Genomic DNA, 101,949 nt, shown 5'->3' with positions numbered 1-101,949 from the left:
CATCAGCATGGTGTGTCACTCCTTGCAGATCGCAGCTTTTTTGTTGTCAACCCAGCCGATCTATGGTGGCTGGTATATATTTCTTATAGCACTGCGCAGGGGTCGGGGCAAGCCTGATTTTCGACGGATTTTGGAGGTGCCCGATGGGACAGACCGACGATCGGGGGAGGGGCGTGTATGCGATTTCCGTTGCCGCCGAGCTGGTGGGAACGGGGCAACAGAACCTGCGCCTCTATGAACGCAAAGGCTTGTTGGAACCGGGCAGGACCCTGGGCGGGACCCGTCAGTACAGCGAGAACGATCTCGTGACATTGCGGCGGATTGGTGAGCTGCTGGAGCTGGGGCTGAACCTTGCTGGCGTCCGGATGGTCCTGGTCCTCGAAGCCGACAACCGGCGCCTCGAGGCGGAACTCAGGTCCGCGAACGCTACCCGGGACACCGCCCGGCCCCGGTCTGGGTGAAGACGAGTGCGAAAGAGCCCCCATGATCGAGGGAATTCGATGAAATGGCCTGAGCCGCCGCGACCGGCCCGAGGCAAAGATGGCGGGTGGCGCGGCCGGGGTCACTTGCCGGGGGTGATTGCAAGCCCGGCGGTCAGGGCGGCCAGCCCGAGCTCGAACTGCTTCTTGCCGGCGACCTCTGGGAGCTCATCGAGGATGCCGGCGAGAAATGGAACCTCGGCTGGAGGCAGTTTGGCAACTTCCCGCCGCCAACTCGCCGCGTACGTCGCTTGTTGCTGCCGGTGTGTGCGCGGTATTTCCCAGGCCACAAAACCTGTGGCATAGGTGAGGACGGCGTAAACCGCGTGGACGCCTTGCACCGGGGGCATCCCGGCCCTGGCCAGCGGTCCGAGGAGGGCCTCGAGCCCGTGGAGGAAGCCGGGCCCGATCACCGCCCGGGAGAGGAAGATCATCGGTAGGCTCGGGTGCTCGATCAGGTTCAGGCGTAGTGCCCGTCCCCAGGCATGCAGGATCGCCCCGACGTCATCGGGGAGCGGGTGGGGGAGGTGGAGGTCTCGCAGACCCCGTTGGGCGATGGCATCGAGCAGATCTTCCTTGCCGTTCACATAGCCGTAGGTGGTCATCACTCCGCAGTTGAGGCGGCGGGCCAGCATCGGCATGGTGAGCGCCTCGAGACCTTCCTCGTCGGCCAGTGTCAGCGCGGCTTCGACCACCTGCTCCCGGGTGAGGGAGCCGCGCGGTCGCCGTTTTCGCGGGGTCTTGACAGGGTCCTGCATGGAGGTATCGTACTACTTACGGTAAGTAATACGCTCCTGGAGGTGAGAGCGGATGCCCCCGGACCAGTTTGTCGGCCTCGCGGTGAATGTCGTGGTTTACCTGGCTCTCATCGCTTTTGTCCTCTATCGGCAGATGATGGCGCAACCGCTCAGGGTTCGCCCGCTCGTGTTGCTGCCGGCGGTCCTTGGCCTCTTCGGACTCCAACAGCTGGCCCGCCAGTCGCTCGCTGCAGACCGGGGCCGGGTAGTCCTCCTTGTTGTCGGCCTCGTCATTGGATTGGGCGCCGGTCTGTGGCGGGGGACGACGTTCCGGGTTTGGCCCGATGCCGGCCGGGTGATGGTCAAGGGCACGGCAATGACCCTGGTGACCTGGGCGGTGCTCATTGTGATCCGGTTGCCATTCGCGTTCCTCGGTTACGCGGCCAACCACTCTCAGGGTTTCGTGGTGGGCGAACTGCTCCTGGCCCTGGCAGTGACGTTCGCCGCCCAGAACGCGGTGATCTGGGCCCGGGCAAAGGGGCTCAATGTTGACGAAACCATAGTCCGCCCTTCCAACCGGAAGTGGTAGGCCATGACCGTCGCAGCCCGGTGGCCGGAAATGGAAGAGGCAAGGAGGGGACATGGAGTCATCGCCCTCAGCGGCACGCGCGCTTGACTCGACGGGTGGGCCGCTGATGCCGGGCCAGAAGGCGATCTTCGCAGTCGCGTGCGTCGTGGCCGGTTTCCTGCCGGTCTCGGTCGGATACGTCCCGGATGAGGCCACCCGGCTCGTCTGCGGTCTGGCCGTCACCGGCGCTTTGCTTGCCATCGCCCTGCTGGCGAGGCGAAATGCCGCTGTGCACAGGTACTGGGAGATACCCCTGGCATTCTTCGGCATGTCCCTGTTCATCCTGGCTGACCGCTACGTTCCGGGCTTCCTTGCAAGCCAGGTTCTCCACAGCCCCCCGGTCGCCGGGAACCCGCTGGCATCGACGGTTCCCGCTACGGTGATCATCGAGCTCGACGAACTGATGCTCACCGTCGTCGCTGTCCTACTTGTGGTCTGGATCTCAAGGAGCTCGCTGGCCTCGGTCTACGTCCGCTGGGGGCGGTTCGGAAGGGCTTACGTGATCGGAATCGCCGCTCTCATCGCCTTCTACGTACTCACGTTCGGAGTGCTGTCGCACTCGCGTTTCATGCCTGTGCACGGCGCCGTCGATTTTGGCCGTTACCTCAGCCTGACGCCTGCACTCTTTGTCGCGGCGGCCGCCAACGGGTTCCTGGAAGAGCTGACGTTCCGCGGACTACTGATGTCCAGGCTGAACATCGCCTTCGGTCCCTACCTGGCGACGACTATCCAGGCGGCAGTCTTCGCGTCCTGGCACGTAGGCGTCACCTACACGGCCTCCGGCCTCGTCTTCATCGTGTTGTTCGCCTTCCCACTCGGCCTGATCGGCGGCTATCTCACCCGCAGCTCGGGCAGCATCATTCCCTCTACCCTTTTCCACGCGGGCGCGGACATACCGATCTACCTCGGTTTCCTGTCCTACGTCCCATAGCGCTCCCCGCGGGTCTCCGCTGATCCGGATCGATTCCCTGGCGTCCCATTGCGGTCCTTGGCCGCTATACCAGGGCGGCACCGGTGTCTATTGATCGAACCGGGGGTGAAGCCGGCTTCCAACGGCGCCAGGCGGCGGTCATCTCGGCTTAGCCCGGCCAACTGCCAGATGCACGCTTTCAGTTTGGTGGCTCAGGGAGCGAGAACCTGCGCGTTATGGATGCACGGGACTCACGAACTAGGGTTGCCCGCTGCGAGTGCGGGGGCTTGCAAACGTTTCGCCGTTGACAGGAACACCGACGCGGCCTGATGTCCGGCCGGGCTGAGCCTGCGGTTCGCGAGGTGGGCGAGGAGGATCCGCCGGGTCGGTGAACCGTTGAGCGGAACGGCGATGATGTCGGGGCGGAGTGCACTCAGGGCGAGCCGCGGGGCCAGGGCGATGCCGATACCGGCGGCGACCATGCCTTGGGTTTCCTGGTAGTCGTTGGCTGCGAAGGCGATGGCCGGTTCGAAGCCGGCGTCGCGGCAGACCCGCCGGAGGACGTCGGCCACGGGGTGTTCGTCGCGGACGATCCATTGCTGGTCGCTGAGCGCGTCGATCCGAACCGAGCGGAGTGCGGCGACGGGGTGGTCCCTTGGAACGAGCAGCATGGTGGGGTCCTTCATGAGCGGGACGAGGTTCAGGTCCTCGTCCTCGATGCGCTCCCACGGGTAGTCCCAGAGCAGCGTTAGTTCGATGTCCCTGCGCCGCAGCCGTTCGAGGAGGCCGTCGCGACGGGCACTAACCACCGTGACCGCAACGTCAGGGTGGCGGGCCCGGAAGGCGAGCACGACGTCGGGCATGAGGGAGGCGCCGACGGTGGGGAACGTCCCCATGTGCAGCTGGCCTCGCCTCAGCCCCGCGAACTCGCCCATCTCGGCCCGGGCGGCTTCGATTGTCCGGTCGATTTCTTCCGCGTAGCGGAGGAGCGCCTGACCGGCATCGGTGAGCACGACGCCCCGTGGATGGCGGTCGATCAGCGCGACGCCCACTTCGTGTTCAAGCTTGGCGATCTGCTGGGAGACGGCTGAGGTCGTAAAGGACAGGGCCGTCGCGGCGGACGTCAGGGAGCCGGAACGGCTCACCTCGCGGAGCAGGTGGAGTCGGTGCAGGTCAAGGTCGGCCATGCATTGAGTTTAGCAAAAGTGAATGGTGGTCGAGAATCCTGTGATTGTGCTCAACTCTCGTGGCGTGGATCGTAGAAGGAGCAGGCGCCGTGAGGTGCAACACGAACGACATGTAAAGGAAGAGGACCATGCAACTCCGCGGTCACTGGTACCGGGGCGGCACGAGCAAGTGCTGGCTTTTCGACGCCGAAGATGTAGCCCTCCACGCCGGGAGCCGCGAACAGATCCGCAGCCTCCTGGCAGATGCTTTCGGTGCAGCGGATCCCCGCCAGCTCGACGGCGTCGGCGGCGGCACCTCGACAACGTCGAAAGCGGCCGTCGTTCGGGCGACTCCCGACGGGCCGGCGGACCTGGACTACCTCTTTGCCCAAGTCGGGATCGGGAACCCGACGGTGGAACTTGGTTCCAATTGCGGCAACTGCGCCACCGCGATCGCTCTGTACGCCGTCCAGTCGGGCATCGTTACTCCCCAGTCGGGATCAACCCGGGTCAGGATGCGCAACCTCAACACCGGAGCCGTGCTGAGCGGCACCGTCGCGACCCCCGGCGGCCGCATCCCGGCGTCGGGCCTGGCCAGTGTTCCTGGCAGCAGGGCACTGGGTGTTCCCGTGAGCCTCTCGTTCCACGCCCCGTGGGGGCGGACCACGGGAGCCGTCCTTCCAACGGGGAGCGCTGCAGACCAGATCGTGGCCGCTGGGTCCACTCTTACGGCGACTCTCATTGACGCCGGGGCACCTGCGGTGCTGATTCCGGCGGACGAGGCAGGCATCGATCTGTCCGTGATGACCGGCAACCTGTCCGAGCACCTGCCCAGGCTTGTGGCAGCCCGGGCGTCGGCAGGCCTGATGATGGGGTTGAGGAAGCCTGAAGATCCTCCGCAGAATGCCGTGCCGAAAGTCGGTGTCGTCGCAGCGCCCGGTGACTACATTGCGGCCGACGGAACGAGGATCGCGGCCGATACCCATGATCTGCGGGTGCGCATGCTCTCGATGCTCGCACCCCACCCCGCCATCGGCCTGACATCCGCCGTTGCAGTCTCCCTCGCAGCCGCCCTGCCGGGATCGGTGGTGGCGAAGGTGCTGCCCCCGGCGTTCGAAACTCACCAAGGGCGCAGGCTTCTGCGCCTCGGAACACCTGCCGGTGTCATCACCACCGAGGTTGTCACGGACGACGACGGGGACGTCAGCGAAGTAGCCCTCCACAGGGCGGCCCGCCATCTCGCCGTCGCCGATATCGACGTCGCGCAGCCTGTGGCCCTGACGGCCTAGCCCCTTTATTCCGCCCCTGCCATCATTAGGTGGGGCACTCACCCAGGAAGTTGTTCAATGAAGATCAAATCCATCCTCGGACATTTGTATGTCCAGGTACTCATCGGCGTCGGGCTCGGCATCCTCGTGGGCGCGCTGTGGCCGGACCTCGGGTCCTCCCTCAAGCCGCTCGGCGACGGCTTCGTGAAGCTCGTGAAGTTCATGATCGCGCCGATCGTGTTCTGCACCATCGTCAGCGGCATCACCTCGCTGACGGACACCAAGAAGGTCGGCCCAACCCTGCTGCGGTCGCTGGGCTTGTTCTACGCGCTCACGGCGGTGGCCCTGGCCATCGGCCTGGGCGCGGTCATGCTCTTCCAGCCGGGAGCGGGCATGCACATCAACCCAGCCCACCTCGATACCTCTGTTGCCTCGAAGTACACAAGCCAGCTGCCCAGCGGCAACCCCGTGGACTTCGTCATGAGCATCATCCCCAGCAGCTTCGTCGGGGCCTTCGCCGACGGTGAGGTCCTGCCCGTGCTCGTGATCGCACTGCTTTGCGGCTTCGCCTTCAGCAGGCTCGGCGCACCCGGCCAGCTGGCCCTCAACGTTGTCAACAGCTTCAACAAGCTGCTGTTCGTCGTGTTCGGCTTCCTCATGAAGGTCGCTCCCATCGGGGCGTTCGGGGCCATGGCGTTCACGGTCGGCAAGTACGGAGCCCATTCCATCGGCAACCTCGGGATGCTGATCCTCGCCTTCTACGCCGCGTGCATCGTCTTCGTGGTCGTCGTCCTCGGAATCCTGGCGAAGCTCACCGGTTTCAGTCTCTGGCGGATTCTGCGCTACTTCCGCGACGAGTTCCTGATCGTCCTCGCCACGTCCTCGAGCGAACCCGTCCTTCCGCGCCTGCTCTCCAAGCTCGAGCGCCTCGGCTGCGACCGCGGTGTGGTCGGGCTCGTCGTCCCGACAGGCTACTCCTTCAACCTCACCGGCACGGCGGTCTATCTCACGCTCTCCTCGATGTTCATCGCCCAGGCCTGCGACATCCACCTGGGCTGGGACCAGATCCTCCTCATGCTCGGAATGATGCTCCTGACCTCCAAGGGTGCCGCGGGCGTGACAGGCAGCGGCTTCGTCGCCCTCGTCGCCACTCTGACGGTCATGCCCACGCTGCCCGTTGCCGGCGTGGCACTCATCGTCGGCATCGACCGCTTCATGAGCGAAGCCCGCGCCCTCACCAGCACGGTCGCCAACATCGTCTCCTGCGTCGCCATCGCCAAGTGGCAGCACGCACTCGACACCGACAAACTCCGTGCCGAGCTCCAGGCAGGCTTCGTGCAGACCGAGGCGGAAAAGCTCCAGCTCAGCGAACCCGTGCTGGCACACTGAGGGTACGCCCAGCCAGGCGGGATCCAAACCTGATCACACCCGCGAGGCCCACCAGCCTTTAGCTGGCATGGATTCGTCGACGAGCCGCCAATGCTATGCACACATCAAGGACCCGTCGGAGCTCCAAAAACCAAGAATCGCGGGTCCTCCACCAAGCCGCACCGGGCACCGGCCCTGTAATCCATCGCAACAGGTAACCCGACAGTCGGGCGCAGGACCGGTTCCGGTGCCAACGTGGCGGGGAGAAGAACCACTGCTCCCCGCCACGTCCCCTCCCGCGACACGACCGGCGTTTCCGCGAGAAGAACAGCAGGGCGGAGAAGGCAATTAGCGGCCGACATGCACCAGGATTGGTCTCGGCGTGGCCGTGCCCAGGCGGGACCAGCTTTCTGAGTAATCGCTTGTGACCTTCCGGAAGCATCGATTTCTCAAGGAAACGGGGGTTCCGCATCCGCTGCTAATCCAGTGGTTTTGAGACCTACAATTTAAGAACCGGCCCCGAAGCAATCATTGAATCCATAGAAACCAAAACGGAAATAATTTGAGTATCTAAACAACAAAGTTTCCGTCGGCGTACAGTTCCGCGGCTTTGACGCGCAAGAGGCGGATCGGAGCTGCGCACGACATTTTGGAAAGACCAGGGTGAGAAGTGAGTGATCGAAGTCGGGCTATCGGGTTCTTGATCCATGACAGCGTGACAATGATCGATGTTGCCGGGCCTGCTGATGTGTTTCATCATGCGAATGCTTTTGGGGCCCGCTACGACACTGTCTTGGTTTCCAGCGATGGCCGTGCCAAGCGTGCTTCCAACGGACACTATTTGACCGCTGAGGCCGCAGCCGGAGAGACGGGCGTCTTGGACACCGTGATCGTTCCGGGTGCCTACGGGATGGTGTCCAAGCCTTTCGAGGAGGGACTCGTCGAGGCGGTTTCCCATCTAACGAATGACGCCGGGCGGATCGCTTCCGTCTGTACCGGTGCGTTTCTCCTGGCACACGGGGGCTTGCTGAACTACCGGAACGCGACCACTCATTGGACCCAGGTCGAACGGTTCAGGAGGTCATATCCGCTGGTGCATGTCGTGCCTGATGCGTTGTTCGTGCAGGACGGTTCGATCATCACCTCGGCGGGCATCAGTTCCGGGGTGGATCTGGCGTTGTTCATGGTCGAGGAGGACTACGGACCTGACGTTGCCCGGGCCGTGGTCCGTCAAATGGTCATTTTCAATCAACGGCCGGGAGGGCAATCCCAGCACTCTGTCGCCGTCCGGGTGGGCGTTCCGCGGGACCACGTCCTCAGAAAGCTGTTGGACCGCATTACGGCCGATCCCGGCGCGGATTACTCGATTGACGCCATGGCTGCCATGACGAATCTCAGCGCCAGTAGCCTTGCGCGGCTCTTTCAAGAGGGAACCAACACCAGCCCTGGTCGATACGTCGAAACGGTTCGGATCGAAGCGGCCCAGGCAATGCTCCAGAGGGGAACCACCGTCGCCGCTGCGGCAGCCGCAAGCGGATTTGGAAGTGCTGAGACGATGAGGCGGGTCTTCACGCAGAAGATCGGAATGAGTCCCTCGCTCTATCTGGAACGCCTCCTGTGCCGGCCCTGACGGTTCCCTGGACCTCGCTGCCTGCCTCCGACACACCCTGACGGTATCTGTGGGGTGATTGACGGCATTCGCGGGTCCGCCGACGCCGCCCGTGGTCAAAGCTTGGTATATCCGGGCAATCCGGAGCACCTACAAAGAGGAGAACGCAATGCCGTTCGTAAATGTCAAGCTCGTCGACGGCGTCTTCACGGAAGATGAAAAGCACCGGATGGCCGCAGCGCTCACGGACGTCATGGTGAAGTTCGAAGGATCTGAAGCTTTCCGCGAGGTGGTCTGGGTCCTCATTGAGGAACTGCACACAGACGGTTGGCACATCGGTGGTCTGCCTTTCAGGGGACCGGCCAGCCTGATGGACGGCCTTGCCCGCTCCAAGAGCCTTTACGAGTCCATCGACGGTCACCCGGTTACTCGACCGGAACTGGCACAGAAAGCACCTGTGCAGGAAAAGTGAGTGAGTCGTTGGAGCACAGCATGAAGACGGTACTTATCGTCGGCCACCCGGACCTCCGCAGTTCTCGCATCAACGCCGCATTACTCGAGGAGTCAAAGTCCATTCAGGATGTTCACATCCGCGTCCTTTCCGAGCTGTATGGGACGGGCTCCATTGATATCCAAGCCGAACAGGACGCGATCGCGGGGGCTGCCCACATCGTGCTGCAATACCCCACCTATTGGTACGCCATGCCGTCGATTCTCAAACGCTGGCTGGACGAGGTCCTGACCCGCGGTTGGGCCTACGGGACCGGCACTCCAGGAGCCCTGGCCGGTAAGACGCTCCGCGTTGTCACCACGACCGGCGGCGCCTTCGACGGGTACGGTCCCAACGGCCTCCACGGCTGGGAGTACGAAGCAATGCTTGTCCCGCTAAAAGCCACAGCACGGCGACTCGGGATGGACTGGCAGGAACCGCTGGTCATCCACGGAGTCCGGGACTTGGACGACGCCGGCATTCAGCGCCTTCGAAGTAGCTTTCATCAGCTGCTCATGGAAGCGGGCGAGGAGCACCAGTCTTTGGAAACTACACTGCTTCGAACCGGCTAATTCCTAGGATGCGGGTGGGACGGGCAAATTGCTGTTGGCAATGTTCGTCCGAGGGTTCATGATTGTGACGCTTCGGATTGTGAAGGAGTACAAGGCCCCTTGGGCCCGCTGCAATGTGGTTCCGCAACCGTGGAAGCGCGCCGCGCGCGGCGGTCTCCAGTTGAACCTAATGTAGCTGTGCGGCAGGCTGGCGCGGGCCTCGACTCCCGCCAAACGGCGGGCTATTCCTCTTCAGACCCGGGAGTCCTACACTGTGCGAGAGGACCATCCGGGAGACCCGATGAAAAAGAGGAAGATACTGACAGTGGTGTTGGCCTCGCTCCTGGCCGTGGCCGGCGCCCTCGATGCCCCCGCGGCGCATTCGGCGGAACCGTCGGTGAAAGTCCTGGACACCACCGCCACCATCACCGACCCGGGCTGGTTCGTCAGTGCCTACAACGCGGGCTTCCGGCTGTACGTGATGCATTCAACCGCGTGGGGGACCTGCACTCCATGGGACCGGACACAAACGCAGCTCAAGATGGCGCTGGACGCCGGACTCAGGATTGCCGTCTACACCCGCAACCCGGAATGCTGGGAGGGCGGCATAGAGGCCACCGGTCCGTACCGCGAGCAGCTGGAGTTCTTTGCACTGGACGTCGAGCTAGGCGAACCGCCCATTACCAGGAACATGGTTGACGGTGTCCGGGACATGGGCGTGCGGCCCATTGTCTACGGCATTCACACGCACTGGCCCTTGATAATGGGCGACAGCAGCGAGTTCTCGGATCTTCCGCTGTGGGACGGGGATTTCCATGACTTCGACTACGCGCATTGGACTCCGGACCTTCTTTCGCCCGCGCCCGTTTCATACGGCGGCTGGAACGTGCCGGGGAACATGCGTGTCGGTGTCCAGCAAAAACTCGGCCAGGACATCGGCGGAATCCAGGTCGACCTCAACTCCTTCAACCCGGACTTCTTGCGCTAGCAGTCTTCGGGCGCGCCGCCCGGCAGAGGATCGGCGGGCCTATTGGATCAATAAGGGGAAGAGCTGGAGTCGCTTGAGTAGCTATCGGAGCGGGAAGCGGTCCGTGACTGGGCTAGCCGTTTAACCCTGTGAGTTTCACCCGCCGCACCCGGGTAATGACGGTTGGGCAGGGCAGGGACCTGAGTACGGTGTGGGCAGTCGATCCCATGAGGAGGCGTTTGAAGCTGCCCCTTCCACGGCTTCCCAGCACCAGCAGTGTGGCATTGGCGGCGGCGTCCAGGAGTGCTTCCGCCGGTTCGTTGTTGGACACCAGAGCCTGATGGACAACCATGTCGGGATAGTTTTCGGCCAGACCCGCGACGGTCTCGGCGAGGACAATTCGTTCTTCTTCCAAGACAGTCTCGGCAACGTCGCTCGCCGGCATCACGCGTTGAATGAGCGGCGGCGCGAGGACGGCGTGGACCACTGTCAGCTCCTGGCTGTCCTTGTCCGCTTCTTCGGCCGCGAAGGAAACCGCTTGGGTAGACTCTTCGGAACCGTCAGCGCCGACCACGATGCCGCGGCGCCCCGTCATGTCCTGCTCCCCGACTACTGCCACAGGGCACACGGCGACGGCGGCGATCTGCAGCGCCCTGTCAGCGACGGGTCCTCCAGGCCAGTTGTGCCCGGTTCCGATGACAACCATCGAGGCCCCTTTCGAGTGCTTCCTGAGCGCCTGCCCGGGGCTACCGGAGAAAAGCACGGTCTTTATCTGGACCGATGGCTCCAATTCGCCTGCATATGCCGCGGTTTTGCTCAGCAGCTCGTTTGCTGCGGTTCTGACCACCTCGTTCGTACTAACTGATTCGTCGAGCCATCGACTGTCGACCGAGTGAACGAGCAGCACCGGCAGTTTCCGTCGAGCCGCCCGGTCCATTGCCCAAGCCAGCGCGGCCCGGCTCGCCTGGGTGTCAACGACGCCGACAACGATTGGTTTTTTCATGACTTAGTCCGCCTCCATGAAATGTGGCTCCCACTGTCCGGGTGCTGTGCGCACCATTTTCTGCTCGTTTGGCCCGGCCCGGCAGTGCCGGAAGTCCCGCAAGAGAAGCTTCTTGCGGGCACCGTGCCAGCGATCGAACGCACCCGCGGATCCTGGCCTGTGTCCGTTGCCCGATGCGGGGCTTTGTGCCCTGTTCTGACGGGCCTGCCGGTTCTAGCATGCCGGTGTCGAATAAGTCTGCATGGAAGGGTTTGAATGATGTCCAGCTATCAGCCCCAGAATTTTCCTCCGGGTGGAGTCCCGCTTGGACTGCCCTACTATGGAGCCCCGCCGATCGAGGCCGTTAAACGATTCTGGAAAAAGTACGCAATCTTCCACGGCCGCGCGAGCCGCAGTGAGTATTGGTGGTGGTTCCTCGCTTCAGCCGTCGTCTCAGGGGTCATCAATGCGGCCGGGGCCACAGGGAACGGCAACACGAGCACCTCGACGGCACTTGGCGGACTGTGGTTCCTGGCGACGATTGTGCCTTCGCTCGCCTTGGCCGCGCGGCGCCTGCACGACGCGAATCTCAGTGCGCTCTTCTTGTTGCTCGCACTGGTCCCAGTGCTCGGTTGGATCGCACTGCTCGTGTTTGTGCTCCTGCCGGCCAATCCCAGTGGTCAGCGCTTCGACCGAATGGTGCAGGCCTCTCCGCCGCCGTATCCGCCGAACCCGCCGCAGCCGTACCCGCCCCAGGCTTGAGACTCAGGCAATGTCCGGGGAGCCTAGGCCCTGACCCGCGTGTGTTCCCACTCATCGAGGAGCCCGGGCAGCCGGGTCATGAGGAAACGGTAGAAGGCGCCCATCTCGTCCACCCGGGCCTTCGCCGCTGACCCCTCCGGGAGGCTTGAAGCAGTGGAGTCGGCGAGGTCAGCAAGGCGCTTGTACACGGGGTTCTGCCGAAGGGAAGCGACGTACCACGCGTTGTCGGGGAGGGCGTAGCGGTCACGGCGGCTGCCGGGTTGAGAGACCCGATGCACGAATCCGACGGTCTGCAGGTACCGCACGGAGCCGGAGACGGCGGCGGCGCTCGCGCCCAGTATCTCGGAGAGTTCGGCCGCAGTCAGCGAGCCGTCGTCAGAGACCACAAGGGCCATGAGGGCGCGGGCCGGCATCTTGGGGAAGCCCGCGGCCGTGAGTACGGCCGCGGACGTCTCGGCGGAGTCGGGCATACGCTTGCTGCCGGGATCTGTCACGCCGTGCCTACCTCCCGGCGGCGCACGGCCACGAGCGAGAATGCCGTGAGGACCGCGGCAATGCCGAGCATCCAGAACCCGCCGCTCCAGTCGGTCCCGCTGCTGGTGGTGACGGGGCTGTGGGTAAACGGTGAGAGGTCGCGGACCTTCTGGTCAAGGCCGAGCATGCCGCCGTAGATCCCGAGGACGACGCCGACGCCCAGAAGCGCCCACCCGGCAGGGACCGTGGCACGGGGCCAGACAACAAACACTGCGGCGGGCAGCGCAAGGTAGATGAGTGCTGCGGGAAGCTGGTCGACGGCGGTTTGCCAGACCTCGCCGACTGCACTCGAGGTGTCCCCGGAGGCTACCAGGGAGACCCAGGCCCCGAGGGCGGTGAACCCCATGACAAGCACGACCGAGACGGCGCCGAGTCCGACGAAGCTGCCCAGCCAGCGCATCCGGCCCACGGCCTCGGACACCACGGGCTCGGCGGTTCCGGCCACCTCCTCCTGTCGGAGGCGAAGAACGGCCTGCAGACCGCACACCGCGGCAAGTATTCCGGCTACCTCGAACAGCGCCGCGACGAGGAGCTGGGTCATTGACGTGCCCTGTGCTTCGATCATGCCGCGGAGGACGGCCGTGATTTGGGGGTTGGAGGTGATGGAGGACTGGATTGCGGAACCAAGCGAGCCCGTGACCAGGCCCATCGCTAGGCCGCCTATGCACCAGCCGATGATTGCTCCCTGCTGCAGGCGTAGGGCGAGCGAGAAACTTCCGCGCAGCCAGGGCCGGGCGTCGGCTCGTCCGGATCGCCCTGCGAGCACGCTCGCGCCGACGTCACGGCGCGCCATGACGGCAACGACGACGGCGGTGCACGCCGCCCAGAGTGCGAGGGGAAGGAGCAATGGCCACCATCGGTTGCCTGTGTAGGCGAAGGTTTGTTGGCCCCAGCCAATGGGGGAGATCCAGCTCGGCCATGCGGCCGTCATGGTCGTCCCGTCGGGGCTGACCTGTCCGGTGGCGTCGCCGAACCCGCGCAGCAGGTACGCGAGCATCACGATGGCCGACGAGATGCCGTTGGCCCCCCGCGATGTGCTGAAGAACTCGGAGGCCAGCAGGCCCACGCCGAGGAAGGCGAAGCCCACGGCGCCCGTCGCGAAACCGGCCAAAAGCGAGCCGGCCGGGTCAAGCCCTCCGGCCGTGAAGCCGAGTGCCGTAGCGACGGCCATGAGCACGTTGGCCACCGCGCCGTGAAGGACAGTGGCTCCGAGCGGGGCCCACCGTCCGGCGGCCGTCGCGGACACGAGCTCGGCCCGCCCTGATTCCTCTTCTGCCCGGGTGTGCCGGACGGCCATGAATGTATTCATGAGTCCGGCAAGGACGCCCAGGAACGCGAAGATTTCGAAGAACGTGAACGAATCGAGCGCCGGACCGCGGGGGAGGCCGCGCAGCACAAGGATCGCGGGAGCCGCGGTCGCGAGCTGAAGCACCTGCGCGCGCGTCGCGTCGTCGCCGAAGGTCTTCGCTATGGCCGCGACGGCGAATAGTGCGAGCATTCCGATCGAGAGGACCCAGACAATCACCTGCCAGCGGTCCCTGCGCAAGCGGTGCCGGTAAAGGATCCACAATGCGCCCATCTCAGGCTCCCGCCGCGGCGCGGTGGCGCCTATGGTGGCTGCCGCCGTCGTCCGCTGCCTGCAGGGCAGGCGGGGCGACCGTGTCGCCGTAGTGGCGCAGGAAGAGTTCTTCGAGCGACGGCGGAGCGATGAGCAGGCCTTTGACCCCGAGGCTGCCCAGAAGCGGCAGGACCTCGTGGACGCGATCGGAATCGGCGCCGAACTTGACGCGCCCGTCGGCCACGGTGAGATCGTGGACCTGCGACAGCGTGTCCAGTGCGTGGGTGTCAACACTGTCCTGCGCGAACGAGATTTCCGTGCGCGTGAGGTGGCGCAGTGCGTCGAGTGTGCCCCCGTCGACGATCCGGCCGGCGCGGATGATGCTTACGCGGTTGGCGAGCTGCTCGACTTCGGAGAGGATGTGGCTTGAGAGCAGGACTGTGGCGCCGTTCTCGTGCACGATCCGCCGGATCTCGCGCGTGAAGACTGCCTCCATGAGCGGGTCAAGACCGCTCGTCGGCTCGTCGAGGAGATACAACTCGGCGTCCATGACGAGGGCCGAGATGAGCGCGACCTTCTGGCGGTTTCCCTTCGAGTAGGCGCGGCCCTTCTTGCCCGGGTCGAAGTCGAAGAGTTCGCAGAGGTGATGCTTGCGCTCTTTGAAGGCAGCATGGTCCACGCCGCCCCCGCGGAGGCGGGAGAGGAGGTCGATGGCCTCGCCGCCAGAGAGGTTGGGCCAGAGGCTCACGTCTCCCGGGATGCTCGCGACGCGCCGGTGAAGTTCGACGGCGTCTGCCCAGGGATGCATGCCCAGGACGCTCGCGCTGCCCGACGACGGCCGGGCCAGACCGAGAAGGATACGTAGCGTGGTGGTCTTCCCCGCGCCGTTCGGCCCGAGGAAGCCGTGGATCTCGCCCTTGTGGACCTCGAGGTCGAGGCCGTCGAGCGCTTTGACGCGCCCGAAGTTCTTGTGCAAATCGACAGTCTGGATCACGGTGTCCATGACACAAAGGTACGCAGTTTTCACAAAGTTTTGAATAGCCTAAAGGCCCTTGTATTCCGGTGCAGTTCGCGCGTTGGCCTAGCGGTGCTTGTAGTAGTCCCGCCAGATCAGGCGGTGCACGGGGATGCGGCGAGGCAATGACCTGAGCCCGGGGATGAAGGGCACCAGGGTGAGGAGGAGTGTCAAGATCACCATGGAAAACACGACGAGGACATCTGCGTCTGGCGATGATTTCAAGGGTTCCACTTGGTAGAGGGCCGAGAAGAGCCACAGCCACGACTGGCCGGGGTAGTTGCCGGTTTCATTCATCATTCCCCACTGGTCGCCTGTCAGATGCTGGGCGTCGGCGAGGCCAGGGAAGTAGGTGCCGTCGCCGAGGAACAAGATGCTGGCTTTGTAATCGGTGTTGTAGAACGAACCCTTTGCGCCCAGGACCGGATCAAGGGTCCCTTGCTGCGCCATGGCCAGAAGGGCTCCGGTGAGGGCGGGTACCGGGCCGTAGTCGCCGGGCGGAACCTTCGCCGGGTCGTTGTCCGGGGCTTTGCTGAGTGCATCCCCGTACGCGGTGGTCCAGGCAGCGTGTTGGGCGTCGCTTGCCTTGGTCCATTCGTCGATGGCCGCCGGAGGGTTCGGTAGGGTTTGGAGCGGGCCGATGATGAAGTCGTTGGCGGTGTCGATCGGAAGCCGTACGCCGGAAAGGCTCTGCAGGTCGATCGGTCCGAGTTTTTGGGTGGCATCGGGCGTCGAGTTGTAGGGCGGCCCATATCCCGCGGTGCCGCTGGTGCCCCCGAGTTCCGTGGTGGCTGTCGCCACGAAGTCCGCAGGGTCGGCCATGGCCCAGGACTTCAGGGTAACCGTTGGTTCGTCCGGCGAGCTGAAAACCGCTGAGAGTCCCAGGACAAGCAAGCCAACAACCACCAGCCCAACAACAAGTTCCTTGAACAGGTCATATTCGCGCGTCGTGCCGGGCCATGGCCTGCTGGCGATGTCGTTTCGCGTGCGCCACGAGGTTGACGCTGGGGATTTGGTCACTTTTTGTCCTCGCTGTCAGTTGCCGGGTTTGGCGCTGGTGAGCGTAGCTGGGCGTCAGATTCGGCAGCCTCCAACGGGGGCACCACGCCGTGCATCCGCACGAGAACAACATGGAGGGCGACAACGACGGCCACGGCCAGTGGGAGGAGCGTGATGTGCCACATGAGTATCTGGCCCAGATCGGCGACGTTGAACCATGCGCCCACACCGACGGCGTTAAGGGCGTCTTTGGCTTGGAAGGCGATCCACTGCGAGTCGAAATTGCTTTGAAGCAGGTAACCGGTAAAGGCGGTCACGATCGAGACGACGAACGCGACCATCCCGGTGATCCAGGTCAGCACGCGCCCGCCCCGCCAGGCGGCCATCCAGAATTTGCCCCAGAGGTGGATCACCATGAACATGAAGAACAGTTCAACGCTCCACAGATGGGTGCTGTTAATGAAACGCCCTAAGGCCGAGGCATGGAACCACGTGGGCCCATTCAGGGCCAGCACAGCGCCCGAAGCGAGGATGTAGACGAACGCGGCAACGGCGCCCATGCCGAAGACGTAAATCCAGGACGACACGAAACTCGGCTGGCCTTCAGGAAGCAGCTTGTCCGGCGGTAGCCGGCGCAACGCCCAGCCCCGGGCCTTTCCTGTCCAAGTGGAGAATCGTGGTTCGCCGTCGTCGGTAGTCGAAACCGGGCCGTGGTCGGCAGTCATTTCCGTTTCCTACCGTGTGGAAACGGAATCACCAAGGCGAGAATGAATAGCACGACCATCGTGGCAATGACCACCAGATTGCCGAATTGGATCAGGAAGTCACCCCACTGGAAATAGATTCCGGTATCCGGCATTCCGGCATCCGCCTGGTGTATTCCGAGCATCCTTATTCCGAGCATCACGGCCTCTTTCGATGAAAGACGAACCTTCTATGGGAAGCCTTCCTATGCATGACGCTACAAGCTTGCCGGCCAACAGACACGGGTCCAAGGGCCCTATTGGATAGCGCCGGCCGCATGCATGCTGGAAGGGCTTGGATTGCCGACCATCGAAAGGACCCGCCATGTCACCGGATACCGCAAACCCCGTGGAAGTCCTGAACGAGGAAGAATGCTGGAATATCCTTTTGGGTGCGACGTTGGGGCGGTTGGCATTGAGCATCGCCAACGAACCTGAGATCTATCCGATCAATTTCGTTGCCCACGACGGGAAGATCCTCCTCCGGACAAATCCAGGGGAGAAGCTATTCGCGCTCACGATCAATGACAAAGTTGCGTTGGAAACTGACGGGGTCGGTAGCCAATCCGTCTGGAGCGTCGTAGTTAAAGGCAAGGCGCGGCAACTTGAATCCGGTGCCGAGATTGAAGCCGCCGAAAGGATTCCCCGCCAACAATTGACCTCCACAAAGAAGCGGGTGTTCGTTGAAATCGTCCCGACGTCCATCACCGGGAGACGGATTCACCGGGGCCCGGAAAACGACGAGCTGGCCCCTGGCGACTTGTACTGAACAACATCTGCTTCACCGGGATGAATCTGATTCACCGGGGCCTTGGCTTGGCCGGCGCGCCAACAGGACCGGACATGCGGCGTGATGAAGGACAGCATGGGCAGTTGAACCGATAGTGCCCCGAACCAGTCCGCGTCCTTTCGTCCCGACGACGATGATGGACGCATCTTGAGCCTCCGCCAAAATGGACCCAGGGATGGACGTTCCAACCGGCGATCTTTTTTGGACGTCGAGGTCCGGAATTGTTTGGTGGGCGCTCTGCGCCGCAGAGTCAAGAAGCGCCTGGATTCGTGGTTCCACATGGTCTTGGGCCGACGTCGCCGCGTCAGGGATAGGGCGTGGAATCCGGTGCTTCTTCCGGACGTGCACCAATCGAAGGGGAGTCCCGGACAAGGCCGCCAGGTCGCAGGCATGCCGAAGCGGCAGCTCCCAATCGTCGAAGTCGACGCCGACCACAACCGGACCGCCCAGGTGTTCTCCGCCGCGGATGACAGCGACGGGGCAATCGGCTGTTGCCGCGAGTTCCAAGCTGACGGAGCCGATCAGCAGTCCCATGAAGCCCCCCGCGCCCCTGGTTCCAATGACGAGCAAGGCGGCGCCGGAAGAGAGTGTCCTGAGGTGTTCGGCTGGCCACCCATAGAACAGCGTCGTCTTGACGGCCAATCCGGGAACCGCATCGAGGACCTGTGCCACGCCCTCGGCCAGAATGTCCTCGGCCGCGCGTCGCAACCCGCTGCCTTCGATGCCAGGCACGGGACCCAGATCATGGGTGATTGCCGGCCACAGGGTGCTGTGGACCACGTGCAGTCCGCAGTTCCGCTGGGCCGCCTGGCGGGCAGCCCAGCGGACAGCCGGGACAGCCCCGGCGGACCCGTCGTAGCCAACGATGATTTCTTCCGCGGCGTCCATGGTCTCCTTACCCGCGAGGGTGATTGAATGGGGAGCGGCTCCAGTCTTACTCCAGAAGCTCACTCCAGATGCACGTGGCGTCCGGTGACACTCTCGGCGTGGATCCGGATAAAGAGATTCCGTTCTCCACCGGCCCAAGGCTCCGCCATGACCTTTCCCCACAGCCTGGTCAGCAGGTCCTGATCCTCAACGCGGGAGGAAGCCCCACTGACGAGCACAGACCAACCTTCGCTGCGATCGGCACGTGAATCGTCGATCTGAAAGGACGACTCGAGCGACGGGACTGCCTCGGCGATGGATCCATCCCCGGCAGTGCGGAAGTAGATGGACTGGCCGTCCACCAAGTAGTTCACGGGGAGGATCATCACCCGGCCTTGCTGGAGAAAACCGAAGCGGCCAGTGGTATTTGAACGCAAAAGATCCCAGCACCGTTCCTGGCTAAGTTCTTCCGCGACGTGCAGTCCGCCGTCAACGCGGCCTGCGTCCATGCTGGGGAGTGACATGCCTGCTCCTATGTGTCTAGCTCGTCTTTCGGGCACCTGATCGCGGGTGTGAACACCTACAACTCCCAGCAGCCTATTGGGGGCCATTCTCCTGCTGTAGGGCCGAAAGGCCCGGCGGTGTGACTAAATGCCCTGTGGAACGGACCGGAAACGGGCGACACTGGACCCAGGTACGCAATCCAGTTCAAAAGGGAAATTGGCCATGATGTGGGGATGGGGTGGAAGCATCGGCATCGGCGGCTGGATCGCCATGGGGCTGATGATGTTGCTGTTCTGGGGTGGCATTGCCACCTTGGTTGTCCTCCTGCTGCGGGGGAACCACACGGGCGGACGGGGTTTCCAGGGGCCAGCCGTTGATGATTCCGAACGTATCCTCAATGAGCGCTTCGCCCGGGGCGAGATTGACGAAACGGAGCTCACGGCGCGCCGGGCTGCTCTACGGCGCCGGCAATGAGCAGGGCTTCCGCGGCGCGGGCTAGTTCCGCGCGTTTCGCCGGCTCTGGAACAGGTGAAGGGCTTCGATAGCCAGGATTCCGCCGAGCGCGCTTCCAAGTGCCGTCATTAAAAGATCGTTCCGTGGCCATTCCAAGCCGAAGAAGTCTTGGAGGAGGGGCGTTCCCACCACGAAGACCAAGCCCAGGTACATCGTTCCGACGATGGTTGCGCGTCGCAGGTTGAGCGGGCGCGAAATGGCTGCCAGTATCCATAGACCCGTGAGTGATAGCGCGAGAACGGAAGCTGTGCGGGTGGCACTGACCGTGTGCGCACCGACAACCGTTGCGTAGACGTTGACGGCAAGGACGGCGGCAGCGACGACGAACCCGGAAGGCACGGCGAAGGAGAGGGAGCGTTTGAGGAATCCCGGGGTGTAGCGGCGGTTGTTGGGCATGAGCGCAAGGAAGAACGCCGGAATTCCGATGGTGAGGCCGTCTGTGGCGGAGAGTTGGCGCGGCAGGAACGGGAAGTCCCACAGAAGTGCTCCGAAGGTGGCGGAGAGGACGATGGCGTAGGCGGTCTTGCTAAGGAACAGGACCGAAACCCGTTCAATATTCGCGATGACCCGTCTGCCTTCCGCAACCACGCCGGGAAGCCTGTCGAAGCGTCCGTCCAGGAGGACAAGGCGGGACACGGCCTTGGTGGCGGCCGCGGCGGAGTCCATGGCGATACCTATGTCCGCTTCCTTGAGTGCCAGCGCGTCGTTGACCCCGTCCCCGGTCATCGCGACAGTATGGCCTCCCCGCTGCAGTGCAAGGACCATGTCCTTCTTTTGTTCCGGGGAGACACGCCCGAATACCACGTTGTTTTCCAGAGCTTCCAGCAGCAGGTCCGGATCGACCGGCAATTCCCGTGCGTCGTACCCGTATTCCGCGTCCAGCCCGACCTCGCGGGCGACGGCGGCAACGGTGCGGGGATCGTCGCCGGAGAAAATCCTCACCTTCACGTCCTGCTCGCGGAAGTAGTCAAGGATCTTTGCAGCATCCGGGCGCACGCTCTCCCGGAAGGTCAGCAGGCATACCGGGGCACAATCGGCCGGGGGTTGATCCTCCGCTGCGGCCCGTGCCGGCAACGGGCCGGGCAAGTAGGTCAGGGCCATGGTGCGCAGGCCGGTTGAGGCCAAGCGGCCTGCTGCCCCAACAATGCGAGCTGTGCCTGGGGTGTCTTCGCGAAGGACAATCTCCGGAGCGCCCAGCACCCAGGTGCCGCCGACGAATTGGTCTGAGCCGAAGCTGACGGCGCTCCATTTCCGTGCAGAAGAAAACGGCACCGTCGAGCTCGGGCGAAGGCTGGTGCCCGAGGGGAAGGCATCGGCAAGGCACCGGGCGGTGGCATTGGCCTGCGGGTCGGTCCCGAACCAGCCCAGAACCTCCCTCCACCCGGGTTGCGGCGACGGACCGGCCTCGTGGACGCCGTCGAACACGAGCTTGCCTTCGGTGAGGGTGCCGGTCTTGTCCAGGCAAAACACGTCCACACGAGCGAGGCCTTCAACGGCCGCCAACTCCTGGATCAGGACTTCCTGACGGGCCAGCCGCAGCCCGCCGACAGCGAAAGCGACGCTGGAGAGGAGCACCAGGCCCGGCGGGATCATGGCTATGACGCTGGCGACCGCCCCCACGGAAGCGGTCCTCCAGCTTCCGGTTGTGATGGCTTGCTCCCAACCACCGCTCGCCTGCATTTGCCCGTTGATGACAAGAATCATGACGGGCGGCAACAGCCAGGTGATCCAACGGAGGATCCTGTTGAGGCTATTGCGGATCTCGGAGTTGACCATAGAGAAGCGTTTGGCCTCGGCGGTCAGTTTGCTGGCGAAGGAGTCGGCGCCGACCCGGACAACCCGGGCCCTGCCGTTCCCGGCGACGACGCTGGAGCCGGAGAGCACTTCGGATCCCGGTCCCTTGCTCACGGGATGTGATTCGCCGGTGAGGAGCGATTCGTCAAGTTCCAGGCCTTCGCCGTCGATGATGGAAGCATCCGCGGGCACCTGGTCGCCGACTCGCAGCACGAGCACGTCGTCGCGGACGACGTCTTGCAGGTCAACATCCTGCGCCGTGCCGTCGCGAACCACCCGGGCGGGGGAGGCGTCGAGAATCGCGAGTCGATCCAGTGACTTTTTGGCCCGGTATTCCTGAACGACACCAATGAGGATATTGCCCGCGGCTGCCAGCCCAAAGAGCGCATCCTTCCGCTGGCCCAGAAGAAGCAGCAGGCCGAAGCTGCAGCCCACGATCACGTTGAACAGCGTCAGGAGGTTTGCCCGGAAGATCTACCCGAGCGTTCTGCTTGGAGCCTCCGAAACGGTGTTGACGAGTCCTGCTTCCGTCCGGGCCAGGACCTCGGCGCTGGACAACCCGGATCCAGCGGGGGAGCGGCCCACCTCGGCACCGGGATGGTTCAGGGCTGGTTGTTGGGTCACAGTTTTCCGCACTTCTCCTCGACGGCACCTTCCTTTTCCTCCCGCTAGGGAAGGTGCGGCGTCCAGGACCAGTTCCGTATTTCCGGGAGGTCTTCGAAGTGTTCCCGGATGTATCGCGCATGTGCATCCAGCTGCCTGCGGCAGAAGTCGACCAGTTCGTCCGCGCCTCCGACCTGCCGGTGAATGCGACGCAACGCTTCCAGGACCAGGTGGTAGCGGCTCATCTTGTTCAGGACCACCATGTCGAAGGGGGTGGTTGTGGTTCCTTGTTCGTTGTAGCCGCGGACATGGAACCGTTCCGGGCGGGGTCTTCCATGCAGGAGTTGGTGCAGGGCCCGGGCGTAGCCGTGCCAGGCCATGATGACTTCTCGGTCTGCCGTGAACAGCTCTTCGAACTTCTCACTGGAGAGTCCATGGGGGTGGGCGTCGCGGGGCGGGAGGACCATGGCATCCATGACGTTAACAACGCGGACCACGAGTCCGGGCAGATGTTCTTGCAGCAACCAGGCTGCGGCCAGCGTCTCCTGGGTGGGGATGTCCCCTGCACAGGCCAGGACGACGTCGGGCACAGCCCGGGCGCCGTCGGGCACAGCCCGGGCGGCGTCGGGCTCGCCGCCGAAGGACTGCTCGTTCCCGGCCCAAGACCAGATGGACGCTCCTGCCTCGGCGTGGCGCCTCGCCTCCTCCAGGGTGAGGTACTGCGGGTGCGGTTGTTTGTCTACGACCACCAGATTGACGTAGTCCTTGCTGCGAAGGATGTGGTCGGCAGTGACGAGGAGGGTATTTGCGTCCGGTGGCAGGTAGACGCGGGTGACGGTGCCCGACAGGGACAGCACCGTATCGATCAGTCCGGGCCCTTGGTGGCTGAATCCGTTGTGGTCGTTGCGCCAGCAGGTGGAGGTCAGGAGAATGTTCAGGCTCGGCACGGGGGCTCGCCATTCAAGTTCCCTCGCATGCTGGAGCCATTTGGCGTGTTGGACGGTCATCGACGCGCTGACCATCGCGAAGGCCTCATAGCTGGCGAACAGTCCATGGCGGCCCGTGAGGAGGTATCCCTCCAGCCAACCCTGGCACAGGTGTTCGGACAGGACTTCCATGACCCTGCCTCCCGGCGAGACGTGGTCTTCCGTCGCGGCATGATCGCCGGCCCTGGCCGGTTGCAGAAGGCAACGGTCAGTGGCCTCGAAGACAGCCCCGAGCCGGTTGCTGTTGGTTTCGTCCGGGCAGAAGAGCCGGAACCGCGGATCCGGGGCCGTAGCGATGTAGACATCCCGGAGCAGTTCCCCGAGCGGCCGGGTGGTTTCGTGGACGACCGACCCCCGCGGGGCCGCCGGTACCGCGTACTGTTCCAGCCCGGGGATCTCAAGGACAGTCCCTGTCCCGCCCCGGCCCGCGCGGGCTGCGCCCATGCGAAGACTGCCCTCCGGAGCAAGCGCGGCCAGTTCGGAGACGAGCCGGCCCGCGTCGTCGAAGAGAGTTTCCGGCTGGTAGGAGCGCATCCAGGCCTCAAGCTGCGACAGGTGTTCGGGATTCTCGCGAACGTTTGCCAAGGGCACTTGGTGGGAGCGAAAGGTTCCTTCGACGGGAAGCCCGTCCACCATGGCTGGCCCGGTCCACCCTTTTGGCGTCCGCAGGATGATGGCAGGCCATCGCGCGGGGCCGTGCACGCCCTGGCTACGCGCTGTGGATTGCAGTTCGCGGATGCGCCCATAAGACTCGTCCACCGCGGAGGCCAATGCGCGGTGGACAAGCACCGGGCCCTCGCCGGAGACGGTCACCGGATCCCAGCCATGGGCACTGAGCAGCGCTTCGACGTCCTCGTCGGATTTGCGGCCCAGGACGGTCGGTCCGGAGATCTTGTATCCGTTCAGATGGAGTATCGGTAGCACGGCGCCGTCGCGGGCGGGATTGAGGAAGGATGGCGCCTTCCATGAAGCCTCCAACGGGCCGGTCTCGGCTTCGCCATCGCCGATGACGCAAGCGACAATCAGTCCGGGGTTGTCCATGGCCGCGCCCGTGGCGTGCATCAAGGAGTAGCCAAGCTCGCCCCCTTCGTGGATGGATCCGGGAGTGGCCGGACCGACATGGCTCGCGATCCCGCCCGGCGTCGAAAATTGCCGGACAAGGCGCCGGAGTCCCTGGAGGTCCATCCCCACTTTGGGATAGATCTCCGAGTAGGTGCCCTCAAGATAGACGTTGGCGACGACGGCGGGACCGCCGTGGCCTGGACCAGCGACGAACAAGACTTCCGCTGAGGTTCGCCTGATCAGGCGGTTCAAATGGGCATAGATCAACGACAGCCCGGGGCTGGTTCCCCAGTGGCCAAGGAGCCGGGGCTTGATGTGGCGCGGGAGCAAGGGCTCTCTCAGTAGAGGGTTTTCCTGAAGGTAGATCTGGGCCACCGTGAGGTAATTGGCCGCGGACCAGTACCGGTTCAACAGCTCGAAGTCTTCGGCCGACGCGCCGGTGACGGGGGTTCCGGTTTCCATGGGCTTGCCTCTTCCGGGTTCGACGGCGTGGAATGCACGCGTTTCTGGCGTCTGGACTGTTCTGGTCTTCACGGTGTCAGATGCACCACCGGGGCGGTTAGGGCCATAGGGCCCTAGGCCGCGCCGCTGCGAGGCTGCTATCACACCTCGACGTAGCCATTTCCAACCGCTCGACACAGCCCAACCCACGGCACTCGTCCTCCCTCCCCAAGCCGTACCCTTATCCCAAGGGCGACTCCCTCAGGCAACGCATTCGAACGGATACGGCATGTCAGATCTCAACGTCAAGGAGCGGCACCGCATGCAGCTGCCGATCAACGAGGCCGCATGCCTTCCTCCGGACCAGGTGCTCGAACGTCTGGGCTCCAGCCCAGCCGGCCTGACAAACAAAGAAGCCGGGGAACGCCTCGCAGAACTCGGCCCGAACGCCGTCCGGACGCACCGGGCCAACGGTTGGGCGGTATTGGGCCGGCAGTTCGCCAGCCCCATCCTCATCCTGCTGATCATTACGGCAGGGCTTTCCCTCTTCCTGGGCGATGCCACGAATTCGATCGTGATCGGCGTGATCCTCCTGGTCAGCGTGGGTTTGGGCTTCACCAATGAATTCCGCGCCGAACGGGCCTCCGAAGCCTTGCATTCCCGGGTAACCCACCGCGCCGTCGTGCTGCGCGACGGAACCACACAGGAAGTGGACGTCACCGCTCTGGTGCCGGGCGACGTCGTACACCTGAGCCTGGGCGCCATCATCCCCGCCGACATCCGCCTCCTGAGCACCAAGAACCTCCTCTGCGACGAAAGCATCCTGACGGGGGAGTCCCTGCCAGCCGGCAAAGATCACGCCCCCGTGGCACCCGGATCGTCCCTGGGCGACCTCGCATCCTGCGTTTTCATGGGAACCGTCATCCAGTCCGGCGGCTGCACGGGTGTCGTCGTAGCCACGGGCGGCCGCGCCGAATTCGGCCGTATCGCGCTGGGCCTGGGAGAACGGCAACCCCAGACCGAGTTCCAGCTCGGGCTGAAGCGGTTCTCGTTCCTGCTTTTGCAGGTGGCTATCGGGCTCACCACGCTCATCTTCATCGCGAACCTGCTCCTGCAGCGCCCGCTGATCGAGTCTCTGCTGTTCTCCCTGGCAATCGCCGTCGGCATCACTCCGCAGCTGCTGCCCGCCGTCGTGAGCACCAGCCTCGCTACCGGCACCCGCCAGCTGGCCCGGCGGAAGGTCCTGGTCAAACGGCTGGTTTGCATCGAGGACCTGGGCGACATGGACATCCTGGTTACCGACAAGACGGGCACCCTCACCGAGGGGCGCATCAGCTTCATCGGCGCGCTGCCCGCCTCCCCGGACGTCTCCGACGCCGAACTCCTCACCTTGGGTCTGCTGGCCACCGAAACCGACTACTCCGAGGCCAAGCAATCCACGGCCGGGCAGAATCCGCTGGATGCCGCATTATGGGAAAGCTCAGGTGCGGCACCGTTTGATCCCACCCGCTTTGAGCGCCTCGACCTGATCGACTTCGACCACCAGCGCCGCCGGACCAGCGTTCTGGTGCGGGAAGCCGGCGGCCCCGCACGCCTGGTCACCAAGGGTGCCCCCGAGGACGTGCTCGCCCTCTGCGGGCCGACGTCGCCCAACGTGCAGGCCATGCTGGACGAACAGTTCGACGCCGGATCGCGCGTCGTCGCGGTGGCTACCCGTCCAGCCACGGGGATGAGTAACATCACGCCTGCTGACGAAAGGGACCTCGTCCTGGCAGGCTTCCTCGTCTTCCTCGACCGGCCCAAGGCAAACGCGGGAGCGTCCCTGGAACAATTGGCCACGCTGGGTATCTCCGTCAAGATCGCCACCGGGGACAACGCCAAAGTCGCCGAAAAAGTATGCTCCGAACTCGGCGTGATTTCGGGCGGAACCCTGACCGGCGCCGACGTGGACGTATTGTCAGACACCGAGCTGGCCGCGGCCGCCCGGGAAGCCACCATCTTTGCCCGCGTCTCGCCCGACCAGAAGGCGCGGATCATCACCCTGCTGCGCCAAAGCGGCGGAGCGGTGGGCTTCATGGGCGACGGTGTGAATGACGCCCTGGCCCTTCACAAAGCCGACATCGGGATCTCCGTGGACAGCGCCACCGACGTCGCCAAGGACGCCGCCGACATAGTGCTTTTGGAAAAGGACCTGGGAGTCCTGGCCGAGGGCGTGATGGAGGGCCGGAGGATCTTCGCGAACACCATCAAATACGTGCTGATGGGTACGTCCAGCAACTTCGGAAACATGTTCAGCGCCGCCACGGCGTCGGTGGTACTGAGCTTCCTCCCCATGCTGCCGGGGCAGATCCTGCTCAACAACCTGCTCTACGACAGCGGCCAATTGGCCATCCCGGGCGACCGCGTGGACAAGGAACAGCTGTTGGCACCATCGCATTGGAACATCGCGTTCATACGGCGCTTCATGTTCCTCTTCGGGCCGATCAGTTCACTCTTCGACTTTGCGACCTTCGCGCTCATGCTGTTCGTCTTTAACGCGGTCCCGGGGGAGTTCCGGGCAGGCTGGTTCATCGAATCCATCGCCACGCAGACCCTCATCATTTTCGCCATCCGGACCCGGCGGGTCCCGTTCCTGCGAAGCCGCCCTTCGGCTGGCCTGTTGACTGCATCCTTGGGAGTGGTGGCCGCGGGGATCTTCCTGCCGTTGTCACCACTGGCGGGCCTGCTGGGCTTCGATCCATTGCCGGTGCCGTTCTTCCTGTCGCTACTGGGAATGATCGTCGTCTACATGGTCCTGGTGGAAGTCGCCAAGCAATGGTTCTTCGCCCGGGCCGCGCAGCAGCTGCCGGAGCTTCCGACGCCGGTGCGCCGTCGGCCGGATACCCACCACATCTCGCGCCGCGCCGCCCGCTTCAGCGCTCCCGTTGCCGGGATTGCGCCAGGGCGTCCATCAGTCACTCTTCGTTGAGGCATCGAATCGCCGATTCGTCCGAAAGCACGACGGCGGCCGTCGCCTCGGCGATGGCGCGTTCCTCGTCGCTCGGGACCACCAGGACCGGAAAAGCCGATGCGTCCGTGCTGATGACGCGGACGCCGGTCTCGGCGGAGCGGTTCCTGGCTTCGTCGACAAAGAGGCCGAGGGGCCCTAGCCGCGACACAACCTGGGACCTGAACCGGCTGGAATGTTCGCCAATGCCCCCGGTAAGGATCAGGGCAGCAGCCCCGCCGACCACCATGTTGTAAGCGGCGATGTACTTGGCCAGCCGGTAGGCGGCCATGTCCGAAGCGAGGATCGCACGGGTGTCACCCTGCCGTGCGGCGTCCTGGATTGCGCGCATGTCAGCCGATCCGGCCAGGCCCAGAAGGCCCGCCCGATGGTTGAGGAGCTCGTCGATTTCATCCGGTCCGAGGCCGCGGCGCTGCAGTAAGGTGACAATGGACGGATCCAGATCGCCGGAACGGGTGCCCATGACCAACCCCTCCAGGGGGGTCATGCCCATGGACGTGTCGACGCTGCGGCCCTCCCGTACGGCGGTAACCGAGGCGCCATTGCCAAGGTGCGCCACCACCGCATTCAAGGCGCCCGGCGGGACACCGAGGTACGTCCCCGTATGGCGGCAAGCCATCTCGACGGAGATCCCGTGGAAACCGTAACGCTTGATCCCGTATTTCGTATGCAGCTCGTCCGGAACGGCGTAGCGGGAGGCATGGTCGGGAATCGTGCGGTGGAAGGCCGTGTCGAATACGGCCACCTGGGGCGTGCGCGGCCAACGGGCGGCCGCGGCACGCATGCACGTCGCGCTGGCCGCGTTGTGGAGCGGCGCAAACTCGACAAGTTCCTGGATGTCATCCATGACGGTCTGGGTAACACGGACCGGAGAACTGAAGCGATCCCCGCCGTGGACCACCCTGTGTCCGATGGCGTCAGGGCGTTCCCCGCCCGTAATGTCCCGAATGGCGGCATCGACCACGTCGAACACGTTTCCAAGGAAGACTGGATCCAGCGTGCCCTCTTGCGGGCTGTTGATGGCCCGTTCCAGCAGGATACCGGGACTCGGGTCAGATGGTCCGAGGCGCCGTAGCTGGTACTTCAAGGATGAGGAACCTGGATTCAATACGAGGATCAGCACTCTGACGTCCTTTCAGGAAGACCACGCGGCACCCGACCATGGAACGCGATACCCCTCGAGGAACATAACCCGGAAATTGCGCTCGCGGGGAGGGTCTTACGCCCTTGCAGGTCAACGACGCAGCCGACGAAACTGGGGGGAGATTGCTGCTGGTTCCGGGAAGGCACGTGGGCTCGTGAAGACAAAGATCCTCGTTGGTGTCGATGGGTCCGTGGTCGGTAGTGCTGCCGCGGACTGGGCTGCCGAACGGGCCCGTGATCTTGGTCTTCAGCTCAACCTGGTCCATGCCGTTCCTGAGCCATGGGCGTTCCCGGAGAAGGCCCTCCACGATGGGGCGACTGCAGAAGCAAAGGACCTGCTGAAAGGCGAGTCAGCGCGGGTCGCCGCACGGTTTCCCTCCCTGGAGGTAGTGACGACACTGAGTTCCGGAGAGCCCGCCGAAACCATGCGCAAGCTTTCTGTGGATGCGGAAATGGTCGTCGTGGGAACCGATAGACGCCCCGGCAACCACGGCGAAGGATTCGGTTCGGTCAGCTTTCAGATCGCGGTCATCAGCCATTGCGCCGTCGCGATTGTGCCAGCCCCCTCAACGCGCGAGTCATCCGGCGTAGTAGTTGGTGTCGATGGTTCCCGGGACTCCGAACTCGCCGTCGAGTGTGCAGCTGACGAGGCGCAGCGAATGGGGCAGGAACTCGTGATCGTCCATGCCGGTAGCGGCCGCGCTCCTGCACCGTCCGGGAGATCAGTGCGCGGGACCGGGCCTGCAGAACCTGGACTCGATGGGCACGCGCTGTTGTCCAAATCGGTCCACGGCCTGGAGGGGCGGCACCCGGGTTTGGCCATACTCAAGATCCTGGACTTTGAGCGTGCGCCGGCCGAAGCGCTCCTGGATGCCAGTACCCGTGCACGGCTGCTGGTCATGGGCTGCAAAGGAAGAGGCGGTGCCCGCGTGCTCGTCGGCTCTGTGGCTCAGCATGTGCTGCTCAACGTCCAGTGCCCGACGCTGATAACCCGCCCGGTTGTGCAAACATAGCCGCCGGGCGGAAGCAACCGGCCTTGGTTGCTCCACCCTGTCGGGCGGGCGGCCGGCAGGCTAGGGCCGAAAGTCGCGGTCCAATTTTCGGAGCCGGTCAAGGGGGACACGCCCTGGCGAATCGACCCCCGGTTTTCGGCTGTGCCCCAAGGCCCGGAGGGCATTCAAGATGGTCGCGAGATCTACCAACTCCTGCAGGAGAGCCCCGGCAACCGCCGGGACGAAGCCGTATGCTGCCGCGGCCATCAACCCCACGCTAAGGAGAATGCCTGTCCAGATGCTGGTGCGGGCGATGTGGATGGTGTGCCGGCCGATGTCAACGGCAGCGGCCACCTTGGATAGGTCATCGAGCATGATGACGACGTCGGCCGATTCGCTGGCCGCGGTTGCTCCCCGGGCACCCATTGCTACACCGACGTCGGACGCGGCGAGGACAGGTGCGTCGTTGACTCCATCACCGACCATCAGGACCGGTCGGTCGTTCAATTCGGCGACGGCGGCCACCTTGTCGGCAGGCAGGCAATCGGCCAGGACCCGGGTTATCCCGGCTTCGGCCGCAATATGTGAGGCGGTGGAACGGGTGTCGCCAGTCAGGACCATGGTTTCCCGCACCCCGAGGCGTCGCAGCTGGGCCAGGGTGGCCACCGCGTTTTCCCGCAAAGGGTCGCTCATGATCAGCGTTCCAGCGAAGTGCCCGTCCACGCCGACGGCGATCCCAAGTTGTCCGCTGGCCACGTCTGCCTTCTCGAAGCCGCTTGTGGCTGGGCCGACGAAGGCAGCTTTGCCCACCTTTACAGTCTGGCTTCCGCAGACTGCCGTGACCCCCTGGGTCGCGTGCTCGTTGGCGCTGGTGACGGGCAACAGATGGAGGCCGCGGGTCCGTGCTGCATCAATCACGGAGGCTGCCAGCACATGCGAGGACGACTGTTCAGCGGACGCTGCGAGTTGCAGTATCCGATCGGCTGACATGCCTGGCGTGGCGGTCGCGGAAACCCGTATGGCGTGCAGCGTGGGGCGGCCGTGCGTCAGTGTCCCGGTCTTGTCGAAGACCGCCGTCCTGACGCGGGCGAGTTGTTCGAGTGTGCCGGCATTCTTGATGATGATTCCCGAGTGGGCTGCCCGGCTGGTGCCGGCAAGGAACGCCACAGGTGCTGCGATCAACAAGGGACACGGTGTCGCAACGACGAGCACCTGGGCAAACCGTTCCGGATCGTGACTGAAGTACCATGCGATTCCTGCCAGCAGGAAGGCGAATATCGTGAAGGGAACGGCGTATCGGTCCGCAAGCCTGACGGTGGGGGCGCGGCTCGCCGCGGCTTCTTGGACCAGGGCCACGATCCGGCTGTACTGGGAGTCTGCAGCGGTGGCACTTGCAACAACGCGAACGGCTTCGTCGCCGTTAACTGATCCACTCATGACGGGGTCGCCCTTGCCGTGCTCGACCGGCAGGCTTTCGCCAGTCAAGGAGGATTCATCGAAAGTCCCGGCAGGGGAGAGCAAGAGACCGTCTACTGGGACGATTTCGGAGGGTTTGACCAACAGTGTGTCTCCGGAGCGGATGCTCCCCACGGGAACCTCTTCCACCGGGTTGCCCGGGGTCTCGCGGTGCGCGGTCCGCGGAGCCCGCTCAAGGAGGGCTTTCAGTTCGTGCGTAGCCCTTCCGTGGGCAAATTCCTCCAGGGCGTCTCCTCCCGTGAGCATGAGGACGATGATGAGGGAGGCAAGGTATTCTCCGACCACGAGGGTGCTGGCGATGGCCGTCACCGCCAACAGGTCGATGCCCCACCGTCCCCGGAAGAGATCCCTGATCATGGACACGGCACGGTACACGGCCACGGTTAGCGCATAGATAGTCGCTGTTGCCTGTGCCGCTGGCATTTGACCGAGGCCCCACAGTACCCCGACGCACACTCCGGCGAGGAGCGTGGACGCTACAAGGGGAAAACGGAGAATCAAGGCCATGGGAGCCGCCCTGCTTGGGTGTGCCTCCTCAGGGAAGGGCCTCAGGGAGGTTGAAATAGAGGTGTTGGGGGTTGCCTAGTGGTGGGATTCCCGGCTGAGGATGACCTTCAGGGCGTGTGTTTCAGCCGCCCTTGAGAAAGTGTCGTAAGCATCGATGATCTGTCCCAGGGTGAAGTGGTGCGTCGCGAATTTCTCGGCGGGGATCTTGTGCTGGGCCACCAGGCGGAGGAGCATCGGCGTCGTGTTGGTGTTGACGAGGCCCATGCTGATGTTGATGTTGCGGATCCAGAGGTCCTGGAGGCGCAGTTCAACGGACTTTCCGTGCACGCCGATGTTGGCCACATTCCCGCCGGGGCGCACGAGCCGCAAGGCCATATCGAAGGTGTCCGGGATCCCGACTGCTTCGATGGCGACATCCACTCCTGCGCCGTCGGTGAAGGACATGACGTCGCTGATCCAAGCAGGACCGGAGGGGTTCACGACCCCCGTTGCGCCGAACTCCCGGGCCCGGAGAAGGCGCCCTTCGTCCGGGTCTATGGCGATGATGGTGGCGGCGCCGTGGAGGCCTGATGTGGCTATCGCGGCGAGGCCGATGGGGCCCGCTCCGACGACGGCGACGACGTCGCCTGGCTTGATGCGACCGGCTTGGACTCCGATCTCGAACGCCGTGGGCAGGATGTCGGAGAGCATGACGGCTTGGTCATCGGTGACCCCGTGGGGCAGTTTGTAGAGCGAGTTGTCCGCGTAGGGGACACGCACGTACTCGGCTTGGGTGCCGTCAATGAGATGGCCAAAGATCCAACCGGTTCCTGCTTGGCCCTCCTCCCCGGAGCAGTGCGAGTAGAGGCCCTTCTTGCAGTTGCCGCAATGTCCGCAGGACTTGATGCAGGAAATGAGGACGCGGTCTCCGGTCCTGAGCCCGGTGACGGACGAACCCACTTCGGTGACCGTTCCGACGCCCTCATGCCCGAGGACCCGGCCCTCCTGGACCGCCGGAACGTCGCCTTTGAGGATATGGAGGTCCGTCCCGCAGATTGTGGTGGTATCGATGCGGACGACGGCGTCGGTGGGGTTGACGATGTGGGGATCAGGGACGTCCGTCCAGGACTTTTGTCCGGGTCCGCCATAGACGAGTGCTTTCATGATGCTCCATCAAGCTAGGGCAAGAGGTACCGTCGGCGACGCCGGCAGCAAAAGTCAGTGGAACAGCTCGGAGCGCGCATCCCACAAGGGAGTGTTCCAGATATCGGGCCGGGTGGCTGTGAACCGTCGACCAGTGAGGGCATCCAAGGTCAAACGCAGATAGTGGCTCTTGCTGCCCGGCTGCCAGGGATCCAGGTGGAGGGCATCGGCTGCCGCCTTTTCACGCAGGTCGACGATGAAGTGCGCCTGCCCTCTGGCGACGACGCTCCAGGCCTTCTCGGTGCCCGCATCGAAACCATCGATTTCGAGCGCGCAGGGATGGCGCATCGTGTTCCAGAATTTCGTGCCGGTGCCTGCGCGGAAGACGATTGATCCGTGGTCCACGACGTAGTTCACGGGGAAAATGTCCGGATGGTCCTCGACAATGACGGCTAGCCTGCCAACGGCTGCTTGGCCAAGTAATTCAAAGCATTCGTCTGGACTCAGACTTTCGATTTCATCCGTCGATGGAGGGTTCATGACCATGACGCTACCGGCGGCTGTCCGCCGTCGTTAGGGGCTTTAGGCCCGCCGGGCGACGCCGTCATTCGAGTCCGGCGCGCGTTGCGTCATCCAGGGGACTCCACCACGTCAGGGGAGGGGTGACGGTGAAGCGGCGTCCGGTAATCGACGTCGGAACGATGCGGACGAAGTGGTCTTTGCGGCCCGCTTGCCAAGGGAAAAGGAGCAGCCCGACCGTATCGAGCACCTCCTGGGTCAGCTTGATGGCAACAGCGTGACCTTTCACGACCACGCTCCACGCCACCCCGGTGTCCGGGTTGACGCCGTCGGCCTCCAGCGCAACCGGTGTTTCGCCCAGGGCCGAGTGGAGCTTGGTCCCTTCTGCGGTCCGGAAAACGAGGGTGCCATGGTCAACCTTGTAGTTGATCGGGAAGATGTCTGGATGGTCTAGTACCCACACTGCGAGGCGTCCCACCGAGACGCCGCGCATGAGCTCCCAGCATTGCTGAGGTTGCAGGACCTCCGGTTCCGGGGTTGATGGTTTGTTCGTCATGACGGAGAGGCTACGCCCGGGAGTGAGCTGGAAACAGGGCACAAAGACCCGCGCCTCAAGGGCGTCTGGGCGAACGCGAGACTCGGGGAGTAGTCTGGCATCGGATACGCCAGCTGCCACGACACGGGTACCTGCCCCGTGTGGGCTGCACCGCTCGAAAGGCAGTAAATGAACGGCTCTCTTCCAGATCCTGTGCGGCCTGATCGCCTTCATGTCACGGGAACCCGGATCGAAGACCTGCTGAGGGACTTTTTGGCCAGGGCCGGAGAACTCCTGGATGCCCAGGAGCAGATGCGGGGGCTTCTGGAAGCGGTGGTGGCCGTCGCCGAAGACTTGAGCCTGGAAGCCGTTCTGGACCGGGTGGTCAAGTCCGCGTGCCGGCTACTGCATGCCCGCTACGGCGCGTTGGGAGTCATCGGCGAAAACAAGTCTTTGAGCCACTTCGTCACAGTCGGGATCGACGAGGACCTTGCACGCCGCATCGGCCCGCTGCCCACCGGGCACGGGGTCCTCGGCCTGCTGAGCAGCGAACCCGCGCCCCTCCGTCTTCATGATTTGCACCAGCATCCGAAGTCATACGGATTCCCTGCAAACCATCCACCCATGAAGTCTTTCCTTGGTGTCCCGGTGCGGGTCCGGGACGTCGTCTTCGGCAATCTGTACCTGACGGAAAAAGAGGGGGGTGGCGATTTCACTCCCGAAGACGAGGATCTTGCCGTCGCATTGGCTGCTGCTGCCGGCGTGGCCATCGAGAACGCCCGCCTCTATGAGGACGCCCGCCGCCGCGCGTCCTGGCTCGAAGCATGCATGGATGTGACCGGCCGGATGCTCGGCGACGACCGGACCTCGGAGCCGGAAAATGTCGGGCTTGACCAGATAGCCGACAGGGCGCTCCGGGAATCCGGTTCCCAGCTGGCCCTGATTCTCGTTCCAGATGGAGGGGTGGATTCGTACTGCGTCGCGGGTGCCGCGGGAACGGAGAGCGCACATTTCGCCGGAAATATCCTGCCCATGGATTCCGCCGTCATCAGGTCGGTCGCCGCCACCGGGATGCCCGCCTGCATGGACGAGGCCGGAGACATCCTTGGACTGGCTGACGGCTTGTCCAAGGGAAAACTCCTGGCGATAGATCTCAGTGCACAGGGCGCCCATCATGGACTTCTGTTTCTGGTTCGGGCCCCTGGAACGGGGCCGTTCGCTAAGACGGATGTGGAGATGGGGGCCGTGTTCGGCTCACACGTGGCCTTGGGCCTGGAGCTTGACCGGATTCACCGGCTCCGTGAACAGCTGGTGGTCTTCTCGGATCGGGACCGCATTGCCCGGGACCTGCACGACCTCGTCATCCAGCGCCTTTTCGCCGCGGGACTCAGCATCCAAAGCCTGCGGCGGTTCACTACAGGCGAACCTGCCTTGACCCGGATCAATGCGGTCACGGCTGAACTGGATGAGACCATCAGGGACCTCCGCAACACCATCTACTCGTTGCGCTCTTCCGGCGAGCAGGAGTTGCTGAGCAGCCGGATACTGCAGACTGTCCGCACTGCCACCAGGTCCCTGCCCTTCGCCCCCCACCTCACGCTCACGGGGGCGGTCGATTCAGTGCTCGACGACGGAACAGTCACCAACGCGCTGGCGGTCATCTCCGAAGGCCTCAGCAATGCGGTCCGTCACTCCGAGGCCGAGGCAATCAGCGTTTCAGTGTCCGTGGAAGACGGCATGCTGACCTTGATCATCGAAGACGACGGCAGGGGCTTCAGGGATGCCGTCCCCGGAAATGGCCTGGTGAACATGGAACAGCGGGCCTCGGAGTTGCGTGGTTCGTTTGAGGTGACCAGCGCCCCAACGAAGGGGACTACCTTGGTGTGGTCGGTTCCGGCCCACTGAGTTTCCCGTCTGCTGGTCCGTCAACGGACGGTTCCGGTGTCCGTTTCCGGTCCGTGGGCAATATAGACGGCTGCCTGGGTGCGACGTTCGAATCCCAGCTTTGCCAGCATCGAGGACACGTAGTTCTTCACCGTTTTCTCGGCGAGCTGCATGAGTTCCCCGATCTGCCGGTTTGTCAGGCCCTGTCCGACCAGATCGAGGACCCGCCTCTCCTGGGGTGTCAATGAGGCGACCCTGGGATCCACACGCCGGGGCTCTGTGAGTCCCTGGATGATCTTCGCCTTCACTGACGCATCAAACAACGACTCACCGCGCGCGGCCTGGCGGAGCGCACCTATCAGGTCGGTACCGCCGATTTCCTTGAGGACGTACCCGGCCGCACCGGCAAGGACGGCTCCCCGCAGGGCTTGTTCGTCGTCGTAGCTGGTCAGTATCAAGCAATTCAGGGTGGGGTCCACGGAGCGCACCTCCCGGCACACTTCGATGCCCGTGCCGTCGGGCAAGCGGGCGTCTAGCACTGACACGTCGGGGCGCAAAGCGGGAATCCGCCGTGCGGCTTCCTCCGCGGAACCGGACATGCCCACCACCACAAAGCCTTCGCTTTCGAGCAGCTCCTGCAGTCCCCGGCGGACAAGCTCATGATCGTCCAGGACATAGACACGGATAGGCGGCGCGCCAAGGACCCGGGCGTCGCTTTGGGGTGATACTGGGCGTTCCATGATCCTCCTGTCGGGCAGCCCGTGGCCGCGGTCCCGCCGGTCCGGCATGTTTCCCGGCTATGTCATTGTTCACTGCCCGCCAACGGCAAACAAGGGCCGAAGGACCCAAGCCGGGGCCATGACTTTCGGCCCTGTTTGGCAGCTGATTTTCTGCCCATTCTTAGAGAAGCCGCGGGAACGGAAAGGAACACCATGGCCAGGCAAACCGGGCAGGACAAGATCATGCTGCTTGGTTCTGTCAGCGCGGCCTGTGTCGTCCATGCCCATTGTCCAGTTCTCGTCGTGCACGAACCCGAAGCGGCCAAGCACCCCGAACCCCGTCCCGGCGCGGCCGGGGCSGCCGGGGCGGCCGGGGCSGCCGGGGCGGCCGGGGCGGCCGGGGCGGCCGGGGCGGCCATCAGAAATCCCAAACCGATCAAAGGAGCACGATCTAGATGAAGAAGTGGACCCGTTGGCAGGACTGGACGGCCATTGCCGCCGGCGCCTATGCCGCACTCTCGGTGCTGTGGACAAGTCAAGGCGGATCGTCCACGGCCCTCATGGTGATCCTCGGAGTCCTGCTGGTCGCCGCCGGGGTCACCAACCTGGCCATGCCGGGAATGCCGGCTGCCGAGTGGGCGCAAGCCGTGTTCGCCGTCGTCCTCCTCCTTGCGCCATGGCTTGGAGGCTTCACCTCCATGACAGGGGCCGCCTGGAGTGCATGGATTCCGGGCGCGGTCGCCCTGGTTGTCACGGCCTTTGCAATCAAGCCCAGCACCGAGGAATACCGTCACCACCACGTGATGCCGGCCCCGTAGCCGTGCAATTCCGGAACGGGCATCCGGCCACCGCCGGATGCCCGGCACTGCAAATTTCGAGGAGACCAGCATGAAGAGCAATCACCCGGCCCGCCTGCGGTTTTTTGGCGCGACCGACACTGTCACTGGTTCCCGCTATCTCCTCGAATCCCGGGACACGCGGATCCTGGTCGATTGCGGTCTTTTCCAAGGCTACAAACGTATCCGCGACCGAAACAGGATCCCGTTTCCCGTCGCCCCTGGTTCCATCGACGCGGTGCTGCTCACCCACGCGCACCTGGACCACACCGGATACGTTCCGGCACTGGTGCGCGATGGCTTTACCGGGCCGGTCTACGCCACCCACGGGACCAGTGAACTATGCAAACTGCTGCTGCCGGACAGCGGCCACCTCCAAGAAGAGGAAGCCCGCTACGCTGATCATCGGGGTTCCTCGGTGCATGTTCCCGCGCTTCCGGTCTACACCGCGGCCGATGCGGTCAGGTCCTTGAACTCATTCGAGCCGCGGGATTTTGATGCTCCGCTTGAAGTGGGAGATGGCATCGAGGCCACCTTCCTCCCAGCCGGACACATCCTCGGCGCCGCCCAGATCCACATAAATGTCGACGGGCATTCCATACACTTCACGGGAGACTTGGGCCGTGCCGACGATCCCCTCATGTTCCCTCCCCGGGAATTGGAGGCCGCGGACATTCTTGTCACTGAATCGACGTACGGCAACCGACGCCACCCGGATCAGGACGCGGCCGCTGAGCTTGGCGCGGTCGTGTCCCGCGTCGCCAAACGCGGGGGAGTTGTCATGATCGCCGCGTTCGCCGTCGGCCGCGCGGAAACCCTCATGCTCCATCTCTCCCGGCTCCGCCGCAAGCACCTCATTCCGGACATTCCGATCTATCTGAACAGCCCCATGGCCATCGACGCGTCCTATATGTACCGGCAACACCCGGACGAACACCGCCTCCTCGTGGACGAGTTCGAAGACATGTACAAGCTGGCCACCATGTCACGTACCGCCGATGATTCCAAGCTTCTCAACCTGAGGGGAGGGCCAATGGTCATCGTCTCCGCCAGTGGCATGCTCACCGGGGGAAGGATCCTCCACCACCTTGAGGCTTATGGCCCGGATCCGAAAAACGCCATCATCCTCAGCGGCTACCAGGCCGGAGGAACACGCGGCGCCGACTTGGCGGCCGGAGCAAAGGAACTCAGGATTTACGGCCAGGACGTCCCCATTCAGGCCGAGGTCGTACAAATTGAAGGATTCTCCGCGCATGCCGACGCCGACGAAATCATCCGTTGGATGCACACCGCGGATGAAGCCCCGCACATGACTTACATCACTCACGGCGAACCCGAGGCCTCCGATGCCCTGCGCCGGCGCATCAAGCGGGAGCTGGGCTGGAACGCCAGGGTCCCTGAATACCTCGAATCAGTCCCGCTCGACAAACCGCTCTTGCAGCAATGGTTTCCACCCACGCCGGCATAGGAGGCCGATGATGGCTCTCTCCGAGCACGAAAAGAAGACACTGGAACAGATCGCCCAGGAACTGGAACGCGATGACCCGAAATTCGCGGCAAAGATGAGATCGACGCCCGGGCATCCCAAGTCCCGACACACAGCCTTCGGCATCTTCGCCGCCGTCGTCGGATGCCTTGTGCTCCTGACCGGGGTCGCGGCCCGCACCCCGGCCCTCGGAATCATTGGATTCACCATCATGGGCGCAGAGGCGTACCTTGCAACGAGGCGCTTCGGCTCCCCGCAGATACGGTGGCGTCCGAGCTCTTCCCAGTCCATGGGACCCGCAGAGCTGGGGTAGTTGAGGTGGAAGCCCAACGGTCGAAGACATCATCGAGGAAGAGCGGACATGCCATGAAAGAGCCAATAGTCGTCGGCATCAACGACACCGGGGCCAACGAGGCCGCGGTGACTTGGGCAATGCACCGGGCCGCGGCTTTGAAGCTGCCCGTGCAACTCGTGCATGCGGTGGATGACCGCTGGATGGCCGAATCCTTTGCCTACAACGAGATGGCCAACAAGGCCGCGACAGAGCTTCTGATCAAGGCCAAAGCCCATGCAGCCGGGGTGGAACCGAAAGTTGAAGTTCGAACGGTATTGATTTCGGGCACCCCAGGGTACGCCCTTCGCAAAAGGTCCAAGAAGGCTTCCCTGGTGGTCATCGGTTCCGGGACCCATGTCAGGCCCGGAGGCCGGCTGACCGACCGCGCCCTGCAGATCGCCTCCGTGGCCGTTTGCCCCGTGGCCGTCGTCGGAGAAGAGACGGTGCACAACCGCCACGGAGTCATCGTCGGAGTGGACGGTTCGGAGGAATCAACACAGGCGGTAGCATTCGCCGCCGCGGAGGCAGACCGTGAAGGACAGGAACTGACCGTCATGCACGCCTACCCGATACCCGGCGCCTGGTTGCAAAGGGGGTTGCCTGAGGGCAGCTTCGTCGAGCAATTCATGGAAGAAGAACGGCTGGTCCTCGCCGAGACAGTCGCCGGCCTGGCGGAAAAGTACCCCGACCTCGTCGTCCACAGGGTCCTGGCCACCGATCCACCGGCCCAGGCCCTCGCTGAAGCCGCATCGACGGCGAAGCTGCTGGTCCTTGGCAGCCGCGGCGGAGGCGGAATCAAGCGTCTCCTGCTGGGCTCAACCGCCCACGCAGTCCTTGCCCAGCTGGCGTGCCCCACCATCATTACCCGCATACGCCGGGTCAAGAAGAGCAAATAGCGGGCGGGGTTCCTTCCCGGGGAAAAGGCGGGCGAGGCCATCACGGGAATCGACAGCACAGCCGTCGAACCCGACTCGGGCAGGCCCGGCACTCTGGAGAGCACCGTTGACGCCTGGCGCCAGGACCCGGATTCAGGCTAGGTGTACGTGGCGGCCAGTCACCACCGCGGCGTGGATCCGGATGAAGTCATTCCTTGCTCCGCCTGCCCAGGGCTCTACCATGGCCTGTCCCCAAAGATAGGTCAACAGCTCCGGTTCCTGCACATGCGAGGAAGGTCCGCTGACCAGGACCGACCACCCTTCGCTTCGCTCGGGCTGCGCCTCATCAATCTCGAACGATGAACTCAAGCGAGGAACGGCGTCCCCGATGGTCCCGGCAGCGGACGTACGGAAGTAGATCGCCCGGTCATGGACGAGGTAGCTGACGGGCAGGATCATCACCCTGTTCTTGTAGTTGAAGCCGAAGCGGCCTGTGTCCTGTGAGCACAACAGCTCCCAGCAACGCTCCTCGCTAAGCTCCTCCGTGACGTGCCGGACATCGTCAAAGGGGCTGGGATCCATGTTGGGAATGGACATTTGTTTCTCCTGGGGGCCGATTTTGCTTCTGCATGTCACGGCATTTGAGCGGCTGGATCGGCGAGAAGGCGACTCAGAGACCACAAGGGCGCCATCAGGCGTCTCCTCTCTCCGCCGTCGGTGTCGTTCACTTCTTTTCCGGAGCATGGACAACAAGGACCGGGCAGTGGGCGTGGGCAACGCAGGCTGAACTGACCGATCCGAGCAGCAGCCCGCCAAATCCTCCGTGGCCACGCCTGCCGAGAACGATCATGTCAGCTTCCCGGCTAGCTTCAATGAGGGATTCCCGTGCCTGACCGCGGACAACGCGCGAGACGACGTTGTCCGGCAGTCCCGGACCGAACGCTTTCTCCAAGGATTCCTTGAGGACCTGTCCGGCGCCTTCCTCGAAGTCATCGATGCCCATGGCCACATAGCCGCCATAGACCTGAGGGAACTCCCAGTAGGCAACGGCCTCGATTTGCGCTCCCAATGGCACCGCAAGGCTCTGGGCCTGCCTCAGTGCCTCTATGGAGGCTTCCGATCCATCAACACCAACAACTATCCTTGCAGCGGATGCTTCCCGGCCCATGACTTTCCTCCCGCGATAGGGGTGATTTCGTTCCCGCTAGCGTGACCCGTTGCGATTCCGGATAATAGGGCCGAAAGTCACGGCCCGCCCGTGGCAGGCCATCATCTGGACCGTGTGTACTACTCCCGTGTAATCGGGATCTTGTGAGCGGAGGAGGGTTGGACCCTTTCCGGAATCGGGGCTCTCACTTCGAGAACACCGTCCTTGTATGAAGCGGAGACGTCGTCCTTTTGGATTGTGTCCGGAACTGGCAGCCTGCGGACGAAGGAGCCGTAGCGGAATTCCGTTCTGTAGCTGCCCTTGTCCTTTTGCTCCTCCTTCTCCTGCCTTTCAGCCCTTATTTCAAGGAACCCGTCGCCAAGCGTGATTTCAACGTCCTTCTCGGGATCGATCCCCGGCAGTTCGGCGCGAACCACCAGGGTGGTGCCTTCAACCAATTGTTCGACCCGGATCCCGGATGCTGCCACATCACCTTCGAATAGCCGTTCGATCATCTCAATGGGTGAGCGACGGTTATCGAACCACCTGATTAAGTCCGACATTCCTGACCTCCTTGTCCTGGAATCTGGTCAAGCCCGAACCGGCTTGACCCTTCCAGAATGCGAAGCACGGGGAATTGATCCCAGAGTCTTTGGTCCTCCATCTTCCGGATTTTCAGTTGGTCGAGTGACATGAACGAAGCGGCATCTTCCCTTCGGCACCGGACTTCCCTTCGGCACCGGACACGCAGCCCAAGGCACAAGGCAATGCGGGGAAGCCATGGTCGGCGAGGACCGAGGCAGCCGGCCTGACCAGCGGTCACGAATCGCGTGGGGGCCACCACTGGGATGGCGGGCTGATCACGAACCTGCGACCGCTCATTTCCGCCGGCGTAATCCGGACCAGATGATTTTTGGCGCCGGCTTCCCAGGGCGAGAGTTCCATAACGGAAGATTCCTGCAGTTCTTCAGCTTCCGTGACTATTTCGGCACGTCCCTTGACGATGACGCTCCACGCAATTGTGCCGTAGGTGTTGAAACCATCGGCTTCCAATGCAATCACTTGCCCGGCCATGACGGCATCCAGTTTGGTGCCCGGTCCTGTCCGGAAGATCACTGTCCCCTCGTCAGGCAGGTAGTTGACTGGGAAGATCTCCGGGCTGTCGCCTCTGACGAGCGCAATTCTGCCGACGGAGGAGGAACGAAGGTACTTCCAGCACTCATGAACGCTGAGTACTTCGGTGTCAGGTCTCAACTCTGAATTCTCCATAATGGTGAGCCTACCGAGATGGTCCACGCGGAAGTAGAGGAAAAGGTCTCAGGTCTCTCCCGCGACCCGTGAGCCCCGGTTCAGGCATTCGACACGGACCGGTAATCCGGTCGGACGCCACTCCCGCAGGGCCAGACCAAAAGCCGGCGCAAGTGGAGCCACTCGTACCCCGCCCCAACGGGGCCAAAGAAGCTTGACATGTTCCGGTCATCATCCAGCGAATGCAGGAAATGGCCTTCTGCTTAAGGACCCGTCAGTTTTTCAAACCACTGCCTCATTCCGGCCAAGGCCACGGCCAGTTCGGGGAGTTCGGGATGCCATGGGCGCTCCCATTCCAATGAAAGCCACTCGGTTCGGTCTTCGAGGAGAATGAGGATTTCGTGCAACGGAATGTCGCCCTGACCGAGGAGCCGTAGCTGTCCGTCGAAGTTGGCATCTTTGAGTTGCGCATAGCCAAACCACGGGCCGATGGCTTCGAACGTCGTGGCGGGGCGCTCACCGGCAACGGCCGGATGGAGTACGTCCCAGATGACTTGGACGCCGTGACCGGGGCATATCTCGTCCAATAGCGTCATAACCCGCCGGATGTCCGTTCCTCGGGGATGCGAGTCGTGCGTTTCCAGCCATATCCGGATGTCAGGGGCGGAGAGGGCGGCCGCCGCGAGCCGCCTTGCGATGCGTGCATCCGAATCGGTGCCAGCCCCACCCGGAAAAACGCGGACGCCTGCCGCTCCCAGGTCACGAGCGAGAAGCATCTGGGCCTCAAGCTCGCCGAGTACGTGGTCGTCGCTTAGCCCGGGATCGCCCACACGTACGTACGTGGCTACACAGACGACGTGCAACCCTGCCTCGTTGATCCGCCTACGGATCCAGCCGCGCTCTTCACTCGATAAGCCAGCATGCACTATTTGTCCTGCCATGGAACGGAGTTCGAGCCCTTGAACCCCATAGGTGGCCGCAATGTCCAGAATCTCTTGGAGGGACGCTTCCGGGCAGCCGAGCGTAGAAAACGCAACCTTCGCTTTCACGAAGTTCTCACCAACCAGGCGGCCGCCGCCGAGCCTTTCGCCCACTTCACTATCAATTCTTCTCCTCCGATGAATGTCCGCTGATTCAAGGAGAAGTCCCTGAGGAACCTGAGGTCAAGCTTTGGTAGCTGATTTGAACAACAATGCACATCTCCTGCGCGGCCAATTATCACGGGCCCAACTGGCCATGACTTTCGGAGCCAGCGTCCGCTCTAGTTCATAATGAACAAATCAAACACAAGCGAACTTGATCGGAGGCTCTCATGCTCCCCGAGGACCGGCACCTGCAGATTCTGAAGGAGTTGGCTTTTCACGGCTCCCTCAGCGTTGAGGATTTCGCGGCAAGAATGGGAACGTCCGGGATGACGGTCCGTCGTGACTTGGCAGCTCTCGCGGAGCGGGGGCTCCTGCAACGCGTCCGAGGTGGTGCCGTCCCTGTCGCCGGGTCCGCCATTGAAAGCGGCCGGCGTCGCGGGACCGGCATGAACCCCAGGGGACCATCGGGTCCCGGCAGCGTTCCTCTGTTGTCAGGGCGGCCGGGCGGGAGCCGCCCGCTGGCGACGATCGGCATGATCGTCCCGTCCGCGTCGTACTATTTTCCCGGGGTTATCCGGGGCGCGGAGGCGGCCGCCCAGGAAGCGGGAGTTCGGTTGGTGCTGGGGGTTTCCAACTACTCCGGGGCCGAGGAACGGCGCCAGCTTCGCCGTCTGTTCGAACACGGCGTTGACGGCATCCTGGTTACGCCCAGTGAGGTTTCCTTGGCCGGAACTGAAACCCTGGCCTTGCTGGCTGAGACGGCGGTGCCGGTTGTCGTCGTCGAACGCTCCATCGACGACATTTCTGAAGAGTGCCGCCTGGAATCCGTACGCAGCGACCATGTGCGCGGGGCGGAGATCGCGGTCAACCATCTCCTGTCCCTCGGCCACAAAAGGATTGCCTTGTGCGTCCGGGAGAAGACTCCCACTGCCTCCCAGGTCATCGAGGGCTACCACCTCGCCATGCGGCGGGCCGGGACCCCGCAGGACTCCACCATGGTGCGCCCCGTCTCGCGTGCGCTGAACGATCCACAGGCGCACCGCCTGGTGGTGGAAGGGATTCTCGACTGGTGCGCCGAGTCGCACGTGACTGCTGCGATCGTGCACAGTGATGAGGACGCGCTGCAGTTCGCCAGCGCCTGCCAGGATCGCCGCGTCCGCATCCCCGGGGACTTGGCTATCATCGCGTACGACGACGAAATCGCGGCGCTGGGTACCGTTCCCCTCACCGCCGTGGCACCGCCAAAATACGACGTCGGCCACGAAGCGCTGCTGATGTGCCTGAACCGGATCGGAGCCCAGCGACGGGGCGTGTCGGCGCTGCAGCGACTGAGCCTCTCTCCCAGCCTCAATATCCGGGATTCCACCCAGAGCCAGGCGCTTCACGTCGGGGCCGCCGAATGACGGAAGCCAAGACAACTTCACTCCGATTCTAGTGTTCAATTCTGTTCATTCCGTTGATATGTTTACTCGCTGACCGTTTCACTGGCTGTTAAGTGCTTCAAGGCACACCACGACTTCGCATCGTGAACTTCAAAGGAGAACAGAATGAAGCGTCGCCAGCTTCTGCTCGGAGCGGCCAGCCTCGTGGCCAGTGCCGCCCTCATCACGGCCTGCGGGACAACCCCCTCCGCAACCCCGACCCCGGCTCAAGAACCCACCGGCACCATCACGTTCTGGTCCTCGCTCGCCGGGATGGACAAGGTCGCCGCAGCGTTCAACGCAAGCCAGAACAAGATCAAGGTCAACTTCGAAACCGTCCCCAACGGCGCCAGCGGGGGTTACGCCAAGCTGTCCACTGCCATCACGGCGGGCAACGGTCCCGACGTGGCCACCATCGAATACCGGCAGCTGGCCCAGTTCGTCAGCAACGGTCAGCTCCAGCCGCTGGACGGACTGATCGACAAGTCCGCAACGCTGGACAAGCTCTCGGACCAAGCCCGCGGACTGGTGCAACTCGGCGGGAAGACCTACGCCCTTCCCTACGACACCACCCCGATGGTCATGTGGTACCGCAAGGACCTGCTGGAAAAGGCAGGCGTTGAGGTTCCAAAGACCTGGGATGATTTCGAGAAGGCCGGCCAGAGGGTCAAGGCAGTGGCGCCGAACGCCTACCTCGCCAGCTTCTACCCGAACGATCCGGTCGTCACCGCGGGCCTGGCCTGGCAGGCCGGTGCCAAGTGGTTCTCAACCGAGGGCGACACCTGGAAGATCGGCGTCAAGGATGAGGCCACGCAGAAGGTGGCCAACTACTGGCAGAAGTTGATCGACGAGAAGATCGTCAAGGTCGAACAGTCCTTCAGCGACGAATGGTCCGCCGATCTGGCCAGCAGCACCGTTGTCGGTGTCCTCGGCGCGAGCTGGAGTGCCCCTGGCCTGCAGTCGCGTACGAAAGCAAACAACCAGGCCGGCCAGTGGATTGCGGCCGAGGTGGCGAACTGGGGCACTCCCTCGAACGGTTTCCTGGGCGGTTCCAGCTTCAACATCCCCAAGGGCAGCAAGAACCCCGCCGCTGCAGCTAAGTTCATCGAGTTCCTCACCACCAACCCCGACGCCGTCAAGGCCCGCGGCAGTGCCGGCTCGGCCTACCTGGCGTTTCCAGGACTGACTCCAGTGGCGAAGGGCGCGTTCGACGCGAGCTACTTCGGCAACGACATCTACGCCGTCTTCGACAAGGCCTTCGCCTCCGTCAGGAGCGGCTGGCAGTGGGGACCGAACTGGGACCTCACCAACACCGCCATGAAGGATGCTTTCGGCAAGCTGACCACCGGCGGCACCGTCAAGCAGGGCATCGAAACCGCGCAGACTGCCACGGTGGGCGGACTCAAGCAGAACGGCCTCTCCGTCAAGGAGTAGGCCCGCCCGGCGGGGTGGCTTCATGGCAAGCCACCCCGCCAGCGAGGAGATTCAAATGGTCAATCAAGCACCTACGAAGCCGGCCAGCCGAGTTGCCGCCGCCCCCGCTTCAACCATCCGCAAGCCACGCGGCCTTTCCGGAACCGGCGGCCGCACCGCCGCCCTGTTCCTTACCCCGTTCTTTGCCGTCTTCGCCTTGGCGATGGTGGCACCCGTCATCTATTCGATCGTGTTGAGCTTCTTCGCCCAGCAGAAATCCGGCCTGGGCTTCGGCGAGGCGAAGACCGCGTTCGTCGGCCTCGAGAACTACGTGCAGGTCCTGCAATCCGAGGCCTTCGTGGGCGGCATCGGCCGCCTCGCGCTGTACTGCGCTATGTACATTCCATGCATGGTGGGCGGCGCCTTGGCGTTCGCGCTCCTACTGGATGCCGCCGTCGCACGTGCCCGGAAACTGTTCCAACTCCTTGTCTTCCTGCCGCATGCCGTTCCCGGCGTCATCGCCGCGCTCATCTGGGCCTATCTGTACACGCCGGGAGTCAGTCCCATCGTCTCCGTCCTCCAAACCGGCGGCATTTCGCTGAACTTCCTGGATGCCCACCTGATCCTGCCGTCGATCGTGAACATCGCCGTGTGGGAATGGACGGGCTACAACGTGATCGTGCTCTTCACGGCGCTGCAGGCGGTTCCGCGGGAAGTCCTCGAGGCCGCTCGTGTTGACGGAGCCGGGGAAATCCGTGCGGCCCTCAGCATCAAGCTGCCGCTGATCCTGCCCGCACTCAGCGTCATCATGCTCTTCACCGTGATCGGCACGCTGCAGCTGTTCACCGAACCCTCCATCATCTCCAAGGCCACGGCGTCCGTCACCAGCACATGGGTTCCGAACATGTGGGCCTACGACGCGGCCTTCAATCGGCACAACCTCAACCAGGCCGCGGCCGCCTCCATCATCATTGCGCTCATGGCCGCCGTGCTGTCCTGGGCAGTCACCCGCTTCAGCTCAAGGATGAACAAAGCATGAGGGCCACCACCTTCCCCCGGCCCCGAACTGCGCTTGCGCCTTCACCTTTGAAACGACGCCGGGCCGCCCGAGTCGGGTTCGCCAGCACCTTCACCGTGAACGCACTCCTGATCCTCGGTTCCGCCTACATGGTGCTTCCGGTGCTGTGGCTCTTCTTCGCCTCCACCAAAAGCACCGCGGACCTCTACGGAACGGCGGCCTACGCTTTCGGGCACCCGGCCTTTTTTGACAACGTCGTCGCGGTCCTGAGCCAAGACGGCGGCGTGTTCCTCCGGTGGATGGCGAACTCCATGTTCTACGCGGCTTTCGGAGCCGTCTTTGGCGGGCTCATCTCGGTCATGGCCGGGTATGCGTTCGACAAGTTCCAGTTCCGCGGCAAGGACTCCTTCTTCGGTATCGTCCTGGTGGGCGTCCTCATCCCGAACACCGCCACCGTCCTGCCCATGTATCTGCTGGCATCGGTCTTCGGGATCACCAACACCATCTGGGCCGTCCTCATCCCCGTGCTCTGCAACCCTTTCGGTGTCTACCTGGCCCGGGTTTACTCCGCGGCCTACGTCCCGGCCGAAACGCTCGAAGCCGCGCGTGTGGATGGGGCCGGAGCCATCCGATCCTTCTTCTCACTCGGCCTGCCCATGATGCTCCCCGGATACGTCACGATCGCCCTGTTCCAGTTTGTCGGCGTCTGGAACAACTTCATGCTTCCGTTGGTGATGCTCCAGGACCAGCAACTGCTCCCGGTCAGCGTCGGGATTTCCATCTGGCAGGGTTACGCCGTACCGCAGCCGGAATTCACACCCCTGGTGATCACTGGGTCCCTTCTGTCCATCGTGCCGCTGCTTCTCGCGTTCATCATGCTGCAGCGATTCTGGAAGTCCGGCTTGACGGCAGGGGGCGTCAAGTGACCCTCAACGTTGCCTTGGCCATGCCGGCCCACACCGCCCGGGCCCTGTTCCCGGAACGCAGCCTCGACACCCTCGAGCCTGAACTGAACCTCCTGAGCCTTGAGCCCATCCAGGACTTCCACGCACCCGAAGGCAAGGCGCTGCTCGCGGAGGCCGACATCCTCATCACGGGCTGGGGCTGCCCCATGATTGACGACGCCGTCCTGGATGCGGCACCGCGCCTGCGCTACGTCCTGCACGCGGCCGGGAGCGTGAAACACCACGTTGCGGACGCCTGCTGGGAACGCGGCGTCCAGGTCAGCTCTGCCGCGGATGCCAACGCCATCCCGGTCGCCGAATACACCGTGGCCATGATTATCCTGGCCAACAAGCGCGTCCTTCAGATCGCCCGCGCCCTGCATACCGCCCGCGCGGAGATCCAGCCCGAACGGCTCTTCCCTGACATGGGAAACTACCGCAAGCGCGTTGGGATCATCGGTGCTTCCAAGATCGGGCGCCATGTCATCCGCCTGCTCGCTCCGTACGAGCTTGACGTCGTGGTGGCCGACCCCTACCTCGACGCCGCCGAGGCGGCCGCGATCGGCGTCGAGCTCGTCACCTTGGACGAGCTCGTGGCGAGCAGCGACGTCGTGTCCCTCCACGCGCCGTCGCTCCCCTCCACCAAGAACCTCATCGACGCCGGCCGGATCGAAGGGCTCCGCCCCGGAGCCACGTTCATCAACACCTCTAGGGGTGACCTCGTCGACCAAGGCGCCTTGCTGGCGCGGGTGGAGCGCGGTGATATCTATGCCGTGTTGGATGTCACCACCCCTTGGGTCCTGCCAGCGGACTCCGGCTTCTACGCGCACCCAAATGTCCTGCTGACCCCGCACATCGCCGGTTCCCTGGGCAACGAACTGGAACGCATGGCAGCCAGCACCGTCCAGGAAGCCCTCCGGCTTTCCCGGGGCGCCCCCCTCTCGTTTCGCGTCCGCGCCGAAGATCTCGGCATCACCGCCTAGTTCTCAAGTCCGTCCATTTTGTGCCTCGGCGTCCAGGGCGCCTTTGGCACGTCCACCACACCTACTTAGGAGCAACTCCGTGTCACCACAGATCTCACGCCGAACGGTTCTCCAGACCGCAGGCACGCTATCCCTTGCAGCCGTTGTCAGCTCGATGTTTGCCCAAAATTCCTGGGCGGCATCAGTGCCGAGCGCCGCGGACTTCGCCGCGCTGCGGACCCGCTGGGTGGACCAGATCACCGGCCGCACGGTGATCCAGGCGGGTGATCCAGACTTCGCCACGGCTATCACTGCGCTGAACAACAAGGCCGCCGCCTCGCTGGCCAAGGTCAACCGCGCGGCAGGCCGTACCTCGGTCTTCACCGACCTGTCGCTCGCCAACGACGTCCACATTGCTTCCACCTACCAGCGTCTGCAGCAGCTCGCCATCGCTTGGGCGACCCCCACTGCCACAGTGTTCGGGGATGCTTCCGTGCTTGCAGACATCAAAGCGGGGCTGGCGGACGCGCATGCCGTTTCCTACAACGATACGAAAGTAGAATCCGGGAACTGGTGGAACTGGGAAATCGGTGTGACAAGGGCCTTGGCCGATACATTGGTCCTGATTCACGGCGAACTGACCGCCGCCGAGATCGCTGCCAACTGCGCAGCCATCGACCACTTCGTGCCAGACCCGTGGCAGCAGTTCATGGCACCAAGAGCCAAGGTCACGTCCGTGGGAGCCAACCGCGTCGACCTCAGCCAAGCAATCATCATCCGCTCCTTGGCCGGGGAAGATACCGCAAAGCTTCAGCACGCCATCACGGGACTGAGCCAAGTGTGGCAATACGTCATTAGCGGAGACGGATTCTTCAGGGACGGCTCCTTCATCCAGCACAGCACCACCGCATACACAGGTTCGTACGGGGTAGTGCTGCTCACTGGATTGTCCAAGCTGTTCGCGCTCCTTGGCGGCACGGCCTCTGAAATCTCCGATCCAAGCCGCAGCATCTTCCTCGACGCAGTCGAGGGTTCGTACGCGCCGTTCATCATCAACGGAGCCATGGCGGATGCCGTGCGTGGCCGCTCAATCAGCCGAGAGGCCAACACCGGCTACGACCTCGGGGCTTCCGCGATCGAAGCCATTCTCCTCCTGGCACGCGCCATGGATCCCGCTACCGCTGGAAGATGGCGGGGCCTGTGCGCCGGATGGATCACCCGCAACACCTGCCGCCCGATTCTTGCAGGGGCCAGCGTGCCAAGAACTGCCCTTGTCAAGGAACTCCAGGCCAGCGGTATCGCGCCAGCCGCGGAGACCGCGGGGCACCGGCTCTTCCCTGCCATGGACCGTACCATCCACCGGGGGAGCGGCTGGGCACTGTCCTTATCCATGTCAAGTAACCGCATTGCCTGGTACGAATGCGGCAACGGCGAAAACAACCGCGGGTACCACACGGGTTCCGGCATGACACATTTCTATACGGCCGACCTGGGCCAATACGACGACGCCTATTGGGCCACCGCCAACTACAACCGGCTGCCCGGCACCACCGTGGACACCACGCCCTTGCCGGACAAGGTGGAGGGCGAATGGGGTGCAGCCCGCCCTGCAAACGAGTGGACGGGCTCCGCGGCCCTGGGCGAGGTGGCCGCCGTCGGGCAGCATCTTGTGGGCCCCGGTGGCACCGGCTTGTCGGCCAGGAAGTCCTGGTTCATCAGCGGGGACCTGGCGGTATGCCTCGGCGCCGACATCAGCACCAGGAGCGGCGCCCGCGTGGAGAGCATTGTGGACCACCGCAATCTTCACGAAGGAAACAACGCCCTCACGACGGCGTCGGGCAGCATCGCCGAATCGGCCGGCAGCGCAGTGGTTCTTGATGACGATCGATGGGTCCATTTGGAAGGGTTCGGCGGCTACGCCGTCCTCGACGCCTCACCGCTCACGGTCCTCCGCGAAAGCCGCTCCGGAAGCTGGTCGGCGGTCAATCTCCTTGCCGGCAGCACCACCGTCCAGCAGCGCAACTTCGCCACCGTCTACATTGACCACGGCGCAGGCGATACACCGGGCAGCTACGCCTACGTGGTGGCTCCAGGCGCATCGGTCGCCCAAATCAGGCAGATCGCACAAGGCAACAACCACACGGTGATCCGGAACGATGCCACCGCCCAGTCCGTGGAGTTCAAGAGCGAGAAGACTACGGCGGCAACCTTTTGGAAGGCCGGAACAGCGGGGGACCTTGGTGCCTCGGGTCCCGCGTGCGTTGTCTACTCCAGGCACGGAAATGTGCTCAGTCTGGCGGTCAGCGAGCCCACGCAGAAAGCATCCAGCATCACATTGACGCTGCCCGAAGGAACATGGTCCACAGTGCTGGAAGGCTCCGGGGCGACCCTCGGCGCTGATGCCGAGGGCCGCTCAACCCTCACGCTCGACACTGCCGGACTCGGTGGCCAGACGCAGACCGTCAAACTCCGCCGCTAACCGAACATGGGCCACCGTGCCGCTGCGACACTTGGACGCGATGGTCGGCGTGGTCGACCTCAAAACCTGGAAAGAGCATCCAGAACGTCATCATCACCTGAGCTGTGTGACGGGGGCGTCCGGCCGTCCCCTGCCACTGGGTGCTTATGCTTCCCGGGTGGCGGGTGAGGAATCGGGAGAGCCCGAGATCGTCCGGCAGCATCTTTTGACCAGGCGTGGCTGGCCCATCCGGTCCTAGGATCAACTGGCCCCCCTCCATGCGGACGGGGCTGTTGTGCCGTGGTTATAGTCGAAGGATGAAGCAGCGAGTATTGGGCAAGACGGGGCGGTCCGTCTCCGTTGTGGGGCTGGGCACATGGCAGCTCGGTGCAGACTGGGGCAACGTGGACCCGAAGGAAGCCAACGACATCCTGGAAGCCGCAGTGGATTCCGGGGTGACCTTCTTCGATACCGCCGATGTCTACGGCGACGGGCGGAGCGAGCAAACTATAGGGGCGTACCTCGCTGCCAACCCCGGACTGGACATCACGGTAGCCACCAAAATCGGGCGGCGCCTGGAACAGGAACCGGAGAACTACACACTGGCCAACTTCCGGCAGTGGGTCGACCGTTCCCGGCGGAACCTCCGGACGGATTGCCTGGACCTGGTGCAGTTGCACTGCCCACCGACCCCGGTCTACAGCCGGCCGGAAGTCTACGATGCGCTGGAGACACTCGTCAGTGAAGGCGCAATCAAGGACTACGGCGTCAGCGTCGAGCGGACCGATGAAGCACTCGAAGCCATCGAACACGGCACGGCCACCGTCCAGATCATTCTGAACGCCTTCCGACTCAAACCCTTGGAGGGCGTCCTGCCGGCGGCGAAGAACGCCGGAGTCGGCATCATCGCCAGGGTCCCTCTGGCCTCCGGCCTGCTCTCGGGCAAGTATTCCAAGGACACAGTCTTTGCCGAAAATGACCACCGGAAATACAACCGGAACGGTGCAGCATTCGACGTCGGAGAGACCTTCTCCGGAGTTGACTTTGAACAAGGCCTCAAAGCGGTGGACGAATTCAAAAAGCTTGTCCCGTCCGGAGCAACTACAGCCCAAGCGGCCATCGCCTGGATCGCGGCACAAGACGGCGTCAGCACCGTCATCCCAGGTGCCCGAAGCCCCGAACAAGCCCGCTCCAACGCCGCCTCCATCCAGATACTGGACCACCTGGGTCCGGACTTCGAGAACAGCGTCAGGGAAATCTACGACACGTACTTCCGCGAGATGGTCCATTCACGCTGGTAAACCCCGGAAAGCCAAGCTATTCCGCATGTACCGGCAGTCAGGGACGACGATAGGGTTGGTGCATGAGCGCACCGGAAACCACACACGACTGGCAGCCCCTATGGGCGCGGCTCAATGCAGGCGAGGAAACACTTCCCGCCGGCGTCCTGATGACCGCCCCGCCGGGCGAGGTCAACAGCGCGCTGCCGCTGGAGTCCGAGTTCGGGGTGTTCGAGGCGCCCTTGGAGGATTACGACGTCGTGGAGTTGACCCGCTTCGACCGCCCTCTGGCGCGGGGCCGGGTGGCGTTCGGCGATGGTTTCGCTGTGGTGGGCCCGGTGCGCGCAGTGGACGGCGACTCTGTGGCGCTCGATCACGAGGCTGTGATTCTGGCCCGCCTGGCGGAGGAAGCGTTCGTCGAAGGCGCGGATGTCGTCTATGCGCCCGTGGACGCCGCGGCGGCGGACCGGTACGAGGCCCTCGGGTGGACGCGGGCGGGCGAACTGGCCCCCTAGGAGCGCCGGGTCTTCCGTGAGGTCCGGCAGCTGGAAGCTGCTAGGCATCGATCACCAAATCGGTTCGTGCTGTGGAGCAGCAGGGCAGGAACTTGCCTGCCTCGATTTCCCGTGCCCGAATCCCGCCCTGGTGGTTCATGTCGACCTCCCCGGAGAGCTTGACGACCTTGCAGGAGCCGCACATGCCCTCTTTGCAGTTCGCTCCGATCCTGACGCCGGCACGCTGCGCCACCTCGAGGATGTGTTGGGAGGGGTCGATGCGCACGTTAATGCCGGTGCGCAAGAAGGACAGGGTGAGGCTTCCCGTTCCGACCGTGTCGAAGCTCGAGGCATCGGAGGACCCGGCCTGCGGTCCCACGTCCGGACTGCCGTCGGGGGCTTCGGGACCGGGAACGTCAGGGTCGACGGTTTCCAGCGGCAGGCCCGTGGCCTGCAGGGTTCCATCGGCGTCGTAGCCCGGCTCGTAGAGCCCGAACGCGGTGGGCTGGCTTTCGTAGTAGTACTCGGCGGAATCGGCTATTTCCTCGGCTATTTCCTCCGCAATGTCCACTGCAAACGCGAGCTCCGCCTGGTATTCAAGGAGCGTCTGGCGATCTCCCGAGAAGAATTCCATGTAGATGGAGGTGTCGTCGACGCCGACCTTCTTGAGGAGCTCGGTGGCTGTGTTCAGGTAACCCTCGGGGCCGCAGGCGTAGACTTGGCGGCCGTTGGCGTCGGGAGCCACCTCGTCGAGCATGGCCGCCGTCAGCCTTCCGGTGAGCCCTTCCCAGCCCTCGGGTTTGCTGCGGTCGCCCAGGGAGTAGAAGACCTTGACCCGCGAGTCCACGGAGGCGATGTAGGCCAGCTCCTGGTGGAAGGCAAAGTCTCCGGCCGCCGCCCCGTGGTAGAGCACCACGACATCGGCTTGTCCGGGCAGCGAGTGGATGGTCCGCACCATCGACATGATGGGGGTGATGCCAGCGCCGGCGGCCAGGAACAGGTACCGTGCCCGCCGGTCGGCGTCGGGCAGGTGGAATGCCCCGACTGGTCCGAGCATGTCGAGGACGGTGCCGGGTTTGACGTTCTGGTGCGCCCACGGCGAGACCTGTCCCGTGGGGTCGCATTTGACTGTGATGTCGAAGGTCCACGGCTTGGTGGGCGAACTGGACAGCGAGTAGCTGCGGTCCACCGCGTCCTGGTCCGCGCCCTTCACGGGAAAGGCGACGTTCACGTACTGGCCCGGACGGAACGCCAGCGGCGCACCATCGCAGCGGCGAAACACGAAGGTCATCATGCCGCCCACCTCGGGAACGGTCTCGACGCATTCGGCCAAGAACTCCTGCGGATGCCAGGGGCCCAATGCGCGGGCGGCGCTTGCGGGTCCCTCGGTGCTGCCCATGACCCTGTTCCACGGCATCTCAAGACCGCGAATGCGCTGTGGTTCCTGGACGGCCGTCTCAGTGCGGAGTTCGATCATGCCAAGTGCTCCTGCACGCGCTGCACGTACCAGTTGATGAACGCCTCCACCTGATATTCGCTCTTCATGTACGGGCCGGGTTCGTAGGCGGGGCTGCCGGCGCCCTTCTGGCATAGCTCCACGAACTCCTTGTCCTGCAGATTGGTCTGCTTCCAGGTGTAGGTGAGCTTCTCCAGGTCGTAGTCGACGCCTTCCTCGGCGTCGTCAGCCACCAGCCAGGTGGTGCGTACCAGTGTCTGGTGTTCGTTGATGGGGAAGACGGCGAACGTGATGACGTGGTCGCTCTGGAAGTGGAACCAGCTGTTGGGCTGCAGGTGCATCGAGCAGCGGCCAAGGCGGAAGTCCCGCAAGTCGCCGAGCAGCTTCTTGGAGAGCCTGCGCCCGTCGGCCGAGAACGATTCGCCCTCTCCGTCGAGCGATTCACGTGAGATACGGATTCCCGCGATGCGGGTGTCGAGCTCCTCGACCACCTCGTAGGGAAGGCCATAGCGGCGGCAACGCTCCTCGAGCGAGGACTGTGCTTCCTTGTTGCGGTCCCACACTTCTTCGAGATGGGCCGGGATCAGGCCCTCCGTCAGACCCCAGGTGGGAAAGAGGGAACAGGCAAGCTCGGGGTGGCCGTCGCAGTGGTAGCACTCACGGTTGTTCTCCATGACGAGCTTCCAGTTGCCCTCCTCGATGATGTTCTGCTGGTAGGCGACTTTAGTCTTCGACAGATCGTGCGGCGCGAGGTAGGGCTCGAAGATCTTTGAGGTTTCGTCGAAGTCGGTTGGCGGTTCGTCGGCAATGCAGACGAAGATGAGTCCGGCGACCATGCGGCTGTGGGCGCGCTTGAGGCCGAAACAGCCCTTGTCGAACTTGGTTTCCCCCGGCGCCGAGGCATGGATCAAATTACCTTCGGGAGAGTAGGTCCAGGAGTGATAGCCGCACACCAGGTTTCCCGTTGACCCCGCGGGCTCGGTCAGGACGCGGGCGCCGCGGTGGCGGCACACGTTGTGCAGGACGTTCACGCCGCCGTCGTCGTTGCGCAGCACGATCAGGGAGTAGGGCCCGTAATCGATGGTGACGTAGTCGCCCGGCTCCGGCAGTTCGGCGATGCTGGCGGCATAGATCCAGTGCTGGCCAAAAATGGCCTCCATGTCGATCTTGAAAATCGTCGGATCGGTGTAGAAGGGGGCGTTGAGGGAATACCCCACGCGCCGGAACTCGAACAACTCGGTGATTTCCGCCAGCTGCTCGGCAGGCAATGACGAAGCGAGTTTTCGGCGTGAATTGAGGGGCGCGTTCACTGGAGCAGACATGTGTTTCCTCCCGGAGGGCTAGGTAAGGGCGATCCATCGAGACCGGCGTTGGTGGGTGCAATCGCCGTTGTCGAACGTTTTATTCATGAGATTAGAGCCGATCGATCTGCAACAAAAGCGCAAGATTTGGGAGATAACAGTGCACAATAGCTGCATGATCGATCCACGGCTCATAACACTTCGGGTGTTTGCCCAGTGCGGCACCATTGGCGCAACCGCAGAGCTCACGGGCTATTCTCCCTCCGCCGTCTCCGCGCAATTACGGGAGTTCCAGCGCGTGCTCGGAATGCAGCTGCTGACGAAAGATGGCCGGGGTGTGCGGCTGACCGCCACAGGCCGTTTTCTCGTGGCGGGCTCGGACACCCTCATTGCCGAATGGGAGAACCTGCGCGCTGCGGCCATGGAGGCGGGCGAGCAGATACCCGCGCGTTTTGGGCTCGGCGGATTCTCCACCGCGGCCGCCCAGTTGCTCGCGCCACTGGCCGCCACCTTGCGCTCAACCCACCCGTTACTGGAGGTGCAGGTACTCGAGGCCAACCCGGCCCGCTGCTTCGACTTGTTGGTTGCCGAGCGAATCGACATCGCTGTCATTGTCGCCATGCAGTCCGACACCTATGTTGAGGACGATCCGCGCTTCGAGCAGACCGTTCTGCTCGACGATCCCCTGGACGTGATCATTCCCTCCAACCATCCGTTGGCATCGCGGGAAAAGGTGACGCTCGAAGAGCTGGCGTCGGAACCCTGGATCACCGAGGCTGCCGGATCCACCTACCATTCCCTGTTCACCGCGGCGTTCACGGCAGTCGGGGTGACGCCGCGGATTGCCCATGAGGCCGTGGAATGGGAAACCCAGATCGCCTTCGTTGGTGCGGGGCTGGGCGTGGGCCTGCTGCCGCGACTCGCCCCCCTGCATAGTGCCGAAAACGTGGTTCGACTGCGCATCACTGGCAAGGGGAAGCCATCGCGGCGCATTGTCGCTGCGGTGCGCAGTGGCAGCATTGCATCGCCCCTGATCAAGGAGTCGCTCGGCATCCTGCGGGTCAGCGCCAATCGTATCCTCACCGCCCGGCCCGAAGACGATCTCTAAAATCGGATGGCCGCGATTCCTTGCCGAAGGGCACGCGGCATCGACGCCGGCCGGGGCCTCGTCCAGGAAGGGCCGTCTCAGCATCGGGGGCGCCGCGTGACCGTTTCCGCTCCGCGGCTGTGGCATGTTCAGCTAAACACCCATGGTTTCCGGCCGCGATGGAGCATCGATAACGTCGCTTGGCTTGGTTCGGCCCCGCGGATCACTGTAGGCGTAGGAACCCGGCCGGCTGGCGCCACCGTCGTCTTGGCAGTTGCACTTGGCGTCGATTTGTAGCCGGACCGTGACGGGTTCGGAACCTTCGAAGTTGACGATTATCGGATCGGCGCCGGCGCCTGAGATGCGAAGCACGTTTTCCTTCGGCAGGGATTGATTCATTGTGGATTCCTTCTTTGGGCGCCGTTTGGCGAGCTTTGGGGCATTAGTTAGGTCCTCGAAAATCATCGCAGTGAGGCTCTGGCCGTATTTTCGAACGCATGATCCTCCAGGAACGGCATTCCGTCCAGGTCGATCAGCGGGTTGTTGTCCTGGGTAGCGACCAGCTCGCGGGCCTCGGCCTCAGTATCAACGCTCGGCATGGAGCCGGGCAGCGGCCGCCGGGCGGATTCGCGCAGGAAGTAGATGCCGATCGCACCGATGATTGAAGTGCCCATGAGGTAGTAGGCCGGGGCCATGTCATTGTGCGTAGCCTCGATCAGGCCTTGGACGATGAATGGCGTTGTGCCGCCGAAAAGCGCCATGGAGAAGTTGTAGGCAATGCCCATGCTGCTATAGCGGCCCGACGTCGGGAACTGCGCGGGAAGCGCCGAGGCGAGGTTTGCGACATAGAACGTCACGGGGAAGGCGACAAGGGCAAGGCCAGCGAGCGTGGACCAGACATTACCGACGCCGATCAGCAGGAATGCCGGGATAGCGAACACGATGGTGCTTCCGGCACCGATCCAGAGGACGGGGCGGCGGCCGATGCGGTCGGACAGTTTCCCGGTCAGCGGAATGCAGGCTGCCATTATCACCATCACGGGAATGGTTAGCAGCGTGCCGTGGATGGGGTCGTAGCCTTTGGATTCGGTCAGGTATGTCGGCATGTAGGACGTCAGGACATAACCTACTGTGTTGGCAGCGGCGGCGAGGATCATGGCGAGGATGATTTGACGCCAGTAAGCCTTGATGATGGCCAGGGGACCGTTGACCACCGTTTTGTCGGCTGCTGTAGCATCTGCAGATTGTGCTTGCCGGGCGTCGAGGGTTGCCTGGAACTGGGGGGATTCCTCGATCTTGTTCCGGAAGTAGACGGCGATCGCACCGAGCGGCCCGGCGATCAGGAAGGGCAGCCTCCAGCCCCATTCCTCCATGGCCGCTTGGCCCAGAGACAGTTGCAGCACGGACACGATCGCAGCTCCCAACGCGAAGCCGAGATACGAGCCCATGTCCAGGAAGCTCGCGAAGAAGCCGCGCCGCTTATCGGGGGCGTATTCGCAGACGAAGGTAGTGGCGCCTGCGTACTCGCCGCCGGTGGAAAAGCCCTGGACGAGTTTCAGGATCACCAACAGGGCGGCTGCCCATACGCCGATCTGAGCGTATCCGGGAAGGAGTCCGACGGCGAAGGTACTTGCCGCCATCAGCAGGAGCGTCGCCGCCAGCACCTTCTGGCGGCCAATCTTGTCGCCGAGCCAACCGAAGATGACACCGCCCAGCGGGCGGGCGATGAATGTTGCGGCGAAGGTGCCGAGCAGGAATAAGGTTTGGACGGACCTGTCAGCTTCCGGGAGGAAGACGGGGCCCATGGTGGTTATCAGGTAGCCGAACACGCCGACGTCGTACCATTCCATGGTGTTGCCGACGATCGTACCGCCGAGTGCCTTCTTGAGCATCGGCTGGTTGACGACGTTGACGTCGGACACCTCTAGCCGCCTGTGTCTAAGGAGCTTCGGTTTCTGGGTCATAACGGTTCCTTTTGCTCAATGTTGCAATTGGCTCATATGTGGCCGTCGGCCGGCACCTTGTGACAGGTTCGGTTCGCCCGGCGGATAGGCGTAGTGCTTCCCTCGCAGGCCTTGGGCATGAAGCACCTCTCCCTTCATTTGGGAAGGGACTCGCAAATACCGGTAGGCGCCAATTCCTAGTCGTTCCGCATGGAACAACAGAATTCGCCATAAGCAACAGAGTGCGTTAGATCACAGTGATTGTCAAGGATGTTGCGCAAATATGTTGCTTATCGTGATTCTTGTTGCGTATAGTCCTTCGGCTGCGGCCGATGGTCCTTGGGAACAACGAACCTACTTGAGCCAGGCGGCGACCTTGTCCGAGTTCGCGTCGATCCATTTCTGCGCGGCGGAATCCGGGCTCATGTTGTCCTTGGCGATGTACCCGGCAACCGTGTCCTGGTCCTGGTTCGTCCACGTGAATCTTTTGACGAGGGAATACGCGGGGCTGCCGGAGTTGGCGAACTTGGTGGAGACGACCTTGTTGAGCTCGTACTTGGGGTAATCGCACGCGACCTTGGCCGCGTCGGCGTCGCAGCCGGGCGTGTGGGCCGGGAGGTTGACTTTGACGAGCGGGACCTCTGCGATGAACCACTGGGGCTCGTAGAAGTAGCCGATCAGCGGGGTCTTGTTCTGCTCCGCTTGCCGGAAGGCCTGGATGAGCGCCGGTTCACTGCCCGCGTACACAACCTTGAAGTTGAGGCCGAGGTTCTTCACGAGGGCTGCGTCGTTGGTGACAAAGGAGGGGTCACCGTCGAGGAGTTGGCCCTGTCCTCCGGACTCGGAGGTCTTGAACAAGTCAGCGTACTTGTTGAGGTTCTTGGAGTCCGTGATGTCCGGGTACTGCTTGGCCATCCACGGCGGCACGTACCAGCCGATTACGCCGGTGTTACCGGTCGGCCCGGCGTCGACCGCAGTCTTTTGCTGCTTGATGTACTTGTCCGCGAGCTCGGGGTGGCCCCAGTTCTCAAGGACGGTGTCCACCTCGCCGCTGCCGAAGCCCTGCCATGACACCTCTTCCTTGAGGGTCTTGTAATTTACGGTGCAGCCGAGCTTTTCCCTGGCAACGGTCCCTACGACGTAGGCGTCCGCCTCGTACCCGACCCAAGGGTTTACGGCGACGTTGAATGCTCCGCATCCACTCTTTCCGCTTGGCGGGGTTGCGCTAGGGATATCCCCGGAGCAGGCCGTGAGCGCGAGGACCGCGGTGAGGACAATTGCGGCAGACGTTCCCTTCCCCATCTTTGGGCCACGCTCCGTCAGTGATTTCTTCACGGCTCTTTCCTCTATCGGGTGCTGCCGAAGCGGGCAGTGGCGTGTTGGGTGATCCGGTCGAGCATGACTCCGAGCGCGGTGATGGCGATGCCGGCGGCAAGACCCTTTCCGAAGAGCTGGCTCTGGGAGAATCCGGCGACTACGAGATAGCCGAGTCCTCCGCCGCCGACGAGTCCGCCGACGACGACCATGGACAGGACGTAAAGCAAGCCCTGGTTGGCGGCGAGGACTACTGCCGCGCGGGCCATGGGGAGCTGGACCTTCGCGATCATCTGCCACGACGTTGTTCCGAGTGATTCCGCGGCCTCCACGGCAACCGGCGAGACACCTCGGACCCCGTCGGCAACCAGTTTCGTCGCGATGGGCACACCGTAAGCGAACGCGGCGGCGATCGCCGTGAATCGTGTGGGACCGAAGAGGGCGAGGGCCGGTACCAGGTACACGAAGGACGGGATGGTCTGGAAGGCGTCGAGCACGGGTCGGATAACCGAGTCGGCGGGCTTGCTCCGACCCATCCAGACGCCCAGGCAGACAGCGACGATGATCACAACGAACGCGGCTACTAGCGTGGTCGCGAGCGTCTTCATGCTCTCATTCCACAGCCCGCTTCCGAGGATCACGGCTTCGCACACGATCGTGACTGTGGCGGCCCGCCGGCCGGCGAGCACGAACGCGATTCCGAGCAGCGCGAGCGCCATGGCCCACCACGGCGACTGCGCGAGCACCGACTGGAGTGGGTCGACGAGAAGTGCGGTAACGGTGTCCTTGAGCCATTCCGTGAAGCCTGAGAACGTGCCGACCGTCCAGTCGGTCGCGGCTGAGACGGCCTTCGCCAGTGGGGTGCCGAGGTCGGGCGAAGCCGGGAACTTCGAGAGTGCAAGATAGATGTGCGAGAGATAGATGGCCACGGCGGCGACGACAGCGCTGGCGATGATAGTGGTCCGACGCATCTGCCGGCCCCCGAATGTGCCGGTCTGTCCCACTCCGGACCCGCGCTGCATGCGGGCTTCGATGCCTGAGCGTTCGGAGGCCCTCGTCGTGGTGCGGTCGAGCATGATCGCCATGAGCACGATGGCAAGGCCGGAGACGAACGCCGAGCCGACGTCGAGCGACTGGAGCGCCTGGAGCACCGGAGTGCCCAGTCCCGGGCCATTGATGAGCGCGGCTATGGTGGCCATCGAGAGCGCCGCCATTGTGCACTGGTTGATGCCGACCACGATAGTGCGCCGGGCCATGGGAAGTTGCACCTTCACGAGGGCCTGCCAGGGGGTGCTGCCCATGGACGCGACGGCCTCGAGCGTGGCCGGTGAGACCCCTCGGATGCCGTGCTCGGTGATGCGCACCAGCGGGGGCAGCGAGTAGATGATGGTCGTGACAATCGCGGCCGCCGGGCCGATGCCGAAGACGAGTGCGAGCGGTGCCAGGTAGGCGAACGACGGCAGGGTCTGCATGAGGTCGAGCAAGGGTGAGACCGCGGCCGAGACTCGGCGGCTTCGGGCCATGACAATGCCTAGCGGGAGTCCCGCGACTGTGCAGATGCCGACTGCGAAAAACGTGACGATGAGCGTGTCGATGCTTTGTGCCCAGTAGCCGAAGAACCCGAAGAGCAACACGCACACGCCGACGAGGAGCATCGAGCGCACGCCGGCGAACGCCAAGGCCAGCCAGGCGAGGAGCGCGACGACGCCGAGCCAGCCGATCTCCGGCACCGGGCGTCCGTCCGAGGCCTGGCTGAAGATGCCTTGGAGAAAGGTAACGAGCCCATTGATTCCGTCCGTGACCGGCTGGACGATGTGCTGGAACACGAAGGAGTTGGTGCGGGCGCTGTCAAAGGCGTCGCGGACGCTGTTCAGCCAGAGTTGGAAGTCCGTCTTGTCTGCGCCGCCCAACTCGAGGGTGTCCACGCCCTTGAGCGTGGCCCAGAGTCCGAGCCAGACGACACCAATGCCCACGAGCGAGACCGGGCGCCAATGACGTCGGCAGAATCCCAGGACAGCAGGACCTCCGGACGGGGTGGCGGGGTTCGTCCTCCAGGTGAGTTGGAACGCGCGCCCCCGGACCGTCGTCGACGGTTGGCCCGCACTGTGGCGATGCTCACCCGGCACCGCCTTGGTGGGAAGTCGGGGATGGCTCTTCGGCGACGACGACGCGGAGGATATCCTCGTCGTCGACGATGCCGAGGAATTCCTCGCCGTCGAAAACCCTAACGGGGAGCTCCGAGTGGAGGACCTGCCGCGCGGCTTCGCGCACGATGCGGTCGGCCTGCATCACCGGCCCGTCGAGGGCCTCGCGTTCGCGCGGGGGCCGCACCACATAGCGCAGCGTGAGCACATGGGAGCGGGGGACATCCGAGATGAAGTCGCGCACGTAGTCGTCAGCGGGGTTGGCTACGATGTCGGCCGGGGTTCCGATCTGGACGACCTCGCCATCGCGCATGATGAGGATGCGGTCACCGAGTTTGAGGGCCTCCTGGAGGTCGTGGGTGATGAAGACCATCGTCTTCCCCACCTCCTCGTGCAGGCGGCGGACCTCGTTCTGCATGTCGCGGCGGATGAGCGGGTCAAGGGCGGAGAACGGCTCGTCGAAGAGCAGGACCTGCGGGTCCACGGCGAGTGCCCGGGCAAGGCCGACGCGCTGCTGCATGCCGCCGGAGAGCTGGTCGGGGAACGAATTCTCGTACCCGGTCAGGCCGACGAGGTCGACCATGTCCTGGGCTCGGGCGCGGCGCTGGGACTTGCCCTCCCCGCGGACTTCGAGGCCGTAGGCGACGTTGTCGATCACCTTGCGGTGCGGGAGCAAGCCGAACTGCTGGAACACCATCGCCATGTGGTTCCGGCGCATAGCCCGGAGGCGGGCCTTGCTCGCGCGGATAACGTCTTCGCCGCCGATCGTGACGCTTCCCGCCGTCGGCTCGATCAGTCGGGTGAGCAGGCGTACGAGAGTCGATTTGCCGGAGCCGGAGAGTCCCATGACCACGAAGACCTCCCCAGGGGCCACCGCGAACGAGACGTTCCTGACGGCCGCGACACAGCCGGTCTTGCTTTGGAGCTCCTTGCGCGAGAGGTGCTCGGCTGGGGTGCCGATGATCTCGTCAGACTTCTGGCCGAAGATCTTCCATAGTCCATCGACCTTGAGCGCGGACTCAGTCGCGTTGGAGCCGGGGGTCTCTTCTATCGCAGTGTGCGTGCTCATGCTCTTCTGCTCTTTCCGCCATCACTACCCCCTTTATTGATGATGCATCCGCAGTGCTTGGCTGTCACGAAAAGTCGGAGACGCTATTTCGTCCTCCTGGTCCCCTGACCCTTTACTGATGACCCGGCGCCCCAGTGCCCGGGGTCATCGGTGCGTGTAGCCCATTTGCACGCTGATCCGGATTCCGGCCTGACGAAGTGCGTCAATAAGTCCAGGGATCTTCTGCGGGTCAAAGCGGAACGCGGGTCCGGAGATGCTGACGGCTCCGATGACGGTTCCCAAGTGGTTGTAGATCGGAACCGCAATCGCGTTCAGGCCGATTTCCAGTTCCTCGCGTGTCTCCGCATACCCGTCGTGGGCCACATCGATCAGCTGCTTCTCGAGGTCTTCCCGATTGGTGATAGTGCGGGGAGTCCTGGCATGAAACCCGGCTTCCGTCAGGATGCGGTCCCGTTCGTCGGCGGACAGTGCAGCCAATAAAACCTTCCCGCTCGAGGTGGCATGGAGCGGCGTCAAGCCGCCCACCCAGTCATAGGTGGCCAACGACGACGGTCCCATGGCCTGATCCACGTTGACGGCATAGTTCGAGCGCAGGACAGCGAGGTTCACCGTCTCCTTGAACTCCTCCGCAAGACTCTCCAACACTGGCCGGGCCTCGCGGACCAAGCTGAGCCGGCCGGGAATCGAGCTGGCAAGCCGCAGGATGCCAAAGCCCAGCTGGTACTTTCCCCGGTCGCTGTTCTGGTGGACCATCTCCCTGTTCACTAACGAGCCCAGCAGTCGAGAGACCGAGGATTTGTGGATGCCGATTTCCTCGGCGATTTCGCTCACGCCGGCGTGTCCGTCACGGGAAAGGATTTCGAGGATCTGGAGGGCGCGGTCAACGGATTGCACGCCACCGGGCTGCCCGTTTCCGCCTTTTTCGGAGTCAAAGTCAATCGTGGCCATGAGCCATACCTACGTCTTTCTGCGGCGAAACAAGAGGCTGGAACTTCCCCCTTGTTTCTCTAAATCCTAGACCGGAACCACAGAGGCATTGAACGGGTGGCTTCCCGCCGATCCGGCGGTCAGGGTTTGGGTCCACGGGAGCGGCAGTGCGGGAACCGGGTCCCCTGCCCGCGCGCCGCTGGGAGGCGCCGCCAGGACACCGTCGGCCAAGGCGAGGCCCCTCATCATTCCCGGGCCAGTGTGATGGGTGGGGTATGCCAGTCCGTTGTCGAAGCGGAAGGGCATGAGGCGGGTGCGGCCCGGATCAGGGTCAATTGCGGTACCGGAGGTTACCTGGCCGAGGTTCGGGAGCGGACGGTGTCCCAGTGCCGCGATCAGGGGCGCCGCAATGGTCATCAGCGCCATCATGGCGGCCAGAGGGTTTCCAGGGAGTCCGATGACGAAGCGCCCGTCCGGCAGTTCGGCCAGTACCGCGGGATGTCCGGGACGCATTGCGATGCCATCCAGCAGCAGCCTCCCGCCTAGCGCGGCTGTGGCGTTGCGGAAGTGGTCCGTTCCGGAGCGGCCGGTTCCGCCTGTGGTGATGACGACGTCGGGCCGCTCCACCGGGCGGCGGCTGCCCGTATCGCTGAGGGCGGCGAGCCACTCGTGATATGAGTCCCCGATTCTTCGCTGTCCCGCCGGGGTGCCTCCCAGCATTGCCAGCACCGTGCCCAGCTGCGGGCCGAAGGCGTCCCTGACCTGACCCGGCCCGGGCAGCCCGGAGGTCACCACTTCCGCGCCCGTCAACAGGATCGTGACTCGTGGCTTGCCAAAGACGTGCAGCTCGTCGTGGCCGGCGATCGCGGCAAGGGCGATATGGGCGGGATTGAGCACGGTGCCTGCGGGGATCAGCATTTCGCCTCCAGCGGCTTCCTCGCCTGCTTGGCGGATATGTTGGCCGCTTCGCGGTTCGCCGGGCCTTGCTTCGGAGCCGAGGGTCAGAGTGGGCACGCCCGCCATGTCATCGCTTGTCCGGCCACTTTCACGGCGTAATACGGCGTCGGTACCGGCAGGCACCACTCCGCCGGTGGCTATGGGGCTGGCACGGTGCGGTGCCAGCGGTTGGCCCGGTTTCACCAAGGTCCAGGGTCCGCTGCCGCTGACGGCCCAGCCGTCCATGGCCGAGGACGCGTAGTGCGGTAGGTCTTGGCTCGTTGTGACGGCCCGGGCAAGCGTGCGTCCGATGCTTTTCGCCAGGGGCACGGGCAGCGCCGGGATGGGGGCGGCACATTCGAATGCCAATCGGCGGGCCTCAGACCAGCTCGTCGCGGACTTCCCGACGGCCGGTCGACCCGAAGGCCGACGCTGTTCACCGCCGCGATCGATTAAATCGTGAGCAGGCAAGCCTTGCCCCTTATCTGAAGGCTTTCCGAATGGGATGCTGCTCCCCGGGAACGGCGTTAAGGCACCTTCTTGGCCCTTAACGCCGTCCCTTCGGGGAGCAAACGAGCCAGACCAGGCCCGGCCCGTAAAACGCGGCGCCTAGGCCTTGACGTAACCGTTGGGGTTCAGCACGTACTTCGTGGCGGCTCCCGCATCGAACTCGGCGTACCCGCGGGGTGCGTCCTCCAACGCGATGGCCTTGGCGTTGACGGCTTTGGCGATCTGGACTTTGTCGTGCAGGATCGCCATCATCAGTTGCCGGTTGTACTTCATCACGGGGCACTGGCCTGTGGTGAAGGACAGGGATTTGGCCCATCCCGTGCCGAGGGAGAGTGAGAGGGAACCATGCTGGGCGGCGTCGTCGATTCCACCTGGATCGCCGGTGACGTACAGGCCAGGGATGCCCAGGGCGCCTCCGGCGGCCGTGATGTCCATGAGGGAATTCAGCACCGTGGCCGGCGCTTCGTGCGAGGCGTCCTTGCCGTGTCCGCGGGCTTCGAATCCGACGGCGTCCACGCCGCAGTCCACTTCGGGCACGCCGAGGATCTGCTCGATTTGGTCCTTGGGGTCACCCTTGGAGACATTGACGGTTTCGCAACCGAATGACCTGGCCTGGACGAGGCGGTCTTCGTTGATGTCACCGACAATGACCACTGCTGCGCCGAGCAGTTGCGCGCCGGCGGCGGCCGCCAGGCCGACCGGGCCCGCGCCAGCAATATAGACGGTAGAGCCGACACCGACCCCGGCCGTGACTGCTCCGTGGAAGCCGGTGGGGAAAATGTCCGAGAGCATGGTCAAGTCCATGATCTTCTCCAAGGCCTGGTCCCGGTCCGGGAACCTCAGCAAGTTCCAGTCCGCATAAGGCACCAGAACATAATCGGCCTGGCCTCCGACCCATCCGCCCATGTCGACGTAGCCGTAGGCGCTGCCTGGCCGGTCCGGGTTGACGTTCAGGCAGATGCCGGTCTTGCGTTCCTTGCAGTTCCGGCAGCGGCCACAGGAGATGTTGAAAGGCACCGATACGATGTCGCCGACCTTGATGAATTCCACATCCGGGCCAACTTCCACCACTTCGCCGGTGATCTCATGACCGAGGACCAGGTCCCGCGGTGCGGTGGTGCGGCCGCGCACCATGTGCTGGTCGGAGCCGCAGATGTTTGTGGTCACGGTGCGCAGGACCGCTCCGTGGGGCACCTTCCGGCCGACATTGGCGGGGTTGACGCCGGGGCCGTCCTTGAGCTCGAACGTCGGGTAGTCGGTGTCAATGATCTCGACTACGCCAGGTTCCTTGTATGCGACTGCTCTGTTTCCTGACATGGACACTCCTAAGGGCCATTTCATGGTGTTTTGATTCAGTGGTCGGCGTTCGCTGAAACAGTTGCCAACGGTTGCCCGTTGCCCGTAAGCGGTGCTCCGGCGCTTACCTCCCCAGGCATTCAGGCAACCGAAGCACCGCTTACGGGAAACGCGATTCCCCAAGACCGGTTCAGGGGATGAGAGAGGCAACCACGCTGATATGTCGATCTTAGATTAAAGATATATCAGAAATATGTTACGTGAGCCGAACGGGTCATGTCCAGAGGTTTTTCAGCGGCCGAGTATGAGGCTCAGTGCTTCTGCGCGGGCGGCCGGCAGCCGGAGCTCGCCCCGCACCGCGGAGGTGATGGTCTTTGACCCTGGTTTTCTGACGCCCCGCATGGACATGCACAGGTGTTCACACTCGACGACGACGATCGCACCGAGGGGTCGAAGCGAAGTGACCAGGGCATCAACCACCTGCGTCGTGAGCCGCTCCTGAACTTGGGGCCTTCGAGCGAAGGTGTCCACCAGTCGGGCGAGCTTGCTCAGCCCCGTGACGAATCCATCCGGGGAGGGGATCTATCCGACGTGGGCTACGCCGTGGAACGGGACCAGGTGATGCTCGCAGGTCGAGTAAGAGGGTATGTCCTTGACGAGTTCTTCATGGCCAAGGTCAAACGTCTTGTCCAGCACGGCGAGGGGGTCTTCGTGGAGGCCGCCGTACATTTCCGCCGCTGCGCGGGCGACGCGCGCGGGGGTCTCAACCAGGCCGGGCCTTTCCGGGTCTTCGCCAACGGCCAGGAGGAATTCCCGGACGGCCCGTTCCACCCGCGGACGGTCAACCCCGGGGAGGACACAGCAACCGCGGTCCGGCTGTCACTCATAGCCGCCTGCGCTTGCCGGCTCGAGGCGGACAATGACTGACTTTGACGTCGGGGTTCCGCTGACGTCGGCTACCGAGTCCAGCGGCACGAGGACGTTGGTCTCCGGGTAGTAGGCTGCGGCGCAGCCCTTTGGCGTCGAATAGGAGACGATGCGGAAATTCTCGGCCCGTCGCTCGGTGCCCCGGAATTCGGATACCAGGTGAACCATGTCGCCGTTCTCGAAACCCAGTTCGGCCACATCGGATTCGTTCACGAGGACCACCCGGCGGCCGCCGTGAATGCCGCGGTAACGGTCGTCCTTGCCGTAGATGGTGGTGTTGTACTGGTCGTGGGAGCGCAGCGTCTGGAGGATGAGGCGGCCCTCCGGGACGCGGAGGTACTCCAAGTGGTTCGCCGTAAAGTGGGCCTTGCCGGAAGCGGTGTCGAATTCCCGGGCATCCCGGGGCCGGTGGGGGAGAACGAAGCCTCCCGGGTTCTGGATCTTCTCCTCAAAATTTTCGAAGCCGTCGAGTACCGCTTCGATGTGTTTCCTGATCAGTGAATAGTCGTCCCTGAGCGCGAGCCAGGCGGCCTTCGGCGTGTTCGGCAGGGGGTGGCCGTCGCTGTCCGTGAAGAGCCGGTGGGCCAGGTTGCAGACGATCGCCACTTCGGACATCAAGTGCTCACTTGCGGGCTTGAGGCGTCCACGGGACGCGTGAACGGCACTCATGGAATCCTCCACCGTTACCCTTTGATCACCTGTCCGCTGCGTGTCCCTCTCGGTGCGTCCGAGCGTGGGAAAGATCAGGGCGCGCCGCCCCGTTGCCAGGTGGGAATGGTTCAATTTTGTGGAGATCTGGACCGTAAGGCGAGTGTTGGCCAGCGATTGCTCCGTGGTCTCAGAGTCGGGGGCCGCCCGCACAAAGTTGCCGCCCATCCCGATGAAAACCCGGACCTTGCCGTCCCGCATCGCCCTGATGGCTGCGACGGTATCGTAGCCGTGGGCCCGGGGGGAGAGGAATTGGAACTCCTGGTCCAGCCTGTCGTGGAACTTCTCCGGCATTTGCTCGAAAATGCCCATGGTGCGGTCGCCCTGGACATTGGAATGCCCGCGGACGGGGCAGACTCCGGCCCCGGGCTTGCCGATGTTGCCCTGAAGAAGGAGGACATTGACGACGTCGCGGAGCGTGGGCACGGAATGCTTGTGCTGTGTGAGGCCCATGGCCCAGCAGACAATGGTTGCTTTCGAAGCCAGGAGACGCTCACCGGTGGCCTTGATCTGTTCCAACGTCAGCCCGGTCGCTTCGAGGATGTCCTCCCATGCCACGTCTTCCAGTTGCTTCACATAGGCATCGAGGCCGACGGTGTGTTTGCTGATGAAGTCATGGTCGAACACCGTGCGCAGGCCCGGGCTGGTCCTTCCGGCACCTTCGGCCTCCAGCAGGTATTTGCCCAGTCCCTGGAAGAGCGCCTGATCGCCTCCGGCCCTGATCTGCAGGAAGTCGTCGGTCAGCTCGGTGCCAACCATCATGCCAACCACGTTCTGCGGGTTTTCGAATTTGAGCAGTCCGGCTTCGGGAAGTGGGTTCACGGACACGATAACCGCACCGTTTTTCTTGGCCTTCTCCAGCGAGCTGAGCATGCGCGGGTGGTTCGTGCCTGGATTTTGGCCGGCAACGAAGATCAGCGACGCTGTTTCCACGTCTTTGAGGCTCACGGAGCCCTTGCCGATGCCGATGGTCTCGACGAGGGCCGAACCGGAGGATTCGTGGCACATGTTGGAACAGTCCGGAAGGTTGTTGGTCCCGACACCGCGCACGAGGAGCTGGTAGGCGAAAGCCGCCTCGTTTGACGTGCGGCCGGAGGTGTAAAACACCGCCTGGTCCGGGCTGTCCATGTCCCTGATCTCCTGTGCGATCAGCTCCAGGGCATCATCCCACTCGACGGGCCTGTAGTGCGTCGCGCCCTCGTCCAGGAGCATCGGATGCGTCAGACGCCCCTGCTGTCCCAGCCAGTAGTCGTCCCGTGTCTTCAGTTCAGCTATGGAATGCGAGGCGAAGAACTCCGGTGTGACCCGGCGGCGTGTGGCTTCTTCCGCGACGGCCTTCGCGCCGTTCTCACAGAACTCGGCCGTATGCCGTTTGTCGTGCTCCGGCCAGGCGCAGCCCATGCAGTCGAACCCGTCTACTTGGTTGACCGCCAGCAGTGTTTGGACGCTGCGCAGTGGGCCCATCTGCTCGAGGGAGATCTTCAGCGCATTGGTGACGGCCGGGAGGCCCACGGCCTTCGACTTCGGTTTGGTGACAGTCAGCTTTGACTCGTCGATATTTTCACGGGGGGCTTTTGAGGCCATGGGCTTTTCCTTCAGATCTTGGCCGGATAGAGAGGTCTGGCGGTGAGGAGGAGGAAGTCCGTGACATTCTTATCCCGCGCATATTGATATATCAGTTGTAGGGATACTATGTTCACGGGGCCGGTGAGTCAAGGGCGCCGTCACCGAACAGGAAGGATCAGACGTGGAGAGCAGCGGCAAGTTATCGGTCATGGGGGAGTCGGAACTGCCTGCGAGGCAGGATGACGAGTCCTATGCCGAGTATGCGTACCGGGTGCTGTGTGATGAGCTGATCGTCCTTGATATCAAGCCCGGGGAGCCCTTGAATGATGACCTGATCTCGCGTCGGCTTGGTGTGGGAAGAACGCCTATCCGGGAAGCCATGAAGAGGCTGGAAAGCGACCACCTGGTGGTGGCCTATCCACGCAGGGGAACCTTTGCCGCGGGCGTGGATATTACGGACCTTGCCGAAATCTCCGAGATTCGTCAGCTCTTGGAGCCTGCGGCATCTGCACGTGCCGCTCGAATGGCATCGGACCGGACGCGGCAGGAGTTAAGGGAGCTTGCCCGGGAGGTTCGGCAGCTCTTGGCCGGCCACCTGGCACAGCGGGACCTCATGCGCTTGGACATGCGAGTGCACCGCAGCATTTACCGGGCGACTGGCAGCCGGCATCTGGAGGATGTCCTGATTCGCTGTGACAACCTGGCGACCCGTATCTGGAGTCTCGTACTGGAGAAGCTCCCGCCGGTTTCCGAACACATTGCCCAGCACGTGGAGCTGCTTGAATACATTGCGGATGGCGAGGCAGAAGCGGCTGCAGACCTGACCGCCAAGCACGTTACCGACTTCGAGAACCTGATCCGGGCGGTCCTCTAGCAAGACTGAGCGTCCCGGATGCCCGGCGCCGTTCCCTTCGGCGGCCGGGCATGGTTTTGCCCTTTGTGTCAGCGGACAGGTCCAGGGATCAAAGAGCGCGACTGTTCACGGGCGGCCTCGGCGGTGTGCAGAAGCAACAGTGCGGTCGTCACCGTTCCGACGCCGCCGGGAACGGGCGTCAGTGCTGCCGCGACGCCCAGCACGCTGGCTTCGTCCACGTCCCCGACGAGGGATCCGTCGGCAAGGACGTTCGTGCCGACGTCGATCACTATCGACCGGGAGGAAACATGGGCGCCCGTGAGCAGTCCGCTCCGCCCGGCTGCGACGACAACGACGTCGGCAGTCTCCGTGTATCTCTCGAGCGGACCCGACTTGGAATGGCAGACGGTGATGGCGGCGTCGCGTTCCAGGAGGAGCAGCGAAAGCGGTTTGCCGACGACGGCGGAACGGCCGATGACGACGACGTTCCGGCCCGCCACCGGGATGTCGTAGTGGTCGAGGATCTCGACGACGGCCCGGGCGGTAGCAGGTGCGAAGGCGGGTTGCCCCACGGCCAGCCGGCCGAGGCTGAGCGGGTTCGCGCCGTCGATGTCTTTCTCTGGTGCGATGTGGCTGACCAGGGCATCCGTCCCGACCCCGGCGGGCAGGGGCGTCTGAAGGATGATTCCGTTGACGGACGGATCCGCGCTGAGGTCTTTCAGGACGCTGGCCAGGACGTGGTCTGTGGCGCCAGGGCCAAGGTCGACAATCCGGCAGCCGATGCCCGCGCGGTCGGCTGCACGTTCAATGGAGCGGACGTACCAATGCGTGGACTCGTCGTCGGTTGCCACCACCACTGCGAGGACCGGGCGCGCTCCTTCGTTTTCGAGCTTCATTGCCTCATCCCGGGCTCTCTGCTGGATGACTGCTGCCAGCGGCTTGCCGGAAAGCAGGGTGGCGCTCAACCGAGGATCCTTTCGCGTACGCGCTTCACGAGCGCGTCTGCCGCCAGGACGACCTTCTCTTCGATCCCGTCGGTCTGCTGGGCAAGCCCGGTCCGGGTAACGCCGTCCTTGATGGCCACAATATTGATGTCAATGTTCACCCGTGCCGTGCTGGCAGCTGCGCGGGCGGCATCCGCGGCGGCTGCGACGTCGCTGATCACGTTGGCATTTGCGACGTCGAACAGTTCCGTGGCCAGTTCGACGACGGCTCCTGAGACCTTGACCAGTTGTGCCGGGGTCTGCGCTGCGTGAATGAGGGCAGCTTGGATGGCGGCCGACCGCGCTTCGTTGGAGGCCTCCGTCCCTGAGGGCAGCTTGTAGGAATCGATGACCCCTTGGAAGGCTAGTTCGTCGGCTTCCGCAAGTCGCAGGGCTTCGTCTACAAGTTCGTCCGCGGCCGCGATGATCCTTGAGACCAATGCGGCGTGTTGCTCGTATTTGGCGCCCGTGGTGTACCTGGCGACCATTGCAACGAGGGCGGCACCTTGGGCAGCGTGAAGCGCAGCGGCCGCGCCTCCGCCGGGGGTCGGCTCACGTGAAGCAAGCCTGGTGAGGTAATTGTTGATTGTTTCTGAACTGATCATGGGTCTTCCTGTTGTGTGTCTTCCTAGGCAGGGGCGGCAGAAGAGTCGGAAAGACGGCGGCCCGGACTCTGGTTGCGAGGATGAGTCCGGGCCGCGTGCCTTTGGATGCCGGGCCGGTCTTAGCCTCGGAGCCTGGTCATCGTGGGGTCGTACAGCGGATCGGCCGTGACCGTTGCCTGGATGCGCCGTCCGAAGTACTCGATCTCGACGGAGTCACCCAAGGAGACGCCGGAAGGGAGGTACGCGTAGGCGATCGGCTTGGCAACGGTGTAACCATAGGCGGCGCTGGTGATGTAACCGACCGCCTGGTCCTTATAGAAGACCGGTTCCTTGCCCAAGACGACGCTGCGTCCGTCGTCGACGGTCAGGCAGCGCAAGCGGCGGGCGGAGTTTTCCTCGGTTCGCCCTTCCAGAGCGGCTTTGCCGACGAAGTTGTCCTTGGCCATCTTCACGGCGAATCCGAGGCCTGCTTCGAGGGGGTCGTGCTCAGTGGTCATGTCGGTGCCCCATGAGCGGTAGCCCTTTTCAAGCCGGAGCGAGCTGAAGGCGGCCCGGCCCGCCGCGATGACACCGAAGGGCTGCCCTGCCTTCCACAGTGCGTCCCAGAGGCGCTGGCCGTTGTCCGCGCTGGTGTAAAGCTCCCAGCCGAGCTCGCCGACGTATGAAAGGCGCATGGCGGTGACGTTGACTCCGCCGATGACGACATTCTTGGCCCGGAAGTAACGGAGACCGTCGTTGGAGAAATCGTCGCTGCTGACGGTGCTGATGAGGTCCCGGGCGAGGGGGCCCCAGAGACCGATGCAGCAAGTGCCGCCCGTCGTGTCACGTACCTGGACCCAGTCGCTGGCGGAGCCGCTTTCGGTCTGGTGGCGCGCGGCCCGGTCAAAGTAGGCGGTGTCGATGTTTCCGTTGGCCCCGAGCTGGAACCTGTCTTCGCTCAGGCGGGCCACCGTGATGTCGCTTCGGATACCGCCTGCGTGGTCCAGCAGGAGGGTGTAGGTCACTGCACCTGGCTTTTTGTCCAGGTCCGCGGTGGTGAGCTCTTGGAGCAGCTTGAGTGCTCCGGGGCCGGAGACCTCGAGGCGCTTGAGCGGTGTCATGTCGTACATGGCCACCGCGGTGCGGGTCTTCCATGCTTCGGCGGCGGCGATGGGCGAGCTGAACATTCCGGACCAGGCGTCGCGGGCCGGGGGCTGCCATCCGGCCGGCATTTCCTTCAGCAGTTCGGCGTTGGCCTCGAACCAGTAGGGGCGTTCCCAGCCGCCGGATTCGAGGAAGAATCCTCCCAGTTGCTTGTGGCGGGCGTGGAACGGGCTGACGCGGAGGTTGCGGGGGGAGAGCTTGGGCTGGAGCGGGTGCAGGACGTCGTAGATTTCCACGAAGTTCTGCTGGGACGTTTCACTGACGTATTCGGGGGTGAGCTGGACGTCTTCGAAGCGGTGGATGTCGCATTCGCCCAGGTCGATCTGTGACTTGCCCGTGGTCAGCAGTTCGGCAACAGCGCGGGCAACGCCGGCCGAATGGGTGACCCACACAGCTTCGGCGACGAAGAAACCATCGAGCTCCTTTGATTCGCCCACCAGCGGGCCGCCGTCGGGGGTGAAGGAGAAGATGCCATTGAAGCCATCTTCGATGTCGCTTTCCGCCAGCGCCGGAAGCAACTGCTTGGTCGCCTCCCAGGCCGGGAGGAAGTCCTCGAGGGTGAAGTCAAGGCGGGAAGGCATGTTGTGTTCGCTGATGCTGTCCGGCGCGTAGCTGCCGAGTTCCTCGACGTCCACCGGCATGGGGCGGTGGGCGTAGGAGCCAATGCCATAGCGGTCGCCGTGCTCGCGGTAGTAGAGGTCCTGGTCCTGGTGGCGCAGGATGGGCAAGGAAGCGCCGTTGGGTAGTTCGTTCCGGCCCTGCTGTGCCGGTACGGGAGTTGTCGTGACGTATTGGTGGGCCAAGGGCAGGAGGGGAACGGACATGCCGATCATTTCGCCAATCTTGGCGCCCCAGAATCCTGCGCAGGAGACAACGATGTCCGCAGGGATGACACCGTCGGAGGTACGGACTCCGGTGACCCGGCGCCCGGATTGCTCGATCCCGGTCACGGTCGTGGAGCCACGGTACTCCACCCCGGCTGCCTCAGTGCGCTTGATCAGCAATTGGACTCCGCGGGCGGCGCGGGCCAGCCCGTCGCTAGGTACATGGAGGCCTCCAAGGATGTCTTCCTCGTTGATGAGCGGGTAGAGCTCCTTGCACTCGTCGCGGGAAAGGATCTTGCCTTCGATTCCCCAGGATGCGGCGTAGCCGAGCTTGCGTTTGAGGTCGGCGAGCCGGGTCTCCGTGGTGGCGACTTCCAGGCCGCCTACCTGGTTGAAGCAACTGACGCCGTCCTCGGTCAGCGACAGGAGCTTTTCGACCGTGTACTTGGCGAAAGTTGCCATGGTCTTGGAGGCGTTGGTCTGGAAGACGAGCCCCGGGGCGTGGGACGTGGAGCCCCCGGGCATGTTCAACGGTCCCTGGTCCAGGACAGTGATGCTGTTCCAGCCGCGGGCGACCAGTTCATCTGCCAGGTTGGTGCCGACGATCCCAGCTCCGATGATGACTATGCGTGGCGTCGATGCCATGTGGTTTCTCCTGCTATTTCTCGTGGTTGGGCTACTGCTGCTGCTTGTTGTCGGGCGTCGGCTAGCGGAAGACGACGGTGCTGGTTTGGTTCAACAGCACGCGGTGTTCGCAATGCCACCGCACGGCCCGGGAGAGCGCGAGTGCTTCGGCGTCCTGCCCGACCGTGGAAAGGGCAGTCGGCCCATAGCTGTGGTCTACGCGAATGACTTCCTGTTCGATGATTGGTCCCTCATCAAGATCCGCGGTGACATAGTGTGCCGTGGCACCCACCAGCTTGACGCCGCGGTCGTACGCCTGGTGGTAAGGACGCGCACCCTTGAAGCCTGGCAGGAACGAGTGGTGGATGTTGATCGCCCTGCCCTCCAGGGCGCGGCTCAGCTCGTCGGACAGAACCTGCATATAGCGGGCGAGAACCACCAAATCGATGTTGTATTCGTCAACCAGTTCGAGAAGGCGCCGCTCCGCATCCGCCTTGGTGTCCGGCGTCACCGGAATGTGCACGAATGGAAGCCCGGCAGCCTCGGCCATGGCCCGGTGGGTTTCGTGATTGGAAACTACCAGCACCAGGTCCCCGCCCAGGCTGCCCCCACGCCAGCGGAAAATCAGGTCGTTCAGGCAGTGCCCGAACTTTGACACCATGACCAGGACGCGCTGCTTAGTCTCGTCATGGAATCCGAACTTCATGTCAAAACGGTCGGCGATCGCCCGGAACTCTTCCTTGAGCGCGTCCGGTGAGTACTCCGGGGATCCGGAAAACGCCGTGCGCAGGTGCAGCGTCTGGCGGAGTCCGTCGTCGAACTGCTGGTGCTCTTCGATGTTGAATCCCCGTTCGAACAGGAACGTCGTGACCGCCTGGACGATGCCGGCGCGTTCAATGCACGACAATGTGAGCACGAACCTCCGCGAACCGTCGTCTTCAGAGGCACTCGCCTGCGGAAGTGTGCTTTTTATTGGAGTGGTCTCCACGAGCGTCATGTCTCCTCCTTAAGATATATTTTCGATTCGATAACTGATATATCAGATTGGGATATAGCGTATACTGGAGTTCGAGTGAGGTCAATAGTCCGCTTGGCTGGACGCGAAAGGTCGGTACCGTGGTATTTGAAGCGCTGGCAGCGGTGGATGCCGCCGGTCCGAGATCCCTGGCGGAAGTGGCCTACGAGCGGATACGCGACAGGCTCCTGACGCTGGACATCAAGCCGGGTGACTTGGTGAACGACGACGTGCTGGCGAGGGACCTTGGCATCGGGCGCACTCCTGTGAGGGAAGCGTTGAAGCGCCTCGAGTTGGACCGTCTGGTCATTAGCTATCCACGCAGGGGAACTTTCGCCACGCGCGTAGAGGTGACCGATCTGGCGTTCATTTCGGAGATTCGCGCCCAGCTCGAACCGCTGGCGGCCGCGCGGGCGGCTCGGGTTGCAACACCGGCAGCCAGGGAGAACTTGCGCTCCGTGATGCGTGCAGTCGAGTCATTCGAGGTCGACGGCGCCTCCGTGGTGGAGACACTGCGCCTTGATGCCCGTGTGCATCAGGGGATCTATGCGGCAGCGGCAAATCCCCACCTCGAAGATGTGCTGATCCGCTACGACAACCTGGCGACACGGATCTGGTGCATGGTGCTCGATCGCCTGCCGGATCTTTCCCGCCACGTGCATGAACACCTCGACCTTCTTGGCGCCGTGATCGACGGCGACGAGGCCAGGGCTGCGGAACTGGCGCGACTTCACGTAGACGGCTTCGAAAAGGCGGTCCGTTCAGCGCTGTTTGCTGCGTAGGAAGACCGCCCTCCTCCGATGTCCAAGCTGGAGTGATCGTGGTGGGAACGCTATTTGTCCGGATGCAGTTTGGCTTGCTCCACGAGATCGCTGATCCACGGCCGTTGCCCGCGGTGCAGTACCAGGCCTTCCGGTACGCCCTGAACGGAGGCTGCTGAACCGGATATGTCGATGGTGATCCGGCCGGAGCCCATAGGGGCGTTCGTGATGTGAAGTTCGCCGTAGGAATCCGGCAGCACAGGGTCCAGCCAAAGCCCCCCTTGGGAAATATGTGCGTCGTAGCGCATCAGGCTGGTCACCAGCAGGATCGGTGTGGTGGCGGCCCAGGCTTGTGGGGAACAAGCCGTGGGATAGGGTACCGGTTCGGCGAACTGGTCGCGGCCGAAGCCGCAGAACAGTTCGGGCAGCCGCCCGCCGGAGTATTCGGCCGCCTCCAGCAGTGCAGTGGCTATCCGCTGTGCCTCTTCCACAAACCCATACCGGAGCAGCCCTGCCACAATAAGCGCGTTGTCGTGGGGCCAGACCGATCCGTTGTGATAGCTGGCAGGGTTATACGCCCGCATGTCGCTGGCGAGGGTCCGTATTCCCCATCCGCTGAACATCTCCGGGGACATCAGATGCTCCACCATTTGTGGCGCCTTGTCCTCATCCACAAGGCCGAACCAGAGGCAGTGGCCCATATTGGAAGCGCAGGCATCCACCGGCCGCTTATCGCGGTCCAGCGCGACGGCGTAGTACCCCTTGTCCGGCAGCCAGAACTGTTCGTTGAACCGCCGCTTCAGCGTCGCGGCCCGGTCCCGAAGTTCGGCTGCCAAGGCGAGGTCGCCGGCGTCGTACGCCATCCAGGAGCGCGCCACGTATGCGCCGTGGACGTAAGCTTGGACCTCGCAAAGGGCGATCGGCGGTTCCGCCAGGGTTCCATCGGCGAAGTTGATGCCGTCCCAGGAGTCCTTCCATCCCTGATTGACCAACCCATGATCGTTGAGGCGCTTATACTCGACAAAACCGTCCCCATCCCGGTCCCCGTATTCGCGGATCCACTCCAAGGCGCGGTCAGCGTTGGGCAGAAGGGCGTCGATGGTCTCTCTGTCAAAACCCCAGCGGCTGACGGACCCCAGGACCACCACGAACAGTGGGGTTGCGTCGACGCTTCCGTAGTAGGCGGATTTGCCGCCCAGCGCCAGTCCGGTGGAAACATCGAGCCTCACCTCGTGGAGGATCTTGCCGGGCTCCTCTTCGCTCATCGCGTCCACGACGGTGCCCTGGCGGTCAGCCAGGGTCTTCAGAGTGCCCAATGCGAGGGAAGGATCCACTGGAAGCGACATTTCCGAAGCCCAGAGCGAATCGCGACCGAACAGGGTCATGAACCAGGGCGCTCCGGCGGCGACGACCACCCGTTCAGGATGGCCAGGGTCCTCGATTCTCAGCGCTCCCAAGTCGTCGTAGCTTCGCCGCAGAGTCCGCTGGATGGAACGGTTGCCCATCTGCAGTGCCGGAATCTTCGCCACCCACTCTTGACGGCGCCGGTCACTCGGAGACATTTCGCCAGGCGCCGGGTGGACAAATGGGGCCTCGGGGCGTGCGCCGTTGTCCGTGGGCACAACATTCAATCGAGTACTCCACTGCCCATAGGGCGGGACGGCTATCTCAAATATCAGCCCTTCAGGTGTGGCTTTGGCCCCATCCGCCTTGACGACGACGCCCTTCCGGACGTCGTGCCATTTGGCCTGGATTTCCAGGGCGTCGCCGTCGTGACCGCGTGTTTCCGCCCATCGACGCTGGATTCGTGCCTCTTTCACTTCGAACAAGTCGGCGAAGTCCGCTTCGACGGCCAGCACAATCTGGCATTCAACGGGCTTCGTCGAGTAGTTGCGGATGGTGATCCGTTCCCGGATCCCTGCCCCCACCTCACGCAGCCGTTCCACGATCAATGGACTGTCCGCATACCCATCCGAGAGTTGCAGGCGGCCAGCGAAGAGGGCCCGGTACGGTTCCTTCGTCTCGGCAGCCAAGGGTTCGAGGGGCTGGCCGTTGATGGTTAGGTTCCAGCGGGAAAGGATGCGGGTATCCAGGTGAAAGACCCCGTGTGGGAGTTCGGGATGGATGTCTCCATTGGCCGATGAAATGCAGAAGGACGATCCTTCAACCAAAGTCACTGTGCCTGACCCAAGGGGTCCAGCCGCCGTGTCGGCATTCCATCCAGCCACTGCCGGCTCCTTCTTACGAATGCACTCCTGACCAGCCCGGGGCGCGGGTGGACCTTTGCTGCTCCCGTGTGGATGTAACCGACGCTACGCCCGTCGTGGACCGTACGCCAGAGACGATTTACCTCGTAAACAAGAACCATTGGTCCCCTTGGGACTGTTCGTATATCTTAATTCATGGTTTGATATATTAGTCCTGAACTTGATCTGAATTCGCCGGAGAATTGATCGCCAACTCAACGAGGAGTGAACAACATGCAGCAACTCGCGCACCGGCTCGAACGCCTGGGCACCGAGACCGCCTTCAGCGTCGCCCAGGCCGCGGCCGCCTGGAAGGCGGAGGGGAACCGTGTGTTCCCCTTCCATCTTGGTGACATCAACATCCCCACGGCCGGGAACATCGTGGAAGCAATGAACCGGGCCATCGTGGACGGCTACACGGGCTACTGCCCCGGCCCCGGCATCCCGCAGCTGCGCGAAGCGCTGGCCGGGGACATTGGCTCGCGCCGTGGCATCGACTTTTCCCCGGACAACGTCGTTGTGATGACGGGCGGCAAGCCCGTCATCACGAAGTTCCTGCAGGCGGTCATGAACCCCGGCCAGGAAGTGCTCTACCCGAACCCCGGCTTCCCGATCTACGAATCGCAGATCGAGTACCTTGGCGGCACGGCCGTGCCCTACCGTTACGTGCCCACGAGCACGGGCTTCGCGATCGACCTCGACCAGATCCGCGCGTCAATCACTCCGAACACGGTCGCCATCATCTACAACGACCTGCAGAACCCCATCTCGGCGGAGTCGACGGCGGGCGAGCGGGAGGCCATCGCGCAGCTCGCCCAGGAGCACGACCTGTGGGTGCTCTCCGACGAGGCCTACTTCGAGACCCGCTACGAGGGCGTTTCCAGCTCGATCGCATCTCTTCCGGGCATGGCCGAGCGCACCGTCATCCTGTACACATTCAGCAAAAAGTTCGCGATGACCGGCTCACGCCTCGGCTGCGCCGTCGCACCGCTCGAGATCGCCAGGGTGCTCAGCACGCTCAACACCAACGACGAGTCGTGCACGACGCACTACGTGCAGTGGGCCGGCGTCGAAGCGCTCCGCGGCCCCCAGGAATCCGTGCAGCAGATGCTTGACGTCCTGCAGAAGCGTCGGGACACTGCCTGCGAGCTCGTGAACTCCATCCCGGGCGTGCGCGTCGCCGTGCCGCAATCGACGTTCTACCTGTTCCCCGATGTCACCGAGGCGATGGAGCGCATGGGATACACGGCCGTCGGAGACTTTGCCACCGATGCCCTGTACAAGACCGGCGTCTCCTTCTGCACGCGTGAGCACTTCGGCCGCCGCCTGCCCGGTGAGCAGCGGCAGTACATCCGACTCGCCTACTCGGGCATCGAGGTGCCGGATATCAGCGAAGGCCTGGGCCTCCTGCGCGAGTGGATCGGGACGGCATGAGCCGGGTAGTCGTCACGGGACGCATACCCGAAACCGCAATCGAGAAGCTTCGCGCCGAGCACGAGGTCGATGCATGGACGGGTTCGGAGTCGATCGGCCGTAAGGAGCTCCTGCACCGGGTGGCCGGGGCAGACGCCGTGGTGAGCCTGCTCACCGAACGCATCGACGCCGAGCTGCTCGACGCCGCCGGCCCGCAGCTCAAGGTCGTCGCGAACGTGGCCGTGGGGTATGACAACATCGACGTCCCCGCCTGTACGGAACGGGGCATCGTGGCCACCAACACGCCAGGGGTGCTCACGGAGGCAACCGCCGACATCGCCATGGGCCTCGTCCTCATGGCGACCCGCCGGCTGGGTGAGGGGGAGAGGCTTATCCGCTCCGGCCAGGCCTGGAAGTGGGGGATGTTCTTCCTGCTCGGGTCCAGCCTGCAGGGCAAGACCCTCGGCGTCGTCGGCATGGGCGGCATCGGGCAGGCGACCGCGCGCCGGGCCAAGGCCTTCGGCATGGACATCGTCTACCGGTCGCGCAGTGAGCTCGATCCGGTGATCGCCGCCGAGCTTGGCGCACGGCGGGTCGACCTCGACGAGTTGCTGACGGTGTCCGACGTCGTCTCGCTGCACTGCCCGTACGGGCCCGCCACGCATCATCTGATCGGCGCCGAACAACTCGCGGCGATGAAGAGCTCGGCGTTCCTCGTCAACACCGCGCGCGGACCGATCGTCGACGAAACGGCACTCGCGTCCGCGCTCCGCGAGGGCGTCATCGCCGGTGCCGGGCTGGACGTCTTCGAGCGTGAGCCCCAGGTCCATCCCGAATTGCTGGACCTGGAGAACGCGGTGCTCGTGCCACACCTCGGCTCCGCGACCGTGGAGACGCGCACCGCAATGGCGATGCTCGCCGCCGACAACGCCCTCGCCGTGCTCAGCGGCGAACAACCACCCGCACCGATCAACTAGAGGCTGGCTGGGGTCGAGTCCGCCGTACGTCCACCGCGCGGCGGAATCGAGCCGCAGCTCAGCGTCCTTCAGGACGACAATCGGATGAAGTTACGCGGGCGAACTGGTCGAACCCCGTGTGATGAGCCGGGTCGCGAGCTCAATCCTTGGCCCGTCCGTGTTTGGGTCGATGCCTTCTCGCTGATTCGTCAAGCGCAGGAGCATGCGAAAGGCGGTGGCTCCCATTTCCTGAATGGGCTGCCTGACCGTCGTCAGTTGCGGTGTCGCCCAAGTCGCTTCGGGCACGTCATCGAATCCGACCACGCTGACGTCCCCGGGGATGTCGAGGCCGAGGTAGCGCACCGCGTCGTAGACGCCGAGGGCCATCATGTCCGATGCCGCGAAGATGGCGGTCGGCCTGTCCTCCCGGCCCAGGATGTCGACGGCGAAATCGCGTGCCTCGTCGCGGTTCCAATCAGCAGCACCGATTAACCGAGGCTCGACGTGCAGGTCCATGGCCGACAGGGCAGAACGAAAACCGTCGAGGCGCGCCCGACTGTAGAGGTGATTCTTCACCCCTCCGATGAGGCCGAAATGCTTGTGCCCCAGGCTTAGAAGGTGCTCCGCCGCAATCCGTCCACCTTCCCAGTTCGCCACGCCCACGCTCGCGGCACTGCGAGGGGCAGGGCTCATCGGGTCGATGAGGACGACCGGTATGCCAGCCGCGTCGAGTGCGCTCAGCTGCGTCGACGTCGGATCGACCAGGACGACGATGGCTCCGGTTGAGGGGCGGCGCAGGAGGCGGCCCACCCAGTCGCGGTCCGGGCGGGCGATCGTGAGGACCACGTCGCAGTCCGCGACCGCCGCGGCTTCTTCGACGCCGGTGAGGATGCTATTTGGCCAGGAACCACCGATGTTGCTCACCACAAGGTCGACAAGGCGAGGCGCGTTCGCGGGCAGCCGGCCCACAGCTTGTGATCGCTTGGTCTTCGCGTAGCCCATCTCCTGTGCGATCCGGACCACGCGCTCGCGCGTCACAAAAGACACGTCTGTTGCTCCGCGGAGAACCTTTGACACTGTCGGTGTGCTGACGCCGGCCGCGGCTGCCACGTCGGCCAAGGTCGGGTTCTTGCCATCCGCCGCTGGACTGTTGTTTTTGCGCAAAAAAATTATCCTTTGATCTCCGAATGGCGATATGTATACTCACTCTGCGCAAAACGATAATCGAAAATTGCGCAACTTTTCAAATTGCGATGACCCGGTGGCGGGTCAAGGAGGAAAGTCGATGGAGACTTCACGTCTTACTACATCAAGGCGGGGCTTCTTGGGCCTTGTCGGAGGCGGCGCGGCCGTCGCCGCTCTTGCGGCTTGCTCGACCGGGGGCGGTGGCGGTGGGGCAAGCGCCAGCTTGAAGTTCTGGAACATGCCCTGGGGAACTCCGGCGTTCAACACGCTCGACAGCAAGATCACCCTTGGCTACAAACCGGAGTCGGGGCTTCCTGCGGCGACATATCAGGCGATCCAGTGGGCAAACTTCAACCAGACCTTCTCGTCTGCCCTCGCATCGAAGACCGGGCCGGCCATCTCCTCGGGCGGCGGAACCCAGGCTTTCCAGTTCGCTAAACAAGGCTTCATCGCTCCCGCGGACGGCCTCATCGAGAGCTGGAAATCCAATGGCATCTACGATGACTTCCTCCCTGGAGTCCTCGACACGATGAAGACCGACGCCGGATACGTCGCCGTTCCGTACAACCTTGACATGCGGGTGAATTGGTACAACAAGGAGCTACTCGAAAAGGCGGGCGCGACTCCTCCCACCGACTGGCAGTCCTACCTTGACGCCGCAGCCGCTCTCAAGAAGATCGACGTGTACGGGTTCGCGGCCAACGGCAACGCCAGCGGCGGTAACGCCTTCCAGATGATCGTGGGCCTGATGATCAACAACGGTGGCGGCATCTTCGACGAAGAGCACAAGCCGAACCTGGTGACCGCCGCGAACATCGAAGCTCTCGAGTTCGTGCGCGAGAACATCAGCAAGGGCTACATGGACCCGGCAGCCATCAGCTACACGGCCACGAACGCGAACTCGCAATGGAAGGCCGAGAAGTTCGGCATGGGCTTCGACGTCCCCAACCTCGCGGCAAACGTCGGGGGAGCGGCAGCATCCAAGTTGCTTGTCAGCGATCCGCTCACTAGCGCCAGCGGCAAAAAGGGCGCGCTGTATTTCCCGAACAACATCATGATGTACAAGAACACGCCCAGCCAGAAGGGTTCGGAGGCGTTCATGACCTACTACTACCAGAACATGAAGGCCCTGTGGACCCAGAACACCGGCATCGGGCTTCCGGTTCTGAAATCAATCGCGGCGACCCCGGAATTCCAGTCGGACCCAAACGCAGTCAAGATCGTCAAGATGTGGCAGCCTATCGCCAAGACCTGGGCAGCGCCCGGCGGAACCGCCCTTTTCTCGAACATTTCTTACGTCGACAGCACGCCCGCCATCTCCGACTTCGGCCAGAACGTTCTCTCAGGCAAGGCTCCGAAGGACGCCCTGACGACATTCCAGGCCACGTTGACGTCGCTCATCAAGGACTGATCCATGACATCCACGAGCATCGCCGAGAGCGTCAAACGTGCACGCCGTGGGGTCGGACCGGCCGGGGCGGGACGCAAGCCCGATCCGGCGCCCGCCGGTCGGGCCAGGAAACGGTTTACACCGCGTACCTGGACTCTCATAGCATTCGCAGCACCATCGCTCATCCTCCTCCTGCTCCTCAACGTCTACCCGCTCGTCTATGCCTCGATTCAAGCACTCCATGACGGCACCCTTCTCGACACCGGGCCCTTCGTCGGATTGAAGAATTTCGGCGACGTCCTCGCCCAGCCCTCGTTCTGGTCGGCGACGTCCTTCACCGTCGTCTTCACGATTGTTGGCGTGTTCGGCTCCTGGCTCGTTGGACTCGCGCTGAGCCTGCTGCTTCGCACCCACATCCCTGCCGGCGGGCTGTTCAAGGTACTGCTTCTCCTGCCGTGGATCGTTCCCACCGTGGTCTCCGCGACGTCGTGGAACTGGCTGGTTGCAACACCCCAGAGCCCGCTTCCGGTGATCGCTGAGCGTCTAGGCTTCGGAAACGTGCTCTTCCTGGCAGACCCGGTGCTTGCGCAGGTGGTCGTCTGCCTCTTCAAAGTGTGGATTTCGTTCCCGTTCATGATGATGATGATGTCCTCGGCTCTCTCCTCAGTCGACACGAACGTCTACGAAGCGGCGAAGGTCGACGGGGCGACAGGGTGGCAGTCGTTCCGGCTGATAACACTCCCGCTGATTGCGCGTACGACGTTTGTGTCGTGGATTCTGATGACGATCTTCTGCGTCAACGACTTCCCGACGATCTTCCTGCTCACCGGCGGGGGTCCGGCACATGCGACGACGTCGCTCGTCCTCCTCGCCTACCTCACCGTCTTCCAGAACTTCCAGACCGGGCCGGGCGTCGCCATCGCGTTCCTGATGACGTTCGTCCTCGTGGTGATCTCGGTTGTTCTTTACCGCCAGATCCGAAAGGTCAACGTCGAATGATAACGACCAGTGCTCCCCAAGAAGACGTCCGGACGGGACCCCGGGACAGGAGCGGGACTCCGGCCGGCCGCCAGACCTCACAGGACATCCGCCAGAGAGGCAAGTGGCCCCGCTTCATCTTGATCCTGCTCATGACCGCCGTCGTGCTGGTCCCGATTGTCGCCGTCTTCGGACTCTCGCTGACACCGTCACTCGGCTCCAACGCAGAAGGTCTCACCTTCGAGAACTTCGGGAACATCTTCACGCAGACGGCCGTCCTGACCTGGCTCGGCAACAGCCTTGTCATCACCGCCTTCACGGTCGTTGTCGCCGTCGCGGTCGCGGCTCCCGCCGGTTACGTTCTGTCCAGGGCCCGCAACCGGCTCGTGTCGGGATATTCGCTCATCCTGTTCGTCGTGCAATCCCTGCCTGTCGTCACCTCGGCGATCCCGCTCTTCATCTTGTTCGCGAACCTCGGGTTGGTGGACAGCCTCTTTGGCGTCGTGATCATCTACGTCGGTGCCACGATGTCGGTCGCCATCTGGATGATGGCCGCCTACTACGACTCCATCCCCATCGCCCTCGAAGAAGCCGCCTGGATAGACGGTGCCTCGATCTTCGGTTCGTTCACCCGGATCGTCCTCCGGAACTCCCTGCCGGGTATCCTCTCAACCGCGATCTTCTCGTTTCTCCTGGCCTGGAACGACTACCTCATCGCCGTCGTGTTCCTCCGGTCCGACCCGAACTACACCCTTCCGGTCGGCTTGGAATCCTTCTTCCAGCAGAACGCCACCAACTGGGGCCTCGTCATGGCGGTCGCCGTCGTGATGATGCTCCCGCCGATCATCCTGTTCGCGTTCCTCAACAAGCACTTTTCGGTGGGCGGAATCGGCGGGTCGCTTTCCAGCCGCTGAGAGACGCCCGCAAGAACGCATCAACGAACCATGCCGCATGGCGGCAGCAAGGAAAACATGAGTACCCCTGATCCACGATTCATGACCAAAACCGCACTCGTCGTGCGCGGCGGTTGGGACGGGCACCAACCCGTCGAGGCCACAAACCTCTTCATCCCGTTCCTCGAGGAGCGCGGCTACACGGTGCGCGTGGAGGAATCTCCCGCCGTCTATGCCGACAGCTCCTACATGCCCGCGGTCGACCTCATCGTGCAGTCGAACACGATGACCTCGATCGAGAAGGAAGAATTCGAAGGTCTCAGATCCGCCGTCGAAGCGGGAACGGGACTCGCAGGCTGGCATGGCGGCATCGCCGACTCCTATCGCAACAACTCCGACTATCTGCAGTTGATCGGAGGCCAGTTCGCTGCGCACCCCGGCAAAGCCCCCGAAGAACTGACCGGTGAACAGGCTGACAACTACCGCCTTCACACCATCAACATGAGCGAAGCTGCAGCCTCGCACCCCATCACCGAAGGCATCGTCGACTTCGAGCTGACCACTGAGCAGTACTGGGTACTCCACGACGACTACAACGACGTGCTCGCGACCACCACCCAACCCGTCCGGCCCTGGGATCCGTGGAACCGCGAAATCACCTCACCCGCCATCTGGACCAGGCAGTGGGGCGAGGGCCGCATCTTCGTCTCTACGCCCGGTCACCGCGTAGACATCCTCGAGAACCCGAACGTCAAAACCATCATCGAAAGGGGACTGCTGTGGGCGTCCCGCTAACCGTCGGAATCATCGGCGTCGGAAAGATCAGCGAACAGTACTTCGAAAGCCTCCCGAAGCTGCCCGGTCTCAAGCTCGTCGCTGTCGCAGACATCAACCAAGAACGTGCGCACTCCGTCGCCGCCGAACAGGGCGTCGAAGCCCTGAGTGTCGAAGAGCTCCTCGCCGACGACCGCATCGACTCAATCATCAACCTGACTATCCCCGCAGCGCACGTCGAAGTCGGCACCCGGGCGCTCCGCGCCGGCAAGCACGTCTTTGCCGAGAAGCCCCTTGCGTTGTCCCCGGAAGACGCCCTCCCCATGCTGGAGCTCGCCGACTCTTTGGGGCTACGAGTCGGGAGCGCGCCCGATACCGTCCTCGGCACCGGCGTCCAAACGGCCCTGCAGTTGCTCAACGAAGGTGCCATCGGCACACCGGTCGCGGCGCAGGTTCACTGGTCCGCACCCGGACACGAACGCTGGCACCCGTCACCACTGTTCTACTACGAACCCGGAGGCGGCCCGCTATTCGATATGGGTCCCTACTACCTGACCAGCCTCGTCATGTTCTTCGGACCGGTTGTCCGCGTATCGGGAGTGGCCACTCGGTCCAACCGTGCGCGAACCGTCGAGACCGGACCGCTGGCCGGCACGCCGATTCCCGTCGAGATCGACACCCATGTCAGCGCGATCCTCGAACATGCGAACGGGGTGATCACCACAATCACGGTCAGCTTCGAAGTCTGGGCCACCCGGACTCCGCTCTTCGAGATCTACGGCACGGATGGCACCATCGCCGTCCCCGACCCGAACCGATTCTCAGACCCCGTCGAATTGATGACCCGGGAAGAACCGGAACGGCGCGAGGCGCCAACCTCTGCTGGCTATGAGGATGCCGGGCGAGGTTATGGTCTCGCAGACATGGCCAGGGCGATCGAGACAAACCGCCCACATCGCGCCTCCGGGCGGGTAGCGTTCCACATCCTCGAGGTTATGGATGCCATCACACGCGCGAGCCGGGAGCATCGGGTCATTGACGTCGACAGCACGGTCGACAGGCCGGACGTTGTGCCGTTTGGTGCGGCACCCGACACCTGGTAGGCGCAAACTCACCGGCACTACACTGGGATCACCGGGCCGAGGCAAAGTGACCGGCTCTCGAGGGAGGTCCGTGATGGCAGGTCCATTGCTCGAGACCAAACTTCACGTTCCCGGGCCACGGAGCGCCCTCGTGGCCCGCCCCAGGCTGATCAGCCGTCTGGGCCAGGCCGATGAGCAAACGCTGATCCTCATTTCAGCTCCCGCCGGCTTCGGGAAAACAACGGTGCTGGCCGAGTGGCTGGCAGATTCGCCCGCCACTGGCCGATCGCACGCCTGGCTCTCACTCGACCAACGGGACAACGATCCCGTGCTCTTCTGGACCTACCTTGTGGCTGCCCTGGACAAGGCGTCTACCGGAATCGGCGCCAGAGCACTCGCTGCACTCCGGTCCACGCAATCGAGCACTGAAGACTTCCTGACCACCCTGATCAACGAGTTACAGGGTGGTCAGGACAGGTTTACGTTGGTGCTCGACGATTACCATGTCATCGACAATCAGGGCGTGCAGGAGGCTCTGGCCTTTCTCGTAGAGAACCTGCCCGCGCAGCTGCGACTGGTCATCGCGAGCCGTGCCGATCCAGCCTTGCCGCTCCCGCGACTCAGGGCACGCGGCAGGCTCCTCGAGATCCGTGCCGCCGATCTCCGCTTCACCCTGGAGGAAGCTGGCACCTACTTCAACGCCGTGATGGGACTGGGTCTCACCGCGCAGGATATCGCCGCCCTCGAAGGGCGGGCGGAGGGCTGGATCGCCGCGCTCCAATTGGCGGCGCTCTCGATGCAGGGAAGGGGCGACGTTGCCGGCTTCATCGCGGGTTTCGCAGGTGATGACCGGTACGTCGTCGATTACCTCGCGGAAGAGGTACTCCAGCGCCAGCCCGACGACGTCCGGAATTTCTTGCTGCGAACCTCCATCCTGAACCGGCTCAACGGTCAACTTTGCGACGCTGTGACCGGCCAAAACACCGGAAAAGCAATGCTCGAGGCGCTCGATCGGGGGAACCTGTTCGTGGTTCCGCTCGACGACCGACGCTGGTGGTACCGCTATCACCACCTCTTCGCCGACGTGCTGCGGGCGCGTCTCATGGACGAGCAGCCAGGCCGCATTCACGAACTGCACGAGCGCGCGAGCCTCTGGCACGAACAAAACGGCGACATTCCGGAAGCTGTCCGCCACGCAATGGCCGCCCAGGACTTCGAGCGGGCCGCGGACCTGATAGAGCACGCGATCGCTGCCCTGCGCAAGGACCGCCAGGAAGCCACGCTGAGCCGTTGGCTCGAAGCGCTCCCCGGCGAACTCATACACGCGCGGCCCGGGCTGGGCGTCGCCTACGCGGGGGCGCTCCTCGCGAGCGGCGAGCTCACCGGTGTCGACGCCCGCCTCGAGGAGGCAGAACATTGGGTAGGTACGACGGCGGAAGGCCGCGACGGCGGCAACCTCACCAGTTCGATCGCGATCTACCGTGCCGCGCAGGCGCTTGCAAGCGGGGACACCGCCGGGGCAACGACGCACGCGGCTACCGCGCTCGGCCTTGTCGGGAAGGACGATCATCTTGGGCGCGGAGCAGCATCCGGGCTCTTGGCGATCGGTCACTGGACGAATGGCGAACTGGAGGTAGCGCACCGCCTGTGGTCCGATTCCTATTCCAACCTTGAAAGGGCCGGGCACCACTCGGACATGCTCGGTTGCTCCATCGCTTTGGCCGACATCCGGATTACCCAAGGCAGGCTCCGCGACGCAATGGCCATCTATCAGCGGGGTCTTGAGCTCGCGGGAAGGCACCCGGCGCAAACGCTCCGGGGAACGGCCGACATGCACATAGGAATGAGCATGCTCCTTCTTGAACGCGGCGAACTTGACGCCGCAAGGGAGCACCTCCTGGCCAACCAGAGGCTCGGCGAGGACGCCGCGTTGCCCCAAAACCCATATCGCTCGCGGGTCGCGATGGCTCGGGTCCTCCAAGCGGAAGGGGACGTGGACGGCGCGCTTGAACAACTCGACGAGGCAGAGCGCCTGTACGTCGGCGACTTCTTTCCCGCGGTACGTCCGGTCCCGGCCGTGCGGGCGCGGATTTGGATCTCGCACGGAAGGACGTCCGACGCTTTCCGCTGGGCGCGCGAGCATGGCATTTCCGCCGAAGATGAGCTCTCCTACTTGCACGAGTTCGAGCACATCACCCTGGCCAGGGCACTCCTCGCCCAGGACAGGGCGGAGCCGTCGGAGGACCCTGCTGGACACGTCGCCGCCCTGATTGACCGCCTCCTTCGGGCCGCGGAAGAGGGCGGCAGGACGGGGACCGTCGTCGAGCTTCTGGCGCTTTTGGCACTTGCCTACCGGAAAGAAGCGGACGACGGCGGGGCGCTGGCAGCGCTGCGACGCGCGGTAGCGCTCGCAGAACCAGAGGGCTACGTTTCAGTGTTCGTCGACGAGGGTGAGGCGATGGCGAACTTGTTGAATGCGCTCGTGAAGCGGGGAAGGGCACCAGACTACGTAGGCCGGCTCTTGGAGTTGTTCGGGACCGAAACGCGCAGCACCCCGGCACGGCAACGCTTGATCGAGCCCCTAAGTGATCGTGAGCTGCACGTGCTTCGGCTTCTTTCCTCGGAGCTGGGCGGCCCGGAGATCGCGCGCGAGTTGCTCGTTTCCCTGAACACCCTCCGGACACACACCAAGAACATCTACGCCAAGCTCGGCGCGAATAGCCGCCGCGCGGCCGTCCAGCGGGCCGAGGAGCTGGAGCTCCTGCCGCGAAAAGATCACCACATCAATCACCAGGTGTGGTGATCCCCGCTCACCACATCTCCTTCTACCTTCGAAGCATCAAAGAAGTCATCCGCAGAGGCGGCTGAACTCCACAAAGGCAGAAGGAGGGGCGATGAACGCGAGATCGGTAGGCCGGGAAGACACTCCGGCCGAGTATGAAATCCGCGTCAAAGGCCATCTTGATTCCCGCTGGGCCGCTTGGTTCGAAGGACTGAGCGTCACCAACGAACACGACGGGACCGCCGTCATCCGCACCCGGACCGTAGACCAGGCCGCGCTCCACGGTCTGCTGCAAAAGCTCCGCGACTTGGCGCTACCGCTCCTGGCAATCACCCAAACCGGAACCACGCAAACCAGCCGGCCGGCGTCGAACGCCCGCATCTTCATCCCCAAGAAGGACCACACCATGAAAACCACCACCCAAACCCCGACAACTGATCGTGGCCGAATGGACCCCCTGCGGAAGACCGCGATGGTCGCAGGCATCCTGTACATCGTGACGTTCGTCAGCTCGATCCCGGCGCTTTTCCTGATTTCTCCCGTCCTGAACGATCCGCACTACATCACGGGCCCGGGTGCCGACTCGACCGTTATCTTTGGCTGCTTCCTCGATCTCGTCAACGCGGTTTCCGCGGTGGGCACCGCCGTCGCGCTGTTTCCTGTGGTCAAACGGCAGAACGAGGGCATTGCGCTGGGCTTCGTCACCGCCCGGATGTTTGAAGCGGCGGTCATTGTGATCGGCGTCGTCAGTCTTCTTGCCGTTGTCACTTTGCGCCAGAACGGCGGCGCGGACCCTGCCTTGGTTCCCGTGGGCCAAGCCCTCGTGGCGGTCCGCGGCTGGACGTTCATTCTCGGCCCGAGCCTGGTTCCGGGCGTGAGCGGGCTGCTGCTCGGGTACCTGATGTACCGTTCGGGGCTCGTGCCGCGCATCATTCCCCTCCTTGGACTGATCGGCGGACCGCTGCTCCTTTCGTCGACGCTCTCAACGATGTTCGGTATCAACCAAGGGATCTCGGTGTGGTCGGGACTCGCAACCTTGCCGATCTTCGTTTGGGAGTTGTCGCTGGGCATCTGGATGGCGGTCAAGGGCTTCCGGCCCTCGCCCATCACCACGGGGCAGGTGCGCGCAGCCTGAGGGCTATGCGGGCTTTGGGCGGGCGCGTACGTGCATCCGCTCGCCCTGCTGTCCAAACAAGCTGATGAATTCGACGGGTTTCCCGTCGGCGCTGGCGAACCAGTGCGGCGTGCGGGTGTCGAATTCCGCGGCTTCTCCTGCGCGGAGTTCAAAGTCGTTGTCGCCCAGCACCAGGCGCAGCCGTCCGTTGAGGATGTAAAGCCATTCGTAGCCTTCGTGAACTCGCGGATCGGGCTCGGACCCACGGGCATCACCTGCGAGCACCATCTTGAAGGCCTGCAAACCGCCCGGCCGGCGCGTGAGAGGAACGGCCGTCATGCCGCCATGGGTGATCGGCCGCAGATGAATTCTCGGATCCCCGGTGGGCGGGGCGCCGACCAGATCATCAAGAGGAACGCCGTACAACCTTGCCAAGGGCAGCAGAATTTCGAGGTTTGGCCTGCGTTGGCCGGATTCCAGGCGGGACAGGGTGCTTACCGACACTCCGGATGCAGAGGACACCTCTCCGAGGGTGAGATCCCGTTCCGTGCGGAGTGCCCTAAGCCGGGGCCCGACAGCCCCGAGAACATCATCAAGCTCATTTGCCATACCCATAGTTTGCCATAACGGCAAAAGAGTTTGCCAGATTTCCCACGCGAGATGAAAGCTTGTCTAAGCACCCAAGGACGCTGGCTGCGGACTTTCAGGACACCATGAAGGGCGAATCAGTATGGACACCACACGGCATGACGTCGTAATTATCGGGGGCGGCACTGCGGGACTGAGCGCGGCCACGACGCTGAGCCGCGCGCTTCGCTCGGTGCTGGTGATCGATTCCGGAACACCACGCAATGCACCTGCGGCGGGTGTGCATGGCTATCTTTCACGGGACGGCATGAACCCCCGGGAACTCCTGTCGATCGGACGCAACGAAGTGCTCTCCTACGAAGGAACTGTCATTGACGCCGAGGCCGTTTCGGCACGGCGCACTACCGACGGATTCGAGGTGACGCTCAGTGATACCCGCCGGTTTTCGTGCAGGCGCCTTCTGGTCACCACTGGCCTGACGGACGGGCTGCCTCCCATCGACGGCCTGCGGGAGCAATGGGGGAAGGGCGTTGTGCACTGCCCCTATTGCCATGGCTGGGAAATCCGCGGGAAAAGGATCGGCGTGCTGGGTACCGGAGCAATGTCCGTCCATCAGGCACTGTTGTTCAGGCAGTGGTCCCCTGATATCACCCTTTTCCTCAATGACACCGTGGAACCCACCGAGGAAGAGTGGGACAAGCTCAGTGCCCGGTCCGTAACAGTCGTCGACGGCGCCGTGGCCTCAGTGGACGCTGTCAACGGGGTCCTCACGGGTCTCACGCTCCGCCAGGGTTCCTCATTCGACATACAGGCCGTGGCTGTCGGTACACGGATGGAGGCCAGGTCCGCGCTGCTGGAATCACTCGGACTAAGTACCCAGGTGCACCCCATGGGGGTGGGGCGGTTTATCGAGACCGATGCTACTGGTGCGACGGCTGTCAAGGGCGTGTATGCAGCGGGCAATGTCTCCAATGTGATGGCCCAAGTGATCACCGCGGCGTCCGAGGGCGTCATGACCGGCGCACGGATCAACGCCGATTTGATAGAAGAGGAAACCCGGTGGGCCGTTGAGGGGCGGTTCGGCCCCTTCTCGGCGGCCTCGGAAGCCGCTGTATCTACCACTGTGCTGGGTCACGTCGATCACCTTCGCCTGGCACCGGGCGTCAGTTCGTGGGCTCCGTAGCTGTGGGTCCTTCTCTCTGTTTTAGGCTTCGGGGATGACCATGGCGAAGCGTTCCTCGCGGGCTTCGTCCGGGTCCGGGCCGCTGCGGTTGCCGGTGTCGAGCGCGTCGATGGCGGCGAGTTCGGCGGCACTAAGTTCGAAGTCAAAAACATCGAAGTTTTCGGCGATGCGTGCCGGGTTGGTCGATTTCGGGATGGCTGAGCGGCCTTGCTGGAGGTGCCACCGGAGCATGACCTGGGCCGGACTCTTGCCGTGCGTCCGTGCGATGGTGGCGATTGCCGGGTCTTGCATGACGTTCCGCCGCTCCTGGCCTCCCCATCCTGGGTAGAAGGTGATCCCTCCGATGGGCGACCAGGCCTGGGTGATGACACCATGTTCGGCGTCAGCGGCTTGGACGTCCGGCTGGGTGAAGTACGGGTGGAGTTCGATCTGGTTCACGGCCGGGACGACGCCGGTCGAGTCGAGCAGTTGCGTCAGGTGGTGGGGCATGAAGTTGCTGACGCCGATCGCCCGCACGCGCCCGTCGGCAAGCAGGGTTTCCAGTGCCTTGTATGCGGCGATGGTCTTCTCGAACCGGTCGGGTGCGGGCTGGTGCAGGATGAGCAAGTCCAGGTAGTCGACGCCGAGCTTGCCCGTCGCTTTGTCCCAGGCATGCAGGGACCGGTCGTAGCCATAGTCACTGACCCAGACCTTGGTCTCGATGAAGACCTCTGCCCGATCCAGGCCCGAGCGGCGGATGCCTTCGCCGACTTCCCGTTCGTTGCCGTACGCGGCGGCGGTGTCGATGTGCCGGTAGCCGGTGGCCAGCGCGGCCTCGACTGCCGCCGTCGTTTGCTCCGGGGCGCTTTGAAAGACGCCCAGGCCCAGGGCTGGCATTGTGACGCCGTTGTTGAGAGTAAGTTCCATGTCCATGCCTTTCACGGTATTCAGGTGTGCGCGGATGTGGGAGGGCACGTCAGTACCCCCTTTGAAACGGGTGGTCCGGAAATTCAGCGCGCGGCTTCGAGTTGCGGCGCCGGCGCAACTTCCCGGCGGGCCCCGGCGCGGCTGGCGGCCAGGTCCGCGGGAAGGATGAGGGCCGCTGTAACGGCCAGGGCGAGGAACAGGAGAATGCTGCCTGTCGTGAGGGCGGCGCCGACCTGGGCGGCCAGGTGCGCCACGGCGGAACTCGTGGTCGGTACCGTCGCCGCGGCAGCGACTGCGATTCCAAGCCCCAGGCAAGTGCCGACCTGGTGGAAGGTGTTCACCAGGCCTGATGCGGCGCCGGCGTCGGACGCGGGGGCTCCGATGATGCCGAACGAGGTCAGGGGCGCAAACGCGAGCCCCTGTCCCGCGCCGATGAGGACCATCGGCAGGGCAACCCCGGTCAGGTACGCGGAGTCGACACCGACCCGGCTGAGCCAGAACATCCCGGCAAGAGTGATCAGGATGCCGGCCACGAGCGGGATGGAACCCGGCAACTTGCCCATGAGCCGCGGGATGCCCATCGCGACGGCGAAGTTCACCGCCGTCATGGGGAGGAAACCGAGGCCAGCCTGCAGCGGGTCGAAGGCGAGCACTTCCTGCAGGAACTGCGTGGTGAAGAAGAAGAACCCGATCATCGCGCCCAAGTACAGGAAGCGCGCCACATAGGCGCCGGTTCGGCGGCGGCTCGCGAACAGCCGCAGCGGCATGATCGGCTGGGCCGCCCTACGCTCGATCAGCACGAACACGACCAGGAGCACGACGCCGGCGCTGACGGCCGTGACCGTGACCGGCGAGCTCCAGCCGGCGTCGACCGTGTTGATGATGCCGAACACGAGAGCGCCGACACCGAGGGTGGCGCTGAGCGCGCCGAAGGCGTCGAAGCGGCCGCGGGCCCGGCCTGATTCCGGGATGAACCGCGGCGCGAGTGCGATCATCGCGGCGCCGATAGGTACATTGACGAAGAATCCAGCCCGCCAGGAGATCCAGTGTGCCAGCGCCCCGCCGATGACCAGCCCCAGGCTGGCGCCTATCCCTGCGGTGGCACCGTACAACGCAACGGCCCGGGTGCGTTCACGGCCTTCCGGGAAGCTCGCGGTGAGCAGGGAGCCGCAGCTCCGCCTGCAGGCTCGGCAGGGCAGTGAAGATGACCGAGTTGTCCAGCAGGATCATGAAGTAGCTGAGGAGGATGATCGCCAGGATCGCTCCCGGATGGGAGGCTGTTGCGGGTTCAGGTTTCATGCTCTCCATCCAACCGTGATTACATACGGACCGGGAGTCACGGCCGTTCAGGGTAACGCCAGTGCCTCCCTTGGCCGATCGACCCGGCGTAGCGTGGATGCCATGACACACAGCGAGGACGTGCGGAAGTTCCTGACCTCCCGCCGGGCAAGGATCACCCCGGACGAGGCAGGGCTTCCCGTCTACGGCGGCAACCGGCGCGTTACCGGACTGCGCCGCGAAGAAGTCGCGATGCTCGCCGGGATGAGCATCGACTACTACATACGGCTTGAGCGCGGAAACCTCTCCGGCGCCTCGGACAGTGTCCTCGAAGCACTCGCGCGTGCGTTGAAGCTTGACGACGCCGAGACGGCCCACCTTTTTGACCTGGCCCGTGCCGCCACCGCGTCCCCAAGGGTGAGGCGCAAGCACAGCCCGCAGACAGTGCGGCCGAGCGTGCAGCGCGTCATCGATGCGATTACTGCAGCGCCGGCTTGGGTTCGCAACGATCGCGGGGATGTCCTCGCCGCCAACGAGCTGGGCCGGGCCCTGTATCTGGACATGATGGCAGAGGTGGCCACTCCGCCGAACAGCGCGCGCTTCACTTTCCTGAACCCCAAAGCGCGGGAGTTCTTCGCCGATTGGGAACGCGCAGCGGACGACATCGTCGCGGTCCTTCGCTCCACCGCCGGAAAAAACCCGTACGACAGGGACCTCACGGACCTGATCGGTGAACTCTCCACCCGCAGCGAAGAGTTCCGCACGCGGTGGGCCCGTCACGACGTGAAGTACCACCGCGCCGGCCGCAAACACCTCCACCACCCGATCGTCGGCGACCTTGACCTGAGCTTCGAAGCGCTGGAACTTCCCGCAGACCCGGGACTGCGCATCAACGTCTACACGGCTGACCCCGGGACCCCCTCCGAGGACGCACTGAAAGTCCTCGCCAGCTGGGCCGCCACCCAGCGCGACACGTCACAAATAGCGGCTCACGGAAAGAAATGAAGGGCTGCCGCACCACGTTGTCGACCTGAGCAGCTGTGGATGATACCGTCGTCGCTGGCTAGACATTTGGGATTTCAGCACGCAATCGCAGGGGATCTATATTCCCCACTATTCACGTGAATTCCGTAATTCGTCTCAGGGGGGACAAATGAAGAAGTCTATTGCAGCGCTTGCACTTGCAGGAACAATCGTACTGGCCGGCACCGCGCCGGCCGTAGCATCCACCACCTACCCGGCGCCGGGCAATGAGTACGGAACCGTTTCTGACGGAACCATATCTCGCGGCGAATCCATCACTTTCTCCGGTAGCGGCTACATTGCCGGCGAAACAGTCAACATCACGTTCGAGCGAACCGGCGGCAAGAAGGCTTCGGACGGCGGGAGGCCCGCTCCGTCCAACTTCAGCGTGATTGCTGACGGCACCGGCGCTTTCTCAACGCCCATTACCTTCACCGACGGCGGCAACTACATGATCGGCGCTGTCGGCGCCACGTCCGGCAACAGGCGCTGGGCAGCCGTGGTTGTGAATTCCGGCAACGGCGGAGGCAACAATAACGGGGGCGGCAACCATGGCGGCGGCAACGGCAAGGGCAATTCCGGACTTGCTGCTGTTTCCAGCGTTACCGCCGCTGGCACAGCAAGTGGCGAGGCCAACACTGTTGCAGAGTCCAACCTGATCCTGTGGTCGCTGGTCGGCGCAGGCGCTTTGGCCGCGAGCGCGGCATCCACAGCGGTGATTCGCCGCCGCGCCAAGAAGTAACACGTCGCTACAAGGGCAGGTGCTTCTCCGGGAAACTGGAAAGCACCTGCCCTTTGCCGCTTGTGGATGTAAGGATCGGTTATGCCTCACCGCCTGATGCTCCTTGATACGGCCTCGCTCTACTTTCGCGCCTTCTTCGGCGTGCCCGATTCGATCCGCCGCGCCGATGGCACCCCGGTAAACGCCGTTCGCGGTCTGCTGGACATGATCGCGCGGCTCGCCACCGACTATGGGGCGACACATCTGGTTGCGTGCTGGGACGAAGACTGGCGCCCGAAGTGGCGCGTGGATCTCATCCCGACGTACAAGTCGCATCGGGTGGCGGAGGCGGTCGAGGGTGCGCCCGACGTCGAAGTGGTACCGGATGCGCTCCAGCTGCAGGTTCCCATGATCCGGCAGGTCCTCCGCCTTGCGGGGATCGCCGTCGTCGGGGCTGCCTCCCATGAAGCCGACGACGTCATCGGCAGCTACGCGAGCCACGCCGGGGTTCCCGTCGACGTCGTGACGGGCGACCGGGATCTGTTCCAGGTGGTCGATGATGCCCGCCAGGTGCGCGTCATCTACACGGCGAGGGGCATGAAGAACCTTGAGGTCGTGACGGATGCCGTCGTCGTGGGCAAATATCGAGTGCTGCCCGAGCAGTACGCCGATTTCGCGACGCTACGCGGCGACGCATCGGACGGGCTGCCGGGTGTGGGCGGGATCGGTGAAAAGACGGCCGCGTCGTTGCTCGGGACGTACGGCACGCTCGACCAGTTGCTCGCTGCAGCGAGGGATCCAGGCAGCGGGCTGTCCGCGCCTGTAAGGACGAAACTCGCCGCTTCCGCCGATTATCTGGCTGTTGCGCCCGTTGTTGTGAACGTCGTGCGCGACCTCGCACTGCCCACGCTCGACGAGGCGGGAGCGCTGCTGCGCCCCGTCGTTGGGGACTCGCGCATTGAACTCGAGCGTCTCGCTACGGACTGGAACCTCGGCGGCTCGGTGAAGCGATTGCTCGAAGCCCTCGACCTCAGGCAGTGAGGGCATCAGCCGTGCGCAATGATCGGCACAGCTGACAAATCAGTGAGTCGGTGACGCCTGGATGGTTCTCGCTGTGGCTTCTATCTTCAGGGTAAGCGCGGCGAGGGCGAGCATTTCCAGTCCGGTCCAGGCGAGCGTCCCGCCCCAGATTTCAGGGGAGAAGCTCAGTGCCCCGTCGTGGACCGCCACACCGGCGAAGTACGGGGCCCAGAACACGACGGGGGAGAGGCCTGTCGCGATCATTAGCCGCGCGTGGCTGGTCGGGCGGGGTCGCACAATGGCCCACAGCAATCCAACGAGGACGGCTCCAGCGACGGCCGCCGGAACGAGCCAGGCGTCACGCAGCGCGACCATGATCTGCAGGGCCACCGAGGGCAGCAGCACCATGGCCGCGGGCACGGCGGCGTGCAGGCGCCATCGTAGCGAAAGCAAAAGGACGGGCACGAAAAGCACAGCCGTTGAGACAAAGAACGATCCCAAGGACACGATGATGGACGACGACGTCGGCACCGTCACCGCGGGCTCCGCCCCGGGAGCGGAGATGTACGTCTGGATGAGCCCGTGACGGGCGAAGACCGTGAATTCCTGCAGGATGAATGCCGCGACCATGCCGGAGAGCATGGCGCTCGCGACGGCTGGTATCGACCGCGGCCATGACTGTTCGGGTGAGTGCCATGCCGAGGAGAACGGCGCGCCAAGGATGAGGAAGCCTCCCGTGGCGAGCCCCAGATGGGACGGGCTGAATAGCGCCTTGAGGCCCTGCTCGATGCCGAACACCGAATGCCAGGCGAAGTCCGCCATCCCGGAGATCAGGAAGAGGACGACCCCGGCTGCGGCGGCCCCATACCCGGCGGGGATGGCTTCGGTCCACCGTGTGCCGGGTGCGTGGCGGCGCCAGGTCAGGGCGGCGATCCAGAGGGCGCACGCCGCGAAGCCCGAGTAGAGGATCGCGTGCCACGGAGTGAAGAACGTCTCGAGGTCGCGGAGGTTGTTGTGCGCCCAGCCGTCAACATAGGTTCCGGTGAGGAGCCAAACGCCGGCCACGAGGGTAATGACGTCTTCAACGGCAGTCGTGGGGCGGTGGACTGATACCGGCGGAATCGCAAAAGCGTGAGCTGCTGTGGCGTCCATAGCTCCACAGTAGGTCCCGCCGCCTTTCGCGGCGAGAGGCAATCTCTTTTGCTGGAACCCCGGCCGCTGCGCCGTTTGCGGTTCCTGTTGACCAGGCTTCTTGCCCGGACCTAGCATCGCCGTGCTGGTGCGTGATGGTCTGGGGCATCCCTTGACCTTGGACCCAGCCGCCGCGCTGGCAGTGATCGTCTTTGCGGCACTCATCGCGTGGACTGTCTGGGACCGGAAACGGCGGCAAGGGTCGTGGTCTTCCTGACGGGTCTGTGCCGCCGGCCGCTGGTTATCGCCGGTATTCGCCGGCCACTGGACAGGTGAACGGATCCGCTGCCGCGAGTCCTACCGTATTAAGGTAGCGAACCACGATTGCGTACGAGTGCAGCAGCCCCGTTTCGGTGTAGGCGATCCCCTCGGCATCGCAGTGCGCCTTGACGAGCTGACGGACCTCTCGCAGGTGCGGGCGGGGCATATCGGGGAACAAGTGGTGTTCTATTTGGTGATTAAGCCCGCCCATGAGTAAGGTCACGAATCGTCCTCCGGCGATGTTGCGGGACGTGACCACCTGCCGTGTCAGGAAGTCCACCCGGCTGTTTTCGGACAGGATCGGCATCCCCTTATGATTCGGCGCGAAGCTTCCTCCCATGTACAGACCGAACACGGCGACCTGTACCACGATGAATGTGACGGCGATCGCGGGGGACAGGACGAGGAAAAGCAGGCCGACGTAGGCACCGAAGTGCAGACCCAGCAGGGCGATCTCAAGCCACCGGTACTTCACTGGCCCTCGCCGAAGCAAATACTTCAACGAGTCAATATGCAGCGTCCATCCGAGGAACAAGAGCAAAGGGAAGAGCAAATAGCCTTGGTGCTTGCCGAGGGCACGGCCGAGTCTTCCGCGGCTGCTTGGCACTTCGTTGTGGAAGATGACCACACCCTGTGCGATGTCCGGGTCATGATTGACCATGTTCGGGCGTGCATGGTGGCGCGAGTGCTTGTCGGTCCAATACGCGAAACTCATGCCTACCACCAGGGTGGCAATGAGGCGTGCAGTCCACTCGTTCGCGGAACGGGACGCAAACATTTGCTGATGGGCTGCTTCATGGCCGAGGAAGGCGAACTGCGTGAAGACGACGCCGGAGGCGCCTGCCACGGCCAGCTGAAGCCAGGAGTCTCCCAAGATGAAGAACACCACCCAGATCCCCGTTCCCACCACGGCCAGGATCGTCAGCAGGAGGAGGTAGTAGCGTCGGCACCGCCGGAGCAGACCCGCTTCCCGGACGGATTTCAGGAGGTCCGCATAGCTGCTCGTGACCTTGTTGATCCGTGCCCTTGGCGGAGTGGGTCGTGGCGGCATCGTCAACGCGGGCACGGACGGTGAAGGCTGGTTGGTCAAGGGCAAGTGGTTGCCTCCTCGGATGCGCTGAAGACGCGCTGCCGGGGTCCGGGGCAACACAACCAGCCTAGGCGCCGCTGGCCCTACCCGTCCAGAGGATTGGGATCAGGGCGGGACGATCAGTCGGTGATTGGTCTGGCATTCGATACGGTCCGGGGTTGACCAGCGGGGTGCACGTTTTCTCAAGTTTGCAGCACGGTATTGCAACCCGGCGGTAAGTTACCCCAAAGTAGCTAGGGATGCCGCGGACATAGGGGTTCGCGGCCAGGAGAAAGGCAAGGCCATGCGCCGATTCCGACTCACCGCCGTCCTCGCCGCTGCGGCGCTCACGATTGGACTCTTCGCCGCACCCGCGGCTCAGGCCGACTCGATCTCGCCGGACCCGCCCGGAGCCAATGACTGGACGTGCAAGCCGTCGAGCGTGCATCCGTACCCGGTAGTCCTCGTCCCAGGGACGTTCGAGACGATGTACAAGAACTGGGCGCTGTTCTCGCCCGTACTTAAGAATCAGGGGTACTGTGTCTTCTCGCTCAACTACGGAGTAGTCAACGGTGTCCCCGCCAGCGGGCCAATTCGGGACTCCGCGGCTGAGCTTGCGACGTTCGTTCGCTCAGTTCTCGGCGCAACCGGTGCGAAGCAGGTAGATCTCGTC

At 63.7% G+C, this 101,949-nt stretch carries 91 protein-coding genes and 2 pseudogenes (1 of these 93 only partly in view); 45 read left to right on the top strand and 48 right to left on the bottom strand.

Annotated elements, in window-relative coordinates; genetic code table 11:
• Window positions 1-143: 143 nt before the first annotated feature.
• Window positions 144-461 carry a MerR family transcriptional regulator gene (locus tag AC1DJB_RS05330; protein ID WP_059389020.1) on the top strand — a complete coding sequence of 106 codons (318 nt, stop codon included), beginning with the start codon at window positions 144-146 and terminating at the stop codon, window positions 459-461.
• A 101-nt stretch (window positions 462-562) separates the two neighbouring features.
• On the opposite strand, the gene AC1DJB_RS05325 is transcribed toward AC1DJB_RS05330, so the two are convergent.
• Window positions 563-1,237: a TetR/AcrR family transcriptional regulator gene (locus AC1DJB_RS05325; RefSeq protein ID WP_441438027.1), complete on the bottom strand. Its 675-nt coding sequence runs from the start codon at window positions 1,235-1,237 to the stop codon at window positions 563-565.
• Window positions 1,238-1,289: 52 nt separating this feature from the next.
• Between AC1DJB_RS05325 and AC1DJB_RS05320 the strand changes: the two genes are divergently transcribed.
• Window positions 1,290-1,805 (top strand): hypothetical protein, encoded by a 516-nt coding sequence (locus tag AC1DJB_RS05320; RefSeq protein ID WP_306960200.1) that lies wholly within the window; start codon window positions 1,290-1,292, stop codon window positions 1,803-1,805.
• A 52-nt stretch (window positions 1,806-1,857) separates the two neighbouring features.
• A complete protein-coding gene (locus tag AC1DJB_RS05315) occupies window positions 1,858-2,775 on the top strand; it encodes a CPBP family intramembrane glutamic endopeptidase (RefSeq protein WP_059389017.1) in 918 nt (305 codons plus the stop codon).
• A gap of 230 nt (window positions 2,776-3,005) precedes the next feature.
• Here AC1DJB_RS05315 and AC1DJB_RS05310 read toward each other — a convergent pair whose 3' ends face one another.
• Window positions 3,006-3,941, bottom strand: a complete 936-nt coding sequence (locus AC1DJB_RS05310; RefSeq protein WP_307053383.1) for a LysR family transcriptional regulator — start codon at window positions 3,939-3,941, stop codon at window positions 3,006-3,008.
• Window positions 3,942-4,069: 128 nt separating this feature from the next.
• Here AC1DJB_RS05310 and AC1DJB_RS05305 point away from each other — a divergent pair, with 128 nt between their 5' ends.
• The 6 genes from AC1DJB_RS05305 to AC1DJB_RS05280 all read left to right on the top strand — a co-directional run bounded on the left by AC1DJB_RS05305 (window position 4,070) and on the right by AC1DJB_RS05280 (window position 10,194).
• The gene (locus AC1DJB_RS05305) at window positions 4,070-5,209 is read left to right on the top strand and encodes a PrpF domain-containing protein (RefSeq protein ID WP_306960195.1); all 1,140 of its coding nucleotides are present in this window, start codon (window positions 4,070-4,072) and stop codon (window positions 5,207-5,209) included.
• A gap of 57 nt (window positions 5,210-5,266) precedes the next feature.
• The gene (dctA, locus tag AC1DJB_RS05300) at window positions 5,267-6,577 is read left to right on the top strand and encodes a C4-dicarboxylate transporter DctA (RefSeq protein ID WP_284989235.1); all 1,311 of its coding nucleotides are present in this window, start codon (window positions 5,267-5,269) and stop codon (window positions 6,575-6,577) included.
• A gap of 649 nt (window positions 6,578-7,226) precedes the next feature.
• Window positions 7,227-8,186, top strand: coding sequence for a GlxA family transcriptional regulator (locus tag AC1DJB_RS05295; protein WP_476910011.1), 960 nt, complete (start codon window positions 7,227-7,229; stop codon window positions 8,184-8,186).
• A 148-nt stretch (window positions 8,187-8,334) separates the two neighbouring features.
• On the top strand, window positions 8,335-8,637 hold the full coding sequence (locus tag AC1DJB_RS05290) for a tautomerase family protein (protein WP_284989233.1): 303 nt from the start codon (window positions 8,335-8,337) through the stop codon (window positions 8,635-8,637).
• 20 nt (window positions 8,638-8,657) lie between these two features.
• Window positions 8,658-9,227 carry an NAD(P)H-dependent oxidoreductase gene (locus AC1DJB_RS05285; RefSeq protein WP_476910010.1) on the top strand — a complete coding sequence of 190 codons (570 nt, stop codon included), beginning with the start codon at window positions 8,658-8,660 and terminating at the stop codon, window positions 9,225-9,227.
• 280 nt (window positions 9,228-9,507) lie between these two features.
• On the top strand, window positions 9,508-10,194 hold the full coding sequence (locus AC1DJB_RS05280) for a glycoside hydrolase family 25 domain-containing protein (protein ID WP_441437560.1): 687 nt from the start codon (window positions 9,508-9,510) through the stop codon (window positions 10,192-10,194).
• A gap of 112 nt (window positions 10,195-10,306) precedes the next feature.
• On the opposite strand, the gene AC1DJB_RS05275 is transcribed toward AC1DJB_RS05280, so the two are convergent.
• Window positions 10,307-11,176, bottom strand: a complete 870-nt coding sequence (locus tag AC1DJB_RS05275; protein ID WP_441437559.1) for a universal stress protein — start codon at window positions 11,174-11,176, stop codon at window positions 10,307-10,309.
• Between the two features lie 258 nt (window positions 11,177-11,434).
• Between AC1DJB_RS05275 and AC1DJB_RS05270 the strand changes: the two genes are divergently transcribed.
• A complete protein-coding gene (locus AC1DJB_RS05270) occupies window positions 11,435-11,917 on the top strand; it encodes a DUF805 domain-containing protein (RefSeq protein WP_084784516.1) in 483 nt (160 codons plus the stop codon).
• A 23-nt stretch (window positions 11,918-11,940) separates the two neighbouring features.
• Here AC1DJB_RS05270 and AC1DJB_RS05265 read toward each other — a convergent pair whose 3' ends face one another.
• From AC1DJB_RS05265 to AC1DJB_RS05245, 5 genes are all read right to left on the bottom strand, one after another.
• Window positions 11,941-12,411, bottom strand: coding sequence for a GbsR/MarR family transcriptional regulator (locus AC1DJB_RS05265; protein WP_284989229.1), 471 nt, complete (start codon window positions 12,409-12,411; stop codon window positions 11,941-11,943).
• Window positions 12,408-14,030, bottom strand: a complete 1,623-nt coding sequence (locus AC1DJB_RS05260) for an ABC transporter permease (protein ID WP_441437558.1) — start codon at window positions 14,028-14,030, stop codon at window positions 12,408-12,410. Before AC1DJB_RS05260 ends, AC1DJB_RS05265 begins: the two co-directional genes overlap by 4 nt.
• A 1-nt stretch (window position 14,031) precedes the next feature.
• The gene (locus tag AC1DJB_RS05255; RefSeq protein ID WP_284989227.1) at window positions 14,032-15,012 is read right to left on the bottom strand and encodes an ABC transporter ATP-binding protein; all 981 of its coding nucleotides are present in this window, start codon (window positions 15,010-15,012) and stop codon (window positions 14,032-14,034) included.
• Between the two features lie 78 nt (window positions 15,013-15,090).
• Window positions 15,091-16,044, bottom strand: a complete 954-nt coding sequence (locus tag AC1DJB_RS05250; protein WP_307053700.1) for a hypothetical protein — start codon at window positions 16,042-16,044, stop codon at window positions 15,091-15,093.
• Window positions 16,041-16,748: a cytochrome b N-terminal domain-containing protein gene (locus AC1DJB_RS05245; RefSeq protein WP_307053701.1), complete on the bottom strand. Its 708-nt coding sequence runs from the start codon at window positions 16,746-16,748 to the stop codon at window positions 16,041-16,043. The genes AC1DJB_RS05250 and AC1DJB_RS05245 overlap by 4 nt, the downstream gene beginning before the upstream one ends.
• A gap of 343 nt (window positions 16,749-17,091) precedes the next feature.
• Between AC1DJB_RS05245 and AC1DJB_RS05240 the strand changes: the two genes are divergently transcribed.
• Complete coding sequence (locus tag AC1DJB_RS05240) at window positions 17,092-17,535, top strand: pyridoxamine 5'-phosphate oxidase family protein (protein ID WP_306960174.1); 444 nt, start codon at window positions 17,092-17,094, stop codon at window positions 17,533-17,535.
• A 12-nt stretch (window positions 17,536-17,547) separates the two neighbouring features.
• Here AC1DJB_RS05240 and AC1DJB_RS05235 read toward each other — a convergent pair whose 3' ends face one another.
• Window positions 17,548-18,444, bottom strand: a complete 897-nt coding sequence (locus tag AC1DJB_RS05235) for a universal stress protein (RefSeq protein ID WP_441437556.1) — start codon at window positions 18,442-18,444, stop codon at window positions 17,548-17,550.
• A 59-nt stretch (window positions 18,445-18,503) separates the two neighbouring features.
• The gene (locus tag AC1DJB_RS05230) at window positions 18,504-18,947 is read right to left on the bottom strand and encodes a pyridoxamine 5'-phosphate oxidase family protein (protein WP_441437555.1); all 444 of its coding nucleotides are present in this window, start codon (window positions 18,945-18,947) and stop codon (window positions 18,504-18,506) included.
• 202 nt (window positions 18,948-19,149) lie between these two features.
• Here AC1DJB_RS05230 and AC1DJB_RS05225 point away from each other — a divergent pair, with 202 nt between their 5' ends.
• Window positions 19,150-19,401: an SHOCT domain-containing protein gene (locus AC1DJB_RS05225; protein WP_441437554.1), complete on the top strand. Its 252-nt coding sequence runs from the start codon at window positions 19,150-19,152 to the stop codon at window positions 19,399-19,401.
• Window positions 19,402-19,422: 21 nt separating this feature from the next.
• On the opposite strand, the gene AC1DJB_RS05220 is transcribed toward AC1DJB_RS05225, so the two are convergent.
• The 3 genes from AC1DJB_RS05220 to AC1DJB_RS05210 are packed head-to-tail and all read right to left on the bottom strand — an operon-like array spanning window position 19,423 to window position 24,347.
• The gene (locus tag AC1DJB_RS05220; RefSeq protein WP_476910009.1) at window positions 19,423-21,675 is read right to left on the bottom strand and encodes an HAD-IC family P-type ATPase; all 2,253 of its coding nucleotides are present in this window, start codon (window positions 21,673-21,675) and stop codon (window positions 19,423-19,425) included.
• Between the two features lie 33 nt (window positions 21,676-21,708).
• On the bottom strand, window positions 21,709-21,858 hold the full coding sequence (locus AC1DJB_RS05215; RefSeq protein WP_476910008.1) for a hypothetical protein: 150 nt from the start codon (window positions 21,856-21,858) through the stop codon (window positions 21,709-21,711).
• 44 nt (window positions 21,859-21,902) lie between these two features.
• Window positions 21,903-24,347 carry a phosphoketolase family protein gene (locus AC1DJB_RS05210; protein ID WP_476910007.1) on the bottom strand — a complete coding sequence of 815 codons (2,445 nt, stop codon included), beginning with the start codon at window positions 24,345-24,347 and terminating at the stop codon, window positions 21,903-21,905.
• Window positions 24,348-24,615: 268 nt separating this feature from the next.
• On the opposite strand from AC1DJB_RS05210, the gene mgtA reads away from it, so the two are divergent.
• Window positions 24,616-27,294 (top strand): magnesium-translocating P-type ATPase, encoded by a 2,679-nt coding sequence (gene mgtA, locus AC1DJB_RS05205; protein ID WP_476910006.1) that lies wholly within the window; start codon window positions 24,616-24,618, stop codon window positions 27,292-27,294.
• Here the strand turns inward: mgtA and AC1DJB_RS05200 are convergent.
• Window positions 27,281-28,456 carry an acetate/propionate family kinase gene (locus AC1DJB_RS05200; protein ID WP_441437550.1) on the bottom strand — a complete coding sequence of 392 codons (1,176 nt, stop codon included), beginning with the start codon at window positions 28,454-28,456 and terminating at the stop codon, window positions 27,281-27,283. The genes mgtA and AC1DJB_RS05200 overlap by 14 nt on opposite strands.
• 175 nt (window positions 28,457-28,631) lie before the next feature.
• Here AC1DJB_RS05200 and AC1DJB_RS05195 point away from each other — a divergent pair, with 175 nt between their 5' ends.
• The gene (locus tag AC1DJB_RS05195) at window positions 28,632-29,489 is read left to right on the top strand and encodes a universal stress protein (protein WP_476910005.1); all 858 of its coding nucleotides are present in this window, start codon (window positions 28,632-28,634) and stop codon (window positions 29,487-29,489) included.
• A 60-nt stretch (window positions 29,490-29,549) separates the two neighbouring features.
• Here AC1DJB_RS05195 and AC1DJB_RS05190 read toward each other — a convergent pair whose 3' ends face one another.
• From AC1DJB_RS05190 to AC1DJB_RS05175, 4 genes are all read right to left on the bottom strand, one after another.
• A complete protein-coding gene (locus AC1DJB_RS05190) occupies window positions 29,550-31,451 on the bottom strand; it encodes a heavy metal translocating P-type ATPase (RefSeq protein WP_476910004.1) in 1,902 nt (633 codons plus the stop codon).
• Window positions 31,452-31,526: 75 nt separating this feature from the next.
• Window positions 31,527-32,594 carry a zinc-dependent alcohol dehydrogenase family protein gene (locus tag AC1DJB_RS05185; RefSeq protein ID WP_059389005.1) on the bottom strand — a complete coding sequence of 356 codons (1,068 nt, stop codon included), beginning with the start codon at window positions 32,592-32,594 and terminating at the stop codon, window positions 31,527-31,529.
• Between the two features lie 54 nt (window positions 32,595-32,648).
• Window positions 32,649-33,113 carry a pyridoxamine 5'-phosphate oxidase family protein gene (locus AC1DJB_RS05180; RefSeq protein ID WP_476910003.1) on the bottom strand — a complete coding sequence of 155 codons (465 nt, stop codon included), beginning with the start codon at window positions 33,111-33,113 and terminating at the stop codon, window positions 32,649-32,651.
• Window positions 33,114-33,177: 64 nt separating this feature from the next.
• A complete protein-coding gene (locus AC1DJB_RS05175; RefSeq protein WP_059389003.1) occupies window positions 33,178-33,648 on the bottom strand; it encodes a pyridoxamine 5'-phosphate oxidase family protein in 471 nt (156 codons plus the stop codon).
• Window positions 33,649-33,816: 168 nt separating this feature from the next.
• On the opposite strand from AC1DJB_RS05175, the gene AC1DJB_RS05170 reads away from it, so the two are divergent.
• Window positions 33,817-35,532, top strand: coding sequence for a GAF domain-containing sensor histidine kinase (locus AC1DJB_RS05170; RefSeq protein WP_476910002.1), 1,716 nt, complete (start codon window positions 33,817-33,819; stop codon window positions 35,530-35,532).
• A gap of 20 nt (window positions 35,533-35,552) precedes the next feature.
• Here AC1DJB_RS05170 and AC1DJB_RS05165 read toward each other — a convergent pair whose 3' ends face one another.
• The gene (locus tag AC1DJB_RS05165; RefSeq protein WP_307053711.1) at window positions 35,553-36,251 is read right to left on the bottom strand and encodes a response regulator; all 699 of its coding nucleotides are present in this window, start codon (window positions 36,249-36,251) and stop codon (window positions 35,553-35,555) included.
• Between the two features lie 192 nt (window positions 36,252-36,443).
• On the opposite strand from AC1DJB_RS05165, the pseudogene AC1DJB_RS05160 reads away from it, so the two are divergent.
• From AC1DJB_RS05160 to AC1DJB_RS05140, 5 genes and pseudogenes are all read left to right on the top strand, one after another.
• Window positions 36,444-36,554 (top strand): annotated as a pseudogene (locus AC1DJB_RS05160) (universal stress protein); the annotation flags it as partial.
• A 131-nt stretch (window positions 36,555-36,685) separates the two neighbouring features.
• Complete coding sequence (locus AC1DJB_RS05155; protein WP_476910001.1) at window positions 36,686-37,048, top strand: SPW repeat domain-containing protein; 363 nt, start codon at window positions 36,686-36,688, stop codon at window positions 37,046-37,048.
• A 70-nt stretch (window positions 37,049-37,118) separates the two neighbouring features.
• Window positions 37,119-38,534 carry an MBL fold metallo-hydrolase RNA specificity domain-containing protein gene (locus tag AC1DJB_RS05150; RefSeq protein WP_476910000.1) on the top strand — a complete coding sequence of 472 codons (1,416 nt, stop codon included), beginning with the start codon at window positions 37,119-37,121 and terminating at the stop codon, window positions 38,532-38,534.
• Window positions 38,535-38,541: 7 nt separating this feature from the next.
• Complete coding sequence (locus AC1DJB_RS05145; protein ID WP_441437544.1) at window positions 38,542-38,865, top strand: DUF3040 domain-containing protein; 324 nt, start codon at window positions 38,542-38,544, stop codon at window positions 38,863-38,865.
• A 53-nt stretch (window positions 38,866-38,918) separates the two neighbouring features.
• Complete coding sequence (locus tag AC1DJB_RS05140) at window positions 38,919-39,782, top strand: universal stress protein (RefSeq protein WP_441437543.1); 864 nt, start codon at window positions 38,919-38,921, stop codon at window positions 39,780-39,782.
• A 132-nt stretch (window positions 39,783-39,914) separates the two neighbouring features.
• On the opposite strand, the gene AC1DJB_RS05135 is transcribed toward AC1DJB_RS05140, so the two are convergent.
• From AC1DJB_RS05135 to AC1DJB_RS05115, 5 genes are all read right to left on the bottom strand, one after another.
• Window positions 39,915-40,358 carry a pyridoxamine 5'-phosphate oxidase family protein gene (locus AC1DJB_RS05135; protein ID WP_059388998.1) on the bottom strand — a complete coding sequence of 148 codons (444 nt, stop codon included), beginning with the start codon at window positions 40,356-40,358 and terminating at the stop codon, window positions 39,915-39,917.
• A 127-nt stretch (window positions 40,359-40,485) separates the two neighbouring features.
• Window positions 40,486-40,929, bottom strand: coding sequence for a universal stress protein (locus tag AC1DJB_RS05130; RefSeq protein ID WP_059388997.1), 444 nt, complete (start codon window positions 40,927-40,929; stop codon window positions 40,486-40,488).
• Window positions 40,930-41,048: 119 nt separating this feature from the next.
• Complete coding sequence (locus tag AC1DJB_RS05125; RefSeq protein WP_059388996.1) at window positions 41,049-41,471, bottom strand: Hsp20/alpha crystallin family protein; 423 nt, start codon at window positions 41,469-41,471, stop codon at window positions 41,049-41,051.
• Window positions 41,472-41,727: 256 nt separating this feature from the next.
• A complete protein-coding gene (locus AC1DJB_RS05120; RefSeq protein WP_284989201.1) occupies window positions 41,728-42,177 on the bottom strand; it encodes a pyridoxamine 5'-phosphate oxidase family protein in 450 nt (149 codons plus the stop codon).
• Window positions 42,178-42,419: 242 nt separating this feature from the next.
• On the bottom strand, window positions 42,420-43,250 hold the full coding sequence (locus tag AC1DJB_RS05115) for a sugar phosphate isomerase/epimerase family protein (protein ID WP_476909999.1): 831 nt from the start codon (window positions 43,248-43,250) through the stop codon (window positions 42,420-42,422).
• A 218-nt stretch (window positions 43,251-43,468) separates the two neighbouring features.
• On the opposite strand from AC1DJB_RS05115, the gene AC1DJB_RS05110 reads away from it, so the two are divergent.
• From AC1DJB_RS05110 to AC1DJB_RS05075, 8 genes are all read left to right on the top strand, one after another.
• Window positions 43,469-44,644, top strand: coding sequence for a LacI family DNA-binding transcriptional regulator (locus AC1DJB_RS05110; protein ID WP_476909998.1), 1,176 nt, complete (start codon window positions 43,469-43,471; stop codon window positions 44,642-44,644).
• Window positions 44,645-44,788: 144 nt separating this feature from the next.
• Window positions 44,789-46,096 carry an ABC transporter substrate-binding protein gene (locus AC1DJB_RS05105; RefSeq protein ID WP_476909997.1) on the top strand — a complete coding sequence of 436 codons (1,308 nt, stop codon included), beginning with the start codon at window positions 44,789-44,791 and terminating at the stop codon, window positions 46,094-46,096.
• Between the two features lie 55 nt (window positions 46,097-46,151).
• Window positions 46,152-47,114: a carbohydrate ABC transporter permease gene (locus AC1DJB_RS05100; RefSeq protein ID WP_476909996.1), complete on the top strand. Its 963-nt coding sequence runs from the start codon at window positions 46,152-46,154 to the stop codon at window positions 47,112-47,114.
• Window positions 47,111-48,019 (top strand): carbohydrate ABC transporter permease, encoded by a 909-nt coding sequence (locus AC1DJB_RS05095; RefSeq protein ID WP_476909995.1) that lies wholly within the window; start codon window positions 47,111-47,113, stop codon window positions 48,017-48,019. The genes AC1DJB_RS05100 and AC1DJB_RS05095 overlap by 4 nt, the downstream gene beginning before the upstream one ends.
• Window positions 48,016-49,020, top strand: a complete 1,005-nt coding sequence (locus AC1DJB_RS05090) for a hydroxyacid dehydrogenase (protein ID WP_284989195.1) — start codon at window positions 48,016-48,018, stop codon at window positions 49,018-49,020. The genes AC1DJB_RS05095 and AC1DJB_RS05090 overlap by 4 nt, the downstream gene beginning before the upstream one ends.
• 79 nt (window positions 49,021-49,099) lie before the next feature.
• Window positions 49,100-51,478, top strand: a complete 2,379-nt coding sequence (locus AC1DJB_RS05085; protein WP_476909994.1) for a polysaccharide lyase 8 family protein — start codon at window positions 49,100-49,102, stop codon at window positions 51,476-51,478.
• Between the two features lie 296 nt (window positions 51,479-51,774).
• A complete protein-coding gene (locus AC1DJB_RS05080; RefSeq protein ID WP_476909993.1) occupies window positions 51,775-52,758 on the top strand; it encodes an aldo/keto reductase in 984 nt (327 codons plus the stop codon).
• A gap of 62 nt (window positions 52,759-52,820) precedes the next feature.
• Window positions 52,821-53,252 carry a hypothetical protein gene (locus tag AC1DJB_RS05075; RefSeq protein ID WP_306960123.1) on the top strand — a complete coding sequence of 144 codons (432 nt, stop codon included), beginning with the start codon at window positions 52,821-52,823 and terminating at the stop codon, window positions 53,250-53,252.
• A gap of 40 nt (window positions 53,253-53,292) precedes the next feature.
• Here AC1DJB_RS05075 and AC1DJB_RS05070 read toward each other — a convergent pair whose 3' ends face one another.
• Both AC1DJB_RS05070 and AC1DJB_RS05065 read right to left on the bottom strand, forming a co-directional pair.
• The gene (locus AC1DJB_RS05070) at window positions 53,293-54,708 is read right to left on the bottom strand and encodes a ferredoxin reductase (RefSeq protein ID WP_476909992.1); all 1,416 of its coding nucleotides are present in this window, start codon (window positions 54,706-54,708) and stop codon (window positions 53,293-53,295) included.
• The gene (locus AC1DJB_RS05065) at window positions 54,705-56,009 is read right to left on the bottom strand and encodes an aromatic ring-hydroxylating oxygenase subunit alpha (protein WP_476909991.1); all 1,305 of its coding nucleotides are present in this window, start codon (window positions 56,007-56,009) and stop codon (window positions 54,705-54,707) included. Before AC1DJB_RS05065 ends, AC1DJB_RS05070 begins: the two co-directional genes overlap by 4 nt.
• 154 nt (window positions 56,010-56,163) lie before the next feature.
• Here AC1DJB_RS05065 and AC1DJB_RS05060 point away from each other — a divergent pair, with 154 nt between their 5' ends.
• Window positions 56,164-57,096 (top strand): LysR family transcriptional regulator, encoded by a 933-nt coding sequence (locus AC1DJB_RS05060; protein WP_441437534.1) that lies wholly within the window; start codon window positions 56,164-56,166, stop codon window positions 57,094-57,096.
• Window positions 57,097-57,228: 132 nt separating this feature from the next.
• On the opposite strand, the gene AC1DJB_RS05055 is transcribed toward AC1DJB_RS05060, so the two are convergent.
• From AC1DJB_RS05055 to AC1DJB_RS05010, 10 genes and pseudogenes are all read right to left on the bottom strand, one after another.
• Window positions 57,229-57,474, bottom strand: coding sequence for a hypothetical protein (locus AC1DJB_RS05055; RefSeq protein ID WP_476909990.1), 246 nt, complete (start codon window positions 57,472-57,474; stop codon window positions 57,229-57,231).
• 62 nt (window positions 57,475-57,536) lie between these two features.
• Complete coding sequence (locus AC1DJB_RS05050; protein WP_476909989.1) at window positions 57,537-59,039, bottom strand: MFS transporter; 1,503 nt, start codon at window positions 59,037-59,039, stop codon at window positions 57,537-57,539.
• A 333-nt stretch (window positions 59,040-59,372) separates the two neighbouring features.
• The gene (locus AC1DJB_RS05045; protein WP_476909988.1) at window positions 59,373-60,353 is read right to left on the bottom strand and encodes an ABC transporter substrate-binding protein; all 981 of its coding nucleotides are present in this window, start codon (window positions 60,351-60,353) and stop codon (window positions 59,373-59,375) included.
• An 11-nt stretch (window positions 60,354-60,364) separates the two neighbouring features.
• Entirely contained in the window at window positions 60,365-62,305 is a 1,941-nt protein-coding gene (locus AC1DJB_RS05040; protein WP_476909987.1) for an ABC transporter permease, read from the bottom strand.
• A 142-nt stretch (window positions 62,306-62,447) separates the two neighbouring features.
• Complete coding sequence (locus tag AC1DJB_RS05035; protein ID WP_332602308.1) at window positions 62,448-63,545, bottom strand: quaternary amine ABC transporter ATP-binding protein; 1,098 nt, start codon at window positions 63,543-63,545, stop codon at window positions 62,448-62,450.
• A gap of 144 nt (window positions 63,546-63,689) precedes the next feature.
• On the bottom strand, window positions 63,690-64,493 hold the full coding sequence (locus AC1DJB_RS05030; protein ID WP_307053732.1) for an IclR family transcriptional regulator: 804 nt from the start codon (window positions 64,491-64,493) through the stop codon (window positions 63,690-63,692).
• Window positions 64,494-64,559: 66 nt separating this feature from the next.
• Window positions 64,560-65,861 (bottom strand): molybdopterin molybdotransferase MoeA, encoded by a 1,302-nt coding sequence (locus AC1DJB_RS05025; RefSeq protein ID WP_441437565.1) that lies wholly within the window; start codon window positions 65,859-65,861, stop codon window positions 64,560-64,562.
• Window positions 65,862-66,017: 156 nt separating this feature from the next.
• Window positions 66,018-67,235, bottom strand: coding sequence for a formaldehyde dehydrogenase, glutathione-independent (fdhA, locus tag AC1DJB_RS05020; RefSeq protein WP_332602307.1), 1,218 nt, complete (start codon window positions 67,233-67,235; stop codon window positions 66,018-66,020).
• 270 nt (window positions 67,236-67,505) lie between these two features.
• Window positions 67,506-68,045 (bottom strand): annotated as a pseudogene (folE, locus tag AC1DJB_RS05015) (GTP cyclohydrolase I FolE).
• Window positions 68,046-68,093: 48 nt separating this feature from the next.
• Complete coding sequence (locus AC1DJB_RS05010) at window positions 68,094-70,433, bottom strand: FdhF/YdeP family oxidoreductase (protein WP_441437531.1); 2,340 nt, start codon at window positions 70,431-70,433, stop codon at window positions 68,094-68,096.
• Between the two features lie 190 nt (window positions 70,434-70,623).
• Between AC1DJB_RS05010 and AC1DJB_RS05005 the strand changes: the two genes are divergently transcribed.
• Complete coding sequence (locus AC1DJB_RS05005) at window positions 70,624-71,289, top strand: GntR family transcriptional regulator (protein ID WP_441437564.1); 666 nt, start codon at window positions 70,624-70,626, stop codon at window positions 71,287-71,289.
• Window positions 71,290-71,357: 68 nt separating this feature from the next.
• Here AC1DJB_RS05005 and AC1DJB_RS05000 read toward each other — a convergent pair whose 3' ends face one another.
• The 4 genes from AC1DJB_RS05000 to purU form a co-directional block, all read right to left on the bottom strand.
• Window positions 71,358-72,233 carry a bifunctional 5,10-methylenetetrahydrofolate dehydrogenase/5,10-methenyltetrahydrofolate cyclohydrolase gene (locus AC1DJB_RS05000; protein ID WP_441437530.1) on the bottom strand — a complete coding sequence of 292 codons (876 nt, stop codon included), beginning with the start codon at window positions 72,231-72,233 and terminating at the stop codon, window positions 71,358-71,360.
• Window positions 72,230-72,856, bottom strand: coding sequence for a cyclodeaminase/cyclohydrolase family protein (locus AC1DJB_RS04995; RefSeq protein WP_476909986.1), 627 nt, complete (start codon window positions 72,854-72,856; stop codon window positions 72,230-72,232). Before AC1DJB_RS04995 ends, AC1DJB_RS05000 begins: the two co-directional genes overlap by 4 nt.
• A 119-nt stretch (window positions 72,857-72,975) precedes the next feature.
• Entirely contained in the window at window positions 72,976-75,468 is a 2,493-nt protein-coding gene (locus AC1DJB_RS04990) for a GcvT family protein (RefSeq protein ID WP_441437529.1), read from the bottom strand.
• 61 nt (window positions 75,469-75,529) lie between these two features.
• Window positions 75,530-76,444, bottom strand: a complete 915-nt coding sequence (purU, locus tag AC1DJB_RS04985) for a formyltetrahydrofolate deformylase (protein ID WP_441437528.1) — start codon at window positions 76,442-76,444, stop codon at window positions 75,530-75,532.
• A 119-nt stretch (window positions 76,445-76,563) separates the two neighbouring features.
• Between purU and AC1DJB_RS04980 the strand changes: the two genes are divergently transcribed.
• Entirely contained in the window at window positions 76,564-77,244 is a 681-nt protein-coding gene (locus AC1DJB_RS04980; RefSeq protein ID WP_059388974.1) for a GntR family transcriptional regulator, read from the top strand.
• Window positions 77,245-77,294: 50 nt separating this feature from the next.
• Here AC1DJB_RS04980 and AC1DJB_RS04975 read toward each other — a convergent pair whose 3' ends face one another.
• A complete protein-coding gene (locus tag AC1DJB_RS04975; protein WP_441437527.1) occupies window positions 77,295-79,451 on the bottom strand; it encodes an amylo-alpha-1,6-glucosidase in 2,157 nt (718 codons plus the stop codon).
• A gap of 252 nt (window positions 79,452-79,703) precedes the next feature.
• Here AC1DJB_RS04975 and AC1DJB_RS04970 point away from each other — a divergent pair, with 252 nt between their 5' ends.
• Together AC1DJB_RS04970 and AC1DJB_RS04965 are read left to right on the top strand one after the other, a co-directional pair.
• Window positions 79,704-80,903, top strand: coding sequence for a pyridoxal phosphate-dependent aminotransferase (locus AC1DJB_RS04970; protein WP_441437526.1), 1,200 nt, complete (start codon window positions 79,704-79,706; stop codon window positions 80,901-80,903).
• Window positions 80,900-81,859: a 2-hydroxyacid dehydrogenase gene (locus AC1DJB_RS04965; protein ID WP_441437525.1), complete on the top strand. Its 960-nt coding sequence runs from the start codon at window positions 80,900-80,902 to the stop codon at window positions 81,857-81,859. Before AC1DJB_RS04970 ends, AC1DJB_RS04965 begins: the two co-directional genes overlap by 4 nt.
• Window positions 81,860-81,949: 90 nt before the next feature.
• On the opposite strand, the gene AC1DJB_RS04960 is transcribed toward AC1DJB_RS04965, so the two are convergent.
• Complete coding sequence (locus tag AC1DJB_RS04960; protein ID WP_284989172.1) at window positions 81,950-83,002, bottom strand: LacI family DNA-binding transcriptional regulator; 1,053 nt, start codon at window positions 83,000-83,002, stop codon at window positions 81,950-81,952.
• Window positions 83,003-83,162: 160 nt separating this feature from the next.
• Between AC1DJB_RS04960 and AC1DJB_RS04955 the strand changes: the two genes are divergently transcribed.
• The 7 genes from AC1DJB_RS04955 (at window position 83,163) to AC1DJB_RS04925 (ending at window position 92,057) form a co-directional block, all read left to right on the top strand.
• Window positions 83,163-84,434 (top strand): ABC transporter substrate-binding protein, encoded by a 1,272-nt coding sequence (locus AC1DJB_RS04955; RefSeq protein WP_307053744.1) that lies wholly within the window; start codon window positions 83,163-83,165, stop codon window positions 84,432-84,434.
• A gap of 3 nt (window positions 84,435-84,437) precedes the next feature.
• Window positions 84,438-85,412 carry a carbohydrate ABC transporter permease gene (locus AC1DJB_RS04950; RefSeq protein WP_441437524.1) on the top strand — a complete coding sequence of 325 codons (975 nt, stop codon included), beginning with the start codon at window positions 84,438-84,440 and terminating at the stop codon, window positions 85,410-85,412.
• Window positions 85,409-86,305 (top strand): carbohydrate ABC transporter permease, encoded by an 897-nt coding sequence (locus AC1DJB_RS04945; RefSeq protein ID WP_059388967.1) that lies wholly within the window; start codon window positions 85,409-85,411, stop codon window positions 86,303-86,305. The genes AC1DJB_RS04950 and AC1DJB_RS04945 overlap by 4 nt, the downstream gene beginning before the upstream one ends.
• Before the next feature lie 57 nt (window positions 86,306-86,362).
• Window positions 86,363-87,079, top strand: coding sequence for a ThuA domain-containing protein (locus tag AC1DJB_RS04940; RefSeq protein WP_441437523.1), 717 nt, complete (start codon window positions 86,363-86,365; stop codon window positions 87,077-87,079).
• Window positions 87,064-88,161: a Gfo/Idh/MocA family protein gene (locus AC1DJB_RS04935; protein ID WP_332602296.1), complete on the top strand. Its 1,098-nt coding sequence runs from the start codon at window positions 87,064-87,066 to the stop codon at window positions 88,159-88,161. Before AC1DJB_RS04940 ends, AC1DJB_RS04935 begins: the two co-directional genes overlap by 16 nt.
• 73 nt (window positions 88,162-88,234) lie before the next feature.
• Window positions 88,235-90,943, top strand: coding sequence for a winged helix-turn-helix domain-containing protein (locus tag AC1DJB_RS04930; protein WP_441437522.1), 2,709 nt, complete (start codon window positions 88,235-88,237; stop codon window positions 90,941-90,943).
• 91 nt (window positions 90,944-91,034) lie between these two features.
• On the top strand, window positions 91,035-92,057 hold the full coding sequence (locus AC1DJB_RS04925; RefSeq protein ID WP_441437521.1) for a DUF4386 domain-containing protein: 1,023 nt from the start codon (window positions 91,035-91,037) through the stop codon (window positions 92,055-92,057).
• Between the two features lie 3 nt (window positions 92,058-92,060).
• On the opposite strand, the gene AC1DJB_RS04920 is transcribed toward AC1DJB_RS04925, so the two are convergent.
• Window positions 92,061-92,645, bottom strand: a complete 585-nt coding sequence (locus AC1DJB_RS04920; protein WP_059388964.1) for a helix-turn-helix domain-containing protein — start codon at window positions 92,643-92,645, stop codon at window positions 92,061-92,063.
• 121 nt (window positions 92,646-92,766) lie between these two features.
• On the opposite strand from AC1DJB_RS04920, the gene AC1DJB_RS04915 reads away from it, so the two are divergent.
• On the top strand, window positions 92,767-93,807 hold the full coding sequence (locus tag AC1DJB_RS04915) for an NAD(P)/FAD-dependent oxidoreductase (protein WP_441437520.1): 1,041 nt from the start codon (window positions 92,767-92,769) through the stop codon (window positions 93,805-93,807).
• 21 nt (window positions 93,808-93,828) lie between these two features.
• Here the strand turns inward: AC1DJB_RS04915 and AC1DJB_RS04910 are convergent, their stop codons facing one another.
• The 3 genes from AC1DJB_RS04910 to AC1DJB_RS04900 form a co-directional block, all read right to left on the bottom strand.
• Window positions 93,829-94,713 (bottom strand): aldo/keto reductase, encoded by an 885-nt coding sequence (locus AC1DJB_RS04910; RefSeq protein WP_332602292.1) that lies wholly within the window; start codon window positions 94,711-94,713, stop codon window positions 93,829-93,831.
• 83 nt (window positions 94,714-94,796) lie between these two features.
• Window positions 94,797-95,825, bottom strand: coding sequence for an MFS transporter (locus AC1DJB_RS04905; protein WP_441437519.1), 1,029 nt, complete (start codon window positions 95,823-95,825; stop codon window positions 94,797-94,799).
• A gap of 19 nt (window positions 95,826-95,844) precedes the next feature.
• Complete coding sequence (locus tag AC1DJB_RS04900) at window positions 95,845-96,012, bottom strand: hypothetical protein (RefSeq protein ID WP_441437518.1); 168 nt, start codon at window positions 96,010-96,012, stop codon at window positions 95,845-95,847.
• Between the two features lie 102 nt (window positions 96,013-96,114).
• Here AC1DJB_RS04900 and AC1DJB_RS04895 point away from each other — a divergent pair, with 102 nt between their 5' ends.
• The 3 genes from AC1DJB_RS04895 (at window position 96,115) to AC1DJB_RS04885 (ending at window position 98,776) form a co-directional block, all read left to right on the top strand.
• The gene (locus AC1DJB_RS04895) at window positions 96,115-96,996 is read left to right on the top strand and encodes a helix-turn-helix transcriptional regulator (protein WP_441437517.1); all 882 of its coding nucleotides are present in this window, start codon (window positions 96,115-96,117) and stop codon (window positions 96,994-96,996) included.
• A 148-nt stretch (window positions 96,997-97,144) separates the two neighbouring features.
• Window positions 97,145-97,756, top strand: coding sequence for a hypothetical protein (locus AC1DJB_RS04890; protein WP_059388961.1), 612 nt, complete (start codon window positions 97,145-97,147; stop codon window positions 97,754-97,756).
• Between the two features lie 81 nt (window positions 97,757-97,837).
• The gene (locus tag AC1DJB_RS04885; protein WP_441437516.1) at window positions 97,838-98,776 is read left to right on the top strand and encodes a 5'-3' exonuclease; all 939 of its coding nucleotides are present in this window, start codon (window positions 97,838-97,840) and stop codon (window positions 98,774-98,776) included.
• A 39-nt stretch (window positions 98,777-98,815) separates the two neighbouring features.
• Here the strand turns inward: AC1DJB_RS04885 and AC1DJB_RS04880 are convergent, their stop codons facing one another.
• Window positions 98,816-99,907, bottom strand: a complete 1,092-nt coding sequence (locus AC1DJB_RS04880; protein ID WP_441437515.1) for a hypothetical protein — start codon at window positions 99,905-99,907, stop codon at window positions 98,816-98,818.
• A 280-nt stretch (window positions 99,908-100,187) separates the two neighbouring features.
• Window positions 100,188-101,297 (bottom strand): fatty acid desaturase family protein, encoded by a 1,110-nt coding sequence (locus AC1DJB_RS04875; RefSeq protein WP_306960069.1) that lies wholly within the window; start codon window positions 101,295-101,297, stop codon window positions 100,188-100,190.
• Window positions 101,298-101,580: 283 nt separating this feature from the next.
• Here AC1DJB_RS04875 and AC1DJB_RS04870 point away from each other — a divergent pair, with 283 nt between their 5' ends.
• Window positions 101,581-101,949: the 5' end (the start) of an esterase/lipase family protein gene (locus AC1DJB_RS04870; protein ID WP_306960068.1), read on the top strand. The gene runs 480 nt beyond the window's last position; 369 of the gene's 849 nt are visible here — the first part of the coding sequence; it begins with the start codon at window positions 101,581-101,583; the stop codon falls past the right edge of the window.

It is taken from the genome of Arthrobacter sp. 01T428, assembly GCF_056398685.1.
This window is presented reverse-complemented; position numbering and strand designations above follow the sequence as displayed.

What these genes read in the sequence shown, in the direction of transcription:
- AC1DJB_RS05330 (WP_059389020.1), top strand. Translation starts at nt 144, where the DNA reads ATGGGACAGACCGACGATCGGGGGAGGGGCGTGTATGCGATTTCCGTT.
- AC1DJB_RS05325 (WP_441438027.1), bottom strand. Translation starts at nt 1,237, where the DNA reads ATGCAGGACCCTGTCAAGACCCCGCGAAAACGGCGACCGCGCGGCTCC.
- AC1DJB_RS05320 (WP_306960200.1), top strand. Translation starts at nt 1,290, where the DNA reads ATGCCCCCGGACCAGTTTGTCGGCCTCGCGGTGAATGTCGTGGTTTAC.
- AC1DJB_RS05315 (WP_059389017.1), top strand. Translation starts at nt 1,858, where the DNA reads ATGGAGTCATCGCCCTCAGCGGCACGCGCGCTTGACTCGACGGGTGGG.
- AC1DJB_RS05310 (WP_307053383.1), bottom strand. Translation starts at nt 3,941, where the DNA reads ATGGCCGACCTTGACCTGCACCGACTCCACCTGCTCCGCGAGGTGAGC.
- AC1DJB_RS05305 (WP_306960195.1), top strand. Translation starts at nt 4,070, where the DNA reads ATGCAACTCCGCGGTCACTGGTACCGGGGCGGCACGAGCAAGTGCTGG.
- dctA (WP_284989235.1), top strand. Translation starts at nt 5,267, where the DNA reads ATGAAGATCAAATCCATCCTCGGACATTTGTATGTCCAGGTACTCATC.
- AC1DJB_RS05290 (WP_284989233.1), top strand. Translation starts at nt 8,335, where the DNA reads ATGCCGTTCGTAAATGTCAAGCTCGTCGACGGCGTCTTCACGGAAGAT.
- AC1DJB_RS05285 (WP_476910010.1), top strand. Translation starts at nt 8,658, where the DNA reads ATGAAGACGGTACTTATCGTCGGCCACCCGGACCTCCGCAGTTCTCGC.
- AC1DJB_RS05280 (WP_441437560.1), top strand. Translation starts at nt 9,508, where the DNA reads ATGAAAAAGAGGAAGATACTGACAGTGGTGTTGGCCTCGCTCCTGGCC.
- AC1DJB_RS05275 (WP_441437559.1), bottom strand. Translation starts at nt 11,176, where the DNA reads ATGAAAAAACCAATCGTTGTCGGCGTCGTTGACACCCAGGCGAGCCGG.
- AC1DJB_RS05270 (WP_084784516.1), top strand. Translation starts at nt 11,435, where the DNA reads ATGTCCAGCTATCAGCCCCAGAATTTTCCTCCGGGTGGAGTCCCGCTT.
- AC1DJB_RS05260 (WP_441437558.1), bottom strand. Translation starts at nt 14,030, where the DNA reads ATGGGCGCATTGTGGATCCTTTACCGGCACCGCTTGCGCAGGGACCGC.
- AC1DJB_RS05255 (WP_284989227.1), bottom strand. Translation starts at nt 15,012, where the DNA reads ATGGACACCGTGATCCAGACTGTCGATTTGCACAAGAACTTCGGGCGC.
- AC1DJB_RS05245 (WP_307053701.1), bottom strand. Translation starts at nt 16,748, where the DNA reads ATGACTGCCGACCACGGCCCGGTTTCGACTACCGACGACGGCGAACCA.
- AC1DJB_RS05240 (WP_306960174.1), top strand. Translation starts at nt 17,092, where the DNA reads ATGTCACCGGATACCGCAAACCCCGTGGAAGTCCTGAACGAGGAAGAA.
- AC1DJB_RS05235 (WP_441437556.1), bottom strand. Translation starts at nt 18,444, where the DNA reads ATGGACGCCGCGGAAGAAATCATCGTTGGCTACGACGGGTCCGCCGGG.
- AC1DJB_RS05230 (WP_441437555.1), bottom strand. Translation starts at nt 18,947, where the DNA reads ATGTCACTCCCCAGCATGGACGCAGGCCGCGTTGACGGCGGACTGCAC.
- AC1DJB_RS05225 (WP_441437554.1), top strand. Translation starts at nt 19,150, where the DNA reads ATGATGTGGGGATGGGGTGGAAGCATCGGCATCGGCGGCTGGATCGCC.
- AC1DJB_RS05210 (WP_476910007.1), bottom strand. Translation starts at nt 24,347, where the DNA reads ATGGAAACCGGAACCCCCGTCACCGGCGCGTCGGCCGAAGACTTCGAG.
- mgtA (WP_476910006.1), top strand. Translation starts at nt 24,616, where the DNA reads ATGTCAGATCTCAACGTCAAGGAGCGGCACCGCATGCAGCTGCCGATC.
- AC1DJB_RS05190 (WP_476910004.1), bottom strand. Translation starts at nt 31,451, where the DNA reads ATGGCCTTGATTCTCCGTTTTCCCCTTGTAGCGTCCACGCTCCTCGCC.
- AC1DJB_RS05185 (WP_059389005.1), bottom strand. Translation starts at nt 32,594, where the DNA reads ATGAAAGCACTCGTCTATGGCGGACCCGGACAAAAGTCCTGGACGGAC.
- AC1DJB_RS05180 (WP_476910003.1), bottom strand. Translation starts at nt 33,113, where the DNA reads ATGAACCCTCCATCGACGGATGAAATCGAAAGTCTGAGTCCAGACGAA.
- AC1DJB_RS05175 (WP_059389003.1), bottom strand. Translation starts at nt 33,648, where the DNA reads ATGACGAACAAACCATCAACCCCGGAACCGGAGGTCCTGCAACCTCAG.
- AC1DJB_RS05170 (WP_476910002.1), top strand. Translation starts at nt 33,817, where the DNA reads ATGAACGGCTCTCTTCCAGATCCTGTGCGGCCTGATCGCCTTCATGTC.
- AC1DJB_RS05165 (WP_307053711.1), bottom strand. Translation starts at nt 36,251, where the DNA reads ATGGAACGCCCAGTATCACCCCAAAGCGACGCCCGGGTCCTTGGCGCG.
- AC1DJB_RS05155 (WP_476910001.1), top strand. Translation starts at nt 36,686, where the DNA reads ATGAAGAAGTGGACCCGTTGGCAGGACTGGACGGCCATTGCCGCCGGC.
- AC1DJB_RS05150 (WP_476910000.1), top strand. Translation starts at nt 37,119, where the DNA reads ATGAAGAGCAATCACCCGGCCCGCCTGCGGTTTTTTGGCGCGACCGAC.
- AC1DJB_RS05145 (WP_441437544.1), top strand. Translation starts at nt 38,542, where the DNA reads ATGATGGCTCTCTCCGAGCACGAAAAGAAGACACTGGAACAGATCGCC.
- AC1DJB_RS05140 (WP_441437543.1), top strand. Translation starts at nt 38,919, where the DNA reads ATGAAAGAGCCAATAGTCGTCGGCATCAACGACACCGGGGCCAACGAG.
- AC1DJB_RS05135 (WP_059388998.1), bottom strand. Translation starts at nt 40,358, where the DNA reads ATGTCCATTCCCAACATGGATCCCAGCCCCTTTGACGATGTCCGGCAC.
- AC1DJB_RS05130 (WP_059388997.1), bottom strand. Translation starts at nt 40,929, where the DNA reads ATGGGCCGGGAAGCATCCGCTGCAAGGATAGTTGTTGGTGTTGATGGA.
- AC1DJB_RS05125 (WP_059388996.1), bottom strand. Translation starts at nt 41,471, where the DNA reads ATGTCGGACTTAATCAGGTGGTTCGATAACCGTCGCTCACCCATTGAG.
- AC1DJB_RS05120 (WP_284989201.1), bottom strand. Translation starts at nt 42,177, where the DNA reads ATGGAGAATTCAGAGTTGAGACCTGACACCGAAGTACTCAGCGTTCAT.
- AC1DJB_RS05110 (WP_476909998.1), top strand. Translation starts at nt 43,469, where the DNA reads ATGCTCCCCGAGGACCGGCACCTGCAGATTCTGAAGGAGTTGGCTTTT.
- AC1DJB_RS05105 (WP_476909997.1), top strand. Translation starts at nt 44,789, where the DNA reads ATGAAGCGTCGCCAGCTTCTGCTCGGAGCGGCCAGCCTCGTGGCCAGT.
- AC1DJB_RS05100 (WP_476909996.1), top strand. Translation starts at nt 46,152, where the DNA reads ATGGTCAATCAAGCACCTACGAAGCCGGCCAGCCGAGTTGCCGCCGCC.
- AC1DJB_RS05095 (WP_476909995.1), top strand. Translation starts at nt 47,111, where the DNA reads ATGAGGGCCACCACCTTCCCCCGGCCCCGAACTGCGCTTGCGCCTTCA.
- AC1DJB_RS05080 (WP_476909993.1), top strand. Translation starts at nt 51,775, where the DNA reads ATGAAGCAGCGAGTATTGGGCAAGACGGGGCGGTCCGTCTCCGTTGTG.
- AC1DJB_RS05075 (WP_306960123.1), top strand. Translation starts at nt 52,821, where the DNA reads ATGAGCGCACCGGAAACCACACACGACTGGCAGCCCCTATGGGCGCGG.
- AC1DJB_RS05070 (WP_476909992.1), bottom strand. Translation starts at nt 54,708, where the DNA reads ATGATCGAACTCCGCACTGAGACGGCCGTCCAGGAACCACAGCGCATT.
- AC1DJB_RS05065 (WP_476909991.1), bottom strand. Translation starts at nt 56,009, where the DNA reads ATGTCTGCTCCAGTGAACGCGCCCCTCAATTCACGCCGAAAACTCGCT.
- AC1DJB_RS05060 (WP_441437534.1), top strand. Translation starts at nt 56,164, where the DNA reads ATGATCGATCCACGGCTCATAACACTTCGGGTGTTTGCCCAGTGCGGC.
- AC1DJB_RS05055 (WP_476909990.1), bottom strand. Translation starts at nt 57,474, where the DNA reads ATGAATCAATCCCTGCCGAAGGAAAACGTGCTTCGCATCTCAGGCGCC.
- AC1DJB_RS05050 (WP_476909989.1), bottom strand. Translation starts at nt 59,039, where the DNA reads ATGACCCAGAAACCGAAGCTCCTTAGACACAGGCGGCTAGAGGTGTCC.
- AC1DJB_RS05035 (WP_332602308.1), bottom strand. Translation starts at nt 63,545, where the DNA reads ATGAGCACGCACACTGCGATAGAAGAGACCCCCGGCTCCAACGCGACT.
- AC1DJB_RS05030 (WP_307053732.1), bottom strand. Translation starts at nt 64,493, where the DNA reads ATGGCCACGATTGACTTTGACTCCGAAAAAGGCGGAAACGGGCAGCCC.
- fdhA (WP_332602307.1), bottom strand. Translation starts at nt 67,235, where the DNA reads ATGTCAGGAAACAGAGCAGTCGCATACAAGGAACCTGGCGTAGTCGAG.
- AC1DJB_RS05010 (WP_441437531.1), bottom strand. Translation starts at nt 70,433, where the DNA reads ATGGCCTCAAAAGCCCCCCGTGAAAATATCGACGAGTCAAAGCTGACT.
- AC1DJB_RS05005 (WP_441437564.1), top strand. Translation starts at nt 70,624, where the DNA reads ATGGGGGAGTCGGAACTGCCTGCGAGGCAGGATGACGAGTCCTATGCC.
- AC1DJB_RS04995 (WP_476909986.1), bottom strand. Translation starts at nt 72,856, where the DNA reads ATGATCAGTTCAGAAACAATCAACAATTACCTCACCAGGCTTGCTTCA.
- AC1DJB_RS04990 (WP_441437529.1), bottom strand. Translation starts at nt 75,468, where the DNA reads ATGGCATCGACGCCACGCATAGTCATCATCGGAGCTGGGATCGTCGGC.
- purU (WP_441437528.1), bottom strand. Translation starts at nt 76,444, where the DNA reads ATGACGCTCGTGGAGACCACTCCAATAAAAAGCACACTTCCGCAGGCG.
- AC1DJB_RS04970 (WP_441437526.1), top strand. Translation starts at nt 79,704, where the DNA reads ATGCAGCAACTCGCGCACCGGCTCGAACGCCTGGGCACCGAGACCGCC.
- AC1DJB_RS04965 (WP_441437525.1), top strand. Translation starts at nt 80,900, where the DNA reads ATGAGCCGGGTAGTCGTCACGGGACGCATACCCGAAACCGCAATCGAG.
- AC1DJB_RS04950 (WP_441437524.1), top strand. Translation starts at nt 84,438, where the DNA reads ATGACATCCACGAGCATCGCCGAGAGCGTCAAACGTGCACGCCGTGGG.
- AC1DJB_RS04945 (WP_059388967.1), top strand. Translation starts at nt 85,409, where the DNA reads ATGATAACGACCAGTGCTCCCCAAGAAGACGTCCGGACGGGACCCCGG.
- AC1DJB_RS04940 (WP_441437523.1), top strand. Translation starts at nt 86,363, where the DNA reads ATGAGTACCCCTGATCCACGATTCATGACCAAAACCGCACTCGTCGTG.
- AC1DJB_RS04930 (WP_441437522.1), top strand. Translation starts at nt 88,235, where the DNA reads ATGGCAGGTCCATTGCTCGAGACCAAACTTCACGTTCCCGGGCCACGG.
- AC1DJB_RS04925 (WP_441437521.1), top strand. Translation starts at nt 91,035, where the DNA reads ATGAACGCGAGATCGGTAGGCCGGGAAGACACTCCGGCCGAGTATGAA.
- AC1DJB_RS04920 (WP_059388964.1), bottom strand. Translation starts at nt 92,645, where the DNA reads ATGGCAAATGAGCTTGATGATGTTCTCGGGGCTGTCGGGCCCCGGCTT.
- AC1DJB_RS04915 (WP_441437520.1), top strand. Translation starts at nt 92,767, where the DNA reads ATGGACACCACACGGCATGACGTCGTAATTATCGGGGGCGGCACTGCG.
- AC1DJB_RS04910 (WP_332602292.1), bottom strand. Translation starts at nt 94,713, where the DNA reads ATGGAACTTACTCTCAACAACGGCGTCACAATGCCAGCCCTGGGCCTG.
- AC1DJB_RS04900 (WP_441437518.1), bottom strand. Translation starts at nt 96,012, where the DNA reads ATGAAACCTGAACCCGCAACAGCCTCCCATCCGGGAGCGATCCTGGCG.
- AC1DJB_RS04895 (WP_441437517.1), top strand. Translation starts at nt 96,115, where the DNA reads ATGACACACAGCGAGGACGTGCGGAAGTTCCTGACCTCCCGCCGGGCA.
- AC1DJB_RS04890 (WP_059388961.1), top strand. Translation starts at nt 97,145, where the DNA reads ATGAAGAAGTCTATTGCAGCGCTTGCACTTGCAGGAACAATCGTACTG.
- AC1DJB_RS04885 (WP_441437516.1), top strand. Translation starts at nt 97,838, where the DNA reads ATGCCTCACCGCCTGATGCTCCTTGATACGGCCTCGCTCTACTTTCGC.
- AC1DJB_RS04880 (WP_441437515.1), bottom strand. Translation starts at nt 99,907, where the DNA reads ATGGACGCCACAGCAGCTCACGCTTTTGCGATTCCGCCGGTATCAGTC.